This window comes from Paenibacillus sp. FSL R7-0189 (assembly GCF_037969925.1).
Taxonomy (GTDB): Bacteria; Bacillota; Bacilli; order Paenibacillales; family Paenibacillaceae; genus Paenibacillus_AQ; species Paenibacillus_AQ odorifer.
Genome location: NZ_CP150223.1, coordinates 5,132,762 through 5,248,104, shown reverse-complemented (window position 1 = coordinate 5,248,104; position 115,343 = coordinate 5,132,762). Strand labels below are relative to the sequence as shown.

Here is a 115,343-nt window from a genome sequence, read left to right as displayed (position 1 = left end):
CGCGCATGGTAACAATAGACACTTCAGAGTTCGGAACTTCTATCCCGATCGCAGATTTACCCGGAATCGGTGCTTCCATCCGAATGTCTTTGGCTGCAAGTGCAAGGGCAATGTCATCCGTCAGATTTACAATACGGCTAACCTTAACCCCAATATCCGGTTGTATCTCATATCTTGTAACAGCTGGGCCTCTTACTACCTCCAGCACTTTAGCTCGTACCCCAAAGCTTTCAAGTGTTGCTTCTAATTTACGGGCTGTCTGCATATAATCATTCTGATCTCCAGCTTTGCCACCATTGTTAGGTTTGGCTAAAAGACGGAACGATGGCAGCTTATATGGCTTCGGTGGCGGTGGTGCTGGAGGAGCGGGAATAATCTCTCCATCTGGAGAAGCACCTAGCAGGCCTTCCAAGTCAATACTTACATTCTCCTCAGACTCATCCGTAGCCTGCTGCTTAACGGCATTAGCTCCGGCTACAGCAGGTTTAGCTGCTTCACCACGAGCTGCGGGTGAGAATTCACTCCACTCTTCCCGATCTTCTTCGTTTAAACCTTCTGAACGGATATGTTCAAAGAAATCTCGAATAATAGGCGTCACAGGTTCAATATCCAGATCCGCATCGTCAAAATCATGATCGATATCCTCTAATGGAATTACACGGCTATCTGGTGTTAATCCCGAAATAATCGGACCGCTCGAAGCACTTGTCACAATTGGACCCTGATCGTCATCCTCAGGATCTGCTTCCACCTGTGAACGCGTGGAGCCTGAGAACCAGCCAGATATTTTTTTCAAAAGGACGGGTTGTTTGCGATTAGGCAGATACCGATCGTCTTCGTCTTCTTCATCCTCGTCATCATAGACAGGCTGCTTCACCTGCCGAGCTTTAGCTGGAGCAGCGGCTCTAGATGGTCTCGCCGCTACTGGGACCGCCTTCGGGCGATTTGCAGCATGGAGACGAATCCCCTCCACAAACTTAACCGAGCGCACTCGCAAAAGCGTAAAAATCTCCACATATGACAAGTTGGTAATTAGCATAAAGCTGATCGCCAGCATGACGATCATAAGCAGCTTAGCGCCCAGACTGCCAAAAAGCCATAACAGCGCTGCATACTCCAACCCGCCGATGTAACCTCCGCTTATATCCTTACCCAGCATATAGACATTGCTGTCGTTCGAGCCAGGTGAAAGTGATCCCGAAAGATCATTATGTATTTGTGTCATTACATTGCCAGGATGTAACAAAGACAACGGGCCAAGCTTCTGCTCCATTGCAGATATTGTGCTCATAAGGCACATAGACAACAGAAGCAGAAGCACGCCAGTATGCCTGCTGTTCCACGAGGAAGGCCATCTTCGATGGATCATAACCATAAGTCCATAAAAAATGCCGACAAGCGGCAACACAAAATAAAATCTCCCTAATAAGTAACCCGCCATACTTGAAAGTGAGCGCCCTACGGCTGCTTCACCAGACAGTGCAATGACGGAAATAGTTATTAATAAAATTCCATATATTTCATATTTTAAAACGCTGCCGAGCAGCGCTTTTTTCTTCTTCTTTTTTCGTTTAGCCACGCCAGCCACCCCCGGAACAACATTATACCATATAATGGCGTGGCGTACCTATGTTCTCTTTTGTCAGAAATTGAATCTTTATGTTAATGTAATTATCGAACCTGGAGAGAACGCCGGATCTAGATAACGGTTCAGTGGACAATCCAATAATCTCACGATCCGCGCACGCCCTTCCTCCATCGGTTCTACCTGCATCAGCATGCCCTGCACACTCACTTCTCGGGTTGTTGCATAATTGTTAAATGCCCCCTCCCACACCTGTTCCATTGCAACTACTGTGTACAGTGTCATTGCGTAATCCCTCCTGGAGTCGATGCAGAGAAATCCCCGCCGATCATTCGGTTGAGATGCGCTAGAGCCGCTCCGATCCCGCCGACCTCATCCATAAGGCCATATTTAACGGCATCCAAGCCCCCCACAGCCGTCCCGATATCACGATTGAGCTCACCTGTCTTAAACATGAGATCACGGAACTGTTCTTCAGAAATACGCGAATGGGAAGTCACAAATTTAACGACACGTTCCTGCATTTTCTCCATATACTCGAACGTTTGCGGCACTCCGATCACTAAACCATTCATACGAATCGGATGAATCGTCATCGTTGCACTTTCGGCAATGATCGAATAAGTGGAGGAAACTGCAATCGGCACCCCGATACTATGCCCGCCTCCAATGACCACGGTTACCGTTGGCTTGGAGAGGGATGCAATCATTTCCGCAATTGCTAATCCCGCTTCTACATCTCCACCTACCGTATTTAAAATGATAAGCAGACCTTTGATGTTTTTATTCTGCTCAGCAGCCACCAACTGTGGAATGATATGCTCATACTTTGTTGTTTTGTTCTGTGGAGGCATTACAATATGTCCTTCAATCTGACCAATAATCGTTAAGCAAAAAATATCAGGCTCTCCACTAGGGACTACCGTTTGTCCAAGCTCCTTAATCGCTCCCATTGCAGTGGGCGGCATATTTTCATTAGGATTCGGATTAGTTTCTCCTGGGACAACTTCCTCATTTTTTGCTCCATTTGATCCTTCGATGTAGTTCATCTTCGCAGCTCTCCCTTGTCATATGCAGCTCTAGTCTGCTGTTGCCTTACTAACAATCCTTAGTATGACATTTCAGGGTGCTGCCTTATGCAATTTTCAGCTTATGAAGTAATTATGACATGCAAAAACCCCTTCTCCCGAGGAAACCGTCCAATATTTCCGGGGAAAAGGGGCTCAGCCCTAGCTATATATTCATTGAAGGAGAAACTCTCCTTACACTTCCATGATAATTGGCAAAATCATCGGTCTGCGGCGCGTTTGTTCATATAAGAAACGGCCCAGCGAATCTTTTACGCTTGTTTTAAGGGAAGCCCACTCATTTACTTTTTCACTCATCAGGCGTTGCAATGTACTGGATACAATTCGGTTAGCTTCGTCGAGCAGTCCTTCGGACTCCCGAACATAAACGAAACCACGTGAAATGATGTCAGGTCCAGAAACAATGGCACCATTCTGTTTGCTAAGTGTAACCACGACAACCAAGATACCGTCTTGAGATAGCAGCTTACGGTCACGCAATACAATGTTACCCACATCGCCTACACCTAGTCCGTCAATCAATACGTTACCAGCCGTTACTTTACCAGCTTTACGAGCGGCACCGCCTTGGATCTCAACAATTTCACCGATTTCAGTGATGAAAATGTTCTGTGGATCTACGCCAACGGATTCTGCCAGCAAAGCATGTTTGCGTTGCATGCGGAATTCACCGTGGATCGGAATGAAGAATTTCGGCTTCATGAGGTTGAGCATAAGCTTAAGTTCTTCTTGGCTACCGTGACCGGATACGTGAACGCCGGAGTTGGAACCGCTGTAAATCACATCAGCGCCAAGACGGAACAATTCATCGATGGTACGGCCTACATATTTCTCATTACCTGGTACAGGTGTTGCCGCAATAATAACGGTATCGCCTGGCAGGATATCTACTTTACGATGACTGGAACGCGCCATACGTGTCAATGCAGACATTGGCTCGCCTTGGCTGCCTGTGCAAAGAACAACGACACGATTAGCTGCCATTCTATTCATTTCTTCTGGTTCGATCAGCATACCGTCAGGTACGTTCAGATACCCAAGCTCAGAAGCGATGGATACAACGTTGACCATACTACGGCCAATTACTGTAATCTTACGACCCGTAGATTCTGCTGCATTAACCACTTGCTGAATACGGTGCACATTGGAAGCAAAAGTTGCTACAACGACACGTTGCTCAGCCTTGCGGAAAATATCTTCCAGCACAATACCGACATTCTTCTCAGATGGGGTAAAGCCTGGTTTCTCAGCATTCGTACTATCCGATAAAAGAGCAAGTACGCCCTTTTGGCCAATCTCTGCCATCCGATGCAGATTTGCAAATTGACCGTTGACTGGGGTGTGGTCAAATTTGAAATCGCCCGTATGAACAACATTTCCTTCCGGAGTCTCAATGCATACACCTACGGAATCAGGAATACTGTGGTTGGTTCTAAAGAAAGTTACCTTAAGTGAGTTCCCCAATTGAATTTCTGAATCTTCGTTGATCAGAATCCGTTTGGTGTCACCCAGCAGGTTCGCTTCCTTCAATTTGTTCTCTACAAGACCTAAAGTTAATCTTGTTCCATAGACTGGAACATTCAAATTCTTCAGGACATAAGGCAAACCACCGATGTGATCCTCGTGTCCGTGAGTAAGCACAATACCTCTTACCTTGTCACGGTTCTCTGTCAAATACGAGATATCAGGAATTACGATGTCAATACCGAGCATATCCTCTTCCGGAAACTTGAGTCCCGAATCCACGACTACAATGTCAGCTCCGTATTGAATAACATACATGTTTTTCCCGATTTCTCCGACTCCGCCCAATGCGAAAATCGTCAATTTATCGTTGTTGTTTTTTTTGGACAAATGAATCTAACCCTCCTATGATGTTGGACGTCATACTTTTATTGGTAAATATCGAACTTCGATTATTTCAGCGGCGCTGAACACATTCTTCAAACAGCTAATAACTTCCAATCAACAAGGAAATTCCTGAAATCTGTAAAATGCGCAATGCGAAAGCTCCCGATTCCGGGCAGTAAAGTTCATATTGAAGCGGACAAACGCCGTCAAAATTCACCGTCGCGCCCCTCGCGCGAAGACATGTCATTTATTTAAACAGACTCATCTTGGGACCTATCCTGTCTCACAATGTATTACATTGACGGAAGATTACCGCATATTTAATTTTAACCGCACCCAGTCACTTAAGATCATTATACATGATTTTTTTGGCAAAAGACAAGTCATCCGCCTCGTATCCAAATTCTTTCCTTAAATTCGCCTCAATATTTCAGAAAAAAAATATAAATGCAAAAACCGGCTCCCCCAATAGAGTAGCCGGTTTAGAACGTTCATCATCAATGATTAATTCTTAGTGAAATAGTCCTTCAATAAAAGCCGCTTCTGCTTCCGTTGGCGAAATAAGTGGCAATCTGACTCCGCCCACAGGGATCCCCTTGAGTCCTAAAGCATATTTTACTGCTGATGGATTGGGCAGCGGTTGTGGGCATTCAAACATTCCTTTAAAAATCGGGAACAGCTGGCGATGAATCTCTCCAGCAAGCTGAACATTGCCGGAGGTATAAGCGTAAATCATTTCTGACATCTGCGCACCAACCACATGGCTAGATACACTTATAATTCCGTATCCACCAACAGCCAGACTGGCAAGACCCGAGGCATCATCACCTGTATATACACGGAAATCATCTGAACAAGCAGAGGCAATAAGTGTTACCTGATCCACAGACGCGCATTCTTTCGTAGCAATGATGTTCGGAATCTCAGCAAGTCGCAGGGTAGTGGCCACGCTCATACTTACACCTGTTCGACCTGGAACATTATATAGAATCACTGGTAATGAAGTCTCTGAAGCAATCGTGGAAAAATGCTGATAAAGACCTTCCTGATTCGGTTTATTATAATAAGGAACGACCAAAAGCACTCCATCTACACCTATTTTCTCTGCTTCCTTCGTCAGATGAATGGAATGTTTCGTGTTATTGCTGCCAGTTCCAGCAATAACTTTACAACGTCCATTCGCCTTTTCCAGCACAAAAGAAAACAGCTGCAGCTTTTCCTCATCGCTTAACGTAGGCGATTCCCCTGTCGTTCCGCAGACAACCAAAGCCTCTGATTTCTGTACCTCAATTAAATAATCGACAAGCTGTGAAGTTACATCCCAGTTGATTTCTCCATCCCCATCAAAAGGGGTTACCATGGCTGTTATTAATCTTCCGAAATCCACTTTGAATTCCTCCTTGTCAGCGGTGCAATTCAAACATAGCATGCAGCGAACGCAAGGACTGCACCATATCTTCTTTTTTCACAAGCACCCATATCGTTGTATTCGAATCTGCGGATTGTAGAATTTGAATGTTTTGCGAGCTAAGCGCCTCAACGATGCGCGCCATAATACCAGGCACACCGTTAATTCCTCCCCCGATAACAGAAACTTTGGCACAACCCGATAAACTCTTAGGTCGCAAACCCAGCTGTTGCAGAGCAGAAATAGCCTTCTCTGATTTGTCATCAAAAACCGTATAAAGAGCTTCCGTAGGTGTTACATTAATAAAATCAACGCTTATCCCGTTATCTGCCATACTCTTAAAGATTTGCAATTGCACTCCGGTTCCGTTACCGTCCGGGCATTCCACAGAAATCTGTGTAACGTTGCTGACATAAGCAATCCCTGTAACGAATCGATCCACAATACCCCCTGCTTGGATATCGTTAAATCCTTCTGGATTCGTAACCAGCGTACCTTCAGCTTCTGAAAAGGTTGAACGAACACGAACTGGAATCTGTGCCTGCATAGCAATCTCAACCGCACGTGGATGAATGACTTTTGCTCCCTGATGAGCCATATTGCAAATTTCTGTATAACTAACGTAAGTTAATGGCTTAGCATCTTCAACGATCCGTGGATCAGCTGTAAGTATCCCGTTAACATCCGTATAAATATCCACCATATCAGCATGAAGAGCAGCACCAAGTGCTGTAGCAGAGGTATCACTACCGCCACGGCCTAAAGTTGTTAAATCACCCGCTTCAGTCTGGCCCTGGAACCCGGTAACAATAACCACTTTATCCTCACGCAGCTCACGGAGAATGCGTTCCGGACGTACATCCAGAATTCTGGCATTGCCATAGTTGCTGTCTGTCAGAAATCCTGCCTGAGCTCCCGTTAATACTGTAGAAGCGATACCTTCATTCTCCAACAGCCCACATAGAGTAGTAGCTGAAATAATTTCACCGCAGCACATCAGGAGATCTTTTTCCCGGTCAGGAAGTGCATCTCCGTTCTGCACGGCCCAATCCAGCAAAGTGTCTGTTGCGTAAGGCTCTCCGCGACGGCCCATGGCCGATACAACAATAACAAGACTGTAGCCACTTGCCAGCTCTCTTTTGACATTGCGGATTACGTGTTCTCTAGCTTGCGGTGTGGATAGCGATGTTCCTCCGAATTTTTGTACCAGAATACCCATGTATAATTCCCCCATTATTATCAAAGCAAACACACTAATCATTCGTGAAAAGATTACGGTACGTGAGCTTATTCGTTAAGTAAGTTGTTAAATGGCTGTACCGCCCTCGAACCTGAGGACGGTAGCAATATTGCTTATATTTTTTTGATAGCAATGAACTTAGCTGTTTCCACTACGTTATCTTGGCACTTCTCATTGCTCATTTGGTGCATCTCCCCTTTTATTGTCCACAACAAAATCAGCCGAGCTCTGTTAATTTTCTATGCTGAATGAAACCGTTCGATGATCATCGGCTGTAGTTGTTTACCTTGCAAAGCGGCATAGCAAGCTTCCGGGATAAGATCCATGCGTGCCACGAGCGAGTTAGGTTTACCCTCAGGGTTATCTTGACCGAATGGTACAAAATAAATATGTTTAGCCACCAGAAGCTTAGCAATATTTGCGGCATTTAGGCCCAATCCATCATTTGTAGATATCGCTAGAACTAGTGGACGTCCGTTGCGCATCTGCGATTTAGCTGCCATTAGCACGGGACTATCCGTCATGGCATTAGCCAGTTTACTCGTTGTATTTCCTGTGCAAGGTGCTATTGTCAGCACATCCAGCAGCTTGGAAGGACCCAGCGGCTCCGCTTCAACAATTGTAGAAATGATATCATTCCCTGTTATATCTTTCAACTGTTTTAACCAATTTTGCGATGTCCCAAAGCGGGTGTCTGTTCCTAGTACAGATGCTGAAACTATAGGTACTACGTTTGCTCCCCCGTCTACGAAGCGCTGAATTTGTGGCATTACCTCAGCAAAAGTGCAATGAGATCCAGTGATCGCATACCCTACTGTTTTTCCGTGCCAATCCATTTTATTCGTCCCCCTTGATTAAAGCCTCGTCCGAAATCGACTGTACCAGCGCATTTGCCATAATAATCCCAGCGCTTTTTGGAGCTACAATGCCAGGGAGTCCTGGAGCCAGCATCGCCTTAATCCCACGTTTTTCAGCATAACGAAAGTCACAACCGCCTGGTGCAGATGCCAGATCAATAATTACGCAATGCGGCGCAAGCCGCGAGAGCACCTGAGCGGTGATGATCATACTTGGTATCGTATTAAATATAAGATCCACATCCGGTACGTGAAGCAGCAGCTCACTGGTCATAAAAGGCTTCCAGCCCATTTCCTCAGCACGTGCATAATGTTCTTGTTTTCTGACACCAACCTTTACACTAGCCCCCAGTCCCTGTAGACTTCGAGCCATTGTAAATCCAGTTCTACCTAAACCAAGCACCATTGATTTCGAGCTGTGAATCGTAAAATCCGTGTTCTGAATGGCCATTACCAGCGCTCCCTCCGCTGTCGGGATAGAGTTGTAAATAGCCACATCATCACGATTAAGCAGTTCGATTAACTTTAGTGAGTGCTTGGTACACATCCCGCGCAAGTAACTTTTAGCCATACCGGTATACACTAAACAATCGGATGGCAGCGCAGTGAAATGCTCCTCCAGAATCGTTAAACGCTCAGAAGAAAATAGAGCACTAATATTTCCTTCATCGTCACAGCCTACCGTAGGCAACACTAATACATCTGCATTACTTAGCAGCTCTACCGTCAATTGTTCCAGGCTCACCCCTGGGCTAGGGGTCTCCCACTTATCGAACCCGGCAGCGCTTACCGTCGCATCCAATTCCACACATTTCCGAATCACTTCAAGCTGTCTCGCGTCCCCGCCCAGGAACACGATCCTGACGCCAGTAAGCATAGGGATGACGCTCCTTTCAACATACACTATCGACTATAAAGCATCTTATGCTGGGCATAGTTAATGGGTGAAGAGCGGAAATGAAATCCCCGGCACGCATGGCTGATGGCTGATGAGCAGATGGCTTACGGCTGATGAGTTACGGACCGAGATGCAACTATTTGTGTATTTTTTGTCTTTTAGGAGGAATTTCGGACTGGAGAGCTCTTATTCGACATAAACAGGTTCGATATCAGGTGTTTTTATCCAATAGTGACACTGGGGTCCGAAAACAGCCAAATTAAGAAGATTTGTTGTAAATAAGAGCGCTGAGGTCCGATAGGGGCTTCGTTTTTAATTTGACGGTAGGGTTAGAGTTGTGGCAGAGCGCCAATGAAAATGCTGAGTTTATTCGATGGGGAAATCGGATGTAGTAGGAGTAGCAGATAGCACTTTATAAAATGCTATCTGCATAACAATCGAAGAAAATAATGTTTAATGATAATTAACTCTGCATAACAATAAAAGCTCACGAATCATGCCTTGGGCATGAATTCGTAAGCTTTTTAAATGAATTATATCAACAATCTTATTTGCCAGTATGACCAAAGCCTCCGGCTCCGCGTTGTGTTTCGGACAACTCTTCCACTTCCACCAAATTAACCACTGGAACAGCTTGAAATACCATTTGGGCAATCCGCTCATTGCGAGCGATAGCAAACGGCTCCTGCCCCAGATTGATCAAGAGTACTTTGATCTCTCCGCGGTAATCAGCGTCTATAGTTCCAGGTGTATTCAAGCAGGTAATCCCGTGCTTCAAGGCCAGTCCACTACGCGGACGGATCTGCGCTTCAAGCCCCTCTGGCATAGCCAGTGAAATCCCTGTTGGAATTAAAGCACGCTCTCCTGGTGCAAGTACAATTTCACCCGCAACTGCAGCATAAAGATCATAACCGGAAGCTTGCTCCGACATTTTACAAGGAAGATTTACATCCTCGTTTCCAGTAAGTTTATTGATTTGTACGTAATAAGACAAGATCATCTCTCCTAACATTTGCAATAGCTTTATCTGATGAGCCTACCATCGCTAAAGAAAGCGGCTCCGCGAACATATGGTCCAGCACACTGTTGATATTGTCCATCGTCACTAGCTGAATTTTGGCGATCATATCGTCCAATGTATTATGTCTTCCGAGCATAAGTTCATTTTTTCCGATACGGTTCATTCGGCTGCTAGTGCTTTCGAGACTAAGAATGAGACTGCCTTTAAGCTGCTCCTTGCCTTTTCTCAGCTCATCTTCACTGAGGCCGTTGGTAGCAAGTTCGTACATCATTTCCTTGATTAACTCCATGACATCTTTTGTTTGCTTGGGCGCTGTACCGGCATAGACCGTAAACAGACCAGAATCTGCCTGGGAGCTGTGATAGGAATACACCGAATAAGCTAATCCGCGTTTTTCACGAATTTCCTGGAACATACGGGAGCTCATCCCTCCGCCTACGGCATTATTGATCAGCACCATAGCATATTGCAAGGGATCGCCAGAACGTACGCCAGGCAAGGAAAGACAGATGTGATTCTGCTCTGTTTTCTTGCGGTGAAATAAGAGTTCTCCATAGTAATCTGGTGGAGTCAGCGGTGCACTTGTACCATGATTATCAAAAGAACCAAAATGCTGTTCCAGCAGTTCGATCAATCCATCACTAATGTTGCCGGCTACACTTATAACCGTATTCTCAATCGTGTATTGTTCCTTCATATACGCCCGAAGATCATCCGGCTTCATCTCCATCAGCCGTTCCTTCAAGCCAAGGATGGAATACGCTAGCGGATGGTCCTTGTAGGCAGCAGCACACATCAAATCATGTACAAGATCATCCGGCGTGTCTTCGCACATGGAGATTTCCTCAAGGATGACATTCTTTTCTTTCTCCAGCTCTTCAGCGTCCATCCGTGAACGGAAGAACATATCCGCTAATACATCTACAGCGATGGGCAGATGCTCATCCAGTACTTTAGCATAATAACATGTATATTCCTTTGAGGTAAACGCATTTACATTGCCCCCGATGGCGTCAAACTGCTCAGCAATATCCTTGGCGCTGTACCGATCCGTACCTTTAAAAAGCATATGTTCTACAAAATGGGATATCCCGTTGTTTCCAGGGTGTTCATTCCGAGAGCCTGTCTTTACCCAGATTCCGAAAGAAACGGACCGGCCAGTCGGGATTTTCTCCATTACCACTCGTAAACCATTGGATAACACTATTTTTTCCACTTCAAGTCCTCCTGGCAAATAGCCATGTTCTATCTAATTTAATTACACGTGCCTATAATCCTACCAGAAATACAGCTCTCACTCAACATTAGAGGGGATCAGCCGCTCTGCTGAGAGCGTTTGACTAACTGTGCCTAACTGCAACCCTTTTGCTTTGATTCCACGTATCATGGCCCTCAGAGCTTTGGAGGATGAGGCTGTGGGATGCATTAAGACTAGAGTGCCTGGTTCCGCTTTGCTTGTGATTTTGGCAACTACAGATTCAGGAGAAGGATTACGCCAATCCACGGTATCCACGGTCCATAGTACGGTCTTGAGCCCTAAACTGCTGGCAATTTCTACTGTCTCCTGATCGAAATCACCAGAAGGGGGTGCGAACCATTTATTAGTGACTCCAAGCGATTCCTTTAACAGCTTTTGTGTCTTCTCAATTTCTACAGTAGCTCGCGCACGACTTAAAGTACTCATATCAGGGTGGGTATAAGCATGATTCTCCATCTCATGACCACGTTTTAGCATTTCTTTAGCCAGCTCCGGATTTTTACTCAGCCAGCTCCCATCCAGAAAAAACGTAACTTTAACGTTCTCTTCATCCAAAACATCCAACATTGGCACAATGTACTCATTTCCCCACGCCACATTAATCATCAACGATACCATCGGTTTGGCCGGATTCCCACGATATATGGGTTCAGCTCCCAGTTGATTCAGGGATATCTGTGGTTCAATCTGCCGATACACAAATTTTATAGGTTCTTTTGGCGCCAAAAGAGCATTCCGATATGTACTCTCTACATCAATCTCAAGTCCGTTATAACCCGGAATCGCCTTCCATACCCGATCAACCACGGCATTCACTGGAGGGGCATTAAGTTTGGCTGCGGCGGTCTCAATCCGTGTCCGAAGATCATTGTTCTCCGGCTTAGAAATATCCTTCCACACAGCTAGGTCATCCTGCGGCTTCAATTGCGCAAGCATGTCCTTTACCGGTCCCTGAGTGCTGCCAATTCCTATCACGATCGCAATACAAGCAACCACTAAAGCCACTTTTTCCGTCTTCATGACGACTTCCTCCCCGGCAGAAACGACTTGTAGTCCGTTCCACACGAATACAAAGACACTTTGTCCCAATCTATGAGACAAGAGAGGAATTTATGTCATAAGAACAGAGGCAAGAGGCGTGATAGTGATGCACTTTACTTTATTTCATATAAAAAAAGAGCCAGAACGCAATCGCTTCTGTCTCCTTTTATTATGCTATTAGGTACTTTAGAAAAGGTACCTCTACAATTGAAACTTAAGCTTTAGCTCCAGTTTCCGAAGTCAATACCGCTTTACGCGACAGGTTAACCCGGCCTTGTTGGTCGATTTCGGTAACTTTAACGGTAATTGTATCCCCGACAGCTACAACATCTTCAACCTTAGCTACGCGCTCAGTGGACAATTGGGAAATGTGTACCAATCCGTCTTTACCCGGAATTAGTTCAACAAATGCTCCAAATTTCTCAATACGTCTAACTGTACCCACATAGATTTCTCCGACTTGTACTTCACGCACTAGTCCTTCGATAATCGAACGTGCCTTTTGGATCATCTCTTCATCTGAAGAACCGATAAAGACACGGCCATCTTGTTCGATGTCGATTTTTACGCCGGTTTCTTCAATAATTTTATTGATAATCTTACCACCAGCACCGATAACATCACGGATTTTGTCCGGATTGATGTTGATAATAATGATTTTTGGAGCATATTTGGACAGATTAGGTCTTGGCGCAGAGATCGCTTCATTCATTTTGTCCAAGATGAACAGACGGCCTTCTTTAGCCTGCTGAAGTGCATCCTGAAGAATGTTGCGGTCGATACCGGCAATCTTAATGTCCATTTGAATAGCTGTAACACCTTCTGCTGTACCAGCTACCTTGAAGTCCATATCTCCGAGATGATCTTCCATACCTTGAATATCCGTCAGGATGGAGACATGCTCTCCGTCTTTGATCAGACCCATTGCTACTCCGGCTACCGGTGCTTTGATTGGCACACCAGCGTCCATCATAGCCAGAATGCTGGCACAGATACTTGCCTGGGAAGTAGAACCGTTAGATTCAATCGCTTCTGATACTAGACGAATCGTGTACGGGAATTCAGTTTCACTAGGTATAACCTTGGATAATGCACGTTCTCCAAGTGCTCCATGACCGATTTCACGGCGTCCTGGTGCTCTAAGCGGACGAGCTTCCCCTACGCTGAACGGCGGGAAGTTGTAATGGTGCATGAAACGTTTCGTTTCAGTAGGATCGATTCCGTCGAGAATTTGCACATCACCTAGTGCTCCAAGGGTACAAACGCTAAGGATTTGTGTTTGTCCACGTGTAAACAGACCGGAACCGTGTGTACGCGGTAACAGACTTGTATCACATTCAATCGGACGGATTTCATCAAGTTTACGTCCATCTGGACGAACCTTATCATGTGTGATTAGACGTCTTACTTCATCCTTCACGATATCATGTAGGACTTCTTTAACATCTTTCAGAAGCTCCGGTGCTTCTATGTACTTCTCTACGAAATACGCAACCGCTTCATCATTAACGACATCAATCGCTTCCTGACGCGCATGTTTTTCAGCTATTTTAACGGCTTCCACCAGACGAGCCTCAGCAAATGCACGGACCTCAGTATTCACGTCAGCATTCACTGTATGCAGCTTCACAGCCATTTTTTCTTTACCAGCCACTTTAACCAGTTCTTCAATGGTTGCAACGATCTTGCGGATTTCATCATGACCGAACATAATCGCTTCGAGCATCACATCTTCCGTCACTTCGTTCGCTTCTGCTTCAACCATCATGATTGCATCCTTCGTTCCAGCAACCACTACATAAACATCACTGATTGCTTGCTGAGACATATCCGGATTGATCACAAACTCTCCATTAATCCGACCTACAGCAACGCCGCCGATGGGTCCATCAAAAGGCACATCGGAAATACTAAGTGCAGCTGAAGTACCGATCATAGCAGCAATATCTGGTGCGCAGTCCTGATCCACACTCATTACCATGTTCAATACCTGAACATCGTTACGAAATCCTTCAGGGAACAGTGGTCTGATTGGACGGTCTGTCAAACGGCTTGACAGAATCGCTTTCTCACTCGGTCTACCTTCCCGTTTAATAAATCCGCCAGGAATTTTACCTACCGCATATAATCTTTCCTCATAGTTAACTGTAAGCGGGAAAAAATCCAGATCCTTAGGCTCTTTCGAAGCCGTAACGGTACATAATACCGAAGTATCCCCGTAACGCACCATAACAGCTGCATTTGCTTGTTTAGCCAGGCGGCCCGTTTCCAGCACAAGGCGTCTTCCACCCAGCTGCATTTCTACACGTTTTTCCATAAATACCTCCTTGAATAGTAGTAGACCCGCAGTCTAAAATAGCAGGTTCACATATCGATCTAAATGATTTGGAAAGGCTTGTCCCAAAAGGAGGTTGCCTATTCTGTATGCATATAAGAAGAAACGGCTGGGCCTTACTGAAAAGTAAAGCCGCCGTTTTTGCGAATAATCTCATCGATCCTAATATTAAGTTTTCCCTAAATTTTCAAAAAGCAACCCAGCTGTCCCGCTGTCGCTCCGAGAAGGACATACGGTATACAACCAGGCTGCTTTAAGAGTAATCTTATGGAAAATTAACGACGCAATCCCAGTCTTTCGATCAGGGCGCTGTAACGTCTGATGTCTTTGTTTTTCAAATACGCCAGAAGTTTACGACGTTGTCCAACCATTTTCAACAATCCACGACGGGAGTGATGATCTTTCTTGTGCGTACGCAAGTGGTCAGTCAAATTAACGATGTTCTCCGTTAGGATAGCAACTTGCACCTCAGGGGATCCAGTATCGGATTCGTGAGTTTTGTGCTCGTCGATCAATTGATGTTTACGTTCTTGAGTTAATGCCATCCTGTTCACCTCCTTCAATATAATCGCCACTAGCCTCGTCACCGTCGGTGAGAACGTGCAACCAAGCTAAGGTTATGATGCTGTAAGCCAGCAACGTTACTTAGTATAGCATCTCCATTAACAAAAGTAAACGGCTTGTCCGGGATGACTATAAATTATACTCCAGAATCTTCTTCGCGGTTTCTGCATCCTCGCCAATCTGAGTAATCAATGCCCCAATGGAGTCAAACTTCCGTTCTGGACGAATGTAAGATACCAATTCTACCTTAAGCTCTTGATCATACAGGTCACCCTCGAAGTCAAAAAGATGAACCTCAAAGCTCGGAGTTAACACACCCTCATGAAAGGTTGGTTTAACACCCACATTCATAACCCCGTACAAAACTTTATCCTTATAAAAGACTCGGACCGCATATACACCTTTGGTCGGAATGACAAAATGATCACTGAGCTTCAAATTGGCAGTTGGAAAACCAATTGTGCGGCCTCTCTTCTCACCATGCCCCACTTCACCACGCAGATGATAGCAACGTCCGAACCAGGAGTTTGCCAGTCCCAGATCTCCATTTTGGAGACTTTTGCGAATGCCGGAGCTGCTAACCTTTTCGCCTTCAAGCAGAAAAGGAGGAGCAACTTCCACATTCATAACACCTTCACCCAGCTTACGAAGCATCTCAACATCGCCTTCACCTTGGTAGCCAAAGCGAAAGTCAAAGCCAACAACTGCAGTTACAATATGTAGCGGCAAAAGCATAACAGAGACAAAATTCTGAGGACTAACCCGGGAAAGCTGTTCATTAAATTCAACAACATACAGGATATCGACACCCATGCTGGCAAGAATCTCTTGCTTTTCAAAGGGTGGCGTCAAGTACCCTTCATAATCCCCCTTACCCATAACATCTTTGGGATGAGGATGAAATGTAAGGACTGCAGCCGGCACACCTTGTTTACGGGCTAAGGCCACAGCGGATGTAATGACGCTGGCATGTCCACGATGCAAGCCGTCAAACTGCCCTAGAGCAGCCACTTGAGGTTGTGCCCATTCGGCAGCAGTCTCCGGCGACATCGGATAGGTTAACGTTACGGTTCTCACGCTGTTTCTCACCTACAATTCACTTGGTAAAATTGATTTAAGCTTGTGCAAACACTTTTACTGGGGCAATAGCACCTGTCTCTTCCAGCTCATAAATGCCAAGAAACAATCCCTGAAGATCGTATAGCCGAATTTGACCTGCTGTCTTCACTTCTGGAGCAATGAACCGCGAAGACAAACGTTGACCCTGCAGTGCTGCCTTCTTCTTCTCATCCATAACGGTATGCTTAGGCAAATGCGAAATTGCCTCATCAGCAGCGATTAAATGATCTTCCAATGTTCCGGCTTCCTTGTGCGCGGCAATATCCTCAAGGGATAAACAATGGCTGGCAGAAATTCCTGCCGACATTGTTCTCTCCAGCTTCACCATTACACCCGGCAGCCCAAGCGCACGACCGATATCAACACAAAGTGTACGAATATACGTGCCTTTGGAGCATAATACCCGGAAAGTGATGTCGGGATGATTACCTTCCCAAGTCATATCCGTCATTTCGATTTCATAAATCTCTACTTCACGACTTTTCCGTTCAACGGTTTTGCCTTCTCTAGCCAATTCATAAAGACGTTTGCCGTCCACTTTCACCGCAGAGTACATGGGAGGAACCTGAGAAATTACGCCTTTGAAAGAGGCAAGCACTGCAAGAATCTCTTCCTCAGTTACATGAACCTCATCTACAGTTTCCGTAATGGTTCCAGTTAAGTCTTCAGTATCACTGGACATCCCCAGTCTCAGTGTTGCCACATATTCTTTGGGCAGCTCCTGAATATACTCCACAACGCGAGTCGCACGTCCCAGACAAAGCGGCAATACACCAGTCACTTGGGGATCTAGTGTCCCCGTATGACCAATCCGTTTCATGCCGAGAATACGACGTGCCTTGGCTACAACATCATGTGAAGTGAAGCCTGCCGGTTTATAAACCGCCAGAACACCTTCTAGTTCACTCATAAATGACGTCTTACCTCCTCAAGCACCTGAGCTATTGCCTCTTCAAGCGTAGCTTCTATACGCGCACCTGCAGCACGGGTATGACCGCCGCCTCCAAACGTTTGCGCCAATGCAGCCACGTCTACTTTACCGGCAGAACGTAGGCTAACCTTGACCGCATGTTCGTGAATAACTTTAAAAAGAATGCCTACTTCCACGCCCCGAATATTACGAGGGTAGTTCACGATTCCTTCCAAATCTTCATTAGCAGCAGCACATTCGATCATATGCTCAGGTGTAATATATAGCCAGGCAATATCTCCTTCAGGAGATAATTCCAGCGTATTTAAGGCTTTATTTAATATTTTAACCTGTGGCAGCGTCATTTCTTCAAGCAATGTCTCAGCGAGTTCAGGACCGTTAACTCCAAGGGATAATAGCTCAGATACAGCTGCCATTACTTTTGGTGATGTGTTGGTATAACGAAAACCACCGGTATCTGTTAACAGACCCGTATATATAGCTGTGGCGATATCAATATCCCATTCGATCTCGAATGTCTTCAGCAGGTCGAACAAAATTTCCGCTGTCGCAGCTGCATCCGGTTTGATTAAATTAACGAATCCATAACCGTTATTTGTTGGATGGTGATCAATATTCAGGATAAGAGCCTTATTCGCAAAATAGCGATTTGTCAGCCCTACTCGCTGAAAATCCGCACAATCCACACAGATGACGTTGCTGTATTGACGGGGCGGTTCACTAGATGCCATATTGATGATTTCATCCGAATGCCATAGGTATTCCATTCGCTTCGGGATTGGTCCTTCATTCAGCATAGTGTATTTTTTGCCCAGACATGAGAGAAGCCAGCCCACCGCAAGGGTGGAGCTGACTGCATCTCCGTCCGGCTGAACATGCGACACTACAAGGTAATCGTCGTGTTCCAGCAGAAACTCACGGGTCTGCTGGAGACTTTGTTCATAGCTCTGCATTCGCCGTCTCCTTTTTAAAGGTTGTTCAAAATAGCATAACGCTATTTTGAACCCCACTTTAATCACTTATTTCTAATCGTTCTTATGAAGCTCTCCGAGAAGCTTCTCAATATGACTGCCATAAGCGACAGATTCGTCGATCTTGAAGATCAGCTCCGGTGTATGCCGAAGGCGAATGGCCTTGCCAAGCTCTGAGCGAAGAAAACCATTGGCTTTCTCAATCGCTTTAAGCGAGTCTGCCTTCTGCTCTTCATCCCCGAACACGCTTAAGTATACCTTGGCTTGCGATAGATCGTTAGTCACATCTACGCCAGTTACAGTTACAAAACCGATTCGAGGGTCTTTCAGACCGCTTTGGATAAGTTGACTAAGCTCTTTCTTGATCTGCTCGCCCACTCGTCCTGCTCTAATTTTAGACATCTATATTCACCTCTTCGCTTAGCGCTCTACAGTTTCCATAAGAAACGCTTCGATAATGTCGCCCTCTTGGACGTCATTATAGCGTTCCAAAGTTATGCCACATTCATAACCTTGCGCCACTTCTTTGGCATCATCTTTGAAACGTTTCAAAGTATCAACCTTACCAGTGAACACTACGATTCCGCTACGGATCAAGCGCATTTCAGCATTACGGGTAATTTTACCGGAAGTAACCATACATCCTGCAATGGTACCCACTTTGCTGATTTTGAACACGCTGCGAACTTCGGCGTGACCGATAACATTCTCTTTATAGATAGGATCGAGCATACCTTTCATGGCACTTTCGATTTCTTCAATTACGTTGTAGATAATGTTGTGCAGACGAACATCTACTTTTTCTTGCTCAGCAGCTGCTTTGGTCTGTGCGTCTGGACGAACGTTAAAGCCGATAACGATAGCATTAGATGCTGCTGCAAGCGTAATATCGGATTCAGTAATCGCACCAGCACCGCTGTGAATGATCTTCACGCGTACGCCTTCTACTTCGATCTTAGCCAAGGAACCTTTAAGCGCCTCAACTGAACCTTGTACGTCAGCTTTGATAATCACGTTAAGGTCTTTGATCTCGCCATCTTTAATGTGCTGGAACAGATCATCCAAAGTTACACGGGTGTTCGTATTCAGCTCAGATTGACGTTGGGAAGTGGAACGTCTATCAGCAATCGCACGGGCTTTACGCTCGTCTTCGAATGCCATAAACGGATCGCCAGCTTGTGGCACCTCAGTCAAACCAGTAATTTCTACTGGAGTAGATGGTCCAGCTTCTTTAATCTTACGACCTTTATCATTGACCATCGCACGTACACGTCCGAAGCAGTTACCTGCTACAAAGGCATCGCCGACTTTCAACGTACCGTTCTGAACGAGTATACGAGCAACTGGTCCACGGGATTTATCAAGCTCAGCTTCTATAACAGTACCGCGTGCCCGTTTGTCAGGGTTCGCTTTGTACTCATTAACTTCAGCTACGAGCAGGATCATTTCCAGCAGTTCTTCCAAGTTAATACGTTGTTTCGCAGAGAGGTTAACGAAGATGGTATCTCCACCCCACTCTTCAGGAACAAGTTCATAACTTGTAAGCTCTTGCTTCACCTTATCAGGATCTGCGCCCGGCTTGTCGATTTTATTAACAGCGACAATAATCGGAAGTCCAGCAGCCTTAGCGTGTGCAATAGCTTCAACGGTCTGAGGCATAACACCGTCATCAGCAGCAACTACGATAATTGTCATATCCGTAACCTGTGCACCACGAGCACGCATAGCAGTAAATGCTTCGTGACCAGGTGTATCAAGGAACGTGATTTTCTTTTGATTAATTTCGACTTGATAAGCACCGATGTGCTGAGTGATTCCGCCGGCTTCGCCTAGCGTCACATTGGTCGAACGAATAGCATCAAGCAGTGTAGTTTTACCATGGTCAACGTGACCCATAATAGTAACTACTGGAGGACGAGTCTGAAGATCCTCTTCATTGTCATTCTCTTCCACTGTTTCGAAGCTGTCCTCATCAACAGGAATCTTCACTTCTACTTCTACGCCAAATTCAGCAGCGAGTAGCAAAATGGTGTCGATATCAAGTTCTTGGTTGATGGTAGCCATAACACCCATTGAAATCAGCTTTTTGATTACTTCAGAAGCATCCTTGTGAAGCAATTTCGCTGTTTCACCAACGGTCATGCTGCCACGAACGATGATTTTCTTAGGTGTGTTATCGATCTTCTCGCGGTGTACCATTGGTTGGTTCTTGCCACGACCATTCTTACCACCACGACCGCGGTAGTTACCACCTTTACCATCATCAAAACGTCTTTGATTATTATTCGGTCTGCCACCAGTTGTGTTCTTTTTAGGACCTCTGTCATCACCGCGTGTGAAACCTCCGCCTGTGCCAGATTGACCTTGTGGACGACTGTCAGTGCGTGGTGCACTGTTTTGTCCTTGCGGACGGCTGCCACTTGTGTTGCTTCCTTGTGGACGGCTTCCACCAGTGTTGCTGCCTTGTGGGCGGCTACCACCAGTATTGCTGCCTTGCGGACGGCTGCCACTTGTGTTGCTTCCTTGTGGACGGTTGCCGCCAGTATTACTGCCTTGCGGACGGCTGCCACCGGTATTGCTACCTTGTGGGCGATTGCCGCCGGTAGTGCTGCTTTGCGGGCGGCTGCTACTAGTACTGCTAGTACTGTTAGTACGTGGAGCACCGCTTTGTTGCGGACGTGCATTCTGCGTTGAACCTGTTTGTGTTCTGCGGGAATCTTGTCCGCTTTGGGGCCTTGGGGACGTCGTCGATTGGTTGTTGTTTTGGTTACTGTTCATACCTACCTGCTTTTCCTGTTGATTTTTGTTGGCATTCTGAGCACTTTGAGGTTCGGCTGTTACCGCACCGGTTGTTACCGGCCGGCTGCTGGTGCCGGTATCCCGCTTGGCTGCAGCGTTTGATTTGATATCCTTAAAGAACTGTTCAACTTTGTTCACGGATCCATTCTCCATGACACTCATATGATTATTCACGGGGACATTCAAACGCTTCAGAATAGTAATAATTTCTTTACTGCTCATGTTTAGTGACTTTGCGTATTCGTACACGCGCAATTTATCTTTGTTCTCTTCTTTAGTCAATAAATCCACCTCCGACAGTATCTCCGAGTTGCTTGGAGATCATTTCCGCGAATCCTTTATCCGTAATGGCCAGTACTACACGCTGGTCTTTACCAATACTTGCACCGAGTTCATCCCGGTGAAATGCGATTACTAGTGGAATATCGTAAGTTCCGCATTTATCACGGAACTTTTTTTGGGTATTATCTGAAGCGTCACCTGCCAGAACGACCAGCTTCGCCTCTGAAGACCGTACAGCTTTGAGTACAGCCTCGTCACCGGTGACTATCTTGCCTGCTCTCATGGCAAGCCCTAAATAAGAAAGCGCCTTACTCATTATCCTCACTATCCTTTGCTGCTAGAAACTGCTCTTCCACGGATGTAAACTCCCGGGCTAGCTGGGCGTAGATTTCAGGACTCACTTGACATTTCAATGCACGGTCAAGTGCTTTGTTCTTTTGTGCCAGCTGAAAGCATTCAAGCTTGCCGCATATGTAAGCACCACGGCCTGACTTCTTACCCGTCAGATCAATCAGCACTTCACCTTCAGGCGTTCTTACCACACGAATCAGCTCTTTTTTAGGCATCATCTCTTGGGTAGCAACGCATTTACGCAGCGGCACCTTTTTTTGTTTCATACCAAACGCCTCCCGTCAAGCAGGTTAATTAATCTATGGAGACGGAATCCTGATGCATTTCATCAATAGAAGATTTCGGTCTGCCGTATTCCTGCTCCGCTTGAGTTTCACTCTTGATATCAATTTTCCAGCCGGTAAGTTTAGCGGCAAGACGTGCATTTTGCCCTTTAATACCGATAGCCAGTGATAATTGATAGTCAGGAACGATAACTCTCGCCATCTTCTCCGCTTCAAAGACTTGAACTTCAAGAACCTTGGAAGGGCTTAGTGCATTCGCAACATATTCCTGCACCAGATCAGAATAACGGACGATATCGATCTTCTCACCGCGAAGCTCAGTAACGATGGTCTGAACGCGTGTGCCTCTTGGACCTACGCAAGAACCAACGGGATCTACTTCTGGATTGCGGGAATACACAGCAATCTTCGAGCGGAAGCCAGCTTCACGAGCTACAGAACGAATCTCAACTACACCGTCAAATATTTCAGGAACTTCAAGCTCGAACAGACGCTTCAGTAATCCAGGATGACTGCGGGAGAGCATAATCTGCGGACCTTTTGTTGTATTCTCAACTTTTGTGATATAAGCCTTGATGCGTTCGCTTTGTTTGAACTTTTCACCTGGCATCAATTCGCTAAGCGGAAGAACCGCTTCGATTTTACCAAGATCAATGTAAATGTTCCGCATATCTTGACGTTGAACTAGTCCAGTAACGATATCATCTTCTTTGTCGATAAAAGCATTATAGATAAGTCCACGCTCTGCTTCGCGAATCCGTTGAGTTACAACCTGCTTAGCAGTCTGTGCGGCAATACGTCCAAAATCACGCGGTGTCACTTCAAGCTCAGCGATATCTTCCAGCTGGAAATGCGGGTTAATTTCTCTGGCTGCCGGCAATGAGATTTCAGTCCTTGTATCCAGGACCTCCTCAACAATTAACTTGCGGGCAAACACTTTAATGACACCTGTATTGCGATTCATGTCAACACGCACGTTCTGTGCTGCATTGAAATTACGTTTATAACTAGAGATCAGCGCCGCTTCAATCGCTTCAAACAGCACATCTTTACTGATGCCTCTCTCCCTCTCCAGCTCATTCATTGCTTCAATAAACTCCATACTCATGAATTTCCGGCCCCCCTTTCAAGACGTTAAAAAATAATGGCCAATCTCGCACTTGCGACCTTGGCGTACGGTACTGCATGTTCTTTTTTGCCCGCGGAGATGAGCAGTTCCTCGTTCTCGAACGAGAGCAAACGACCTTCAAATTCTTTGAGTCCTTGAATCGGCTCATAAACAGTCACATACACGTCCTTACCTACCGCTTTAGCTACATCCGCAGCTTTTTTGAGAGGACGCTCTGCTCCCGGCGAGGAAACCTCAAGGAAATATGCCTCAGGAATAGGATCATTCTCATCTAACTTCTGACTGAAATATTCGCTAATGATCCCGCAGTCATCAATATCAATGCCGCCTTCTTTATCTACGAATATACGCAGAAACCAATTGGAGCCTTCCTTCACGTATTCAACGTCCACCAGTTCGAAACCATTGTCGTCGAGATAGGGCCCGAGCATCTGCTCTACCGTTTGTTTAATTTTAGATTTGGGTGTGCTCAAAAGAAAATTACCTCCACGAACTTGTCTTTTGCTATATACCAAAGATAAAGAGTGGGTTTCCCCACTCTTTACACAACGGACTTATCTCATTATTACCAAAGAAATTATACCATAGGGAAACTGGACTGACAAGTGCTAGCCCTTGACTCCCCCTTTGGAGCACTCTTTTCTAGCCATGAAATAAGTGTTGTTAAAGCCTTTAAAATAGGGAAAGTTGATTGCTTTCCGGTAAGCCGCGGAAGCAGCCCATGCCAGTCAGCAGCTCAATAACCGTCTTACTTGCCTTTGATTTCTGCTGGAAATCTTCAATAGACAGGAACTCGCCAGCATCTTTCGCAGCAGCTATGTTGATAGCAGCATTCTCACCAATTCCCGCTAATGCGGAAAACGGAGGAATCAAACTCTTGTCATCAACAATAAACTTATTCGCTTCTGAGCGGTAAAGATCAATGTTTTTGAATGTAAACCCACGTGCCGTCATCTCCAAAGCCATCTCAAGGACAGGCAACATAGCCTTTTCCTTAGGCAAAGCCTGAAATCCTTTTTGCTCGATTTCTACGATCTGACGGTTGATGGCTTCATACCCCTTACAGCACAATTCAATATCAAAATCTGCTGCACGTACAGAGAAATAAGTCGCATAATATTCAATAGGATGATACAGCTTGAAGTAGGCGGTACGTACTGCAGAAATTACGTATGCAGCAGCATGCGCCTTCGGGAACATGTATTGAATCTTCAGACAAGAATCAATATACCATTGTGGGACCTTGCACTTTTTCATTTCCTCGATCCATTCGTCAGACAAACCTTTACCTTTACGAACACTCTCGGTAATTTTAAAGGCCAAGCTCGCATCCATTCCCGCTTTATAAATTAAGAAGAGCATGATGTCATCACGACAACCGATAACGGTCTTAATGTTACACGTGTTATTCTTTATAAGCTCTTGAGCGTTACCAAGCCAAACTCCAGTACCATGAGACAAACCTGATATTTGCAGTAAGTCAGCAAAGCTGGACGGCTTCGACTCAATAAGCATTTGACGTACGAACTTGGTCCCCATTTCGGGCACACCATAGGTCGCAACCGGTGATCTGATTTCGTCAGGTCTCACTCCAAGTGCATCTGTAGAGTTAAACATGCTCATAACTTTCGGATCATTCATCGGGATAGAAGTTGGATCCACACCTGTCAAATCCTGAAGCATCCGCATCATCGTCGGATCATCATGACCCAGAATATCAAGCTTCAGCAAATTCGCGTCAAAGGCGTGATAATCAAAGTGCGTGGTCTTCCATTCAGCATTGACATCATCCGCCGGGAATTGTACTGGCGTAATATCTTCTACCTCCATATAGTCTGGAACAACGACTATACCACCCGGATGCTGTCCCGTACTACGTTTAACACCTGTACAGCCAGCCGCCAGACGGCCAACTTCAGCTCCACGCCAACGTTTCTGGTGAAGTTCTTCGTATTTTTTTGCAAATCCAAAGGCTGTCTTCTCAGCTACGGTACCAATCGTTCCGGCACGGAATACATTTTTCTCACCAAACATTTCTTTGGTAAAGTTATGTGCATTCGGCTGATATTCCCCTGAGAAGTTCAAGTCGATATCGGGAACTTTATCCCCTTTAAATCCAAGGAAGGTCTCGAACGGAATATCCTGGCCTTCACCTTTGAGCTTCTGACCGCAATCCGGACAGACTTTATCTGGTAAATCGAATCCGCTCCGCACACTACCGTCCAGGAACCATTCACTATGGCGACACTCGGGATCTAGGCAAATATAATGCGCAGGCAACGGATTAACTTCTGAAATCCCAAGAAATGTAGCGACTACAGAAGAACCTACGGAACCCCGCGAGCCTACGAGATACCCATCCTGATTTGATTTTTTTACGAGACGTTCAGAAATCAAATAGTTGGCAGAGAACCCGTATTTAATAATCGGTGCAAGCTCTTTCTCCAAACGGGCAATAACTACTTCAGGCAGCTCTTCACCGTAAATGGATTTGGCTGTATTGTAGCAGGTCTCGCGAATTTCTTCGTCCGCCCCGTCAATAATTGGTGTAAATAGCTTATCTGGAAATAGCTCCAGTTCTTCAAAACGCTCCGCCAGCTCAACTGTATTTGTGACAACGACTTCCATCGCTTTTTCAGCACCGAGAAATTCGAATTCAGACAGCATTTCATCCGTTGTGCGGAAGTGTGCATCCGGTTTGCGTTGGTCTTTAAGCGGACTAAAGCCTGTGATCCCATTAATCGTAATATCACGATACAGCTTGTCCCGGGGTTCAAGATAATGCACATTCCCCGTTGCGATAACAGGTTTATTCAACTGTTCCCCTATTTCGCAAACCTTGCGGACTACATCGCGAAGCTCATCAGGGCCTGCTACAAAACCCTTGTCCACCAAGTGCATGTACATGGTCAATGGCTGAATCTCCAGCACATCATAAAAATGAGCAACCTCCATGGCTTCCTCAGTCGTTTTGTTGAGTACTGCTTCAAAAAACTCTCCACGTTCACAACCGGAAATGACTAGCAGTCCATCTCTATGCTCTTCCAGCTTGGATTTTGGAATACAAGGTACACGTTTGAAATATTCCGTATGTGACATGGAAATGAGCTTATAGAGATTTTTTTTGCCTATTTGATTAAGTGCATAAATATTACAGTGGAACGGTCTTGTGTTCGAAAGATCATTACCCACATAATCGTTTAGCCGATCAAGGCGGGTCATGCCCTTCATCTTTTCAGCATCTGCGAGCAATCCTGTTAATATACCGCCGAGTGCTATGGTATCATCAATCGCACGGTGATGGCTCTCCAGAAGAACTTTATATTTATCGGCTAATGTGTTCAGCCTGTGATTCTTCATGCTTGGATATAGTAAGCGAGCGAGCTCAAGCGTATCAAGAGATGGATTCGGAAGATCAGGTTCACCTATTTTACGTAACGAGGCCTGAATAAAACCCATATCAAATCTGGCGTTATGAGCTACAAGGATACTGTCACCCACAAATTCAACAAACTTACGCAGTACTGGTTCAAGATCAGGAGCATCCTTAACCATTTCATCCGTAATATTGGTCAATTGCTGAATATGATAAGGGATTTTCTCATGCGGATTAACAAAAGTAGAATAACGGTCTACTTCTTTGCCTTCGCACATTTTAATGGCCGCCAGCTCCGTAATATTATTGCGGGTAATCGATAAACCCGTGGTTTCTATATCAAACACTACATAGGTAGCTGTCTTCAAGTCCAAAGGCTGAGCATTCTCGACAATATTCACAGAGTCATTCACAACATTAGCTTCCACACCATAAATCATTTTTATCTTATGCTTATGAGCTGCATGGTTTGCATCAGGAAAAGCCTGAACGCCACCATGATCAGAAATAGCAATCGCAGGATGACCCCACTGGGCAGCTGTTTTGACATAGGTAGTGATCGGAGTGACCGCATCCATCGTACTCATCGTAGTGTGAAGGTGGAATTCCACCCGTTTCTTAGGAGCAGTATCTTTACGTGCAGGCGGTGCCTTAACTTCCGTTAAATCTGAAGGGATCATCACGAGCTCAGGAATCTGCATAAAACGGTCATATTCTACTTTTCCGCGTGCTCTTACCCATTTGCCATTAGCTAGCTGACTCATAATCTTCAGATCATCTTTAGTCTTCGCGAACATCTTCATTTGTAGAGAATCCGTAAAATCGGTCAGACTGAAAGTGAACAAGGTACTGCCATTGCGAAGCTCCTTACGATCCAGACCAAAAATGGTACCCTGAATTGTAATTTTCTTCTCTTCATCTTGAATTTCAAGAATCGGCACAGCCTGTTCCTTAATTTCATACCCCACTTGAAGCTTAATTACTTCATTAGGATCGCTATCATCAGCAGGAGCTTCTGTTTCAACAGCAGTCATCATCTGCTCAACAATCTCGCGTTGTTCTTGCTGAAGCTTTTGCTGAAATTCTTCGAATGCTTCAACATTATTATTTTCGTTCTCCGCCATTAGTAATTTAACTTTTAAGGAGAGACCGAAATACTTATCATAAAATTTAATAATTGCTCCATCGATGCCTTTTTTGCGAGCCAGCTCCATCGAAGTGGAATCACTCATCGTTAACATTAAAGTATCCTCTTTAAGCTCCTGTGAGGAGCGGGTCAGCCAGCCGTTTACCGATGGAATCTCCCGATGCACCCACTCCAGAAACAGTCCCCAATATTCTTGGACAAGCTCCGCTCTACTAACCTTCTCATCATATAGGAACAAAAAGCTTACTTTAGCTATATGCTGTAGCTTCTCCCGCATTCTAAGGCTAAATGTCCGATATACCTGTGCTGGAACCAGACTTTCTTTCGTAATAACGATTTGCCAGTCCCGGTTGCCGCGACTGATCTCAACACGTTCTATATACCCGTCTAAAAAGTAGGGATCCATGATTGCAGGCGGAATTTCACCCTGCTTCATCAAGAGCTCGAACCTTTTTCTTCTCTCCTGGTTTTGTTCCATGCTTTCCTCCCACCTTTAATAACCCAGTTAAAACTATCCATGATACACAGTGAAAGTACAATATGATAAGAAGAAACGATGTTGTCGCCTTTTAAAGACGATAACTGTTTCTCGTAAAAATATAAGGATAATTTATAGCGAATTCCTATAAATTCTTATATTTTAAAAAGCTTCTGGTTTCAAAAAGCATTGGGTTCTTACGGCCCGCCGACTCCTCTCTCCAGAAGCTAAATTAAAATACTACAAGACTGTTGATCGGTGCCTAAAGATTAATATGCCTTTGCAAAAACCACAGTATGCTTGGCTGGTTGGCCACAGCAAATGCAGACTTGCTTAGTCTCCGCTGGATCAAAAGGAATATTGCGGCTACCCGCACCTGTCTCTTCCTTAACTTTGGACTCGCATTCTTCGGAACCACACCATCCAGCTAGAGCAAATCCACGTTTTTCATCCATCGAAGCCTTCATTTCCTCCAAGGAATCCACAGAATAGAAGTGGTCCTCGCGGAATTTCAGGGCACGTTCGAACATTTCGTTGTGAACCTGTTCAAGCATTGTTTGAACCTCTTCTACGAGGTTTTCCTGTTGAATAACCTTCTTCTCACCGGTGACACGTGAGACGAGAACGCAGACGCCATTCTCCATGTCGCGTGGTCCAAGCTCCAAACGTACTGGCACTCCACGCATTTCATATTCATTAAACTTCCAGCCTGGAGTAACATCTGAACGATCATCCACACGTACACGAACGCCAGCATTCTTCAATTCCTTGAACAGCTCGTCCGTCCGCCCAATCACAGCTTCGCGGGTCTTAGGAGGTCCGATAGGAATCATAATAACTTGCGTTGGAGCTACCTTAGGCGGCAGAACAAGACCGCGGTCATCTCCATGTACCATAATCAAGGAGCCAATCAAGCGAGTGGTTGAGCCCCATGAAGTAGTGTGTACATACTCCAAATTATTGTCACGGCTTAAATATTGAATCTCAAAAGCTGTGGCAAACTTGGTGCCGAGGTAATGTGAAGTAGCAGCCTGAACAGCGCGTCCATCCTTCATCATCGCTTCAATAGAATACGTATCTACCGCACCGGCAAAACGCTCGGAAGGTGTCTTTTGTCCAGTAATAACCGGAATGGCAAGATAGGTCTCGACAAAATCACGGTAGTTATCCAGCATCCGCATAGTTTCTTCACGAGCTTCCGCTTCATTCTCATGCGCGGTATGCCCTTCTTGCCAAAGAAACTCAGTCGTGCGGATAAATGGTAATGTACGTTTCTCCCAACGAACCACGTTCGCCCATTGATTGATAAGTACAGGAAGGTCACGATAAGATTGAATCCATTTAGAGTACATGTGGCCGAACATGGTCTCTGAAGTAGGACGAACTGCGAGACGTTCCTCAAGTACGTCACCACCCGCTTCTGTTACCCATGGCAGCTCTGGATTAAAGCCTTCAATATGATCCTTTTCCTTCTGAAAGAAACTCTCTGGAATGAACACTGGAAAATAAGCGTTTCGATGCCCAGTTTCCTTGAGGCGACGGTTCATTTCCTCCTGAATATGCTCCCATATTTCATAGCCTTCTGGCTTAAATACAATACAGCCACGAACAGGAGAGTAATCCATCAAGTCTCCTTTTTTAATAACATCAATATACCAGCGTGAGAAATCCTCGCTTTGCGGCGTGATTTCCGTAACGAATTGTTTATCTTTAGCCATGTAATGGAATGCCTCCCGAAGAAAATTAGCCGCTGATCAAACGTAAAATATCATTATACGTAACAGCAATCATTAATAAAAATAGCAGTGCAAAACCTACAAAGTGAACCATGCCTTCATGACCCGGATCCACAGGTTTGCCACGCAGTGCCTCAACACCTAGGAATGCCAGACGGCTTCCATCGAGTGCCGGAATCGGCAAGAGGTTAAATATCCCCAGATATAGACTCAAAATAGCGGCCCAGTATGTAAGATACTGAATACCTTGTTGAGCAATTTGACCGGTTACCTCAAACGTACGAACCGGACCTCCAATATCATCCATATTGAATTTATTGATCAATTGTTTAAAGCCCAAAAAGATAGCTTCTGTCGTATCGACCATAGCTTTTCCTGAACCTGTTATCGTCTCGCCAAAACCAGCTTTACGAGTAGGTAGCTCAGGAGTGATGCCTATTTTACCGCCTTCTTGTCCTTCCATACTACGAGGAACTAGCTTAACGTTAAGGGTTTCTTCTCCCCGTTGCAGCGTCCAGTTCATTTCTTTACCTTTGGACTCCGAGGTCAAGCTAATCATTTTTTTGTAATCAGCACCGATTTTCTCACCATTGATGGAGACAATGATATCGCCCTTTTGGAGTCCTGCTTCTTGCGCCGGCATTCCTTCGGAGACGTCGCCAATCTTAACAAAAGTAGGATTTTCAACTTGAATCCCGACCATTTGCAAATGAATGGCGAAGAGTACAAAGGCTAACAGAAAGTTCATCACAGGACCCGCAACGATAGCCAACGCACGCTGACCCACGGTCTTGCTGCCGAATTGACGATCTTTAGGTGCAATTTGTGTCTGTTGCGTCCCTTTAATCATCATCGCTTGCGGATGAACATCATAAGTAGTAACTTCTCCGTCCACATCTAAGGTAATCTGCAATTTATCTTCGAGATCGGTACTCAGCGCCTCACCACGGATAACATTTCTACGGGTGTCTAGTGCATCCAGATAAATGTTTTTAACTTTATTGTCTTGTCCGAGCCTTACCGCAATGGTCTGTCCAGAACCAATCTCGACAATCTCAGGATCTTCACCAGCCATGCGGGCATAACCGCCAAAAGGCAGTAAGCGAAGAGTGAACTGAGTCTCATTCCGTTTATAAGAAAACAGTTTCGGACCGAAACCGATAGCAAATTCCCTCACGAGAATACCGGCGCGTTTGGCAAAATAATAGTGACCCCATTCGTGTACAGTCACAAGTACAAAAAACATGAGCACCGTTAAAAAAACGACCTGAACCATTTCCAAACGTATCATCCCCCTTTAGGTGTAAGACCGAAGTATGTCCTCTTAATTTATCATTATTCTCCGATCAGGCACAAGAGAATCAACTGTCCCAACCTATTTTTAGGGCAAAGTAAGTATTTCCAGTCAAGCAATAACGCCATCAGTGTTCCTTAAGGAGACGGTACGCGTTTACGCGAGAAATATAAGGATAATGTATAAAGTGAAACTTATACTTTCTTATATTTTTAAAAGGAGATCTTTCTACGTTCTACAGCGTAGCTGCCAGCTCTCGAACACGTCTATCACAGGATTCAATTTGTTCCAGATTCGGATTATGCTCGTTATTATGACAATCTAGCACTTCTCCGATAATCTCCTCAATACGCAGGAACGAGATCTCATGACTTAAGAATCGAGCAACTGCTATTTCGTTCGCAGCGTTGAAAGCAGTAGTCGCCGTTCCACCAGCTTTTCCGCAATCTATCGCTAGCTTCAGTGCAGGGTAACGTTCAAAGTCCATTTCACGGAAGGTCAAACGTCCTATCTCAGCTAACGACAAACGCTGTGCCGGAGATTCCCAACGATCTGGATAAGTAAGTGCATATTGAATCGGGACACGCATATCGGGATTGCCAAGCTGGGCAATAATACTGCTGTCACGGAATTCAACATAAGAGTGAATGATGCTCTCCGGGTGCAGCAGCACATTCACTTGTTCATACGGAAGACCGAATAACCAATGCGCTTCAATAACCTCTAAGCCCTTGTTCACCATTGTAGCAGAATCTATCGTTATTTTCGCGCCCATGCTCCAATTCGGATGACGAAGCGCATCTTCTACCGTCACATCCTTAAGCTGATCACGCGTAAAGTCACGGAATGAGCCGCCGGATGCTGTTAAAGTGATGTAGGCAATATCTGAGATATTCTCGCCATTGAGACATTGATAAATAGCTGAATGCTCACTATCAATCGGCAACAGCTTAACTCCCTTACGATTAGCAAGATCAGTGACCAAATGTCCGGCCGTTACTAATGTCTCCTTATTGGCGAGTCCAATATGTTTGCCGGCTTCAATTGCCGCTAGTGTTGATTGAAGCCCTACGCTTCCCATAACAGCCGTTACGACCATTTCGGCATCGCCGCCAGCCGCCACTTCAACAAGCCCTTCATTCCCGCTGTAAAGCTCTATACCAGAAGGTAGGCTGGATCTAATCTCATCTGCCAGCTCTTTCGTTGCCACAGAGACTCTACGCGGGTTAAAACGACGAACTTGCTCCAGTAATAATGCTGTATTTGTTCCGGCCGCCAAGCCATCTACTTCAAAAGAGTCTGGGTGCATTGCGATGACATCTAGAGTCTGAGTGCCGATCGAACCCGTCGAACCTAGAACACTTATTTTTTTCATAGTTATACTCTCTCTCCCTTCGTTTAATAGTAAGGCATAAGCATTACAATATGTACGAATGGAAATACGATAATCCAGCTGTCACATCGATCAAGAATACCGCCATGCCCTGGCAAAAGTGTACCTGAGTCTTTAATGCCATACGCACGTTTATAAGCTGACTGCACAAGATCTCCAAGCTGTCCTAATATCGCACAAGAAAGCCCAATAAGCAACGCTCGTCCTATCGTCAAGTGTTCAGGAGCAAGCAGCGCAAACACGATAGAAATAAGCATCGAGATCAGTACCCCGCCAACAGCACCTTCCACCGTTTTGTTAGGACTGATGGCCGGCCAGAGCTTGTTCTTGCCAAAGCTTCTGCCTACAAAATATGCCCCCGCATCACTGCCCCAAATGCAGAACAGGAGCAAAAAAGTCCAGAACAAACCATGTCCGTCATCCGATGCACGAGCCACGGCCATATAAGAGAAGCCCATTCCAATGTATACTATACCAGTAAACAGCAAGGCTGTTACTCGAATATCTAATTTATTTTTAGTAAAAACGGTGACCAGAAGGAACAATAACAGCAGAATCCAAATCCCTTGCTCCCAGGACAACGGCGCAGTAACACCAAGCAAATTCCATGGGATCATGAAGCTTAGAATAGCTGCGTAACCCAGAACAGTAGTACCGGAAAGCGTAGGAATACCTATCATTTTGACAAATTCATAAAAACCTATAAGAGCCATAGCAATAAGCAGAACCTGATACGGCCAGTTTCCCAGTACACATAACCCTAAAAATAATACTCCGGCAACAATTCCGGTAATCAATCGCTGCTTCAAAGGTTCCATCTCCTAACAAGCTACTTCAGTCCACCATAACGGCGTGTTCGTCGTTGATATTCAGCAACGGCCTGATGCAAATGCTCTTTGTCGAACTCAGGCCAGTACACATCAGTAAACCACAATTCACTATAGGCAATCTGCCATAACATAAAATTGCTAAGCCGAATTTCTCCACTTGTTCGTATCAACAAATCAGGATCGGGTAAACCAGCAGTTAATAGTCTGTTGTTAATCAACTCTGATGTAATTTCTTCTGGCGACAATATACCAGCTTGGATATCTTTCCCTAAACTGCGCATACAGCCTTCTATTTCATTGCGTCCACCATAGTTAAGAGCAAAATTTAAGATCAATCCAGTATTCTCTTTTGTTCGAGCTACCGCCTCTTCCATAGCCTTACGGGTATATGAAGGTAAAGCGTCAGCGTCACCCATCATGCGTACTTGAACATTCTTCTCGATTAGCTCATCAAGCTCAATCGCCAGAAACTCCCCAGGCAAACGCATCAAGTAATCGACTTCTTCTTTCGGGCGTATCCAGTTTTCTGTCGAGAACGCATACATCGTTAAGTATTTAATACCTAATTCGTCTGCAGCGATCGTAGCACGTTTGACAGCCTTCATGCCGTTCTGATGACCCATAACGCGCGGTAAGCCGCGCCGTTTAGCCCAGCGTCCATTACCATCCATAATCACAGCCACATGCCGGGGAATGTTATCCGGTGAAATCTCGACTGACTGTTGCCTGTCTTTACGGCTCAGCCACGCTTGAATCCGTTTGATCATTTCCGTTTCCTCCAAGCTCTTATCAGAAAGAGACAAACCCCACCATTAACGGAGGGGCCTTAAGTCTCTTGAATATCATTAAACTTCCATAATCTCTTTTTCTTTGGAGACAAGCACTTTGTCAACTTCGGCTATGAACTTATCCGTTGTTTTTTGAATGTCTTCCTGATGGCCACGGGACTCATCTTCAGAGATACCGTTTTTCTCCATCTTTTTAATATCATCGTTGGCATCACGGCGAATGTTGCGGATCGCTACTTTCGCTTCTTCACCAAACTTCTTAGTCAGCTTAACCAAGTCCGTCCGACGCTCTTCAGTCAGCGGAGGGATAGAAAGACGAATAATGGTGCCGTCATTGGCTGGCGTCAATCCGATATCGGATTTCATGATCGCCCGTTCAATATCAGACATCGATGTTTTGTCCCACGGCTGAATCAACAGTGTCCGGGAATCCGGAGTACTTATGTTGGCCAGCTGATTAATTGGAGTAGGTGCTCCGTAATATTCAACTTGAATACGATCGAGAAGCGATGTTGTTGCACGTCCTGCACGTAATGTTGCCAAGTCACGTTTCAGCGATGAAATCGCTTTGTCCATACGCTCTTCGGCATTTTTTTTGACCGATTGTGGCATTAATCTACACTCCCTTTAACAATCGTTCCGATCTTCTCACCGAGAACGACACGTTTGATATTGCCTTGTTCTGTAATGGCGAATACAATGAGCGGTATATTGTTATCCATGCATAAAGATGAAGCTGTTGAATCCATAACACCGAGGTTTTTATTCAGAACATCCATATAAGTAAGCTGTTCGAATTTCTCAGCTGTACTATCTTTGAACGGATCAGCAGAATATACTCCGTCAACCTTATTTTTCGCCATCAGAATAACTTCTGCTTCGATCTCTGCCGCTCTAAGTGCTGCAGTAGTATCTGTTGAGAAGAATGGGTTACCTGTGCCTGCTGCAAAAATAACAACCCGGCCCTTCTCCAAGTGGCGAATCGCACGACGACGAATATATGGTTCAGCAATTTGCTGCATCGAGATCGAAGTCTGCACTCTTGTTGGCACATCAATTTGCTCCAATGCGTCCTGAAGAGCAAGTGAGTTCATTACTGTTGCCAGCATGCCCATATAATCTGCAGTAGCGCGATCTATGCCGCTTGCGCTGCCCGCGATCCCGCGCCAAATGTTACCCCCGCCACAAACAATTGCAACCTGAACGCCAAGTTCTACAACTTCCTTGATCTGTTCAGCGATGGAAATAATCATGTCGGCATCAATACCATATCCGTTTTGTCCTGCCAAAGACTCTCCACTTACCTTAAGGACTACTCTCTTAAATACCGGCTGTTCCAAATGTATACCCTCACTTTCTGCAAAAGACGGAACACTACGTGTACGTGTTCCGCTCTTCTGATGCTTGCCTTTATTCAATTCTTCATATTTATGATAAAGCTATTATTGATTAACTTGTGCCATAACTTCTTCAACAAAGTTATCCACTTTCTTTTCCAAACCTTCGCCTAGTTCAAAACGAGCAAAACGACGGATCGAGATGTTTTCTCCGATTGTGCTGATTTTTTCATTCAACAATTGGGAGATTGTTTTGTCTGGGTCTTTAACGAAAGTTTGCTCAAGCAAGCAATATTCTTCGTAATATTTACCAATACGTCCTTCAACCATTTTTTCAATGATTTTCTCAGGCTTACCTTCGTTCAAAGCTTGAGCTTTCAGGATTTCTTTTTCTTTTTCAACATCTTCTTGTGGCACTTCTTCACGACGAACATAACGAGGGTTTGCTGCAGCGATTTGCATAGCGATATCGCGAGCAAATTCCTTGAAGGAATCTGTTTTACCAACAAAGTCAGTTTCGCAGTTGATTTCTACAAGTACACCAATGCGGCCGCCAGCGTGGATGTAAGATTCTACAACGCCTTCAGTAGCAATACGTCCTGCTTTGTTTGCTGCTGCGGACAGACCTTTTTCACGAAGCAATTCTGCTGCTTTAGTAATATCGTTATTAGCTTCTTCAAGCGCTTTTTTACAATCAAGCATACCAGCGCCTGTTCTTTCACGAAGTTCTTTTACTGCTTTTGCATCAACTGCCATTGTTTATTCCCTCCAGGTAATTGTCGTTTTCTTACATTATTCAAGGCCTTTATCCTAAAAAAAGGGCAGTGAGAGGTTATCCACCTGCCAACCACCCTTTTCATTTAAGTTCTTGTATGTGCTAGTCGCTACTTAAGCAGTAGTTGTGTCTTCGCCTTGGTGAGCTTCAACAACAGCGTCTGCCATTTTACCAGTCAACAATTTAACAGCGCGGATAGCGTCGTCGTTACCTGGAATTACGTAGTCGATTTCGTCTGGATCACAGTTAGTATCAACGATAGCTACGATTGGAATACCCAATTTGCGAGCTTCTGCAACTGCAATACGCTCTTTACGCGGGTCAATGATGAACAACGCGCTTGGAAGACCTTTCATGTTCTTGATACCGCCCAAGAATTTTTCAAGACGATCTTTCTCTTTGCGAAGAAGGATAACTTCTTTCTTAGGTAGCACTTCAAAAGTACCGTCTTCTTCCCAAGATTCCAATTTCTTCAAGCGATCAATACGCTTTTGGATAGTTTGGAAGTTAGTAAGCGTTCCACCCAACCAACGTTGGTTAATGAAGAACATACCGGAACGTTCTGCTTCTTCTTTTACGGAATCTTGAGCTTGTTTCTTTGTTCCTACGAATAGGATTGTGCCGTTGTCACCAGCGACGCTTTTTACAAAGTTGTAAGCTTCCTCTACCTTTTTGACTGTTTTTTGCAAGTCAATAATGTAAATTCCGTTTCTTTCAGTGAAGATATAACGATCCATCTTTGGGTTCCAACGACGAGTCTGGTGACCGAAGTGTACCCCAGCTTCTAGAAGCTGTTTCATGGAGATTACTGCCATCTTCACACACCTCCTAAGTTTGGTTTATTGTGTGTCTCCTCCGCCATGCGTCATCTTTCAGCAAGACTTTCTTCAGAAGAAAGCACCCCTTGTCGAAATCAACCGGCGTGTGTTTTAACACCGTCAATTACTATACCATATTATATCAGTGTATGCAACGATCACTTTAAAGTTATTAATTTCTCTATTATGGAGTCAATACTCTCTCCCTTATTAAAGCTATAAGAACCGGATTGAATTTTCGTATTAATCTTTCGTTTGTTTGCAGCCTCTAGAAAAGTAGACTTATCCTTAATGACGCCAGCCTTCGCTAAAATATCTGTTGTTGCGGTCAATGTGCTACCAGATGGAATTCGAACGGAAACACTAGCATTTGCTGTGACTTTAGGCGTTGCAGGAGCTACAGCGGTTGGAGCGGCACTGGCCTTTGGAGTGACCTGTGGCTGCTCAACCTTGCCGTCAGTAGCCGTAGATGGCTTCTTCGGCGCAACGGCTTTATCAGAGCTCTCAGGTACTGTAGGTGACACTACCGGTGTGGGGGAGGCTGCAGCAGCCGGCGCAGAGGGGCTGACGTTCTCCTTGCTTTCTACTGTCGATCCCTCGGTCTCTGTGATTTCCTCTTTATTATCATTCTCAGCTTCCCCCGAGGCAGATTCTGCAGATTCATCGATGACTTTCATATTCAATTTTTCAGCACCCTGTAGAACTTGTTCTTTGGTAAGTGGAGCCGCTCCACCGGAGATCATTAACTGAAGTAATAAAGCGCCAGTAATTAGTCCTGTGCCTAGTCCGAACAAGAATGAACGGTTCTTAATCATACCGATTCCTCCTGTTTGGCAAGTTGCAGAATCAGTTGCACTTCCCCTCGCTGAAGTCCAGCCGTCTTGGCAATGGAGTCTATCGATTTGCCCTGCTCATGCAGTTCAAACAATCTTGGGTAACGTAATTTTATCGAACTAATAGGTTTCGCTTTCACATCTGGCGACACTGAACTCATCTCTGCTGGCAGAGACGTATCTTCGTTAACACCAACTTTAACCTTCGAACCTTGTTCAACCGTCACTGCAAGTTCTTTCAAACCCTTCTCTTCCTCGGCCACTCGTGCTTCTAGCTTTAAAGAGCTGTTCTGCAACTCTACCACTTGACTCTGTAATTCATTAACCTGTCCCTGCAGTAAATTATGATTAGTTTGCGATTGTTGTTTAATACTACTAACTAATTGTACCAGTTCCTCATTCTCGCGCTCTATGTCTGCCATATATAGCTCAAGCGCAGCCTCTGTTTCCTTGAGGCTTTGCTGATTAGCTTTTCCTTCCTTTACACGTGCGGGAAGTAAAAGGGCATAAAGAATAGCAGCGACACCTACTAGCACAATATAAACCCATGGTTGCAAGTGCCTTATCTCCTTTTACATTTCAGATGTAGATTCATGTGGATTCTTATTAAAGACTTAGATCAATGCGTTGGCCTTTGTAAGGATGCTCGGCATCACGGGTTGCAGGCGAGTTCGAGTGTTTATCTGAAGAAGAATTTCCACCTGAATGAGGATTGCCTTTTCCACCGCCATCCCGTAAAGCTGATTCAGAAGACTCATCCACTTCAGTGCTCCGCATGGCCAATTCCTGACTTTGTTTTACATTTTGCCCAGCCAATTGATGTTGGTCGATAGCAGGACGTTGCTGAGATTCATTCTGAAGCTTGCCCGCCTCCGTGGTGCGAGGCAAAGCAATTTGCAGTTCCACCGGTTTTAGGCTCATCTTAACCCTTCTCTCACAAGTAATGGCCGGCCGCAAATGCTGCCCGCCCGATTAATTGTACGGCGTTAAAGATATATCCCCATCACTGTAAATAAACACAACCCGCTCCGTAGCATCCTTAACAAATCGGGTATATCTGCCGATCATGATCTTTGAACCGCCATAAATGGTTTTGATAACCTCAACTCTCGCTCTACCTGTATCTTCTAACATTCTTTCTATCTCTAGCACTCGTTCTTTAATTCTTTTTTCTTCACGTTGATGGGATTGTTTAGTAGCATTTAATTTGACGCGAAGCGCCACTTTATCCGCAGGGAGCTGACCGTTAGTAGCCAATTGATTTAATAGATACAAAGCTTTAGAGGTTTTATCCTCGTTCTCCAGCAGCTGCCGCAACTCTTGACGAAGCTCGTTAATCTCATTTCTAAGCTCTGGAACCACGCCTACCTCAATCACAGTCGCAGTGGACATGGTGTTACCTATAGTTCGTGCTACAACTCTATCTCCAGACTGAACGATTCCACCCACAATCAAACCTTTAGAGCCGTTACAGATAACATCTCTACCAGCACGTATATTGGAATGCATAATACTCTGAGAAACAATTACATCTTCACCAGCGGTTACGTTTCCATCTTGAATGAAAGAAACCTTCACACTTTTCCCAGCAGTAACTTGACCTTTGTTATATCCGATAATTCCACCAGTAATTTCAATGGAACCCCCAGAGATTAACTCTGCACCTTCAACGCCGCCTACAACCCGAATATCACCGGCAGACTTTACAGTGAAGCCTGAAAGGACATTCCCGCGTATGACGACTGTACCTACAAAATCAATATTTCCAGTGCTGTAATCCACATCACCATTCACTTCATATACAGGAAACACATTGATTTTCCCGTTATCAGTTAACGTTACCAGTCCATCAATCGCTGCATACATCGAAGTGCCGTCATTATCAATGAGTACATTTTTCCCGATTTTAAAATGAGCTTCCTTTCCAGCCTTGAAAGCAAGCTCATCACCAGTTACAGTCATCCCTAGCTTTCCAGGCTGGGCAGGGATAATTTTAGCTATTAACTTTCCTTTAAGTACATTACGAAGCCGGACCAAGTCCTTATAGTCGACCTTACCATCCGCTTTCTCAAGCGGTTTGCGGTCCTCTTCCAGATCTACTGTAAGCATAACTCGTCCATCCGTGCCATGCACAGCAGGATAACCTGCAGCAATTGGAACTTTACTCCAAAAAAACTCCTCAGGATGACTACAAATACGTTCGACAACATCACTCTTGATACCGTAGCGAATATTGTGACTGTGCAGGAAGGCTTCCAGTTCTGTAGATGAGCAGGAAAAATTCTCATCCTTTTTGGAGAACTGCAAATACGCGATCCCTTTGTCCTCCGAAAAAGTTATACTCAAGTACTGATTCAAAGCATATTGACCGATCAAATTTTGCTCCCCCTTGTCACCGCTAACGGTTAATCGTTCTGCATAAGGAGATCACGGTTCTTCTCGAGCGTTCCCCTCAGCCGCAAAATAGCTTTGGAATGCAACTGCGAAATTCTTGAAGGAGATAACGACATGACCTCTGCAATCTCACTTAAAGATAAATCTTCATAATATAAAAGGGACACAACGGTCCTTTCTTTCACCGTTAATTTCTCAATACCTTTGGTGAGCGCTTCGCGCAAGTAGAATTCATTTACCTTGCTATCCGGATTCTTAGCTTTATCGTCCACCAGTATGGACATTCGGGTCTCTGATTCCTCTTCACGAATCGGGTCTTCCAGTGAGCAAAGTGACATCACAGCCACATCCTGCAACATATTTTGAAATTCCAGTTCACTAATATTAAGGTATTGGCTCATTTCCTCGTCACTAACTGACCTTAAGTGCTTCTGCTCCAGCTGCTGATAAGCGTCCTCGATTTTTTTAGCTTTTTCCCGAACGGATCTAGGTACCCAATCACTTTGGCGTAATGAATCTAATATCGCACCACGCACACGCCAGGACGCATAGGTCTGAAATTGCAATCCTCGTTTGTAGTCGAATTTCTCAATCGCATCAATTAGTCCCATAACCCCATTGCTGGCTAAATCATCTTTGGATACATTTTTTGGTAATCCCACAGCCAAACGACTGGATACATAATCAACAATATGGAGATAACTCTCTATCAGCTTCTTTTTGGCTTCAGGGTCTCTGTGTTCTTTCCACTGTTCCCATAGCTCGTCAGTTTCCAATTGAGAAGCTTTACGCTCGTTCAATAGCTTTCACCCTTCCCAAAGTTTAGTCAGCGAGCATTCGCGGCGAAATGTACCTTCCAATAAGATCACCGATTCCGCCTCAGCCCTCACTTATTCTTCTTTCAGGTGACGAACGGCCTTGGCCAATTCTTCAGGATCCTTCATCGAAACTAGCTTAGGAGGTGTAAGAGGCTTAAATCCCTCGCTATTTTCGTTTCCTTGTCCTGGCTTCGGTTTTAGTAGATTGATTAATTCTTCATCCTCATTAGGGGTGCTGATGTCCAGCTTCGCCCCAAGTTCTTCACCGCCAGTGTCCACTTCATCCGGAGGCGATGTTTGAATCATAATAAAACCCAATACCCATCTTAAGAGAAAAGCAAGCAGAAACCAGATGATAAATGCAATTAGGCTTCTTAATAAACTAGTACCCAATACATTGTTACTGTAGGTTACAAAAAAGGTAAATATGAAACCTACCAAACCCGACACCAAGTTTATCAAAATGTTTCCAATCATATTCATAATTATAGTTCCTTAGCGCCTTTTTGCACACTGCGAATAAACAATATACCAGTGTTGCAGGCTATTTCTATCGTACGGCCATAATTGCCGCCTGTGTCTTCTGCGATTAACGGAATTTTTAAATTTTCAAGTGCTAGTTTACAAGATTCAACATTACGAGGCCCGATCCTCATGGTGTCGCTCCCCCCGGCAAAGGCAAACATTTGTGAACCTCCGGCCATCTTGGCTACGATCCGGCTCCGAACCGCCCCAAGCTCTAGCAGACGGGATAAGAGCTCCGGCACTGCGGTATCTGCAAACTTAGCGATGTTTAACTGCCCTTCCCTAGCAATCTCAGATGATGGGAGCATCACATGCGCCATCCCTGCGAGCTTTTTTCCAGGGTCAAACAATGTTAATCCCACGCAGGAGCCAAGACCTGTGGTACGAATTAAACTATCTTGGCTGCCAACGTTAAGATCCGCCATCCCTACTTTAATAATGCTTTGTTCTTCAATCATTTTCAAAAGGAACTCCTAGCGATTTGAAGATTTTCGGGAATGATTCCGGATCGGGAATAAGGAAAAATTGCCCTTCAATTTCGTTTTTCCCCTCAAAGAAGGTAGTGTCGATCAACAATGCATCGTCCCCCATCTGCCCGAATTGCAGCAGACCGTAGCTAAGGATGGCGCCAGCCATGTCCATAGCAAGGGCCGGAACCGTTGGATACATAGAAAGTGAGGTGAAGTCTGCTAGAGAAGAAAGATATGAACCTGCCAAAATATTGCCAATTTCGCTTAGCGCAGAAAGTTCCATTTCTCCAAGCTCTTCATCACTCGACAGCTCAATGCCTGCAATACGACTAAGCAAGTTCATTGCCGCTTCTGGTGACAGAATGAAAAACAGGTTACCTGGAGCTTCACCCTCCACACGTAGAAACACCGCATATACTAGTTCTTCGGCTCCGCCAACTTTATCAGTAATTTCCTCAAAGTTAAGGAGCTGTACCTTAGGAACAGCCATATCTATCGGCTTGTTCAAGAGCTGTGATAATGCGGTGGCTGCATTTCCAGCTCCAATGTTCCCAACTTCCTTAAGCACATCCATTTTGAAATCCTTATAGTGCTTAAATAGTTCCACAGGTTAGCCCTCTAGGCTTTCTAATTGAACGATTTCGCTTTTGTTAAGCACTTCTGACAAGTTGAGCATAATCAGTAAGCGCTCGTCCCCAATCTTGGCCACCCCATCCAAATACTTTGCCTTGATGCCGCCAACAACATCAGGAGGTGTATCAATAGAATCTCTGTTCAGATCTATAACATCATTTGCAGAGTCTACAATGAAGCCTACTTCCATTTCATTAACAGATACGATGATGATTCTTGTCTGATCGGTGTGTTCAGCCTCTTCGATACCGAAACGGCCCCGAAGATCAATTACAGGAATAACAACACCACGTAAATTAATTACACCTTTGATAAATGAATAGGTCTTAGGTACACGAGTTATGGGCATCATACGCTCAATAGTTTGTACCTTTTCAACTTCAATTCCATATTCCTCTACGCCTAATTTGAACACTATCACTTTAATATCTTCAGCCATGGAATGAACCTCCCTGTTCTATCCTAGTTATTTAATAAAAGCGTTGGGATCAATAATAAGTGCTACTTGACCATCACCAAGAATGGTTGCGCCAGATATTCCTTGTACTTCAGGCAAATATTTACCCAAATTCTTGATCACAATCTCGTTCTGGCCAATAAAATCCTGTACCGCTAAGGCAACTAGCCTTTCTCCTTTACGCACAACCACGATTTCTGTTTCTTCTTCAGTACTCTCATCATAATCAGGCACCGAAAAGAGACGGCTAAGAGAAACCAGTGGAATATGCGAATCACGGAATTCCACCATTTTATTGCCATGAATTGTACGAATCTGGGATTGCTTCACGATTCCGGTTTCCACTATGGAGGTCAAAGGAATGGCATACTTCTCAGAGCCTAAACGGATAAGCATTGCAGCAATGATAGATAGAGTAAGAGGCAGCTGCACTGAGAAATTAGTTCCTTTACCTGGAGACGAATAAATCGTTACATTGCCGCCTAAAGAAGAGATCTTAGATTTCACTACATCCAGCCCTACCCCGCGGCCTGAAACATCAGAAATGACCTCTGCTGTACTGAAACCTGGTGCAAACAACAACTGAAAAGCTTCATCATCCGACATACTGGCTGCCTGCTCTTGTGTTATAACACCCTTCTTCACAGCAGATTTCAGAACCTTCTCTGGATAAATCCCTGTTCCATCTTCCTCGATCTCAATAAAGACGTGATTACCACTGTGGAAAGCCCGCAAATAGACCGTTCCGGTCTCCGACTTACCAGCAGCAACACGATCTGCAATAGATTCGATACCATGGTCAACTGCATTACGCAATAAATGCACCAGCGGATCACCGATTTCATCAATGACCGTACGGTCTAGCTCAGTTTCTGCTCCTGTGATGATAAGATCTACTTTTTTGTCTAGTGACTTGGCTAGATCACGAATCATACGTGGGAATCGGTTAAATACTGTATCTACTGGAACCATCCGCAGCTTCATTACAATATTCTGGAGATCTCCACTTACCCGGCCCATATGCTCAACCGTTTCCGTGAGATCACCGTTTTGAACCTCAGAAGCCAGCTGTTCCAAACGAACACGGTCGATAAGAAGTTCACTGAATAAATTCATCAACACGTCCAAACGTTCAATATCTACACGAATGGTACGTGACGGTGCCCCACCTGTTTTGTGAGTTGCAGGTTTGTTACCCTCTTCTTTGGTTGGCAGTGGTTTAGCGGCAGAAGCGGCAGGTGCAGCTGCTGCTGGCGCCTCAGTAGTCGTGGCTGCCACTTCAGAGGCTGCTGCTGCTTCCTGACCCAGCTGTTGCAGAGAATCTTGATCCAATACTACTGCCGATACCTTGTCAATCTCAGACAGATTTAGAATCATAGCCTGAATTTGATCAGCACTTTTTTGAGTTATGTAATAGAGAGAGAAGCTTTGATCAAATTTCTCTTGTTCAATATCCTGAACGGATGGGAAGGATTTAACCACTTCACCTGAACGCTCCAAAAGATCAAACACCATATATGCACGTACTGCCTTAAGCTGACAATCCTTGCGAATGGTTACGTCCACATATAATACTTGATGTCCTTCTTGAATCGACTGTTCTAGAACAGAAAATTGAAACTCATCTAAATGAATCGGGGTTTCAACCGCTTGTGCAGCAGGTCCTGAGACAGAAGCTGCCTCGCCACCCGCAACAGGAATCTCTCCCCGGACTATAGCCTGTAAGGAGGAGACGATAGACGAAACATCCGCTTTACCCTCGCCTCCTCCCGTAATATCCTCAACCATAGACTCCAAGGCATCCAAACTTTTGAACAACGTATCAAAAATGAAATCCTGCATGCGCAGTTTGTTGTTGCGTACCAAATCAAGAACATTTTCCATTTGGTGTGTGAGTGAAGCCAAATCTTCAAAGCCCATAGTTGCTGCCATACCTTTTAAGGTGTGCGCAGAGCGGAATATTACCTGTACAATACTAATGTCCTCAGGATTCGCTTCCAGCCCCATCATGCTCTCGTTCAATGACTGCAGATGATCGTTCGACTCATCAATAAACATGGATAAATATTGGTTCATGTCCATCAGTGAGCACCTCCCCTTTGAGTTCGCTTTTCTGTTATTTAACAGCTTGCACCAGCCTTGGAGCAATTTCTTGCAAAGGCAGTACGTGCTGGACGCACTGTAATTCCACCGCAGATCGCGGCATTCCATATACGACACAAGTTTCTTCGCTTTCAGCAAAGGTTGAGGTTACCCCAGAGTCGTATAAGGACTTCATCATTCTTGCCCCGTCACTACCCATCCCTGTCATTAGTAACAGATGACGTTCTAACGATGTGAGCGGCAGCAATGATTCAAATAAAACATCCACAGAAGGTCGATGGCCATTACGCGCCTCTTCCTTTGTGAGTACAACCGCATATTGCCCTCTAGAGGATGGGACAACTTGTAAATGATAGCCTCCAGGTGCTATATAAGCAGCTCCTTTTTGCAATATCATCCCCTGCTCAGCTTCAAGCACTTCTAGCGGGCTGAAGGTATTCAGTCGCTGAGCTAGTGATTTGGTAAAGTTAGGCGGCATATGCTGCACGATAACAATAGGCGCTGGAAAATCCGCAGGAATCTTCTCCAGAAATACCTTTAGAGCACGTGGTCCACCTGTAGAGCACCCCACAGCAACCAACTTTTGCAGATCATTACTCCCATACTTCCGGACCTGAGGATTTGCAGGAGCGTCAGAAGACACTTCCACTTTAGGCAACGGTTTTGGTGGGGTAGGGTTATTCTCTACTCGAGACCTTGCATTACTCTTTGCCGATAAAGGTGGTGGAGTAGAGATTAATGGTTTGGCTGCTCTTTTAGGAACAGTATGATCTAACGGCTGCTTCACCCGCGTTTTTTTGGTCACTTCATTTTTGAGTGAAGCTTTAGGTTCTACCTTGGGTTTGCCGGGCATCACTCTCGGTACAGTTGGCGGTGCGACTTCTACTGGCGGTATGTCTGGCAACTTAAATGCAGAAGCACGTGCTTCGCGCTGCTCCCGGGCCATCATAGCCTCTTTCATTTGTTCCCTTAAGGATTCTCCCACTCCCATGATATCCTGAGAGTTGGTAATCGAAGGTTTACGAATAAAGTCAAAAGCGCCCCATTCCAGTGCAAGAATGGTTTCCTTCATGCCCTCTTCATTGATCCCTGACAGCATAATCACTGGCAGAGGGTCTGAGGCCATTATTATTTTCAGCGCTTCCAGGCCGTTCATTTCTGGCATTTCTACATCCATAGTAACCAGATCTGGACGAAGCTCATTGATTTTTTCGATAGCCTCACGACCGTTTTTTGCTGTTGCCGTCACCTGAAAGTCAGCGTCATTTTCAATTAAATCGGAAATGATCTTGCGCATAAATGCCGAATCATCAACAACCAATACTCTATATGGCTTCATATCATTTCCACCTCTGTCCCAAATTCAGAACAACTATTTACTCCGCTTTAACCATTTATGGATAAAGCCTTTAATCCCTTGGACTTTTGTGGTCTTTTTAGAATCAATGGTCAAATAACTTAGAGCAAGCCGATGTATATCTTTTGCAGCAATACTGTTTGGAAAAGCCAATGTGAATGGTGTTTGCCTTTTGACAGCTTGCACTACATGGGCATCTGAGCTTATATGACCAAGATAAGAAATATCTAATTGCAAAAAACGACTGGCGGCCATTCGGATCTTATCGCTTGTCGCTATGGCTTCCCTTTCATCACCTGCCTGGTTCACAATCAATTTAAAGGAAGTCTCAGGATAGGAACGATTCACAACCTTCATTAATGCGTATGCATCTGTGATAGCTGTTGGTTCTGGTGTAGTAACCACTAGGCAATCGTCGGCAGAAGTTATAAACTTCATCGTTTCCTTAGATAATCCAGCACCAGTATCGAACAAAATATAATCCATGCTGTCCGCGATAAGTGTTATCTGATTTGTGAAATAATCAAGATCAGACTCTGAAAGCGTGAATAGCTCATCCATTCCAGAGCCACCTGCTATAAAAGGGAGCGAATTCGGACCGTATTGAATAATCTGCTCGATATCCGCTTCTCTTTTTAACAAATGATAAAGATTATATCTCGCCGATACGCCCATCAACACATCTATATTAGCCATGCCGATATCTGCATCGAACAGCAAAACCCGTTTGCCCATAGCCTTTAAAGTTAGAGCGAAGTTAAGTGTAAAATTCGACTTACCAACGCCCCCTTTACCACTACACACCGTAATGATCCTGGCGGATGATCCCCCTCTTACAGCTACTTTAGAATCCTGACTGGATACAAGCTGTCTTAAGGATTGTGCCTGATCCATCATGGTTCACCTGTTCCAAGAAGCAACTCACTCAGCTGTCCTTTGGTAGCCATAAGCAGGTCATCAGGAACATTTTGACCATCGGTCATATAAGACAAGGTAAGCGGGAAGTCATTCAGGACATTAAAGAGCGGGCCGTAACTCCCCGTCTCATCCAGCTTTGTGAAAATAACCTTATCCAGCCTATATCTGCCGAAATGCTCTGCAATAAGTTTCATATCACGGCTTTTCGAGGTCAAGCTAAGCACAAGATAAGTTTCACTTCTCAATTCCTTCGCAAGCAAGCTTTGCAGTTCGGCTACTAGCATATCATTACGATAATTTCGGCCAGCTGTATCCATTAATACTAGATCACAACTCTCCAAGCGAAAGAGTGCTCTTTGCAAATCTCCTGGCGATTGGACAACCTCCAATGGAACATTGAGAATAGCAGCGTAGGTTCGCAACTGTTCCACAGCTGAGATTCTATACGTATCGGAGGTGATAAAACCTACCTTGCGTCCGTGCTTAAATAGCTGTTCTGCCGCAAGCTTAGCTATGGTTGTGGTCTTTCCAACTCCAGTGGGTCCGGCAATATATACAATTTGAGTATCCCGGGCAATTCCATCAGCAATTCGTCCCGTCAGGAAACCATCAATCTGTTCTTTAAGAGATCCCATAAATTTCTCTGGTCCCCAAGTACGCCCTTCATCCACCCAACGTTCCGAGATGTTACTGATCCATTCCTCAACAAGCACAGCATCCATTTCTTGCTCTAATAAAAGATCCCGTAGCTCCTGCAGACTGTCTGGCAGTTCTCTTCCACCTGAGGATTGTCTGGCAATTCGCTCCATCCAGAGCTTCATATCTCTAATCTCACGAAGAACATCATTTTCGAGAGCAGTGGCAACCTCTGGCGATTGTTCTAATCCTAATGATTCATACAACGCTGATATAGAAGGTGCATCTTCCAGATTTAATTCAGGAAGTTTTTGCTCAGGTTCTGGCTCCGGATGCTTGGCTATCGATTCTTGTACATTGATAGCTTCCGATAAGGCTGCAGCAATCTCTGCAAACGTCCGTGACTCTTCTGGCTTTTCTAATGAAACAGAAGGTACGGAAGGTATAGAAGGTGTAGAAGGTGTAGTGGAAGCAGATGAAGCTTTTTGATAAGCCTGTGGTACTGCACTCCGTGGAATGTTCATCGCTGGCGCAGCCGGCTTTTTTGGAACATTATTCTTCTCTGCCTTTTCTACTGCTGCTACAACTTCTATTTTTTTCTTCTTAAATAACCCTAAAAATCCGCCGATTTTGATTTCCTTTGTACTTAAAATGACGGCCTCGCTCCCAAGCTCGTTGCGAATGGAAAGCATGGCGTCAGGCATCGAATCGACCACGTAACGCTTCACTCTCATAAATTCACCACTCCGACGCTTTGTATTTCAATGTTAGGCTCTAGCTCGCTATAAGACAGTACAGGAATATCCTGCATCGTTCGTTCAATCACCTGCCGCAAATACATACGAATGGTTGGTGATGTGAGCACTATTGGCTGTTGCCCTGTCTGCAGCAATCGATTAATCTGTTCACTTAACCGCTGATAGATCGTTTGTGTCGAAGTTGGATCTAGTGCCAAATAACTTCCCTGTTCAGATTGCTGCACACTCTCGGAAATTTTCTTTTCAAGATTAGGCCCCACCGTGATGACTTTCAGCGTCTCTCCTACTTGTGAGAATTGCTGGGTAATCTGTCTGGACAAGGACTGACGAACATATTCAGTGAGAATATCAGGATCCTTGGTGTATGTCCCATAATCCGCCAATGTCTCAAAAATCGTAACCAAATCTCTGATCGATATTTTTTCACGAAGCAGCTTAGCAAGAACCTTCTGCACATCCCCAATCGCCAATACGGAAGGAATAAGATCGTCGACGAGCACTGGATAATTATCCCTAAGGTTGTCCACCAGCATCTTAGTTTCTTGTCTTCCTATCAGCTCATGTCCATGACGTTTGATTAACTCCGTCAGATGTGTTGCGACAACAGATGGAGGGTCTACTACAGTATAGCCGGACAATTCAGCCCGCTCTTTAACCGATTCATCAATCCATAATGCTGGAAGCCCAAAGGATGGTTCGATGGTCTCAATACCGTTTATAGATTCATCATCATATCCTGGACTCATTGCAAGGTAATGATTAAGTAATAATTCACCACCGCCAACTGTATTTCCTTTAATTTTTATGACATATTCATTCGGTTTTAGTTGAATATTGTCGCGAATGCGAATAACAGGTACTACAAGACCCATTTCTAGGGCACATTGCCGTCGAATCATGATGATACGATCTAGCAGATCGCCTCCCTGACCTGTATCCGCCAAAGGAATAAGACCATAACCAAACTCGAATTCAATGGGATCAACTGAAAGCAAATTAATGACACTTTCCGGACTTCGTACCTCTTCAATCTGCTTCTCTTCAACAAGTTGCTCTTCGGCAATCTGTTTCTTATTTAAATTTTGTCCCATACGGTAGGCTGCAAAAGCCAGCAATCCGGCCAATGGGAGCGTTGTAATCATATGTATGGGTGTAAAGAGTCCAAGAAAAGCTACCGTAACTGCGACAATATACAACAATTTCGGATAGGACAACAACTGTCCTGTCAGCTCTTCTGCAAGATTACCTTCCGAAGAAGCTCTAGTAACAATCAAGCCGGCTGCTGTCGAAATAAGCAAAGCTGGAATTTGACTGACAAGACCGTCCCCGATGGTCAATACAGAATAAGTGGATAACGCAGTAGCAAAGTCCATCCCGTGAACCATCATACCGATAATAAATCCACCGATGAGATTGATCAGCAAGATGATAATACTCGCAATCGCGTCTCCTTTAACGAATTTACTCGCACCGTCCATGGCTCCGAAAAAATCCGCTTCGCGTTCTACGTTACGACGACGCTCACGTGCCTGGGTTTCGTTAATCATGCCTGCGTTAAGATCGGCATCAATACTCATTTGCTTACCGGGCATCGCATCCAAGGTAAATCTAGCGCCTACCTCAGCTACGCGCTCTGAACCTTTGGTGATAACAATAAACTGAACTACTACCAAGATCAGAAACACGATAAACCCAACAGCAATTTGTCCGCCAGCGATCCAGCTACCGAAAGTAGATACCACTGAACCGGCATCTCCGTAAGTCAGGATCAGTTTTGTAGTCGAGATGTTAAGTGACAGACGAAACAGTGTGGTTACTAGGAGCAATGAAGGGAAAATTGAGAATTCGAGTGCATTTTTCGTATTCATAGCAACCAGAATGATAATTAATGCGATTGAGATGTTAATAACAAGCAAAACGTCCAATAGCCAGGACGGGATAGGCAGAATCATCATAAGCACGATCCCGATGATGCCTAGCAAAACTGTTAAATCTTTAGCTTTCAATGTCCTAACCCCCCCGCCTTATCTCCTCTTACCTTTAAGCTTATATACATATGCCAGCACTTCAGCCACAGCCTGGAACAGATCATTTGGAACGACATCTCCAATCTCTGCCCTTTGGAATAATGCCCGTGCCAGCGGTTTGTTTTCCATAGTCACGACGCCGTGCTCTTTAGCCAGCTCCCGGATGCGAAGTGCTACATAATCCTGACCCTTTGCTATAATCTGCGGCGCTTCCATCTTGGTACCGTCATATTTAAGCGCAACAGCAAAGTGCGTAGGATTCGTAATGATTACATCCGCATTTGGAACTTCCTGCATCATACGCTGCATGGCCATTCTACGTTGGCGTTCCCTGATCTTACCTTTGATTAGAGGGTCACCCTCCATTTTTTTGTATTCATCCTTGATATCCTGCTTGGACATTTTCAGGCTTTTTTCATGCTCGTACTTCTGATACATGTAGTCCAGAAAAGCCATAGCCAATAGGGCAGCCCCGATTTTCAAACCAAGACTCATCGTCAGCTTGGCCGCAAATTTAAAAATCCCCTCCGCACTGATATGCGACAGGGATGCAAAGTTCTTCTTTTCTCCCCATAAAGTGCTATATACCAGATAAGCGATAATTAGAAGCTTAAATATGGATTTCAGGAACTCGACAAACGAACGCATGGAGAAAATATTTTTGAACCCTTTTATCGGATTAAGCTTGCTGAATTTAGGGGTGATCCCCTCTCCCGTGGTCATAAAGCCCACCTGCGCCAGATTGCTTACCAGCGCCATAACAAAAACTATTCCAAGTAATGGAGCTAGCAAAATCAGTATTTGTAGTCCATATTGATTAAATAGCAGCGTTATATTCTCAGGAGTAACCTCCAGTGTCATTTGATTCTGAAATACATCCATATATAGCTTCATGAAGCGCTCTTTCATAAAACCACCAAACATCATCAAGCTAACTACTGCTGATAACAACACAACTGCACCGGATAGCTCAGCACTTTTGGCTACTTGACCCTTTTTACGAGCATCTTGCCGTTTCTTCGGGGTTGCTTTTTCCGTCTTTTCACCGGCGAATTGTTGAAGATCCAGTCTATACCGCTTCGTCTTAGGCATAATACGCTCCCCTTACGGTCACCTACGGACTCTTCCCCATGAGATTCAATAAATTCTCCATGGATTCGAACATGATATCGAAGAGATTCTGAAACAGCACAGCCAGACCAGGCATCAGCACTAAAAGCAGTGCAAGACCTATAATGATTTTGAGCGGAACCCCAATAACAAATACATTATATTGCGGAGCCGTTCTCGCCAAGAAAGCAAGGCCAACATCAGTCAGAAACAGCGCAGTTACTAAAGGAGCCGACATTTGAAAAGCGAGTACAAAGGACTGAGCAAATGTTCGAACCAGAAACTCTGATAAACTCCCGTCAATCATGCCTAGAAATAAATCGTTATTCATAGGAACCCATTTATAACTGTACACAATAGCATCTAGCAGATGGTGATGACCATTCATGCTCAGAAACATTAGCAGGGCTATCATATATTTGAAATTACCAAGAATTGGAGCAGACGTTCCAGTCATAGGATCGATAACATTAGCAATACCGAAGCCAATCTGAATATCAATAAATGAACCTGCTGTCTGAATCGCCATAAACATCAAATATCCAACGAAACCTAGCAATAATCCTATTAATACCTCTCTGGCAATCAGCAAAATATAACTGAAATCCTGCGGGATCGTAAGCCCTGTTCCGTTAGCACTAAAGACAACCAATGCTACAAAAAAAGAAATGCCAATCTTAAAGGTTGTCGGGACCCCTTGTGAAGAAAATACAGGAACGACAACAAAAAAAGCGGTTATTCGACAAAAAATAAGCAAAAAGACGGGTAAACTTTGCAGTATGGTCTCCATGTTCATTGATTAACCAATATACATATAGAGATTACCCAAAATTTGGCTTGTAAAGTCAATCAGCTTCGTGATGATCCACGGACCAAATAGCAATAAAGCCAATAGCACTGCGACGATTTTGGGAACAAACGCTAGCGTCTGTTCCTGAATCTGTGTCGTAGCCTGAAAAATACTGATTATTAGCCCTACCACCAGACCAAGAATCAGCATGGGTGCGCTGACTTCCAGCACTAAATATACGGCTTGGCTTGCTAGCCCGATTATAAACTCCGTACTCATCCCTCATGCCTCCTCTTTAGGTCAGGTGTTAAAACTAAGAAGTAGTGATTTAATGACTAAGTACCAGCCGTCTACCAGTACAAAGAGCATTATTTTAAAAGGTAATGAAATCATAACCGGGGGAAGCATCATCATCCCCATGGCCATCAGTGTGCTCGCCACAACAATATCAATAATCAGGAATGGTATGAAAATTAAGAAGCCCATTGTAAAAGCCTTTTTCAATTCGCCAATTGCAAAAGCTGGCACCATCACCGTCAGTGGAATATCACTGTATGTAGCCGGTTTAGTAGATCCGGTATAACCGGTGTATTTCATAAATAACAGAAGATCTTTGGTGTTCGTCTGTTTAAACATAAATTCTTTCATCGGATCAGCAGCTTTGTCAAAAGCCTCAGTCTGGGAGATTGTCCCCTTCATATACGGCTGCAACGCATTTTCATTCACTGTGGCCAGCGTTGGTGACATAATGAACAGGGTCAGAAACAGAGCAAGTCCTACCAGCACCTGGTTTGGAGGCATAGCCTGAGTACCCAGCGAGGTTCTCACAAAACCTAATACGATTACAATTCTAGTAAAGCTAGTCATAAGAACCAGAAACGCCGGAGCAATACTCAGAACCGTAACAAGAAGAAGAATTGATATGGAACTGGTACCACTGCTTGAACCTTCATTACCGACCTGAATATTAACATTAGGTATAGGATCAGCATGTATCGGCGTCATCATAACCACACTGATAATACCGAACAGCAGAATAGCAAGAATTAGCTTCTTTTTCATATATTCCTCGACTCATCCTTAGTAACATCATCCCGAAGCAGCTCTTCCATTTTCTCTTTGCGCTCTGGTGCAGAACGAAGCTTGGATTGCAGAGTCTCGTAAAAAGATGATGTTTCACTAAGTTCAATTTCCTGAGATGGAACCTCCCCACGCAGCTTTACCTTTACCTTGGCAATAAGCGGTGCGAGGAAATTATTCTGGTTAGAGGACTGATCCTCAAATGCCGCAATGATCAATGCTACCTCATCCGGATCGGTGACTTTATCCAAAATGGATATATCTTCACCAATCCCGATTAAGTAAAGACTGCTTCCCAGTTCGATAACCTGCATCGACTTATTAGGTCCAAGCCCTATTGCACCAAGCGTTCTTATAGAACGGTTGCTCATAAAGGTCTGATTACGTCGTCCAAGAAAACGAATCAGTACCACTATAAGTACAATGATTATCGCCAGGACAATAATAACTTTAAACAAATTCAGCAGGGTGTTACTGCTTCCGAGCGTTTCGGAATATAACATGACTTTATCCTACACGCCCAACGTTTTGTTAATAGCTTCGATAACCCGGTCAGCTTGGAAAGGCTTCACTATAAAGTCTTTAGCTCCTGCTTGGATTGCATCGATAACCATAGCCTGCTGGCCCATGGCTGAACACATAATAACCTTTGCAGCCGGATCTACTTTTTTGATTTCTTTCAGGGCGGCGATTCCGTCCATCTCAGGCATAGTAATATCCATCGTGATGAGGTCCGGACGCAGTTCCTTGAATTTTTCTATCGCTTGAGAACCGTCCTGAGCTTCGCCCACTACTTCAAATCCGTTTTTCGACAAAATGTCACGGATCATCATTCTCATAAATGCTGCATCGTCCACGATTAGAATTCGGTTAGCCATTTTTACAAAATCCTCCCTAAGTATGCTTATTGTAATTTCTGAATTCGGTCCCACTGGCTGACGATATCCGTAACGCGTACGCCAAAGTTTTCGTCGATAACAACGACTTCACCTTTGGCAATAAGCTTGTTGTTAACCAAAATATCTACAGGCTCACCTGCGAGCTTGTCCAGCTCAATAATTGAGCCTTGTGACATTTCTAAAATATCTTTGATCTGCTTCTGGGTCCTTCCTAATTCTACGGTTACTCTAAGCGGTATGTCCATCAATAAATTTAAATTATTTTCATCAATATGACCAAAGGCCCCACCATTCAGATTTGCAAATTGCACAGGCTGTACATTTACATTGCGATTTGCCTCAGAATTAAGCGGTGGTGTCTGTCCATATGGCATCCCTTGCGGTGGCATACCGTATGGTGGCATCCCAGGCATTCCATAAGCCGGCATACCCGCTGGAGGATAATAATACCCGCCTTCTGGCATCCCTGGATACGCTGGCATACCCTGCGGTGGATATGGTGGTTGCGTTCCTCCTGCGGGCTGTGAGGGCGCCTGTTGCACCGGAGGTGCTGGAGGTGGTGTCTCCGCAGAATTAGTCATAGCAGGTGTTTCAGCCATTGTGACCGCTGCCTCCTCCTCTGCCGGACTAACATCACCAAGTAGCATGGATACCATATCTTTTGCGAACTGAACAGGCAAGAGCTGCATAATAGTAGAATCTATCAAATCGCCAATTTTAAGCCGGAACGAAATACGAATTAGGGTTTCATCGTCTGGCAGACTGCCTACTCCTTCTCCGCTGGACATATTCAAAATGTCGATACCCGGAGGCGAGATATTAACAAAACGATTAAAAATCGTAGACATCGATGTAGCAGAAGAACCCATCATTTGATTCATAGCTTCTTGCACAGCGCTAATATGAATTTCATTCAACTCTTCATCCTTAGGTTCGCCGGCACCGCCAAGCATCAGATCGGCAATGACCTGTGCATCCCTAATCTTAATAACAAGTGAGTTAATCCCTTGAAACCCATCCACATATTGAACGTGAACAGCTACATGCGGTTTAGGAAAAGCAATTTCAAACTCCCCGCGTGTAATGATCGAAACTTGAGGGGTTGTAATATCTACTTTTTTCCCTAGTAAAGTGGAAAGTGCTGTTGCTGCACTGCCAAACGTTATATTACCAATTTCGCCCAAAGCATCCTGTTCAAACGGTGTTAGATAGTCATCTACCGTTTTCTCCGTAGGAGCTAATGAGCCCTCCGCAGATTGTCTCAGAAGGGCGTCGATTTCTTCTTGGGATAAATAATCTTTACTCGTCAAATTCTTCAACTCCTTCATTGACAATTTCGTCTATTTGCACGGCTACCCGATCTTTAACCATTCCGGGACTTCCGATGAACTTAAGCTTCTCCCCTACCTTAATTGACAGTCCAGAATCTACGTTTCTGTTGAGAGAAATCACGTCACCGACACTAAGCCCTAGGAATTCAGATATGGATAAGCTCGATTCTCCAAGTTCAGCAACAATCGGCAGCTTCGCTTTATGAACTCTAGCTCTAATGGCCAGTAGCTCATCTTCATCCCGCGTCTTCTTCTCTGTCACAAACCATTGGTGAACAGAAAGTCTGGACATGATAGGCTCTAGAACGACATGCGGTATACAAAGATTGATCATGCCTGTTGTATCTCCAATTTTGGTACTTAGAGAGATTAATGCAATGGTCTCATTGGGCGATACAATCTGCATGAACTGCGGGTTCGTCTCAAGAGCTTCCATCCGCGGATGAATATCCAGCACCGTTTTCCAAGCCTCCTGCAGACTCTCAAAACATCTACTAAAGATACGCTCCATAATCGTTGTTTCGATCTCAGTTAGAGCATTAATCTTAGAAGGTGCAGTTCCAAAGCCCCCAAGCAACCTGTCCAGCATAGCAAAAGCAATGTTTGGATGAACTTCCATTACCATGCGGCCCTCTAAAGGTTCAGCTTCAAAAATGTTCAATATCGTCATTTTCGGTATGGAGCGAATAAATTCATCATAAGGGAGCTGCTCTACTTGAACGACATTAATCTGAACGAAGGTGCGCAATTGGGCTGAAAAATACGTTGTAAGATAACGGGCGAAATTGTCATGTATCCGTGTAAGACTGCGGATATGATCTTTGGAAAAGCGGACAGCCCGTTTAAAGTCATAAGAGCGGATTTTCTTCTGAGTTTCTTCCTTTTTAAGTTCATCGGCGTCCATCTCACCTGAAGAAAGTGCAGCAAGTAGAGCATCAATTTCGTTTTGTGATAGTACATCAACCAATTCAATCACCCCCCCATCAAAGAATTATCAGGAATAAAGCTACACAGAAGCCAAAAGGAATTTGGTGATTTCGATCTGAGTAATTTGACCCTCAGTCAATGTCTTATTGATCAGATTAATAAGCTTACTGCTAAGCTGATCTTTTCCATTCGCTCCATTAAGGTCCTCAGGTTTGGTATCTGCAAGCGTCTTGATAATTATTGGTTTGATTTTGATCTCTTTTATTTTTTCGAATTCTTCCTTTGATTTCGCAGAACTCAGTTGGAAGGCGAAATCTACTTGAAGGATAAAATCGGGATCAGCAAGATTTGTTTTGATATCAATGATCTCTGCCGTCAATTCGACGATTTCATCTGCAGTTAAATGTTTTGTTTCCACATTTTGAACAGCAGCACTTACCTCGTTCGTATCTTTCGGAAAGATCCTGTCCATTAGTAAAAATGCGGCGACCACGATCAGAGTAATCGCTAGTAATATCGTGATGAGCCACGGCATCATCTTTTTCATGTTAGCTCCTCCATTGACTGGATTTTAATGGTGGCAGCATATGTGCCTATGTCCCTGTTATAATCCCGGATCTTCGTAATAACCTCATCGGCTTTTTCGAGAACGATCAGTCTTTTTCCGGTTACGAGCGTAATATATGTATCCGGGCTTTCTTCTACCATTTCGACCAGTAGGGCATTGATCCACATCGGTGTTCCATTTAATCTCGTTACCGATATCATAACAGGCCTCCTAACAAAATAGGGGGAGGAGTAACTCCCCCACGACTCCGCATGAACCATTTAAGAAAATATAGAATTTATTGATTAAATTAACGCTTCAGGTTTACTACTTCCTGCAGCACTTCATCAGAAGTTGTGATGATACGGGAATTCGCCTGGAATCCACGCTGTGATACGATCATTTCTGTAAATTCATTGGTAAGATCCACATTGGACATTTCCAGCTGTCCAGAGATGATTGCCCCGGTGCCATCTTCTGTATTGTTCGCTGTAGTCGGAACTAGTTCGCCTTCTGCATTCGCATTAAGTGTCATACGATACAGATTGCCTCCGATTTTCTCCAGACCAGATGGGTTAGTAACCTTGGCTACACCAATCTTCACCCCAGCTCCAGTCGTTCCATCTTCCATGGTCTGAACAATTGTTCCATCATTAGAGATAGAAAACGCCGTTACATCGTCACCTAATTGAATGAGCCCACCGTCGGAATCTAAAACATGAAGTCCGTCAGCGGTAACAAGATTACGCGCAGCGTCAATGTGGAAATCTCCGGCGCGGGTCAGAAACGCAGTTTCTTGATCCTCAGTAAGCTTAACCAGAAAAAAACCATCTCCATCGATACGTAAATCTGTTGGGTTGTTGGTGGTTTGAGCACTACCAGCCAAATGTAGGGTATCTATAGAAGCAATACTAACACCTAGTCCAACTTGTTTCGCGTTTACCCCACCTTGACCATCCTCACCCGGTGCTGTAACACCAGAAACGGTTTGGCTCATAATATCCTTGAACATAACACGTCCGGATTTAAACCCGATAGTGTTGACGTTAGCAATATTATTACCGATTACATCAAGCTTAGTTTGAAAGCCTCTCATTCCTGAAACCCCTGAATACATTGATCTTAACATGTTTAATGTCCTCCCAGATTATAGAGTCCTAATAACTTTCCAAGTGAATTGGGACCGCGTCAGTCGGTCAGCGGCCGCCTCGGCTTTCCGTTAGGACCAGCCTATTATGAAATCACTATTGCACTATCGATTTGTGTAAATACATTATCTTTGATCGAGTTACCATCCATAGCAGTAACTACTGTGCGATTAGGAACGCTAACGATAAACGCCAAATCCTTCATTAATATCAAGGATTCTTTACTTCCCTTAGCAGCAGCTTTGTCCACAGCAGATGAAATTTGATCCAGCTGACCACTTCCAAGCTCTATCCCTCTTTGTTCTAGGCGCTTAGCAGCATGATTGCTGAATTTTAATAGTTTCTGTTGCAGCAAACTCTCAAAAGAAGCTCCCCCCGCCACAGACTGCTTAGGCAGCGAAGATCGTTGTAACGTTGTAGAATGCAGGGACGCAGGATACAGCTGGCCTATAGTAAGCCTGTCACTCATATGCTCGCCCCGCTTCCTCCGCTATTCTCCGGAGTATTACTATCTGTACCAGAACCGCTTTCTGGCGTTGCTGCGGCATTCTGAATTTGTGTAATATCGGTTAAAGCAATTCTGTCTTTTCCCACAACCGCATATTGAATACCATTGCTAACAACGATAGATTCAACATTACCTGTCTTAGGCAGCTTTGTGGCGGTGTCTGTCCATGTAATATCTTTACCAATCAACCCGGATACAGATCCAAGGGACTGATTCATAGCATTAAGCTGAGTAGAGATATTCATCAATTGCTCCACGGATGTGAACTGAGCCATTTGCGCAATAAATTCTTTATCTTCCATCGGTTGCATCGGATCTTGATTTTGCAGCTGAGTAATCAAAATCTTCAAAAACTGATCCTTACCTAAAGTAGAATTACCCGTTGTCCGTGCACTAGAGTCGGGAGTTGTATAATTCCACTGATCTTTAGTAGAGACCGGAACTGTTGTCGCCATAACCACTCACCTCTCTTTCGTTTGTTATTAGAGTTAAGCCTTAGCAGAAAAAGATCCACCTTGGGACTGATCTTCTTGTCCCGCATTTGAAACCCAGTCCTTCCATTCACCATTCAGCTCTGCGGCAAGAACGGCATCACTGGCTTCCTCTCTGCTTTCTTTGGAACGTCTACCCTGCTGTCCACTTCCGGAATTAGGTTGGCGTCCTTCCTGCCCCCATTGCGAATTAAGTGGGGTATTATTTTGCGTAACTTCCAGCTTCTCCACTTGAAGACCCTGAGATTGCAATGCAGCGCGAAGCTGGTTCATTTGTTGCTCCAGCATATCTTTAGCACCGGTATGTTCAGTCATGAACTGGGCAACTAAATGACCATTTTGCATTGTGATCTTAACATCAACTTGTCCGAGATTTTCTGGAAAAAGGGATATAGTCGCTTCAGCGATCCCACCTTTTTGCACAATCTCTAATTTGCCTGTAATGAAACCTGTCATTTCCTGAGCAAATTGCTGAACCGGAACAGGTGTTGCTGGCACTTCAGCCTTCAGGGGTGCTGTAATTCCTCCGCGCAGAGATAACTGACCCGCAGTAACAACCTCATGATCCCCTTCGTTAGCTGTAATTCCTAGCGTGGAATCTAGAGTGGATTCTGTTGACTTCGTTTCCCCGGTTACACCTGTCTTGATTAACGGCGTGTTCGCAGTCTCTGCTTCAGCTTCTTGCACAGTTCCTGAGGTCACTGGCGAGCTGGCAACCGTATCATTTTTCACTACAACAGCTTCTCCGGAACGATTGCTCACATTCTGAAGTGTTTTATCCGTTGGATTATTTTTGCTTTCAGTGATAGCAGGCTGTTCTACGGAAGAAACAGAAGCAGCATTCACATTGCTTGTCTTTCCCTTCCCTTTATTAGTGTTAGAGGAGGACTCTTCTAAAAGCGCTGTGAAATTATTCAATAAACTGATTCCCTTAGCTGCTACTTCCTCATTGCCACTCACTGCAGCTTCCTGAATCATAGAAACTAAACTTTGCAGGTCGTCTTGAACTGCAAATCTCAATGTATCAGCATTCTGTGCCAATGGGGACAAGCTTCCAGCCACTTCTGCTTCCGTTGTAGCAGTGCCATCTTCTGCGGCATGGCTTCCAGATAAAAGTGCAGATACCTGAAGAATCCAAGCCTGTAAGGCTACCAACAGAGCAGGATCACTACTGATACTTTCATCCAGCTTCTCAACATCAGCAGCAAGTTTTTCAAGGAGATCACCCTTCTGAGTGTCTTGCCCTGCTTGCTCTTCTCCAGTCGGCTGCACTTCCTTTAACAGGCCTTGCAGCAAAGAAGCTAGATTTCCCAATAGGGGTTCAGCTGGAGTCGACGAGGTGTTGGCATTGCCTCCCATGGTTTGTACCAGGGTTTGAGCAAATGGTGCAGCTGTCGTTGTTGTGCCCGTTGTAGTCGATGTACTCCCATTTACTGCAGTTGTGTTTGCACTCACAAGCGATTGAACGACTAAACTCATTTATTTTTCACCTCCTTTCCCTATCTATTTAGCACCCATCAGACGATTAACAATTTTCGCAGTTTGCGCGCTATCATTTTTAGTCATTTCTCCCAAAATAGATGAACGAACACTATCACTTACGGTATTCATAATCGTCACAACCTTATCAGGGCTAATCTTGTACATTTCTCCTAGTAACGATGCTGCATTAGCAGGAGTCATTGAACTGAAGGTCTGATTCAACTTTTCCTTATCCAAATTCGTACTGGTTGTCGCAGTTGCTGTTGTACCGGCGTCTTTCTTCAATCTAGATTGAAGAGCTGCAATCGCCATGTCACTCGAAGATGTAGTTTCTTTTAACTTTATCGTTACATCTGCAGCTTTTTGCGGATCCATTTTTTCCAAAATCGCAGTTTTACTCGCTTTACTCATGACACTGAAGATCTGCACCATTTCTTCTGTAGTTAAATTCTCCATGATCGGTGCAGCCTTTGAAGCTTTCATGCCCGCATACAGCTTAGCCAAATCAGAAACCTGTTTCTGATAAGGATCCTCAGCTTCTTCTGTGCTTCCCTCTGCGGTTTCAGCTTCCTTCTTCATTCCTTCAATCTGTGACTCTAGCGCCTGAACCTTGGTATCCTGGGCAGTTTTTTCATCTGTAACCTTCTTCAGGTTTTCTTCCTGCTGGGCGAGCTGAGCTTTAAGCTCCTTAATCGTTGTCGCTGAGCTCACTTCCTGCTTTTTGCTTTCTTCCTTCGGTTTAGAAGGATCTGCAGGCGGATCAGGAACCCATTTTTCCAGGATAGGAATTTTATTCGCAACTTCAAGTACATTATTACGAATGTCCATATTAAAAAGCGTCAACAGTACTCCAAGCAGTACTAGCGTGAATATAATCGGTATCATTAAGAATAAGAACCGCTCAAATTTCCCCGCTGACCCTTCATTTTCAAGTTCCATATCATTATCAATATTAGCCACTAGCGGAAACCTCCCGGGTTAGAGGGATTTCATCGCGAAGCGGACGGTTGCCATCTCATCCAGTTCGTTTTGTTCCCGTAAAATCATACTTTGCTGAAACAATGTCTCAGCCTTGTCTTTTGCCTTCAACCATACTTTTTCATCTAAAACCTTAGTGCTTAACTGATCTTGTTTCTTCTGGACTTCTTGATGTGCACGGCTAATGTCCGTATGCTTACGGGCAATGCATTTATCCAGATATTCCACATACTCCTGCATTTCACGAATCTTAACCATAGGTGTCTTTTGCTCTGCGGCATTTTGTAAGGATAGCATGATAGCACTCCGCTGAAAGATGAGTTCATCCAGGCTTCTTTCCTGTGCCTGCAATTCTCCAAGCGCGCTTGAGAGCATCCATTCTGCCTGTGTCTTCTCATTGCCCTTCAAGTCAACGACTTTTTGAAAAGTATAATGAAACCTCATAATACCGAATCAACTCCTTGAGAACTGTGAAATTAAAGACTGTTGAACTTCAGCCAGCGTAACTTTTTCATTCACCTTTTGTTTGGTGAAATCCCATATACTGTCGATAAATTCCATCGACTCGTCGATTTGAGCATTAGAGCCTCTCTGATAAGCTCCAATATTAATCAAATCCTCTGAATCCTTGTAAACGGCCATAAGGCGCTTCACATTCTCCGCTGCTGCAATCTGTTCTTCTGGAGCAATATCCTTCATTACTCGACTTATGCTGGAAAGAACATCTATTGCTGGAAAGTGTCCTTTGTTAGCAATGTTTCGATTGAGTACGATATGTCCGTCAAGTATTCCTCTGACTGCATCTGCGATTGGCTCGTTCATGTCATCACCATCAACTAGTACCGTGTAGAAGGCTGTTATAGAGCCTGTAGGACCTGTACCAGCACGTTCCAGCAGTTTGGGTAAGCTTGCAAACACCGAAGGTGTATATCCCCGCATGGCTGGCGGCTCTCCAACTGCAAGTCCAACTTCACGTTGGGCCATAGCATAACGGGTGACCGAATCCATCATCAGCATTACATTAAGGCCTCGATCGCGGAAATACTCGGCAATCGTTGTAGCGATAAGCGCACCTTTTATGCGAATCAATGCAGGTTGGTCTGAGGTAGCAACAATTACTACGGATCGCTGCAAGCCCTCTGGTCCCAAATCTCGTTCAATGAAATCCAATACTTCTCTGCCACGCTCACCAATCAGAGCAATAACATTTACGTCAGCTGATGTATTCCGGGCAATCATCCCCATCAAAGTACTCTTGCCGACCCCCGAGCCAGCAAAAATACCGACCCGTTGTCCCTTGCCAATCGTTAGCAAACCGTCAATCGCTCTCACACCGATACTAATGGGCTCCTGCACCCGCGGTCTATTAAGTGGATTGGAAGGAATATTAAAGGTAGAGCTATGTGGCATTCGTGCTGGAATGAGAGAGCCATCAAGCGGCTGCCCCAGACCATCCAGTACTTTTCCTAATAATTCAGAACCTACTTGCACGCTAAGCGGCTTACCAGTGCCCACTACATCACAACCAGGTCCAATCGCCTGCAGTTCACCAAGTGGCATCAATAGTACCTTGTTATCACGGAAACCAACGACCTCAGCTTGCAGCGGTTTGTTTCCTTTAGAAGGGTAGATGTAGCATACATCACCTATACTTGCGTCAGGACCTTCCGATTCAACCATTAGACCGATTACCTGCGTCACTTTCCCATTGATCCTCACCGGATCGAGATTACGAAGTTGCTCCTTATAACGGTTGCTATTAAGCATCGTCTTCCCCATTTCTCTGCTCATCGGTGTCCAGCGCAATTCTTACCAGCTCTTTTTTGATCTCTGCGAGCTGAGTGTCGATTCGAGCATCTATGCTGCCAAAGGAAGAGCGGATAACACATCCTTGGTCTTTTACCGTTGAGTCGGGCAAGATTTGCAGTTCAGCCTGTGAATCAACAGCTAGTGATAATTCTTCCCGAGCAGCATTCACAAAAGCGAACTGCGCTGGGGATACACAAAGTGAGATCAAACCCTGTTCTCGCTTACGAGCCAGATTTTTGCGAATTAAGTCCATTGCGAATTGTGGTTCTATCGTTAATTGCTTGTCCACAATTTTTTCTGCAATATCACAGCTTAACTCTACTAAAAAAGGCTCCGCTTCCTGAATAATAACTTCTCTAGCTTTATAAGCCTCAGTCAAAACAGCACGCGCTTCTTCCATCATCTCTGCAATCTTATGCTTCATCTCTTCCTCAGCCTGAGAAACACCTTCCTCATAACCTTGCTGATGAGCTTCAGCTTTGATAGCTTCGATCAGATGTTCATCCTGCTCACGCCGTTGTTTCCACCACTCTTCAGCCTCCGCTTTCGAGGACTCTACAATCTGTTCCGCTTCAAGAGATGCATTCCGAACCTGCTCTTCAGCAAAATCCTGAGCGTCCTTAAGCATTTGCTTACGCGTCTCTTCTGCCTCTTCACGTGCGGGATCATGATAGTCAGTCTCGCTTAAAGTCTCCTCGGGAACGGGCTCCTCAGTTAGGCCCGCATATTGCCGGGCCTGTTCCAATCTTTTAAAGACATCAACCGGAACATACTGGGAGTGTTTGATCAGCTTAGACAATGATGTCATCTCCTCCGCCACGAGCGATGATAATTTCACCAGACTCTTCGAGTCTGCGGATCGTGCCTACAATACGAGTCTGTGCTTCTTCAACATCACGCAGCCGCACAGGACCCATGTATTCCATTTCTTCTCGGAACGTTTCTGCCATACGCTTGGACATATTTCTGAAAATAACATCCCGTACTTCTTCGCTGGCAACCTTGAGAGCAAGCTGTAGATCCGCATTATCAATATCACGAATAATGCGTTGGATCGAACGATTGTCCACATTGACAATATCTTCGAATACGAACATCCGTTTCTTGATCTCTTCGGCAAGTTCTGGATCTTGAATTTCGAGAGAATCCAGAATCGTACGTTCTGTCCCCCGGTCAACCCCATTCAAGATTTGTACAATCGATTCGATACCACCAGCATTTGTATAATCCTGAGTTACTGTAGCGGAAAGCTTCTGCTCCAGCACACGTTCAATTTGCGTAATTACCTCCGGAGAGGTGCTGTCCATAACAGCAATTCTTCTCGCCACCTCTGCCTGCTTCTCTTGAGGAAGCGAGGAGAGGATTGCAGCAGCTTGTTCAAATTGCAGATAAGACAATACAAGTGCAATAGTCTGTACATTTTCATTCTGGATAAAGTTGAGAATCTGATTAGGATCCGCTTTTCGTGCAAAATCGAAAGGTCTTACTTGCAATGTTGCAGTCAGACGATTAATGACCTCCATTGCTTTTGTTGACCCAAGCGCTTTCTCCAGAATTTCTTTAGCGTAGTTAATACCGCCTTGTGATATATATTCCTGGGCGAGGCATATCTGATGGAATTCAGACATGATCGACTCTTTTTCACTGCTGTCCACTTTGCGAACATTGGCAATTTCAAGAGTCAGCTGTTCAATTTCCTCGTCTCTTAAATGTTTGAAAATTTGCGCCGATACCTCGGGCCCTAGTGTGATAAGCAGGATCGCAGCTTTTTGACGGCCACTAAGTCCCTGCTGGCTAGCCTTTGCCATTAGTTCACCTCTGTTCGTCTGCAAGCCATGTACGCAGCAGATTTACGAATTCGTCTGGCTTCTTCTTGGCCAAACTTTCCAATTGCTTACGAACTTGACTTTCATTCGTCACGCTCTCCAAGTTAATAGAAGGAAATTCAGTAGGAACCTGCAATGGAATGTCTTCATCTTCCTCTTCCACAGTCTGTTTACGACTCCGGTAGATTAGATATCCTCCACCTGCTCCAACCAGCAATGCTGCTGCTCCGATAGCCCATATCATCCAAGAAGCGAGACCACCTTTAACGGTGTTGGCATCGGTGCCACCAAATTGTTGCGAGTAGACCGAAACCTTTTTGGTCAAATCAGCGTCTGTATATGTAGTACCTGAATCTGCAAGAGAAGCGCGAACAATATTCACCAAAATATTTTGAATTGCAGCTGATGTTGCATCATCTAAAGTTTTTTCTCCTGAAGGTGGTTCAACTGCAACATTTATGGTTAAGTCTTTAACAGTATACGGACTAGCAATAACATCTTTAGTAATTCGGTTAACTTCGTAGTTCCTCGTTTCAGAAGATTCCTCCGAGGTAGAAGTATCCGCACCCGCATCAGAAGGATAGCCCGTAACATCTTGAGAACCAGTGCCAGCCACTCCGCCAGTCGTGTTTCCTTGACCCGAATACGAATTACTAATTATCTGTGAACTGATCTCAATCCCCTTCATGTTCTCTGTATCCACAGGGGTAACAAGATCTTCCTTCCGGTTTTCCTTGTCAAAGTTCAACTTTGAGAACACAAGAACATCCACTTTATCAGGACCGGTAAGAGTGCTAAGGAATTGTTTCACATTTTTCTTTACTTCTTCTTCGAATTTTTTCTGAAGAGCGAAGTTTTCTTCAACTTGGTTTGTGACACCAGCCTGTCCACCTTTAGCTGTTGGCATTAATTCAATTTCATTATTTGCAATGGTAATGTTGTCAATTGGCAAATTGGGCACAGCAGTTTTCACAAGATTGAAATACCCGTCAATATTGTCTTGAGTAGGTCTAAATCCTGGATCAAATGAAAGCACAACGGATGCAGATGCCTGCTCCTGATCAGCCTGTGAGGCAAAAACTGTCTCTTTAGGCAAATTAATCAGCACTTTTGCATCTTTAATCCCTTGCATGCGTCTCATTAACTGTTCAACTTCACCGTTTAATGCATTATTGTACTTCACGTTAAACTCGCTATCTGTTGTACCAATCATCGATGAGTTTTCATCAAAGACTTTATATCCGATAGAACCACCTTGAACAATCCCCTGAGAACCGATATCCACCTTGACCCGAGCTGCTTCTGTACTTGGTACAGAAATACTCTTTCCATCTTGACTTAATCGGTATGAAACACCTGCTGAATCTAAGGCTTTCATTACTCCAGCCGAATCCGTACTGTCCAAATCTTGAAATGCTACTTCATATTCTGTTTTTGAAAGCTGCATGGTCATAACTACGATTATTATTAGAATGATAAACAATGTTGAAAAGAATAAAATCTTCTGTTTACCACTAAATCTGTTCCAATACAAGAGAACCTTCTCCCGATATTGGGCAAATCTTTCATTCACAGTGTCACCCCATCCGAAACTAAGCTAGGATTTATTATATTTGAGTTCTCATAATTTCTTGATAGGCTTCAATCACTTTGTTCCGGACTTGTGTAGTCAACTGTAAACTCAGTAGAGCCTGTTGGGAAGAAATCATCACTTCGTCAATGTTCACTTCTCCCAATACAAATTTATTACTCATATCCTTAGCTTGTTGTTCCTGATCAGCCACTTTATTGAGCGCATCCTCAAGATAAGAGCCAAAGCTCTCCATCGAATTAGCAGGAGTGGATGAAACTTCGGAAGATGTCGGTTTCATAGCAAGCTGCTGTACAGCCTGAACCCCATTAGATATATTCTGTATCAACTGTTTCCCCCCCTTAAGTTAATTAACATTCATTTATCTACCAATTTCGAGTGCCTTGCTTACCATAGCCTTGGATGCATTAAGCATCGTGACATTGGCATCATAAGAACGAGATGCAGATAACATATCAACCATTTCTTTGGTAATGTCTACGTTTGGCATATAGACATATCCTTCAGCATCCGCATCAGGATGGCTCGGATTGTATACCGGTTTCAATGGTGAAGTATCTTCTATGATCGACTGCACCTTAACCCCTTCATTGCTATTGTTCATTTTCGAATTTAGTATATTCGAGAATTTATTACTTTCGTTCGTTTCCAAAACAACCAACTTACGTCGGTAAGGAACAGCCTTGCCATCAACCACGGATGCTCTTGTAGTTTCAGCGTTGGCTACGTTGGAAGAAATTACATCCATCCGCAACCGTTGAGCCGTTAATGCAGATGCGCTGATCCCAAAACTACTACCAAAGTTCATACTCTCTTATCCTCCTTGAATTACGGCTCGCATCATCGAAATCTGGCTGTTAATCTGTTCAACATAAGAACTATACCTAAGCTGGTTCTCTGCGCTTAACGCCATTTCGCGATCTACATCCACATTATTGTCGTTATTGTTCATAGAGGTAGTTTCATCAGTATTCTCAACAGCAGCGGGAACAATTGTGTTGCTGCCAAATTGATAATGCCGGGTATCCGAAACTTTCGCTCTAAGTGTAGATTGGATTCCACTTTCCTGTTGTTGCAGGATACTTTCGAATGAAACATCAGAACGTTTGAAATTGGGCGTATCTTGATTAGCCACGTTATTTGCTAGAGCACTTTGTCGTTTATAGGCAGCATCAATGCCTCCCTGCAATCGTTGAAAACTGACACTATTCAGCAATCCCAAGACAATTCCTCCTTTCAAAGCTATCATAATGAAAAGAATTCCACAACTTCCATCAAAAAACCTGCTTGCTTTCGACAAATAAAGAAGAAAAATACTCAAAATTTACGGTATTCCGTCGAACGCTGTCGCAATGAATAACATTTAGCATTTTCACATACATTGATTTTCATTTAATTTGTATATTATTACAATAAGAAATAAGCCCTATCTTTTTAGAAAAGACAGGGCTTTTAGCACTTTATTACTATTTATTTACATTTTTAACTCATTATTTTCTTTTTAATTGCATGTTTTGACATATTTTTACGTTTTCACGACACCAATTTGTAATTTATCTAATCCGTTATGCCCAAATTCAAAATACATAGATTTTTTGTTTTTTTTGTCACATTAAAGAATATACTGACTTAAATCACGATCCTGAGCTATACTTGCCAATTTCTCGCGCACATACTCCGGGGTAATAACCATTTTCTCCAAAGTCAGCTCAGGTGCTTCAAAAGAAAGATCCTCTAACAGCTTCTCCAAAATAGTATGAAGACGCCGTGCACCTATATTCTCCATATTTTGATTCACTGAAGCCGCTATTTTGGCAATCTCATGTATAGCATCCTTCTGGAATTCCACTTCTAAATTTTCTGTTTTAAGCAGATTCACATATTGTTTAGTTAAAGCATTCTCCGGTTCCGTCAAAATAGAAACGAAATCCTCTAACGTTAGACTGCTCAGCTCTACGCGAATCGGAAAACGGCCTTGAAGTTCTGGAATCAAATCTGAAGGCTTAGCAATATGGAAAGCTCCGGCAGCCATAAAGAGTACATAGTCCGTCTTCACAGGACCGTATTTCGTCATAATGGTCGAGCCCTCTACAATCGGCAAAATATCCCGTTGCACGCCTTCACGCGACACATCCGGTCCAGACCCTTTTCCCTGACTTGCTACTTTATCGATTTCATCGATAAAAATAATGCCTGATTGTTCAGCCCGAGTCACGGATTCCTGGATCACATCATCCATATCAATCAGCTTGGCCGCCTCATCCTGAATGAGTACCTTGCGCGCTTCGCGAATAGGAAGCTTACGTTTCTTCGTCCGCTTAGGCAGCAAACTGCCGAACATCTCTTGCATATTCATACCCATTTGGTCGTTACCTTGACCTGCAAACATATCCATCATAGTTGGCGCTGTATCCTCAACATCAATTTCAATGATGTCATCTTCCAGCTGACCAGCTAACAGCTTAAATCTAACCCCACGGCGGCGTTCACTTAAACTTCCATCCTGCTCAGTGTCTTCTTTAGAGTCCTCTTGTGCAGAATTTCCTCCAAAAATCATCTCGAAAGGATTCTTTTGTGATTTATTTTTGGAAGAGGAAGGGACCAATATAGAAACGATCCGCTCATTAGCCAGTTCTTCCGCACGATCCTTAACCTTCTCCGTACGCTCAAGCTTGACCATACGAATAGAAGTCTCTACCAGATCACGAACCATAGATTCCACATCTCGACCTACATAACCGACCTCAGTGAATTTAGTAGCCTCCACTTTGATGAACGGTGCATTAACAAGCTTTGCTAGACGCCGGGCGATCTCTGTCTTACCCACACCTGTAGGTCCGATCATCAGGATGTTCTTAGGGACGACTTCATCACGCAGTTCCTCTGCTAGCAGACTGCGCCGATACCGATTACGGAGCGCAACAGCTACCGATTTCTTGGCTTGCTTCTGACCTACGATATATTTATCCAATTCGGCTACAATTTGACGGGGTGTAAGCGATTGATTCACCATCGTGAATTCCTCCTTGTCTCTATGGCACTGAGTCTATAATTGTTCTACAATAATGTTGGAATTAGTGTACACACAAATTTCAGATGCTACCTGAAGCGATTCTCTAGCAATATCCGCAGCGGAAAGATTGGGTGCATGACGTTTGAGTGCTCGACCTGAAGCCAGCGCAAAATTACCACCGGAACCAATCGCAAGAACGTCATCATCCGGTTCGATAATTTCACCATTTCCGGAGATCAGGAGCATTCCTTCCTTATCCATAACAATCATCAAAGCTTCAAGCTTCCGAAGAATACGATCTTGACGCCAGTCCTTCGCTAATTCAACTGCAGCCCGCTGCAGGTTCCCATGATGCTCCTCCAGCTTGCCCTCGAATTTTTCGAATAGGGTAATAGCATCCGCAACGGACCCCGCAAAACCTGCTATTACTTGTCCTCTGTACAGGCGACGGACTTTTCTGGCCGTCGTCTTCATAATAACACTCTCTCCGAATGTAACCTGTCCATCACCTGCTATAGCTGCCTGTCCGTTATGTCTTACAGCACAAATTGTAGTCGCATGAAAGCTGGGTACCATGATTGTAAGTTACCTCCTTAAGATGGGCTTTGTTCGCTATCGACAACCTCCGGCTCCGAATAAGCGAGTCCTGTACGGTTGGCATACTCGGCAAGACTGTCCAGAGCGCGATGAGCTAACATTTCATTCTTTTCCTTCTTATTGCGGATCTTCTTCTCTACCTTCGGCAACAGACCGAAATTGGCATTCATAGGCTGAAAATGCTCTGGATCGGCTGAAGTAATATAAGCTGGCATGCTGCCTAGAACAGTATCCTGCGGGAAGATCAGTCCTTCCTGTCCGAGTGCTGCCCGTGCAGCATTAATACCAGCTATGAGCCCGGAAGCAGCTGATTCAACATAACCTTCTACACCTGTCATCTGTCCAGCAAAAAAGAGTCTTTCCTTGCCTTTCATCTGATAGGTAGGGTGCAGAAGTTTAGGAGAATTAATAAATGTATTTCTGTGCATCACACCATAACGAACATATTCAGCATTCTCAAGACCTGGGATCAGCGAGAATACACGCTTCTGCTCGCCCCATTTCAAATGGGTCTGAAAACCAACAAGATTGTAAAGTGTGCCTGCAGCGTTATCCTGACGGAGTTGCACAACCGCGTAAGGAAGTTTACCTGTATGCGGATTGATAAGTCCTACTGGCTTCATTGGGCCAAATAACGCTGTTTGCTTGCCGCGTTTCATCATGATTTCGATAGGCATACAGCCCTCAAAGTATATTTCTTTCTCAAAATCTTTGAGTGCTGCTGTCTCAGCAGAAATCAACGCATCATAAAACACGTCGAACTCCTCTTCTGTCATCGGACAGTTCAGATAAGCCGCTTCACCTTTATCATAACGGGAAGCCAAATATACCTTGTTCATATCAATGGTGTCTTTCTCAACAATCGGTGCTGCTGCATCATAGAAGTAGAAATACTCTTCACCCAGCAGCCCTTTTATTTCAGCGGATAATGCCGGTGAAGTTAGGGGACCAGTTGCAATAACAACAATCCCCTCCTCCGGTATATGCGTAAGTTCTTCATTTATGACTTCAACGAGCGGATGATTATGCAAAGTATGGGTGATCTCACCTGAGAATCCGTCCCGATCTACGGCGAGTGCTCCTCCTGCGGGTACCGCGTGTCGGTCAGCAGCACCTAATACCAGAGAGTTCAAACGCCGCATTTCTTCCTTCAATACACCTACAGCATTTCCTAATCCATTCGCACGCAAGGAGTTGCTGCATACCAGTTCAGCAAATTGATTCGTGTGATGGGCTGGCGTCTTTACTACAGGTCTCATCTCATATAATCTTACCGGTACTCCTAGTGATGCTATTTGCCAAGCGGCTTCGCTTCCTGCGAGGCCCGCTCCAATTACTGTTACTTTTGCTGTATCTGACACTGTCTTTTTTCCTCCCATAGAGACTATTAATCTGCTAATTCTTCTTCGTTGTCTAGAACCGCCTCTGTATGATCACAAGACGTACATTGTAGCTTGGTTCCTTGCTTATTACGTTTCTCAATCATCCAAGATCCACATGATGGACATGGTTTTATAGAAGGTCTATCCCATGAAACGAAATCACAACCAGGGTACTGGTCGCAGCCATAGAAAACACGCCCTTTTTTGCTGCGTCGCTCCACAACCTTACCTTCATGACATTTAGGGCAAGTTACGCCAATATCCTTGATAATCGGTTTTGTGTTTCGGCAATCAGGAAAGCCAGAGCATGCTAGGAATTTTCCAAAGCGACCCAGCTTATACACGAGAGGTTTGCCGCATTTCTCACAGATCTCATCAGAGACTTCATCTTCAATCTCAATTTCTTTCATCTCTTCTTCCGCGAACACCAAACGCTTCTCAAACGATTCGTAAAACTCTGCAAGAACCTTTACCCAGTCTTCTGAGCCCTCTTCCACATGGTCAAGATCACCTTCCATGTTCGCGGTGAATTCAACGTTTAGGATTTCCGGGAAAAATTGCTCCATCTGCTCTATAACAAGCTCGCCAAGTTCGGTTGGCATGAATTTTTTCTCTTCAATAGCCACATACCCACGCTTCTGGATGGTTTCCAGCGTTGGGGCATATGTACTTGGACGGCCTATACCCAGCTCCTCAAGCGTCTTTACAAGTCTTGCTTCCGTATATCGTGGAGGCGGTTGTGTAAAGTGCTGCTTAGGCTCGATCTCCTGCTTATTTAAAGCATCTCCCGCTTGAAGCGGCGGCAAATACTTGTCTTCATCTGTAGTTCCGTCATCGTTGCCTTCTACATAAACCTTCATGAACCCGGGGAATGAAACCTTCGAACCAACAGCTCTGAATGTAGCAGTACCTGCAGCAATATCGACCGAAAGCGTATCCAGCAGGGCAGAAGACATCTGACTTGATACGAATCGCTCCCACACTAGCTTGTAGAGACGGAATTGATCACGGCTCAAGAACTCTTTGACCATTTCAGGTTCGCGTAATGCCGAGGTAGGACGAATCGCTTCATGCGCTTCCTGTGCTCCAGCTGCCTTTTTAGAATACTGCCGTGGGGATTCTGGCAAGAACTTCTCACCATACTTAGCTGTTATAAGCTCTTTAGCTTCATCCTGAGCGGTGACAGAGAGACGCGTGGAGTCTGTACGCATATAAGTGATCAAACCTACGGTACCTTCTTTACCGAGTTCCACACCTTCGTATAGCTGCTGTGCAACAGACATTGTCTTAGCGGCACGGAATCCAAGCTTTCGAGCTGCTTCCTGTTGTAGGGAGCTGGTGGTAAAAGGAGCCGAAGGATGACGTTGTCTTTCCTTCTCCTTCACATCACTCACCTTAAAAGATGCGTTCTTAATGGCTTCAAGAACCTCCTGAACATCACTTTCCTGGTTCAGTTCTTTTTTCACACCATTCAGCTTATGAAACTTAGCTTCAAAGACGGAATCCCGGATTCCAAGCTTCGCTGTTATGCTCCAATATTCGGTGGGTACAAAAGCGGAGATTTCATTCTCACGATCCATAATGATCTTCACGGCAACGGATTGTACACGTCCAGCAGATAAACCTTTTTTGACTTTCTTCCATAATAGAGGGCTAATCTTGTACCCTACCAGTCGATCCAGAATACGTCTAGCCTGCTGTGCATTCACGAGATCCATATTAATCTTACGCGGTGTCTTAAAAGCATCTTTTACCGCTTGTTTGGTGATCTCATTAAAAACAACTCTGCATTCTTGTGTATTATCTAAATCCAGCGCATGCGCCAAATGCCAAGCAATTGCTTCCCCTTCGCGGTCGGGGTCAGCTGCGAGATAAACTTTTTTAACTTTTTTACTAGCGTCTTTCAATTCCTTCAATATAGATCCTTTACCGCGGATAGTAATATATTTGGGACTGAAATCATTCTCCACCTCAACACCAATTTGACTCTTCGGTAGATCTCTAATATGTCCCATTGATGCCTTTACAATATATTTACTACCTAGATATTTGCCAATTGTCTTCGCTTTTGCAGGCGACTCGACAATAACTAATGCATCTGCCATAGACTCTTCCTCCTCGTTAACACTCGCACCTCTATATTAAATTACCTTATAAATAGCTCCTGGTAATTGTGTTACCGCTTTTTTTATGATTAAAGATAACAGAACTGAATGCAAATGTCCAAAATCCCATCCTGTTCTTACAAGCAGATCGTCCAATATAAAAGGGCCTTGATGCAGTATATGGTATAGGTGAGACTCCTCATTTGTCAATTTCTTTTCAATCATAAAGTCGTCTGCTGTCTGTTCGGTAGTGCTATTATTCCCTGTTTTTATTACGTTTGTCGGCAAATAAGAAGTATATTCTTCTATAATATCTAATCCACTGGTTACCAGCTTTGCACCCTGTTTGATAAGCTCTAACGCCCCTCTGCTTTTAGGTGATGTAATAGGTCCAGGCACTGCGAAGACATCCCTTCCAGCTTCCAAGGCAGCATCGGCTGTAATAAGTGATCCACTGCGACTGTCAGCCTCCACGACCACTGTCCCCCGTGATAAACCTGCTATGATCCGATTACGCTGTGGAAATAATCCAGGATGACTTTTAGTTCCAAGAGGATACTCTGTGATGACAAGCCCTTCCTGAGAGATACGCCGCTCCAGCTCAATATTCTCAGTTGGATAGACTTTGTCCAACCCTGTTGCCACTACCGCTATCGTCCCTCCACCGCTTCTTAGCGCCGCTTCATGACAAATGCTATCGATCCCCCTCGCAAGCCCGCTAACCACCGTTAGACCTGCTGCACTAAGCTCCTCCGCGAGAATCTCCCCTACCTTTCGTCCATATGCTGTTGGCACACGAGTGCCAACCATCGCCACACTAGGAGTTGATAACAGTTCCAATCGACCTCGATAATAAAGGATCCACGGTGGCTGTGTCGTCTCCTTCAACAAAACAGGATAAGCCGCATCAAACACAGTTACCATCTTCACTGCACATTCTTCCATTAATAAGCGCCTTTTGGCGATCCACTCTAACGTATATATGGAAGCAAGATAATTCGACAGCTTTCTGTTCAATCCGATCGTTTCCCAATCTTTTGCACTACAGGAAAATGCTCGTTCTGACATTAAGCCGGCTCTGCGGATCTTGTCGATACTCTTCCAGCCAATCCCCTCCACTTCATTAAAACCAAACAGCAGATCTTTTTCTTCCATATAAGCTTACTCTCCTTTAATGGAAGGGTTAGCCTTCCCTATTTTGTAACATGAATTTGATGAATGCAATATTATCTTGTAATTCAATATTTTTCTATGTTAAAAAAACAAAAAAAGCAACCTTTCATCCCTTGGATAGGAACAAAAGGTTGCTTACCTCTGAAATAATTATACACGAAAGAAGCCCACTCGCGTAGAGTGAATTCCTTCAATTAAATAAAATAATTAATGCGTTGTAAATGCGCTAAGAATACCGCGTTCTTCAAGCACACTCACAAGCGTTGAGCCCATTTCGGCAGGTGTAGGAGCGACCTTGATTCCGCACGATTCAAGTACGGCAATTTTCTCACTCGCTGTTCCTTTGCCTCCGGAAATAATAGCACCCGCATGCCCCATACGTTTGCCAGGAGGGGCAGTAGCACCGCCAATAAACCCTACAACCGGCTTAGTCATATGCTCACGAATCCACTCTGCTGCTTCTTCCTCTGCGGTTCCGCCAATTTCACCAATCATGATGACTGCCTTTGTACCCGGATCCTCATTAAAAAGCTTCAGAATATCAATAAACTCCGAGCCTTTAACAGGGTCTCCGCCAATACCTACAGCTGAAGATTGCCCGATTCCACGCGTGGTCAGCTGATGAACAGCCTCATAGGTTAGAGTTCCGCTGCGCGAGACAACACCTACATACCCTGGCATATGAATATAACCCGGCATAATTCCTATTTTGCATTCCCCAGGAGTGATAACTCCCGGACAGTTGGGTCCGATCAATACAGTAGAGCGCCCCTCCATATAACGGGACACCTTTACCATATCAAGCACTGGAATCCCTTCGGTAATACAAATCACCAAGTCGAGTTCTGCGTCCACGGCTTCCATTATGGAGTCTGCTGCGAATGCTGGCGGTACATAGATTACACTAGCGGTTGCGCCTGTAGCCGCCTTAGCAGCTACAACAGTATCGAATACCGGAAGGCTAACCTCACTGCCATTTTCAAGCGTGATATTGACAGATGTTCCACCTTTACCCGGTGTTACCCCTCCAACCATCTGTGTTCCATAATCCAGCGCACCTTTAGTATGGAACAAACCCGTTGATCCTGTAATTCCTTGCGTGATAACTTTCGTATTTTTATCTACAAGAATGCTCATGCCTTAAGTCACATCCCTACTTATATTGTCAAATACGATAACTGGCTTCCTAAATCAGGCCATTATTGCACAAGAGACACAATCTTACGGGCACCGTCCGCCATAGAATCAGCAGCAACAATATTAAGTCCCGATCCAGCCAAAATCTGCTTGCCTAATCCAACATTTGTTCCCTCAAGACGCACAACCAGCGGTTTGGTCAAACCCAGTTGACTAGCCGCTTCTACAACACCGTTAGCGATAACATCACAGCGCATAATACCGCCGAAAATATTAACAAAAATCCCGTTCACCTTTTCATCCGATAAAATGATTTTAAAGGCTTCTGTTACCTTCTCGGTCGTTGCACCGCCCCCTACATCCAGGAAGTTGGCGGGTTCGCCCCCATAATACTTAATAATATCCATAGTCGCCATCGCGAGACCTGCACCGTTTACCATGCACCCAATATTGCCATCAAGCGCAATATAGCTAAGGTCATACTTCGAGGCTTCGATTTCCTTTAAATCCTCTTCATCCAAATCCCGCAGCTCTAGAATATCCTTATGACGGAACAAGGCATTGGAATCAAAATTCAGTTTGGCATCCAGTGCCATCACATTCCCATCCGCAGTCACTACCAATGGGTTAATTTCGGCAATAGAGCAATCTTTATCCACGAAAGCTAAATATAGCGCTTGCATGAATTTCACAGTTTTGCCTACCAGCTCATTGGGAATAGAGATGCTGTAAGCCAGCTTGCGCGCCTGGAAAGTCTGCAAACCCACTGCCGGATCAATGATCTCTTTAAAAATTTTCTCCGGATGTGTTGCAGCTACTTCTTCAATCTCAGTACCGCCTTCTTCAGAAGCCATCATGACCACTCGGCCAGTTCCTCTGTCAACTACGATACCAATGTAATACTCCTTAACAATTTGACAACCCTCTTCAATGAGCAGTCTTTTTACTACCTTACCCTCCGGTCCAGTCTGGTGAGTTACTAGAGTCTTTCCAAGAATCTCAGTTGCGTAACTACGCACCTCATCGATATTCTTAGCAACCTTTACTCCTCCAGCTTTACCGCGTCCACCTGCGTGAATCTGAGCTTTAACTACAACAACTGGTGTGCTCAGTGACTCTGCGGCTTCTACCGCTTCCTCCACTGTATAAGCTACTTTTCCATTCGGTACGGCTACACCGTACTTCTTAAGCACTTCTTTTCCCTGATACTCGTGGATATTCATAGCGGTAGCCTCCTAAAGTAGCGTGGTGACTAAACAGGCAGCCTGTCGTCATCTCGCTTTCCGTTTTGATTGCCGCGGGGTTAGGGATAGGCTGATGTTATACATGCAGCACTATTCCGGAACCAGCAGAAACTGATCTACCACTCGTAAAAAGAATGGCACTATTTCTGCAAGAGACATTGTGTAAATCTATAAGACTAAGCTTATATTTACCTATATGCCATACAAAGGAACCCAGAATAGTGTAACATGTTTTTAAAACGCTTACCTTAAATATATTCATGATTTGTACACATTTTTTCGCTTGATTTCATGCCGAAATGCGAACGATCGCATTGACTCCTTACTACGCTTACTTTTTACTATCTTGAATATTAGCTTCGTGAACACGATTCAGTAAGTCTTTAAACTGATCAAGTAGCTCTATGGATTCATTATTAGTCAGTGTCGTTTCTTCCATCATTTTGCCGGGAATACACACGGCATCACTTTGGAGTGCCCAGCCTTGTTTCGTTAGTGAGATTAATACTTTTCGCTCATCCTGCATCGAGCGTTCACGTATAATTAGGCCTGCAGCTTGCAAGCGTTTCAATAGCGGAGTCAGCGTTCCTGAATCCAAAAATAACGCCTCACCAATCTCTTTCACTGTACATTGCTGCCGTTCCCATAACACAAGCATTACTAAGTATTGGGAGTAAGTTAAACCGATCTTATCCAAATACGGTTGGTACAGCTTTGTAATCTCACGCGAGCAAGCATAAATGGTAAAACAGAGCTGATTTTCGATCAGCAGCTCTGGGGTTGTAGTCATTTTCTGCATATCTTCTTCACTCATTTTCATATTTATTCACCCGCCTTATCTCTTTATTTTATCATAATTCACTCACACATCATAATAATAGCAAAAAATTAATTTGACTTTTATATTAATTGTGATAAATTAGATTGTACACAAACTAATTAATGAATAGGAGAGATTTATTATGATGACAATTCAACAAAAGATGTATGAAACCACAGTTAAAGCGGTTGGGGGAAGAAACGGTTATATAGAATCAGAAAGTCCTAAACTCAACCTTACGATCAGTACACCACGCGAAATGGGTGGCGCCGGTGGTGAAGGTACTAATCCTGAACAATTATTCGCAGCTGGCTACTCCGCTTGTTTTGACAGTGCCCTAAACATGGTTGCTCGACTTGGCAAAGTGAAGATTGAAGGCAGCGAAGTTACGGCTACTGTTAGCTTTGGTAAAGTTGAAGATGGCGGGTTCGGCATTGCGGTTAAGCTTGACGTGCTGGTTAAAGGCGTTGACAGAGAAACCGCAACATCTTTGGTAGAAGCTGCCCATGGCGCATGTCCTTACTCCCGTGCTACTCGTGGCAATATCGAAGTAGAATTGAATGTACTGTAAGAAATTATAGAGAAAAATGTATGTGAAATTCACTAAACGATCTAACCTTCGTTTGAATACGTGGCATTTCGCATTCGAAGTAGCTAACGGACACAGTTGATCTTAAACGCAACTTAATCCCATATTTGGAATGCTATCGGACCTCATGGAAGCTATTGGAATGAAAATCACCCAATATAACCTTCTTCCGAAGGAATAGCGTCTCCAGAGTCCGAACCTACGCTCCAAGGGCTAAAAACTTGCAAATAACGTCCTCTAGGTCCGTTCCGTAAACATCAGAGGATAATAATGATTCGGCGGTGTTCGTAACTAACGGTCCATAATATAGAGCAGCGATTCTCCCATAACGGGAATCGCTGCTCTTTTATCTTTATTCCTCCGCTATTACCTGCCGATCCAGATTACGGTATTGCACAGCTTCCGCGAGATGTGCAGAAGAAATATCCTGTGCACCCTCTAGATCAGCTATGGTACGGGATAGCTTAATAATCCGATCATGCGCTCGCATGCTTAGACCTAAATTCTCCAAAATGTCATACAGCATTTGAGCACTCTCTCGGTTTAGGCTCGCATATTTCCGAAGGGAAGCACCGGAAAGTTCACTGTTCCATGAAATCGCCAGTCGTTTGTAACGTTTAGCTTGGATGGCCTGAGCAGCCAACACCTCCGCACGCATATCTGCTGACGATAAAACATGCCCCTGCCGATCCCATTCCTTCGGGCGGGGAACATCAACCTGTAAGTCGATCCGATCCAATAAAGGACCAGATATTTTTGCCCGATATTGGGCAATCCTGGCAGGACTACAGGTACAATTTTGCTGGGAGATACCGCTTCCAAAAAAGCCGCAGCTGCACGGATTCATCGATGCAGCGAGCATGAATTTGGCAGGAAAAGTAAAGGAAGCTCGGGCACGACTTATAGTAACCACCCCATCTTCGAGGGGCTGTCGCAGCACTTCAAGTACATTCCGGGAGAATTCTGGCAATTCATCCAGAAACAGAATACCTCGATGTGCAAGACTTACCTCACCTGGCTTGGGAATACCGCCCCCTCCAATTAATCCGGCAGAAGATATCGTGTGGTGTGGAGAACGAAATGGACGACTTCGCAGCAAACCGTTGTGTGCATCCTTCAAATTTCCAGCCGCACTAAAAATTTTGGTTACCTCCAGCGCCTCACTGTCCGACAATTGCGGAAGGATACTGGGAAGGCGTTTGATCAGCATCGTTTTGCCTGTGCCAGGTGGACCGATGAGCATAATATTATGCATTCCTGCAGCCGCGATAGTTAATGCTCTTTTCACATGTTGCTGTCCAAGCACATCACTGTAATCATCCATGATCTCATTAGCTTCGGAAGAAGCAGCCTCAGAATCAGAATATATAGGGTTATATTTGAGATGCTCTACAGAAAGAACAAGCACCGGAGGTTGTTCTTTTGCCCCCGCCCCCATACTCACGGATACAGGAAAAGGAAGTGGTGATCCTTCAGATTCTTCTATAGGAACTAGCTTATCTATAATCGGACCAAAGCTGGCCACAGGTTCAGCAGCATTCACTAACGCTTGCAAATGGTTGAGGGTATAAACATTCATGCCACTAATTAAAGCGGCTTCTGCCGCATTGCCCTGCGGGAGCAGAACGGCTTTAAACCCGCTTTTACGCGCTGCTTCAACCATCGGCAGCACACCCGATACCGGACGCAGACTGCCGTCGAGCGCAAGCTCTCCAATTAAAAGCATCTCTTGAGCTGAAGGCATAATCAACTGGCCACTAGTTATCAGTATGCCTAAAGCAATCGCTAGATCAAAAGCGGAACCTTCTTTACGCAGGTCAGCTGGGGCAAGATTGATCGTAATACGCTGCTGTGGATAGCGGTAACCGCAATTTTTAACGGCAGCCCTAACTCGTTCAACAGCCTCGCGAATTGCTGAATCTGGTAAGCCAATGATATTCGTCTGCGGCAATCCATTTGCAAGATCGATTTCCACACCAATCATTACCCCTTCAATCCCATACAGACACGCGCTAAACATTTTCCCATACATAATAAAAACACCTCATCTCCTGAAATACACCCTAATTTGGGGTGTCATAGCTTCAAGAAAAAAGGTGCTTCCTTATTTTCCAAATATATATTAGCTGTTAAGTACATTATAGAAGTTGTGTCCTAACGCAATCTGTGAGCAATTTATCTTTAGAATAAGAAATTCAAGTTTTACATAAAAGCGAAAGCGCATCTCTAAAGACCTACATCAATCTCCTTCTTTAACTACGACCGAGTCCCTAATCTGCTCAAAAGTCAACGGTTTATAGTTCCAATGCTCTACACAAATGTTAAAATGATTGTTTCCCTCATATTTTTGCCCATGAATATGACCGTGCACATTTACGTAAGGCATATGTTTATTCATGTACATAGGCTCATGTGAGAGGAAAAAGAAATCCTTATAAATCAAAGGATATTCACTAACCTCATCAAAACCTGCCTCAAGCCACCAGCTTCGGCTGCGGCCGCGATCGTGATTGCCAAGTATCAGGATTTTGTATCCATGTAGCCTGGCCACAATTGCACGAGTTGCCTCCTTATTCAGAAAAGAAAAGTCTCCCAAATGAAATACTTTATCGTCCGGATTCACTACCGAATTCCAATTTTCAATCATAACTTCATTCATTTGCTCTACATCGTTGAAGGGTCTGGATTCAAAATCAATGATCAACTTATGCCCAAAATGATGATCTGATGTAAAAAAAACCTTAGCCATGTGCACCCTCCTTTTAGTCCTATTCTAATGACAGTATGTATGAAAAAAGCTCCGACTACCCATAAACCCTAGGAAATTCGGAGCCCCGAGGACTTTTCCGCCTAATTTCTCATGAAATTATACGTATCATTCTATGTCATGAGGCGATGACGGAATACCTCTTTATTGTTAATGTTACTTTTCCCAGTCGCGCCGCTTACTCGAACGTTTATTAACATCACTCTGAATCAGTTCAGCTAAAGGAGGTGCCTCCTCATTGTCAATAAGCCAGCCACGCATCTCCTTGATCGCTTCCACCTGTCCATTGCCTTTGTCACGCCATGTAAGCAGTTCAATAACTCTAATTACAAGCGCTAAGAGACTGCTATTGCTGTTTTGCGACTTTTCAGCCCGGATTTTTTGAAATAACGCTTCATTTTCCCAATCTATTAATATTTCCTCCGCTATAGTGGGCCGCATTACCGTGAAGGTCTTATTGCAATTATCGCAACAGACGACAGATATTGGCTCTGCTTTAAATTTCACTTCAATCTTCTGCTGGCAATATTGGCATGTAAAACTAACCTGCATTTCAGAAGGTTTATTCTTCACTAGACAGCCCTCCTCATGATGACATTAAAAAGTTACTCCTAATGTTTACCCATTTCTTTTGAGAAATGACCCACAGTGCGGAAGGTATGTAAAGACTTTTTTATCAGAACAGCAGTAAATTCATAAAGAATCGCATGAGAAAAGTGAGTTACTCTTAAAACGCCTCGCGAATATGACTAAGTGAAGCTAGGCTAAGATCGTCATTTAACAAGACGCTAATTACATCAAAAGAAACCCGCCGTTCCTCATAACCCTTCATATGCAAATAAACCTGTGTTGTATTCCGAACCTGGTTTATTTTGCGAGCATTCACCGATTCTTCTGGAGTTCCCTGAAGCAGCTCTCCACTGCGGCTACGAACTTCGACAACAACAATACAGTCTTCACGCTCCGCAATGATATCAAGCTCTCCAGTACGACAACGCCAATTCCGTTCCAATATCATATATCCACTAGAAGATAGGTACTGCACAGCTCCGTTCTCTGCAGCAGTTCCTTTCTCTTTGCGGTTATAGTGTTTTCTTACATATGGCTCTTTCATTCTTGTCCCCGTTCACCAGCAGAACGATCGCTTTGATACACAAAGCTGAGGATTTCCGCCACCAGCTGATAGAGCTCAGACGGAATCTGTTGGTCCAGATCAAGCTTTGAAAGAACCTCCACGAGGGCTGCATCTTCCTGAACAGCAACCCCGCTCTCCTTAGCCTTTTGCAGAATAAGGTCTGCTATCGCGCCTTGTCCCTTGGCTACTACGACAGGAGCCTCGTTTTGTCCGGGACTATATTTGAGAGCGACCGCTTTTTTGAGCCCTTGTGAAATTGGCTGTACAGGCTCATTCATATACGGTAATCCACTCCTTTGTAAGCCTCAGGAACATAATCAACAAACTTATTAGTATTGGAACCAGCAAGCTCTTTAGGTAAATTCAATTCTGGCAAGGGTTCGGTTCTTAAACCTGATAATTGATAACCGATGGATTCTACTGCAGTTTTTATATCATCACGCCGCGTCTCCAGCAGCTCAAGCACCCACGGATGATCATTATGAAGCTTAAGACTAACGATTCGATCTACAACCTGCACGTCTACCAATGTCTGCCCTAGCTGCTTCATGTCCAAATCGAACCATAATCGACAGTTAGCTGCATCCAACTCCCCTTTGCGGCCCCGCCTGGACTGGATATGAACCGATGCAGTTTCCTGCCCATCTGGACCTTGCAGCGGCAAGAACAGTGTAACCTGCGCGAAGGGAGCAGTCCGGTCTGTATTCAGCAGCAGCTGTTGGCCTGTCAGCTGCTGCACTAGCCCGCTCGCGGCATCTTTTACCGCGGGCGGCACCTCGCTGCTGCTCATAAGCTGCAGCAGCACGCCCTTCAACGTGTCGGCAGCTTGCTCCCCGCCGACACTGCCTAGCGCGGCTGCAGCTGTCCCCGCTGCCGCTCGCGCCGTCTCCGCGGCCGGCAAAGCGCCGCCGCGCACGGCCTGCTGCTCGTGCTCCGCACCGAGCAGCTTCAACACCCGCCCCACCCACGACTCCGCATCCGCGGGTGGGGCGGTGTCTGGCTGCACCGGCGAAGCCGCAGCAGCCGTGGTCTCCCCGCGCGGCGCTGCCGGCGCGGGGGCAGGATCTTGTCCCGCCGCGTCAGCGGGCGGGACGTTCGCGAGCTGCGGCATGCTGCCGCGCAGCTCGGTGAGCACGCCCTGCAGCTTCGCGAGCAGGGCAGCCCCGCTAGGCGCAGCAGCTTGGCTTGCTGCACCAGCTTGGTTTGCCGCAGCAGCTTGGCTATCTGCACCAGCTGATCCAGTGGCGCTTGTATTCGCGCCACTGACACTGCCCTGCGCTCTATCTTTATTTAGACTCATTTCATTGCCATGAGTTTCGCTCCCATTAGAACTATTTTGATTGTTTACAATCCCGTCCCCTTGCGTGTTAGCGGCACTACTCTGAGTCCCGGCAGCAATCGTAGAAGTTGTCTTCCCAGCCAAAGGTTCACCAGTATTTCCACTCTTCGAGAGCTGAACAACCTCACCAGCCTCTTCGGGCACCAGTGGCTTGGCAGTTACAATACCGGTTTCATTCTCAGGAGCTTCAGCTGTACTCGTTGCTGCACTTCCCGATATTTCTGATTTCACTGAATTCAAAGGAATTGCAGGTTCGTCAGAAATAACTCCGGCTCCCATTGCCCCTCCTGTAGCAGCAGCACTTCCGCTTGTAGTAGTAACACCAGTGCTACCTTCAGCAGGTTTACTTACAGGTTGTCCAGTCCCTTTAACCGCCACCTGGTCCATTTCCGCATCAGCATCACCTGCTGATACCGCTTCCCCGTTAATCACAGCGCCTGTACCTGTCGTTACAGGAGCATTCAGCTTTCCGGTTTGGGTACCCATTTCAGCTTTAGCTTCAGCTGTTGTTGTTTCTTCACCGGCGACTTGACCTGCCCAAATCGTAATCTGTTCTTCGAGCGCTGACAAAAGCTGATGAAGCTGCGGACCAAAAACCGCCTGCTGCAATCCTTTCACACTTTCAGGGGTAACCGGCAGGCCCCGCTTTACAGAAATGACAGCTGCATCAAGCCACTCTGAGGTCGGCACGCCCGCAGGTTTCGCACTCATTACAGCATCCAGAATCGCCGCTGTCTCTTTGGTAAGCGGAATACCACCCGACTGCATCGCCAACACAATTTCCCGACCCGCTTTGGAGTCAGTAAGCCCAAGCGATTCCAACGCCTCGCCCATGTTTTGCGGGGTAGCTAACACCGTTTCGCCGAGGGAGACCGGCTTCAATACGGGCAATCCGCCTTCTCCGGGTGCTCCAACCTGCAAGTTCAGGGTCTCTCCTGGCAGTAGTGGTGTTTCCAACTCCGCACGAACAGGTGTACCTTGAATCTGCACAACGGCTTCTTTTCCCGAATCCGATACAGACAAAACAACACCACGTACAACTTGCCCTTCTTTTAATTCCAAAGACTTGGCCGCTCCCGGTTTATTATCCCCGAGCAATCCGCGGATCAATGTTCCGATATTCATACCGTTTCTCCTCCCTCCATTTTCTCTCTTCTTACTATATCGGTATTAATCCGACTTTTTTGAGCGGTGAATTTATCCAAGCTTAAGCGCCTTTGGCGTCTTTTATATTCTGATATTTTAAAAAAGGGTTTGCTGTTCAGCAAGAATCTTCCCCATAAAGCTGCGCCGATGCATAGGTGTCGGACCTAACGCCGTAATTTGTTCCCTGTGAAGCTTGGTCGCATAACCTTTATGTATCGCAATCCCATAATCAGGGTATAATTCCTCCCACACCCCTTCACACAGTCTATCTCTTGTTACTTTAGCTATAATCGAAGCTGCCGCAATGGACTGGCTGTTAGCATCCCCTTTTATGATCGCCTGCTGCGGCAACGGAAGATCTACTTTTTCAGCATCGATTAACATATAGTCCGGGGTATGACTAAGACCTTCTACCGCTTTTTTCATCGCCAGACGAGAAGCCTGCTTAATATTAATTTCATCAATCATGCGGGAATCCACATAACCTACACCAATAGCTATCGCCTGCTCCATAATAATCTCGAATAAGGCATCTCTTTTTTTCGCTGTAAGCTTCTTAGAGTCGTTGACGCCATCAATAATAAGCCCTTCCGGCAAAATCACCGCTGCTGCAACAACATCCCCAAACAAACAACCTCTGCCTACTTCATCTACGCCGGCTATACGGCGATAAGACTGTTCCCAGCCCTCTTTTTCATAGCTCAACATATCTATCGTACTCACGAATCTGTCACCGCCAATTATAATTTATTCTATAAACTACATAAGTCAGCTTACCATAGTAAAGCTCACATGGTCATGTACAAATAACCACTCCAATTTGATCCAAATCGGCAAAAAAAAGAGCCCCCGAAAAATTCCGGATGGCTCTTCCATACCCATTCATTTAAACGCCTTTAAGGTGTTTCCAGCGTAAAACGACCAAGCTTACCTGCCCGCAGCTCATGCAGCAAAGCACGTGAAGCTTTTTCCAGATCAACACGTCCACCGCTAATCAGACAACCGCGTTTGCGGCCCACGGCTTCCATAACTGCGACGATCTCATCAGGGTTCTCAAGATCCTCAGGAAGCTTCTCAATACCAAAGCGTTCTTGAAATCTGGAACCATAATCCTTCACCAAATACTTCACTGCATAAAAAGCAATGTCCTCAATGTTCAGGATTTCTTCTTTGATCGCACCCGTCACTGCCAAGCGGTAACCCACGTCTTGATCCTCAAACTTCGGCCATAAGATACCAGGAGTATCCAGAAGCTCCAGATTACCTCCTGTTTTAATCCACTGCTGGCCCTTAGTAACCCCCGGGCGGTCACCCGTAGCAGCGATACTCTTACCAGCCATTCGATTAATCAGCGTTGATTTACCGACGTTAGGAATACCGACGATCAATGCGCGCATAGCTCGTGGGTTCATTCCTCTTGCGATCTGCCGATCAATTTTTTCCTTCAGCAGCAGCTTGACCTGCTCCGGAATCTCCTTGACGCCTGTTCCAGTAGATGCATCCACAGGATGGGCAACATGCCCTTGTTCCTTAAAGTAAGCCAGCCACTTCCGAGTAATTTCCGGATCCGCCAGATCCGCTTTGTTCAAAATAATTAATCTCGGCTTGTCCCGCAAAATATCGTCAATCATCGGATTGCGGCTGGAAAGCGGCAGACGGGAATCGAGCAACTCTATAACAACATCAATCAGCTTCAGCTTATCCTCGATTTGCCGCCTAGCCTTCGTCATATGACCAGGAAACCAATGAATGGCCATTGCCGTCACCTCCTTTGACTTCTGTCAACTTAATGGTTAATCAGTGTAATATCTTTTATCGGCCAGAAGATTAAATCTGCACGACCCACAATATCACCCAGCGGCACATAGCCAATCATCCGGCTGTCTGTACTATCCGAGCGATTATCCCCCATAACGAAAATATGTCCTTCTGGTACAGTACCATCCGTGAATTTTTCATTTGGGAAATCTTTATTATTATACAGAGCGTTGTTACTATGCGCAGCATCAATAGCGCCTTGGATGTAAGTCTCGTTAACAACCTCACCGTTAACTGTAACTACATCTCCTTCTACTTTCACAGTATCTCCAGCCACACCAATTACACGTTTAATAAAATCTCTGCCTTCAGATGGCACGTGGAATACAATAACCTCACCCCGCTGCGGTGATCTTATATCGTATAAAATTTCATTAACGATAACACGTTCTCCCGTATGGAAATTAGGCTGCATGGAAGGTCCATCTACAATAAAAGGCTTGAATAAAAGCCAGCGAATCAGTATAACCAGAACTAAAGCAATCGCAATGGCCTTGACCCATTCCAGCACTTCATTTTTCTGTTTACGTGGGTTCTGCTCGCTTGATTCCAAAGTTTCGCTTTGTTCCTGCTGCATAGTTCACCGTCCTCTCTTAATACTACTCTTACTATACAACACAAAAAAACTCCTGCCAAAAACCCCTCCACAGATACTCCTTCAGGAGGCCTTTTCGGAGAAGCTTATCCCCAAGCGTATATGTCACACGCATTGTATACCAAGCTAAAACGCCCTCAGCGTCCTTTTAAGGACGGTAAGCGTTTATGCGAGAAATTTAAGAATAATGTATAACGTAAAACTTATGCTTTTCTTATATTTTCAAAAAAAAATAAAGCGAAAGGGGCTTGAACTCAAGCCCCTCTCCTCTGTCACTATTCTAGCGACGAATTTCTTTAATTCTCGCTGCTTTACCACGTAGTTCACGAAGGTAATAAAGCTTAGCACGACGCACTTTACCACGACGAGCCACTTCGATTTTTTCGAGTTTAGGCGAGTTGATTGGGAATGTTCTTTCCACACCAACACCGTAAGAAATTTTACGAACCGTAAAAGTCTCACTGATTCCACCGCCACGACGTTTGATTACAACGCCTTCGAACAACTGGATACGCTCACGAGTTCCCTCGATAACTTTTACATGCACCTTCAAAGTGTCACCCGGACGAAAACTAGGGATATCTTTACGAAGTTGCTCTTGCGTAATAGCTTGTAGGATATTCATTAAGGACTTCCTCCTTCCGTACAGGTGTTCTTGCCTCTTCCGGAGAGATCTGAGCTCTCCCTCATTATCCGCAGCGGACCACCGTATTCCACACAACAGAGTTAATAATATCATAAAGGACGGGCTAATACAACTTATTTTTCTATTTTATAACGGTAACATATCTCTTTTTTTTGCCTTAGACTGGCAGTCTTTACACAAGCCGACCACGGTTCCATTGTCTTGAGCATAGAAGATCAACTTTCCATTCTTCTTCTTGCAAGAAGAGCAAGGCTGCTCTCCTGGACTCTGTTTGGCTTTGCGATGACTGTCCATTGAGATCACATTACTGCTAGTGGTGCGCAAAGGATTGCTTGAGCTGCGTGTTTTCTTTTTCTGAACGATATAATACCCAACACCCAGCGCTAGCAAGACAAGCAAAATAACTACATATTGCATCTGGCTCCCTCCGCTCTTCATGATTTAATTGAGGTAAGAAAATAAAAAGACCGCCCTGTGATGCAAGTAAGGCAACGGTCTATATCGTATTCGCAAACTATCCTTAGCACATCTCACTATAAAAAGCGCTTTTCAGTAGCTGCTGAAGATTATATATGAGCGCATCTTCGCTCTTTTTATATGTACCTTACTCATTTTAATGTGAGCGTAAGATCTATATTTCATTTTAGCACAATTGAAATTTGAAGTGTAGTGAACACTTTTTAAATACCTAGTCTTTGGTCCAGTATATTAACCCGCCTACAGCCGTTTTTACAATAAATCCCCATAGGCTATACTTACAGAAGTACGTACATAACGTAGCGCTTAGGGAAGAACACATATACCCAAAAATAAGGAGGATTTTATTCAATGAAAAAGAGTAATACAACTAGCGTAATGGCAGCTGTAGCCGTCTTGTCCATCGTACTTCTGGCAGGATGCACAGAGTTACCGGGTAGGCAATCCGCTAATAATGAACTAGGAAAGAATATTACTGAAGATGTGCAGCAAAATATTGGTGAGGCTGTGAAGCAAGAGCTGGGTAAAGCCGCTGCAAGCGTGGAGCAAGCCGTTCAGGATACAGCTACCAAGGTGGCCGACGAAGTTAAAGCAAACAGCATTAGCAAAGAACTATCCTTATCTAAAGAGATCGGCTCTGCTTCAGTGCTTAGCATGAACAATGCAGTGGGAGAAATAGAGGTTACATCAACTACGGGTGATCAAATTAATGTGAGTGCGACAATCTTAGCCCATAACGGCTCCGCTCATAAAGCTGACCGCCAGAAAATTTTGGATGACGCTGAGATTTCAATAGACGTTAGTGGCGATACTCTGAAGGTATCTACAAATTCCAAATCAAATCCGAAGAAGGATTTATGGACTTGGGCTCAAGACAAATACGGTTATTCAGATTTTAGCATTAACTATACCATTGAGATCCCCACCCGTATGGATGAATATCAAATCACCAATAATGTCGGGCAAATTCGTCTCCGCAATCTGGACGGAAATTACCGCATCGTCAGCAACGTTGGAGCTATTGATATCGAAGGAGCTAACATCACCGGTAAGTCCACTCTAGAGTCTAATACAGGAAGCATACGTATGGATATAGCCGGAATGAAGAGTGATAGCCGTCTTAAAGCGACAACAAATGTAGGTAGCCTCAATGCTGTTCTAGCCGATGGCGTGAAATGTAGCTTGGTGGCTAAAAGTGATCTAGGCCAGATCACGGGGGTTGAGGGTGGCAAACGCGATGTTAACGGAGGAGGTCCTTTGTTGTCCTTAAGCTCAGATATAGGTGCAATTACAGTAGAGTAACCAACCACTAAAAACAGACCGTCCGGATTAGCGGACGGTCTGTTTTTACATCATCGTATCAGATTAATGCAATAGCCAACAGCGTGAACAAGCTGAGAGTTAAAATATTGTCAGCAGCATAAGGGTAACCAAAAAATGCAGAAGTCTGCACAGGTCCATTGGATCCTGTTCTTAAGTAAACATTATATCTGTCCACATCTGTAATCACACCTTCATGCTGTCTGCCATCAGTAGTCAGGATGCGTACCCTTCTATTCTTACAACGTAAGCAATTATAATAAGCCTCCACTAGTGTACTCCTCCTCATTCGTAATGATATACTCTATGGTGAGGAGTACAGGTCGGTAACGGCTAAGTTACATAGGTCATTTGTTTGGGTCGATATTTACTTTCCGTTCCCTGCATTTTTTGTATTCCCAAAGGTTATATATAAGGAAAGACATATTTCCGGCTTGTTATCCGTACCATCCTATCCATTCAAGGAGGCCAATCGAATGAATGTAGCACGTAAACAGTTTATTAAGGAAGGCGTACTGCGTATTACCATCTTTATTATTTTATCATCGCTTACCTATACCGTTCGCAACTATGCATGGGCAGTTACTGTTCTCGTATGTTTTGCGCTTTACGCTCTACTTACAGGAGTATATCGCCTCTTTCGCAAAGAGTAGAATGCGCCTCCACGAATTTTTATAGTTAACCAAACCCCCCCTTTCCAAAGAGTTTTTAATCTCCTTGAAGAGGGGGTGTTTACATTCTGGTCAGAGTCACAGGGTTTGACCTCTCTTAGTAGGAACAATAAAACCATTAGATGTAGTGAACTTTCGTTCGCTATACTCTAATGGTTTTATTTGACTTGCTTATTTCGACTTAATTATTAATCTTATATGTTCAAGCTTTAAAGGGCGAATGGGAATTACGATTTGCGATTTGTATAATAATCGATAATATCATTCACAGTGCGGAGCGGCTCCGCATCTTTGTGGATCGTGTCCACGCTAGGCTTGAATTCTTCACGCGTCTTCGTAGTCACTTCAGTTCATTCCTTTCAATAGTTAAGCTTGCTGCATCATAAGCTGCATATAGTATTACGCCACCTCTATCTATTACCCCAAATAGAAGAGTTCAACGCACCTATGCTCATTTGTTTTGGAAATTACGCAAAAAAAATACGAGATTATAACCCTTCTTATATTTAAGTAAACATAACAAAAACGCCTCCTTAACGTAAGATACGTTAAAAAGACGTAAAATATGCCTGTTTTATTAAAATTTTACTCCGGCTTGATTTCATTTTTCAGACGTTCCAGTGTTTTCTTGTCTTTCAACGTTAGTTCTGCACTTTCGAGCAAATCAGGTCTACGTTCAAGTGTACGCTGTAACGCTTGCTCTCTCCGCCATACTTCGATGTTGGCGTGATGGCCACTCAGCAACATATCTGGTACCTTCCAGCCGCGAAACTCAGCGGGTCGAGTGTAGTGAGGATATTCCAACAGCCCTGTACTGAACGAATCCGTGATCGCAGAGGTTTCATTTCCAAGCGCTCCTGGCTGTAGCCGAACTACTGAATCAATAACCGTCAGTGCTGGTAGTTCTCCACCCGTTAACACGTAATCGCCAATCGACAGTTCATCTGTAACCAGATGCTCCCGTATCCGCTCATCGTAGCCCTCATAATGACCACATATAAAGATTAGATGCTGCTCTTGTGCCAGTTCCTCAGCAATCTTCTGATTATACGTCTTTCCTTGCGGGCACATAAGAATGATACGCGGCTTCACAGAGGAAGGCGTCGGGACTGCAGATTCAGAACCATTCTCCAAAGGACTAGCCTCGATCCCCAATACATGTTCTACCGCTGCAAAGATCGGGTCAGGCTTCAGTACCATGCCCCCGCCCCCGCCATACGGTGTATCATCCACACTGTTGTGCTTATTGCCTGAGAAATCACGAAAGTTCACAGCATTCAAAGATACAATCCCTTTTTCGCGTGCCTTACCAAGAATACTTGTGCTAAATACGCCTTCGCACATCTCCGGAAAGAGCGTTAGCACATCAATTCTGATCATGGCAATAGTCCTTCCATCAAGTGAACAGTAATTCGTTTGGCCTCAATGTCGACGTTCAGCACTACATCGTTAATTACAGGGATAAGGATGTCTTGACCTTTAGCAGGCTTAACAACCCAAACGTCATTTGCACCTGGCTGTAAAATTTCCGTAATTGTGCCAAGCGGTTCACTTCCAGCATCATCCGTATAAACTTCACAGCCAACGATTTGGTGGAAGTAATATTCGTTCTCTGGCAGATCAACCAGATCATTACTTGGCACCTTAAGCAAACTTCCCTTATACTTTTCCACTTCGTTAATATTGGTATATCCCTTAAGCTTAACGATAAACATACCCTTATGCTCTCGAGCGGATTCTACAGTCACTTCGAATTTTGCACTGCCATCCGCAGGAATGACGAACAGCTTCTTGTCTTTAGCGAAACGAACCTCAGGAAAATCGGTATGGGATAATACTTTAATCTCCCCGCGAATTCCATGTGTATTCACAAGCCGGCCTACGGTTAATTCTTCCGTCATATAACCCTCTCCTCTACAAGCTTCATCTATATATTTGAACAAAAAGGAGCCGGGATATACTATCCCTAGCCCCTCATTGTACGCATTATTTAAGATAAAATATCTACAGTTACGCGTTTATCGCTCTTGACTGCTGCAGATGTGACTACTGTACGGAGCGCCTTGGCGATCCTGCCTTGCTTGCCGATGACCTTTCCTACATCATCTGGATGTACGGACAGCTCATAGACAATCAAGTGTTCTTTCTCCACAGCCCGTACCGTCACATCTTCTGGATGATCCACTAAAGCCTTAGCAATTACTCCAACTAATTCTTCCATAGAGGACCCTCGCAATCAGTCATTATTTCTGTTGCTTAAGCTCATGAAACTTCTTCATCACGCCTGCTTTGGAAAGCAAGTTGCGGACGGTATCAGATGCTTGCGCACCTGTTTGAAGCCATTTAAGAGCTTTTTCCTCATCGATCTTAACTACTGCCGGTTGTTCAATCGGATTATAATAACCGATTTCCTCGATAAAACGACCGTCACGAGGGGACCGGGAATCGGAAACCACTACACGATAGAAAGGCGCTTTATGCGCTCCCATTCTTTTTAGACGAATACGTACTGCCACGAAAAATCACCTCCTTATAATAGTTTCCAACATTAGTTGGACAGACATTCAAGATCATTTAAAAGGGAATTTCAGCCCTTTTCCACCACCAAGACCTTTAAGCTGCTTCATGGCATTTTTCTTGGAGGCTTTGCCGCCTCCGCCCATCATGCCGGAGAATTGCTTCATCATCTTACGCATCTCATCAAATTGTTTGATGAGGCGGTTGACCTCAGCGACTGAGGTTCCGCTGCCGGTTGCAATACGCTTGCGGCGGTTATGGTTAATGATCTCAGGCTGTTGCTTCTCCGCCTTAGTCATAGAATGAACTATGGCTTCAACGCGTCCCATTTGCTTATCGTCGACCTTTAAATCTTTAATGCCCTTGGCTTTGTTCATACCCGGGAGCATATCAAGAATTTGATCGATAGGACCTAGCTTCTTCACCTGATCCATTTGCTCAAGAAAATCATCGAACGTAAACTCTGCATTACGCATCTTACGTTCCATTTCTTTAGCCTTGTCAGTATCAATATTCGCCTGGGCTTTCTCAATCAGCGACAGCATGTCGCCCATACCCAGAATCCGCGAAGCCATACGTTCCGGATGGAACGGCTCCAGCGCGTCGATCTTCTCCCCTAAAGCGGCGAATTTGATCGGGCAACCGGTAACAGCTTTTACTGACAGTGCAGCACCACCACGGCTGTCGCCGTCGAGTTTCGTCAATACGACCCCTGTAAGCTCAAGCTGCTTATTAAAGCTCTCGGCTACATTCACGGCGTCTTGACCCGTCATAGCATCTACTACAAGAAGTACTTCATCAGGATTTACAACATTGTGAATCTGCTTGAGTTCTTCCATTAGTTCTTCATCAATATGCAGACGGCCTGCAGTATCGATAATAACATAATCCAGTCCGTTATCCTTCGCATGTTGTACGGCTTGTCTGGCAATTTCTACCGGACTAGTCTGATCACCCAGCGAGAATACCGGAACCTTAATCTGTTCTCCCAGCACTTGCAGCTGCTTGATAGCAGCAGGCCGGTAAATATCTCCCGCAACCAGGAGCGGACGATGATTGCCCTTCTGTAACAGCTTAGCTAGCTTACCCGAAGTGGTTGTCTTACCAGCCCCTTGTAGACCCGCCATCATAATGACGGTCGGTGGCTTGTTCGACTTGGCCAGCTTCGCTTGGCTTCCGCCCATCAGCTCGGTTAGTTCCTTGTTGACGATGTCGATAATTACCATGCCAGGCGTAAAGCTGTCCATGACTTCCTTGCCGATGGACTTTTCTTTCACCTTAGCCACGAATTCTTTAACTACCTTGAAGTTAACATCGGCTTCCAGAAGGGCTAACCGCACTTCACGCATAGCTTCGTTTACGTCTTCTTCGGATACTTTACCTTTACCGCGTAGCTTGCTGAACACATTCTGCAATCTTCCGGTTAAACCCTCAAACGCCATATGCAGATTTCTCCCTTCGTGCTACTCTAACCTCTGCAAGCGATCCACGATCTCCGCGAACCGAAGTTTATATTGCTCAGGCAGCATCCCATTCTCCGGCAGTCTGCGCAGCTCTTCTAAATATTTAGTACGACTCTCATGTTTCACTAATAGTCCAAGTTTTTCTTCATAATTCTCAAGGACTTGCTCAGCCCGCTTAATATGCTCATAAACAGCTTGGCGGCTGATTTCAAATTCAGCGGCGATTTCTCCCAAGGAAAAATCATCGTGAAAATAATATTTAAGAAACGTTTGCTGCTTATCTGTAAGCAGTCGTTCATAGAAGGCAAAAAGCAAATTGATACGATTCGTTTTCTCGAGCCTATTCTCCTGACTCATTAAGGACAACCCCTTCGTCAAGGAAAAACACTTTACACCTTCACAACGTCCCTTATGATACCTAAAAGAAAGAGAGATGTCAAGCACTTTTGCTTGTCATCTCTTTCTTTATTAAAAATCCATATTTTCCGCGATAAATCCGCTTGAAATTATTGGATTGGCAGTACATAAATCAATATGGCGAAGAAATGTGTGACACTGCCTGCAAGAACAAATACATGCCAGATCGCGTGATGGAACGGAAACCCTCTCCATACATAAAAAACTGTACCTAAAGTATAAAGCACTCCGCCAGCCATCAGCAGAATCATACCACCGTCCGCTACAACTGCCGAAAGAGGATTCCAGGCGATAACAATCAGCCACCCCATAGCAATGTAGAATACCGTAGACATGAACAGAAACTTTTTAACAAAAAACGCTTTGAAGAAAACGCCAAATACTGCGATCCCCCAAATGACTCCAAATAAACTCCAGCCAAGTGTTCCCCGAATAGCTACTAGCAAAAAGGGTGTATACGTGCCTGCGATAAACAGATAAATAGAGGAGTGATCGAAAAATTCGAACAAATCCTTCGCCTTGCCCTCTTTGAGACTATGCACAAGTGTTGAATTGAGATACAGAAGGAGCATTGTCGTTCCATAAATGGAGAAGCTGACCACATGCCATGCCGTTCCTTTCAGACTTGCAAAAACAACAAGCAGGACAAGTGCAGCGACGCTTAATACAGCTCCAATCCCGTGCGTAATCGCATTCGCGACTTCTTCTCTCCGGGTGTAGGTGTGAGTATTTGCCATATCCATATCCTTCCGTCTAAGCTTTCTTTCTATTATACCACGCGGACCTCACTGGATTACAGTTTGTAAATCTCCGTGTATTTCTCCTCCAAATAATCAGCCAGATAATCTGGACTGAGCGGCTCACCTGTTACTTGTTCGATAATTTGCGAAGGGGTCAGGCTTTTTCCGAAACGGTAGATTTTTTCTGTTAACCATTCTTTAATCGGCAAAAGATTTCCCGCAGCAATCAATTCATCGTAGTTCGGCAGCTCCTTGCGGAGTGTATTCAAGATTTGGGCGGCATACATATTTCCCAAAGAGTAGGATGCAAAATATCCGAAGTCTCCACCGGACCAGTGCACGTCCTGCAATACACCAAGCGCATCATTAGGCGGTGTAATACCTAAATATTCTTGATATTTAGCATTCCATACCTGAGGCAGATCTTTGACAGATAGACCTTCATTAAAAATAAGCTTTTCGATCTCGTAACGCACAATAATGTGCAGATTGTATGTAAGCTCATCTGCTTCAATTCGGATGAATGAATTTTCCACACTGTTAATAGCCCGGTAGAAATCCTCTACATCTACATTAGCAAGCTGCTCTGGGAAATGCTGCTGTAGATCACCGTAATAACGTTGCCAGAACGCACGGCTGCGGCCGATCATATTCTCCCATAGTCTCGACTGAGATTCATGAATCCCCATCGATGCGCCTTGAGCCAGTGGTGTTCCCACTAAATCTTGGCTGATATTTTGTTCGTAAAGCGCATGTCCACCTTCATGCAGTGAACTGAAGACGGCACTAGTCACGTTATCAAGTAAATAAGCGGTCGTAATACGAACGTCACCTGGATTCAGCCCTGTAGCAAAAGGATGCACACTCTCATCCAAGCGGCCTGCGTCGAAGTCATAGCCCATTTGCTTCAGAATAAAGTTACCAAACTTTTGTTGCTGCTCTTTAGGGAAAATCTGCTGCAAGAAGCTGGTATCAGGTTTATTAGGTGAAGCAGCGATAGCTTCCACTAACGGGACCAAGCGGCTGCGGAGGCGACTGAACACTTCATCCACCTTCTCTACCGTGAGATCAGGCTCATACATATCTAGTAGCGTATCGTAACGTGTGCCATTTACACCCCAATAATCGATGAACTCTTGTTTCAGAGCTACGATTTTGCTCAAATAAGGTTCAAATGTAGCAAAGTCATTGTTCTCCTTAGCTTCTTCCCAGATCGTTTGGGAATGAGCAGACAGGACAGCGTACTCTTCGAATCTTTTGGAAGGAATACTCTTACTGCGCTCATACTCTTTGCGGCAATCGTTGACGATCTTTTGTTGATTAGCTGTAAGCTGGCTCAACACTTCTGGACGGCTGAAAAATGCTGTAAAGTCACCCATCTCCTGTGAAATCTCAAGTCTGAACAATTCTCCACTCAGCATCCCAATCGTACCGGAACGAACCTCTACTCCCTTACGCGGTGCACCTGTGCGCAAATCCCAGTGCATTAATTCTATGGCCTCTGAATATCCACTAATTTTTGCCAATAACTCGCTGAATTGTTCCCATCGTTCCTTTACTTGTTGTTCCATTCTACTCCACCTGCTTTCTCTGTTTTACAGACTCCTCTTGATGATACTTTTTTGAATGAGTATAATCAACTTCAGAGATTACATCTCTAATTTTAAATATTTAATGAGTTACATAAGAAGCAGAGCATGCTTCGAACAAAAATCAAGGAGCGTGAACAGGGCTATGATGATTCAAGTTACACCTCTCGCAGAAAGGAAGTTGAAGGAAAGGCTTGGAGATCAGCCAGGATTTTTCAAGCTCTTTTATGATACGGTAGGCTGCGGGTGTGACGGAATTAATGTGTTACTGATTGTTTCAGAAGTGGAGCAAGGCGATTCTAGGATAGAGACGAATTCTCTTCCCTTTATCGTAAGCCGGCAACAGGAAATCTTTTATGAAGACAAGATGCGACTCGATGCAGAGGAACGTTTCTCTTCCTATAAGCTGGTCAGTGATTCTCAGATTTATGGCAACAATATCATGGTAAGAGATATGCGCAACGTAAGTACAATTCAAGGATTTTAAGGGAGGAAGCTAATATGAGCCACGTATCAGAAATTATTAACTTTAATAAAAGTTTTGTAGAGAATAAGGACTATGAAGCTTATTTAACCAGTCGTTATCCTGACAAAAAAATGCTGATCATCACCTGTATGGACACTAGACTCGTTGAATTATTGCCGAAAGCCATGAATTTCAAAAACGGTGATGTCAAAATTATCAAAAATGCTGGTGCGGTTATTTCTCAGCCTTTCGGTAGTGTTATGCGTAGTGTAATGGTAGCTCTGTATGAACTAGATGCTGAAGAAGTAATCGTGGTTGGACACTATGAATGCGGCATGGCTTCCCTCAATGCGGACCATATGATCAATTCCATTAAAGAACGTGGCGTATCTGAAGAAGTGCTGTCTACACTGGAGAATTCCGGAATCAAACTTACAAAATGGCTGCGTGGGTTTGACAATGTCGAAGAAGGGGTAATTCAAACTGTGGACCTGATTAAACGTCATCCACTGCTTCCCCCTAATGTACCTATCCATGGCATGATCATCGATCCGGCAACCGGAGCGCTTGAGCTTGTCGCTGATGGGTATAAGTAACGAATGACGACTCTCTAACTGCTGTTTGCGTGGATCCTGGATCCACGCTTTTTTTGTGCATAAAAGTATAAATTATGATAAATAAAATTGAAACCTTGTGGGGCAAGTCTGCGTATTACCGACCATACACAAAAATTCATGCTCACAGGAGGGTTTTCGTACTAAATGAAACCAATGAAACGCGTAATGATGATTCTAATGGCCTTCACTCTATTTTTTGCAGTGGCTGCTCCAGACTTTGCCGATGCACGTCGAGGTGGCGGCGGTTTCAAATCCGGCACTCGCAGCTATTCAACAACTCCAAAAAAATCAACAACAACAAATAACATCAAAAAAAGTGACAGCACTAAAAGCTCCACAGCAGGATCTGCTGCTAATACGAAACGTGGATTCTTCAGCGGCGGCAGCTTAATGAAGGGCATGATGATCGGTGGTTTGGCCGGATTATTATTCGGTGGAATGTTTGGTGGAATGGGAGCTTTTGGTGACTTTCTAGGCTTTGCCGTTAATATGTTAGCTATCTATGTACTGGTTATGCTCGTGATGTCCTTCTTCCGTCGTAGAAAAGAACGTCGCCGCTTAGAAGAACAGGATGGTCGTTACTAATGTCTACAATCGTTCTAAGCATGGATGAGATCATCAATGCCCTCTGTCTGCACATGGCGGAACGAAAGGCTGTTCGCCCAGAGGATGTTCAGGTGGAACTGAGCTGGGAAGAAGATACCGGTTACTCTGCAGAGGTTTGGGTACAGGGCCGCAGTCAATTTCTAGTGGAGTCCAATATGATTGAAGCGATCCTGCGTTACATGCTCAGCGAATATGGTGTTCGCGCCTATCGTGAAGATGTAAGACTGGACCTGGATGAGGAAATCACAGCGATTGTAAATACAGGGAACTAATAATAGTAAAAGGGACAACCCAAGGGGTTGTCCTTTTTTGATATTGCGCTATTCATAGAAATATTGCTTTACCGTCCCTACCCCGTCTGCCACTTCAATTTCTGCATAAGCTCCATTAATAAAAGTAACCTGCGGCGGGACATGACCACAATCGATATCATAAACGATCGGCACCTTAAGCTCTTGAAAAAGTTCAGCATAGATATCCTCGGCAGTATAGTTATCCACAGGCCTATTAGCTGGACTTCTGCCAAACATAATCCCCGAACAATTCTCAAACCACCCTGCCAGCTTCATCTGCACTAGCGATCTGCGTAAATCCGCTGTGTTCAATTCACAATTTTCCAAATACCAAACAATTGGTTCGTCATTAATCATTTCTTGCTGAAAATGCTGGAGCTTTCCATAAGGTGTGCCGATTAAATGCCTAATTACATCTATACAACCACCCAACAGACGTCCTTTCATCGTTACAGCATCTGTAGTTAGAGACTTCCAATAAGTCTCCTCTGTCAAATGAAAAACGCATGGCGAAAACACATCATGCTGCCATTCCCGCTGATATTTAAGAGATGAATGCTGGACAATGGACTCACCCACTGGTGTCTCTAGAACCGCCTGCCAGAGGGCTGTAGTATCATCTGAATACTCTCCCCGTAAATCAATGAGATTCGCTCCGTGGGCAGTAGCCAGACCGGTTGTCAGCGTGACCGCAAGCAGCAAGACGCTTATATCTGAATATCCCACGATCCATTTGTCCTGCAAAGCATCAAAATCAATATATTCCAGAGCTTCAATTAACAATTCCCCGCCCCAAGGCGGAATAAGGGCATCGATTCCGTCATCATTGATCATCTCATTAAACTCATGACCACGAACATTGGCTGGTGCAGATTTAGCCTTATCTTGCTTCCATGCCGTTTCGCCGATAATGACATTAAATCCTTGCGACTTCAACCGGCTGGAGGCCAGTGTAAGAAGTTCTGCATTTTGAATGCCTACTCCAGATGAAGGTGCTGTAACGCCTATCGTCGCATTTTTTTTCAAAAAAGGGTATCTAATCATATGCCACCTCCCAGAGTTTGTACCCATTATATCCCTAAAGTGATAATGAGAACACCTCCTTCTAACACATACTTTACGCCTACAAAAAAAGGACCTGGCGGGATGCGTCAACGTATGACCACAAATCCTGCACATGTCCTTCTTCAATTAAACCCAAACACTAGATTAAAGAGATAGCAAGCAGTTCAAACAACACAAGCGGTAAAATCACATTATTATTGTATGGAGGACCTGGATAAGGTCCTGGATATGGGCCAGGTCCCGGGCCCGGATGAGGATGATAAGGCTGATGAGGGTTGTAAAACCCGCGGGGCATTTGCCCATTAGCCGCAACGTTCAGATACAAGTGTTTATTATCTACTCCGGCTATAACGCCTTCATGTACAAAGCCATCAATTGTCTGTACGTTCACCTTATGGTTAAGGTATGGCTTGCAAGATTGATGTAAGGAATCACGGACACCGTGCAGGTGCCGGATCACAGCAGGATCGGCCTGATAAATCACATTCTGTTGCTGCCCAGTGTTAAATGTCGACATGGATGTTCTGACCTCCGTAAATGGATTTGCTCCATTCTATGCAGAAGCCTAGATTACGGTGCCTATTAAATGGGCTATTCTTAGAATGGCAGAGCGACCTTCTCAACCTTAACATTTACGGAAACTAGAGACAGTCCCATCATATTTTCAACAGCATTTCTTACATTTTGCTGTAGCATATAGCAGACCTCTTGAATCACACATCCGTAATTAACTATGACCTGAAGATCGATGGCAACATCCACTTCTTTTACTTCAACGGACATTCCTTTTTTTACATTTTTACCGCTTAGACGTTTAGCCCAGTTGTCCGAGATACTGCTTCCTGACATGCCGGCAATACCCGGTGTGTCCAGAACCACTTGCCCGACGATCGAAGTCACCACATCATCTGAAATATGAATTAGTCCTTGCTCCGTTCCTTCATTCATAGAAATCCCTCCATAATGTTTTATTACCTTAAGAGATATCAGGACTCTCCTCTACCTCTATCTCTACCCGTCGTTGCTTGACAAACAAATAATAGGCCTTGGTCAAGACGATTTTAACAATCATATACAGCGGAATAATCAGCAATATCGCTATGATCCCGCCTAAATCCCCGCCAACCAATACCAGGATAATCGTTGTCAGTGGATGAATATCGAGCTTTTTCCCAAAGATGTAGGGAGCGATTAAATTATCCTGTATCTGCTGCGCTACCAGAACAATGATGATGGACCAGACGGCTATAGACGGCGATTGAATGAATCCGATGATGAAAATAGGGATACTAGACAGTATCGCACCAATAAAAGGCACGAAGTTCATCACAACTGCGATTACAGTCAACAGCAATGCATATTGCAGGCCGATAATAAGGAAACCAATATACATCAGAACGCCTAAGGCTAAATTAACAAGCACCCGGCCCACGATAAAGCCACTAAGCGCACTGTCGATTTCAGTCATCATTGTAGTTCCTTCTTCACGATACTTCTTTGGGAAGAAACTTACAATCTTACGTCCGAATTTCCCACCTTCCTTAAGCATGTAGAATAACATAATCGGAAAGGTGAATAAAATGATCGCAAAATTCGAAACAAAAGAGAACAGTCCTGAAACGTAATTCGTTAACAGCGTAAACCCTTTATTCAAATAGTCCGTCAATGTGGAGGCTGGATTCGCATCAGCAGGGATCAACGCAGACAGAAATTCATTATCTTCTAGTTTCAATAGCTGTTGATTCAAGGAGGCAATGAGATTTGGCATATTATCGACGAAATTAACTAATTGTGTGCGAAGTGAAGGCCAAACGCCGATAATAAAAGCAAACAGAAGCACTAAAATAACTACATATACGATGATAATCGCCAAAGAACGATTCAGCTTATATTTCTCCAAGGTATCGATCAGTGGCCGCAGCAGGTAATAAAAGAAACCCGCCAGCATTAAAGGCACTATAATGACACTGAACAAAGACAGGATCGGTGTGAATAAAAAATCTACGCGTGAGCCTAAAAATACAATGCCTAACACTAAAAGGATCGCTAGACAAACTCTGATGAAATTGTTCAGTTTAGCCATAGTTTCTCTCCCGTCTTCTGATTTGGATGTCTTCCAGCTCGTTATTTCGGAATCCGGATGGCGAATACCGTAGGTTCCTTCTTTCGGCGACTGAGATGAAGTGTACCACCCATTTTCTCTGTATTTTTCATAGCTATCGAGAGACCTAGCCCTGTTCCTCCCGAAGCTGTCCGCGCTTTATCTCCCCGAACAAACGGATCAAACATTGTGGACCACAGCTCTTCTGGAATACCCACTCCAGTATCAGCGATTTCAATCGTGACTTCTTTCTCCAAAGGGATCACCTCCACACGCAAATGTGTACCTGGAGGATTATAGATCAGTGCATTGGTGATCAAATTATGAACCACACTCGAGAGCAGCTCCGCATCAAAGTTCAAGAACACATCCTCTTCGGGAACATTTAGATGCAAAACAAAGTTCTTTTGTTCAATCTCTCCGTAGGTATCTGCAATGATTTCACGAATAAATTCGCCCAGTTCTTGACGCTCCATTCGTAGCAAGAAATCCGGTGAATCTATCTTTAACAGCTCCAGCATGTTCTGAATCAGCTTAGTAACTTGTGAGGATTTATTATAAATATAGCTTAGATATCTTTTTTGGCGCTCTTCATCCTCGCCTCTACCTTCCACAAGCGCCTGTGCAAAGCCCTGTATACTCGTTATCGGCGTCTTCAGATCATGGGACAGATCAACCATCATCCGTTTCTTACTTTCCTCTGCCTGGCGTTTTTCTTTGGTCGTCTTTTCAATTACATCTGCCATATAATTAAAAGTCTCTCCAATTTGCGAAAATTCCTTCTCTGCATATAAAGCGATTCGAGTATCATAATTCCCCTGAATCATCTGCTTCAACCCAAGCGTGATGATACGCAGTGGCTTCCTGATTCGCCGCGCTACCCAATAGCTGTACACGATAATTAGCAAAAGAATCATTCCCACACCCAAAAAGACGTAGTATGAAAGCGAATGATTAAAGTAGGCCACGAAGGGATCACTATTAATGGTGATGGTGATAGCTTCCCGCGGCAGCTTCAGCAGCAGCCACTCCGATTCGCTCTGAGCATTTAGCGTGGTCAACGAGTAAAAGTAAGCTTGATCTTCTCCATTTTCCAAACTTTTTAAAAGCTGGTTACTGGTATATTGGGTTACACCGTCTTTTTTTTCTCCAACAACCTTGGTGACCTTCATGTCTTGATCCAAGACCTCGATCCATCCCCCGCTACGCAGAAGACGTTTGGTTTCTACCCCATGCTCCAGATTTTCTCGATAAGCACTAGCTTCCACCTTCAAATCAGGATCAGCGATTTTATTTTTTTCGAAAATATGGGTCACATCAAGATTAATAAACAAATAATATACAATCACAAGAAAAAACAAAATACAGATAAACAACAAAAAATCCAGCGTCAGCGATGATTGTAAAGGTCGTTGATCTCTATTGCTCCATAGGCGCTTCAATTTTGTATCCCAGCCCTCTAATAGTCTTTAAATATACTGGCTTTTTGGAGTCTTCCTCAATTTTTTCCCGGATATTGCTGATATGTACCATGATACTATTATCTTCGTACACATAGAAATCTTCCCACACGGCCTCATATATTTTTTTGCGTGTAAAGACTCGTCCAGGCTGCTTCATCATTAGTTCCAAAATTTTGTACTCGGTAGAAGTAAGCACCACAGGTTCACCTGATCGATAGAGCAGACACTGGCTTTGATCCAGCATTAATTCACCTAATACGATCTGCTCAGCTTCTTTTTCCTCAACGACTTGCGCATCGAAATGATGTACACGCCGCAGCAGTGCTCCAACACGGGCTACTATTTCTAATGGATTAAACGGTTTCGAAATATAATCGTCGGCTCCTAGTTCAAGACCCAGAATCTTGTCATGATGTTCACTTTTGGCGGATAAAAATAACACTGGAAAATGATGCACCTCGCGGATCTTTTTCAATAATTGCAGTCCATCCAGACCCGGCATCATAATATCTAGTATTGCCAAATCAACCTTATGGTTCTGCACCTGCGTTAAGGCTTCAGTTCCACTGTTCGCTTCCAAAATGTTGTACTCTTTCTCTAAATATAATCTTAGCAATTCCACAATTTCTGCTTCATCATCAGCGATCAATATTGTATACATGATAATCCCCCCATCTAACTATATTCTGTGATTATTAACAGAGCCTAAACACAATCTAAAGAATAGCTAAATTATCACATAGGAATAAAATAAAAATCGCACACGGGAAACCGTCCCATGTACGATCGTAATTTGTCTGGATTGTGAGGATCACTACTTTAAAAAGCTACGCCAATTCCGCCTTCCCCAGCATAGGTTCCCATTACCGGACCCATGCTTGAGAGTAAGACTTCTTTGAAGGGATGCTTTAGTAAAATGCGTTCTTTAATCTCGAGTGCCAGCTTCTCACAATTACTGTGTACAATAGCGATAACCGCTTTCTCGTAATCATGCTGCTTCTCATCCAAATGCGCAAGCAGACGATTCAGTGCTTTTGGAAGACCCCGGGTCTTCTCCACTACTTCGACAGTGCCTTCTTCGCTGATTTTGAGCAGCAACTTTATATTGAGTACAGACGCTACGGCTCCCGAGAGCCGACTTAGACGTCCGCCCTTCATTACATTCTCCAGAGTGTCCAGCGTAAAATAAGCGTTAACTTCCTCTATCTGCTGAAGTACCTTTTCCTTGAGCTCTTGCAAGCTTGAACAAGTTAAGGACCACTGCGCCGCCAGGCCGACAATCAATGACAGCCCGCCTGAGAAGTTTTTGGAATCTATAACCTCTATTGCATTGGTATGTCCTTCATCCTTATACATTTCCATAGCAATCATAGCCGTCTGATAAGTGCTACTAATATTAGAGGACATACAAATGACCATAATGTCAGTTCCCTCCTCCACTTGCTTGAACTTCTCAAGGAATTCGTTGGGACTTGGACTAGCTGTGGTAGGCAGCTCCTTGGATTCGCGCATTTGAGCATAAAAGCTTTTCGTGTCCGTATCTGCCGGCATTAACTCATGCCCAAAATGAACCGGTAGGTGGATCACGGAAACATTATACTTCTCCATGTAGTCAAGGGGCAGGTCTGAACCGCTGTCTGTTATGATCTTGATTGCCATAATATAAGTACTCTCCTTTCAATATCAGTACTATTATAGCCACCATAAAATGAAATCTCCAGTAACCTTTATAACTTGAAAAATTCTTCGATCTGTGCTATGTCTTTCTTCCTTAACTTGTCCTTATATGATATGGTTTATAAATAAGCGTATAGAAATGGAGTGTATGTATGAGTAAGGGAAGAGTATGGAACAGAGGCAAACATGATGGTACAGGACTATCGAGAAAAAAAACCGTAGATCAAGAGGGTACAGCTTCTACTGAAACTGAATCCACAGAACCTTCGAAGGAACCTTCCAATTCAAGAATTGATACTGTAAAACCGATGAATCGCACGAATTGGGTGACCAGACCCACCCGAGTCAGCAATAAAGATTCGAAAGACAAACGATAATTCATACATTCTAAGATTTGAGGACCCAGATGACGTTATTGGCAAATTCCCAGCCTTCTGAGCAGAGTTTCGGACTCCAGAGCCGTTATTCCGTTGAAAGAGGTTCATATATGGTGTTTTTCGTGCCATTAGTGACTATGCGGTCCGTTAGCATCCCAAATCTGGAATAAAACTGCGTTTAGAGTCATCTGTGTCCGATAGTTATCTTTGTACATGCAAAAGTAATGAAATCCAGCGAACAACAAAAAGGGTTGTCCCAGTAGCCATTTCATCATTTCATGGCTTATGGAACAACCCTCTTCTACTTTCTACGCCATATATCCTAACTCCGCTTCATCTCTGGAGGGGGCTTCGCCAATTAACTGCTTCAATAGTTTTTTCATCATTACCGAAGCTTTTACTTTGGTATGAAGACACGGAGAAACCTCTATTTCATAGTTCCCTTGTTTGATAGCTTCCTTCAATTCTTCCACAGTTGAGCAGGAGTCTTGCAGTCGATTCACAACACTGCCATACTGCAAACACTGATGACTGTCACTGCCAGCAATCACAGGCATACCCAGCTTCTCAGCAAAGGGCGTGATCAAGTTTTTATAAGTCTCCACCCCCTGCATGTAAATATCCTTAGCGTTGAAATCAAAAGCGTCTAATCGCTGAAGCAATGCCGGATCCAGTTGATGTAAAGGCGTAGAAGTTCGGAAGGGGTGGGCTCCGATTTTCCAAAGATTATGTTCGTCGGCCATATCAAGCAACTGCTTAAAAGGTATGAAATTCCCCTCCTGTGTATGTTCATCTAGTAAAGCGCGGACAGCTAGAACATTCTCCTTCAGTCCGATCAACAGGATGTGACCTGTCTCCGCGATATCCACTTCCATGCCTGGAAACAGTTTAAGTCCGTTCACATCGTAATAATGCCCGTTATAGGGATAAGTCTGATCCAGCGCATCATACATCGCAAAGAAATTAGAAGTATTAAAATGCTCGGTCAATGCTACAGCCTGTAATCCATTTGCCTTGGCTTCGAACATCATCTCCGCAAAATATTCGGGGGAAAACGTAGATTTCTTAGATAATTTACCATGGGTATGCAGATCAATATTCATCATGTCTAATTCGTCTCCTTTGAGCTTGTAAGTTATGTTAATACACCAGTTCAGGGTAGAGATAACCAATACAGAATATCAAGATGACATAAGCAATGGATCCGGATAAAAAGTACCAGTCGGACCGCTTCATTTTCAAATAAGATAACTTGATCTTCTTCACTTTCTTATTATTAAGCCCGTAGCTAAATCCCCGAGTCTCAAGAGCTTCAATCGTTGTTCGAGAACGTTTAGCTGTGTTCAACATGAGCGGGTAAAATGCCAGAATGACGATTCGCAAATAATACGTTATTGTTCGCCAGTAGAAAATTCCATGTTGAAGCGGTCGTTGCCCTCTCAATCTAAAGGAAAGTAGAATTTGATGGAATTCCTCCAGTAAAGTAGGCAAAATACGATAGCCATAAGATAAGCTGAACGCAAAGGTATCAGGGATTCCTAAAGATAGTAAGCCGTCACTAAGTCGTTCCGGATCAAGACTTGAGAAAACCGTAATACTTGCCAGCGAAATCACCGAAAGCTTAAGCGTCAGTGTCAGCATAGGCAGCAAGGATTCAATCCCCCCGCCGAAAAAGAGCGACAATATAAACATCCAGCCAATCTGGCTGATTAAGCCGAGACATAATATAAAAATAATATAAGGGCTGACCCGGGAGAGGACGGTCGTTAAAACCATAAGCACGAACATCCCTAACAGGATTGTCCGGTTATGTACAAACCAAGGCACGATGGCAAAAAAGAGATACCAGAGCAGCAGGGTTCGCGGGTCCAGCCTGCCCAGAAAAGTGCTGCTGCTGTTATATGCGGTCCCGAGTAACTCCAATTTGATTTGTTCTACAGATATACGGTCAAGTGCCCGTTTAACGGCTTCCATGGATTGCAGCTACCTCCTTCTTTTCCACTAAACTCACAAACTCTTCTAAGCTACTGCAAATTCTAGGGAGACCGAGCATACGACTTAGCTCCATCAATTGGGTCTGAGCCAGACCCGCACGCCGTAAAAGAAGGCCGTCAGCGAAAATTTCATCCTTCGTCCCATCCGCGATTATCCGCCCTTGATGCATTACAATTATTCTGCTGGCCCATTCTGAGACAAGCTGCATATCATGAGTTGCGATGACGACCGTCTTCACATGATTACGAAGCGTCTCCAGCACATGTACCATTTCTTGTTTGGTCGAAATGTCCAGATTAGCTGTCGGTTCATCAAGCAGCATGATGGCGGGCCTAACCGCGGCACCAATCGCCAAGGATACCCGGCGCTGCTGCCCTCCACTTAACAGTCGGGCATCCCGTTCAGCCAGCTCGCTTAAGCGAAACGCCTTTAGCATCTCATCCACTCTTTCATCCGTATCTGGTAGTTTCCGCGCCTTCAGATAATAAGCGATTTCCTTACGCACAGAATCCTCGATAAACATTTCCTCCGGATTCTGGAATACATAAGCTACCGTACCGGAGAGACGTTCAGGCGGCAGCCCGTTCACCGTCATTTCTTTAACCTTTACGGTTCCAGCTATAGGTCTGACAATACCAGCAATCAGCTTCATTAATGAAGATTTACCTGCTCCGTTGTTGCCAATAAGAGCAATGGACTCTCCCTGCCGCAGTTCTAGCTGAATTCCATTCAGTACAGGATGCGGCACCTTATGAATCGTACGATAAGAGAGGTGGACATTCTCCAGCTGAACGATAGAACTTTCTTCTTTTGCTGCTATGGGGAGCTGCTCTTGAATTCGTCCGATTGGAAGTGTCTCCACATTAGCATCCTGACGAAGCATCATGCGGGTACTGCCTTCCTCAGCATTTAAGGGAAGCAGCTTTGACTTCTGATCATCAGGCTGTAGCAGCCAAGCCGCCCGGGTCACATCCGGTGGGTAAATGCCCAGCTCTAGCAATTCTTCTACAGATGACAAAGCTTCACGCACAGGCTTCTGCCAGCGCATTTTACCCTGATCCATCAGGACAACATTTTTACAATAATCCGCAATAAATTCCGCATGATGCTCAATCACTACAATGGTCTTTCCATGCTCTTCATTCAAACGCTGCAAAATATCATAGATATGACGTGCATGCTGCGGATCCAGCTGGGCTACGGGTTCGTCGATAACCAGAATTTCCGGATCCATAGCTAGGGCTCCGGCCAGAGCGAGCAGGTGTTTTTGCCCACCACTTAACTGCCAAATAAATTCATGCCTCAAGTCACTAAGTCCGGTTAACGCCAGCGCACGCTCTCCCCGTTCCTTGTAATCCGTAAATCCATAATTCAGAGGTGTAAAAGACACATCATCAAGCACCGTCGGCCGTACCAATTGATTCTCGAAATCCTGATAAACATAACCGATACGTTTGGACAGCTCTGCTACACTTTTTCCATCCGCAGATTGGCCGCAAACTGTCACCTCTCCACTGAAATCACCAGTGTAATAATGAGGAATTAAGCCGTTAAAGCATTTACAGAGAGTAGATTTCCCGGAGCCATTACTGCCGATGATCGCAATAAAATCTCCTTCTCCCAGTCGTAAGTCTACGTCTTGCAGTACTGGTTGTTCAGCTCCCGGATACGTAAAGTTAATTTTGTTCAATTCAAGAATTGTATTACGCATCTGCTTGACCCGCTTCCTGTCTTTTTCGTGCCGAACGCCGAAGCAGTGTAATAATCGCCGTTGCCGCTACAACAGCCGCTACCAACATACTGAGCCAAATCAAGGTCTTTTCATTCGATTCCGCTCCTGCAAGCTCAAAATCACCGAAGTTCCAGCCCGATTCCGATAACAATTCTGACCCCACCGCTACCATCACTAGAAAGGTTCCGGCAATGACCAGCTTAGGAGATAGCCACGCTCCTGTTGCATATTTCATATTCCGCTCACGCGGCTTCATGCCAAGCAATGGTTCAATTTTTCCATATAAACGCGGAACCAGATACATAGTAGGAATTAGCGCGAACAAAATGCCGGAGAAGAGTACATCATTCAGGAACCCTACTCCCTCAATTACAACGATGCTTTCAGCCAGCCCTTTAACAGCCTCTAGCTCTTCTACCCCTACCCATACCTTCACAATATCTATAACGGAGCTAAAAAACTGGTGAATCGCCACGCCGGTAATCGCAGCCACTCCAACCTGTCTACGATTCTTCGGATCAGATACCATGCGGCCTGCGGTATACATCGCTAGTGAGAAGGTAATGAATTTCTCCAGCTCCCCTAAACCTCCAAATTGGCCTAACATCAATTCCCCGAAGATTACCTCACCAACAGCTGCTCCGACCGCCGCATATAAGGGGTGAAACAACATACATAATGTCAAAGGAATGAAGGCGAAATATTCAATGGATAATTCAATCGGGCCCAGTTTGATCCCAGGCACTAGCTCGGTAAACATATTGGACAACCCGTAAAGCGACATCGACAGTACAAAAATCATCATTTTTTGTGACTGAGTCAGTGTGTAACGCGTTTTTATCGTGCTCATGAAATATTTGGCCTCCCAATAAGAATTTATCTTCATTATAAGAAGGCCATGTCATCACAGCTTTTTTCATTTGTTAAATGAGAGTAATATTTTTTTCAATATTTTTAACGTTGTAAAAATATTTACAACATATTCGCACGTTATATTCTATCTATCGCATCATCATAGGAGGATTGAGAGATTGTATAAAGATTGGAACCATCGCGCTTTTTCGCCTAATCAACGGATAATTGCCGACTTTATTCAGAAAAATGAGCAACGTGTGGTCTATATGACCGAACAAGAAATGGCAGACGAGCTGCATTTGAGCATTGCCTCCGTTTCACGGTTCTGGAAAGCTGCGGGGTACAAACATGCCAAAGATTTTAAAAACCGGCTCCGTTTCCGCTTTGAATCCACACCTTCTGTAAAAATGCGTGATGCCATGCAGCGATCAGACGATACCTCACTCCCTCAACTGCTGCTGGACAATTGTTCACATCATTTGCAAGAAACACGCCGCTATTTAAGCGACGATGTACTAAAGCGTGCAGTAGATGCAATATCTACAGCTCGGATTATTTATGTATACAGCCCTGGCCCTTGCGCCGGATTAGCCGAGCTAATGATCTATCGAATGGCGCGTTTTGGTCTTCAAATGAAAAAAATGGCCCCCAGCGGCCATGAGCTGCTAGAGACCTTAATGCATGCTGACAAACAAGATGTCTTGCTTGTCTTTGGATTTGTGCAAATACTGCCTGAGATTGAAGTCATACTGAACCATGCACGTGAAGTAAATTACCAGGTCATCCTGATCACAGATAGACTCGTCTACCCGCGATCGCAAGATGCAGATATCGTGCTTTATGCCGGGAGAGGTGAGGTTTGGGAGTTCCACTCCATGGTTGGCCCCACCTATATTATTGAGAATCTGATCCTTGGAGTGGGATTAGCGAACAGGGACAGTAGTCTAAGCAAGCTGGATAAATTGCAGCAATTGCGCGCGCAGTATGGGGGGAAGCTCCCGCGGAGTTAGGTTTAGATTTGATTGCAAGGTGAAGAGAAATTTAATTCATTCCTAAAGCTTCTTTAATTTGTGGGATAGATAAACCGTTTGCTTTCATTTCTTTGATCCAAAGAATGCGCGCGACGGTTTCTTCTCTTTTATATCTGCGTGTTAAGTTCTCCTCTGCCTGTTCAAAGGGCAGCATGCCTTCTTCTGTGTAATGTTTGAGTGTACTATAACGAGCATTTGTGATTCTTACTAATTCCCCTATAGATACATACTCTGACGCCATAATATTCTCCATGGATCGTTGTCTAGACATTGATAACCAACTCCTTTACAGCGGGCGCTTCGGAATAAGACGCACACCTTGAATTGGCACTTTCATCATTACAAAATGTGGGATCGCATCGTAGAGCAAATTATCAATTTTAAGAGTAGCAATCGATCCTCTCTCCAGCACCTTAACTTCATGTCCATAGGACATTAATCTTGTAATAACTGCGTCTAACCTTTGATTAGAATTATCAAACCAAGACTCTGTTTCTATAAAGACAGCTCGTGATCGCTCTAGGGCAGGGAAGATAAGATTGAGACTACTGCCGATAAATGTCTTCGCAAACTTTGTCTTCAATGCTAAAAAACGTTTGATGCCTAACTCAATTCCCTGGCGGATTTGTATAGGAAACAATGCCTTTGCCCATAAGTTACTTTGGTATAGATCATGTAGTTTGATATTCACCTGTTCTAATTCGTTCAGTGAGAAGAAATCTTGCATACATCCACATTCACGAAGTAGCCATAGCATACAAATGACCTCGTCCGTAACTGGGCCCTCTTCCAAAATCTCTGCCCGCATATTCTCTGTAATGCTCGTGTACGCCTCCATATTACTGCGATAGGCTCTAATTTCAACTTCAGCAGAATCAAAATACATGTCGCTCCCTATCAGGCTTGGTATATCTTCAAGCAAATTCATGGCTTGAAGATCATCTGAAATCGCGGTTTCGAACTTTTTTAAATGATGGTTAGACTTCCTCGAAGCCTTCTTTAACCACCAATTTAGGTCACCCTTCACCTCAGCACTATTATGAAGTAAGGATTGTAGAACAGTTTCTCTATAGAGTGTTAAATGAGATTGATCAAGTGCTTCCTTGTGCAAAGTTAACTTGTTCTCAGATTGTGTAAAACATCCCTCTAAGTAAAGCTCCAATATAACCGCTGCTGCCATGCAGCGCAAAGACACTTTCTTGACAGTAGTCATCTGAAGACTTCTCTGAGCATTAAGCGCGATCAATGAAAAACTTGGTGCTAATTTAAGATCCATCATAACCATCCACCCCTATCCATTAATTCGTATTTACAGGATGATATTTATTCATTCCGTATGGTGAGCGTTTGATTTACTTACTACTTACTACTTACTACCTATCACTTACAATACACCATCTTTACAATAATTGTCAATGGTCTGGAATAACGTAAAGAAGGCCCTGCCCTTAGCACCTGCATGAGCCAACAGATAGTTCTAAGCGCTATCCCAACAAAAAATAATCCGCAGCACAAACAAGCTCCTGTGATAATCACCGGAGCTTGTTCACGTTTAGGCTAAAACTTAGCCTAAAATTAGCGGATGCCCTTTGATACCGTTCAGGCCAGCAAGGTACGGGCTACCTGATCCACAATGTAATTGATACCTGTCGGTCCGTAGCAGCCGATCCATGTAGCGGCATCTACCGGGTATATATACGGCCGCTCATCGGAATCCAACATCCCTCGCACGCTTTGCTCTGTCGCAGATATCCCCTCCTGCATCATCTCATTACTAAGTAAAAAATAATGGCTGGCATGCACAGCCGGCAGTCTATCAACTGTAATATGATAAGCCGTGTCGGAAGTGTCTGCGACAAATAGAGGAGCTGGCAGACCAAGATCCCGGTACAGCACGGCACCTGTGCGATGGGAAGCAGTATGTACCCGTACCAGCGACTCACGCGGACGGATCAAGGCCACGCTCTGACCCGCCAGCGCCGTTGAAAGCTGCTCAGACAGCAATGCTGTTCGGCGCAGGTAATCCGCAATAATACGCTCCACCTCTGTCCGCTTGTCCGTCAATTCACCGAACAGGCCCAGAATCGTCTGCCAGCTCTCATTCCGTTGAAACATTAGGGTTGGCGCAATCCGGCTTAACCGTTCATAATGCTGAGCATGCACCTCAGTACAGACAATCAAATCCGGCCGCAGCCGTTCGACAGCTTGCAGGTCCGGGTACTCATAAGTTCCGAGCATTTCCGTTGTCTTAAGCCTTTCCCTGATATATTGGGGGAATTTTAACGCTGCACTGCCCGTTCCTACACTCCCTGCCGGAGATATCCCAAGCGCAAGCAAATGGTCTGCATATTGAACGTCGAGTACGGCGATACGTCTCGGAGAAGCGGTGACGCAATATTCGCCTCGCATATGACAAATTACCGGGCCTTGCAGCGTCTCGTACGATGAGGCCAGGCGATCCGGCAGCCCAGAATATGCTGAGAGAGCACCGATCCCTGAAGCGGCAGTGCGCCTGTAGATCTGCGGGGGAACTCCATGATATTTCTTAAATGCCCTGCTAAAGTAATACATGTCGCGATAGCCCGTTTTTTCTGCAATTTCGCCGATGGGAGCATCCGTATGACGCAACATCCGCTCGGCACTCTCCATCCGCAGCTGGATTACATATTCCATCGGTCCTAGTAACTTCTCCTGTTTGAATCGCCGCTGTAACTGTCTTGTACTGCATCCGGCAAGCGCTGCCAGCTCCTTAAGCTCCAGCTCCTGACGATAATGCCCCGCTATATAGGCAGCGACAACATCCACCATATCCGCCTCTGTGCCTTTCTGACCACATTCATACTCCATAATAAGCTCGTAAAGCATTCCTTGCAGTAGCGCATTCGCATGGAAACGCTCCAGCCCTTCGCCCCGGCTCCATTTGGCTTCGATTTGT

The 115,343-nt window shown here is 44.5% G+C and carries 120 protein-coding genes (2 of these 120 running past the window's edge); 9 read left to right on the top strand and 111 right to left on the bottom strand.

The genetic code is table 11. From position 1 onward, the window contains the following. The 77 genes from MKY63_RS23000 to MKY63_RS22620 form a co-directional block, all read right to left on the bottom strand. On the bottom strand, positions 1 to 1,579 hold the 5' portion of the coding sequence (locus tag MKY63_RS23000) for a DNA translocase FtsK (protein WP_076100401.1). It extends 1,082 nt beyond the left edge of the window; only the first 1,579 of its 2,661 coding nucleotides appear in the window; its start codon is at positions 1,577 to 1,579; the stop codon falls past the left edge of the window. Between the two features lie 78 nt (positions 1,580 to 1,657). Continuing rightward, positions 1,658 to 1,870 (bottom strand): YlzJ-like family protein, encoded by a 213-nt coding sequence (locus MKY63_RS22995; protein ID WP_076100399.1) that lies wholly within the window; start codon positions 1,868 to 1,870, stop codon positions 1,658 to 1,660. After that, positions 1,867 to 2,634 (bottom strand): ATP-dependent Clp protease proteolytic subunit, encoded by a 768-nt coding sequence (locus MKY63_RS22990; RefSeq protein ID WP_076140992.1) that lies wholly within the window; start codon positions 2,632 to 2,634, stop codon positions 1,867 to 1,869. The genes MKY63_RS22995 and MKY63_RS22990 overlap by 4 nt, the downstream gene beginning before the upstream one ends. A 213-nt stretch (positions 2,635 to 2,847) precedes the next feature. After that, positions 2,848 to 4,527 (bottom strand): ribonuclease J, encoded by a 1,680-nt coding sequence (locus MKY63_RS22985; protein ID WP_036688436.1) that lies wholly within the window; start codon positions 4,525 to 4,527, stop codon positions 2,848 to 2,850. A 508-nt stretch (positions 4,528 to 5,035) separates the two neighbouring features. Continuing rightward, on the bottom strand, positions 5,036 to 5,911 hold the full coding sequence (gene dapA / locus MKY63_RS22980; RefSeq protein WP_036688439.1) for a 4-hydroxy-tetrahydrodipicolinate synthase: 876 nt from the start codon (positions 5,909 to 5,911) through the stop codon (positions 5,036 to 5,038). A gap of 16 nt (positions 5,912 to 5,927) precedes the next feature. Next, positions 5,928 to 7,151 (bottom strand): aspartate kinase, encoded by a 1,224-nt coding sequence (gene dapG / locus MKY63_RS22975; protein WP_036688442.1) that lies wholly within the window; start codon positions 7,149 to 7,151, stop codon positions 5,928 to 5,930. Between the two features lie 260 nt (positions 7,152 to 7,411). Then, positions 7,412 to 8,008, bottom strand: a complete 597-nt coding sequence (locus MKY63_RS22970; RefSeq protein ID WP_036688443.1) for a dipicolinate synthase subunit B — start codon at positions 8,006 to 8,008, stop codon at positions 7,412 to 7,414. Position 8,009: 1 nt separating this feature from the next. Next, entirely contained in the window at positions 8,010 to 8,906 is an 897-nt protein-coding gene (gene dpsA, locus MKY63_RS22965; RefSeq protein ID WP_036688445.1) for a dipicolinate synthase subunit DpsA, read from the bottom strand. Positions 8,907 to 9,474: 568 nt separating this feature from the next. Next, the gene (gene dut / locus MKY63_RS22960) at positions 9,475 to 9,921 is read right to left on the bottom strand and encodes a dUTP diphosphatase (RefSeq protein ID WP_170914171.1); all 447 of its coding nucleotides are present in this window, start codon (positions 9,919 to 9,921) and stop codon (positions 9,475 to 9,477) included. Continuing rightward, complete coding sequence (locus MKY63_RS22955; protein ID WP_036688449.1) at positions 9,896 to 11,164, bottom strand: pitrilysin family protein; 1,269 nt, start codon at positions 11,162 to 11,164, stop codon at positions 9,896 to 9,898. The genes dut and MKY63_RS22955 overlap by 26 nt, the downstream gene beginning before the upstream one ends. 78 nt (positions 11,165 to 11,242) lie before the next feature. After that, the gene (locus MKY63_RS22950; protein ID WP_076316349.1) at positions 11,243 to 12,226 is read right to left on the bottom strand and encodes a polysaccharide deacetylase family protein; all 984 of its coding nucleotides are present in this window, start codon (positions 12,224 to 12,226) and stop codon (positions 11,243 to 11,245) included. 235 nt (positions 12,227 to 12,461) lie between these two features. Beyond that, positions 12,462 to 14,564 carry a polyribonucleotide nucleotidyltransferase gene (pnp, locus tag MKY63_RS22945; RefSeq protein ID WP_036688453.1) on the bottom strand — a complete coding sequence of 701 codons (2,103 nt, stop codon included), beginning with the start codon at positions 14,562 to 14,564 and terminating at the stop codon, positions 12,462 to 12,464. A gap of 293 nt (positions 14,565 to 14,857) precedes the next feature. Further along, positions 14,858 to 15,127 carry a 30S ribosomal protein S15 gene (gene rpsO, locus MKY63_RS22940; RefSeq protein ID WP_036656390.1) on the bottom strand — a complete coding sequence of 90 codons (270 nt, stop codon included), beginning with the start codon at positions 15,125 to 15,127 and terminating at the stop codon, positions 14,858 to 14,860. Positions 15,128 to 15,275: 148 nt separating this feature from the next. Then, positions 15,276 to 16,223, bottom strand: a complete 948-nt coding sequence (locus MKY63_RS22935; RefSeq protein ID WP_076182610.1) for a bifunctional riboflavin kinase/FAD synthetase — start codon at positions 16,221 to 16,223, stop codon at positions 15,276 to 15,278. 37 nt (positions 16,224 to 16,260) lie between these two features. Then, entirely contained in the window at positions 16,261 to 17,175 is a 915-nt protein-coding gene (gene truB, locus MKY63_RS22930; protein ID WP_036688456.1) for a tRNA pseudouridine(55) synthase TruB, read from the bottom strand. Continuing rightward, positions 17,172 to 18,149, bottom strand: coding sequence for a bifunctional oligoribonuclease/PAP phosphatase NrnA (locus MKY63_RS22925; protein WP_076275232.1), 978 nt, complete (start codon positions 18,147 to 18,149; stop codon positions 17,172 to 17,174). The genes truB and MKY63_RS22925 overlap by 4 nt, the downstream gene beginning before the upstream one ends. 72 nt (positions 18,150 to 18,221) lie before the next feature. Continuing rightward, positions 18,222 to 18,569 carry a 30S ribosome-binding factor RbfA gene (rbfA, locus tag MKY63_RS22920; protein ID WP_036688461.1) on the bottom strand — a complete coding sequence of 116 codons (348 nt, stop codon included), beginning with the start codon at positions 18,567 to 18,569 and terminating at the stop codon, positions 18,222 to 18,224. Positions 18,570 to 18,587: 18 nt separating this feature from the next. Further along, positions 18,588 to 21,248: a translation initiation factor IF-2 gene (gene infB, locus MKY63_RS22915; protein ID WP_036688463.1), complete on the bottom strand. Its 2,661-nt coding sequence runs from the start codon at positions 21,246 to 21,248 to the stop codon at positions 18,588 to 18,590. Further along, positions 21,241 to 21,564 (bottom strand): YlxQ family RNA-binding protein, encoded by a 324-nt coding sequence (locus MKY63_RS22910; RefSeq protein WP_036688466.1) that lies wholly within the window; start codon positions 21,562 to 21,564, stop codon positions 21,241 to 21,243. The genes infB and MKY63_RS22910 overlap by 8 nt, the downstream gene beginning before the upstream one ends. After that, positions 21,557 to 21,865 carry a YlxR family protein gene (locus MKY63_RS22905; protein ID WP_036688467.1) on the bottom strand — a complete coding sequence of 103 codons (309 nt, stop codon included), beginning with the start codon at positions 21,863 to 21,865 and terminating at the stop codon, positions 21,557 to 21,559. Before MKY63_RS22905 ends, MKY63_RS22910 begins: the two co-directional genes overlap by 8 nt. 28 nt (positions 21,866 to 21,893) lie before the next feature. After that, positions 21,894 to 22,991 (bottom strand): transcription termination factor NusA, encoded by a 1,098-nt coding sequence (gene nusA, locus MKY63_RS22900; protein ID WP_036688470.1) that lies wholly within the window; start codon positions 22,989 to 22,991, stop codon positions 21,894 to 21,896. Between the two features lie 26 nt (positions 22,992 to 23,017). Next, positions 23,018 to 23,485 (bottom strand): ribosome maturation factor RimP, encoded by a 468-nt coding sequence (gene rimP / locus MKY63_RS22895; protein ID WP_036688473.1) that lies wholly within the window; start codon positions 23,483 to 23,485, stop codon positions 23,018 to 23,020. Positions 23,486 to 23,684: 199 nt separating this feature from the next. Then, positions 23,685 to 28,013 carry a PolC-type DNA polymerase III gene (locus tag MKY63_RS22890; RefSeq protein ID WP_076275231.1) on the bottom strand — a complete coding sequence of 1,443 codons (4,329 nt, stop codon included), beginning with the start codon at positions 28,011 to 28,013 and terminating at the stop codon, positions 23,685 to 23,687. Between the two features lie 269 nt (positions 28,014 to 28,282). Further along, on the bottom strand, positions 28,283 to 29,731 hold the full coding sequence (proS, locus tag MKY63_RS22885) for a proline--tRNA ligase (protein WP_036688477.1): 1,449 nt from the start codon (positions 29,729 to 29,731) through the stop codon (positions 28,283 to 28,285). 25 nt (positions 29,732 to 29,756) lie between these two features. Next, positions 29,757 to 31,031 (bottom strand): RIP metalloprotease RseP, encoded by a 1,275-nt coding sequence (rseP, locus tag MKY63_RS22880; protein ID WP_038571933.1) that lies wholly within the window; start codon positions 31,029 to 31,031, stop codon positions 29,757 to 29,759. Between the two features lie 247 nt (positions 31,032 to 31,278). Further along, positions 31,279 to 32,418: a 1-deoxy-D-xylulose-5-phosphate reductoisomerase gene (locus MKY63_RS22875; RefSeq protein WP_036688483.1), complete on the bottom strand. Its 1,140-nt coding sequence runs from the start codon at positions 32,416 to 32,418 to the stop codon at positions 31,279 to 31,281. 23 nt (positions 32,419 to 32,441) lie between these two features. Next, on the bottom strand, positions 32,442 to 33,245 hold the full coding sequence (locus tag MKY63_RS22870; protein ID WP_038571935.1) for a phosphatidate cytidylyltransferase: 804 nt from the start codon (positions 33,243 to 33,245) through the stop codon (positions 32,442 to 32,444). 20 nt (positions 33,246 to 33,265) lie between these two features. Continuing rightward, entirely contained in the window at positions 33,266 to 34,033 is a 768-nt protein-coding gene (locus MKY63_RS22865) for an isoprenyl transferase (protein ID WP_036688488.1), read from the bottom strand. A 78-nt stretch (positions 34,034 to 34,111) separates the two neighbouring features. After that, entirely contained in the window at positions 34,112 to 34,666 is a 555-nt protein-coding gene (gene frr, locus MKY63_RS22860; RefSeq protein WP_036688489.1) for a ribosome recycling factor, read from the bottom strand. Continuing rightward, positions 34,666 to 35,394, bottom strand: coding sequence for a UMP kinase (gene pyrH / locus MKY63_RS22855; RefSeq protein WP_036688491.1), 729 nt, complete (start codon positions 35,392 to 35,394; stop codon positions 34,666 to 34,668). Before pyrH ends, frr begins: the two co-directional genes overlap by 1 nt. A 102-nt stretch (positions 35,395 to 35,496) precedes the next feature. Beyond that, positions 35,497 to 36,147 carry a translation elongation factor Ts gene (gene tsf / locus MKY63_RS22850; RefSeq protein WP_036688492.1) on the bottom strand — a complete coding sequence of 217 codons (651 nt, stop codon included), beginning with the start codon at positions 36,145 to 36,147 and terminating at the stop codon, positions 35,497 to 35,499. A gap of 132 nt (positions 36,148 to 36,279) precedes the next feature. Continuing rightward, on the bottom strand, positions 36,280 to 36,981 hold the full coding sequence (gene rpsB, locus MKY63_RS22845; RefSeq protein ID WP_036688493.1) for a 30S ribosomal protein S2: 702 nt from the start codon (positions 36,979 to 36,981) through the stop codon (positions 36,280 to 36,282). A 161-nt stretch (positions 36,982 to 37,142) separates the two neighbouring features. Continuing rightward, positions 37,143 to 37,799 carry an endolytic transglycosylase MltG gene (locus MKY63_RS22840; RefSeq protein WP_076275230.1) on the bottom strand — a complete coding sequence of 219 codons (657 nt, stop codon included), beginning with the start codon at positions 37,797 to 37,799 and terminating at the stop codon, positions 37,143 to 37,145. Continuing rightward, positions 37,796 to 38,374, bottom strand: a complete 579-nt coding sequence (locus tag MKY63_RS22835; RefSeq protein WP_038571941.1) for a hypothetical protein — start codon at positions 38,372 to 38,374, stop codon at positions 37,796 to 37,798. The genes MKY63_RS22840 and MKY63_RS22835 overlap by 4 nt, the downstream gene beginning before the upstream one ends. A 49-nt stretch (positions 38,375 to 38,423) precedes the next feature. Then, the gene (locus tag MKY63_RS22830; protein ID WP_036688496.1) at positions 38,424 to 38,738 is read right to left on the bottom strand and encodes a hypothetical protein; all 315 of its coding nucleotides are present in this window, start codon (positions 38,736 to 38,738) and stop codon (positions 38,424 to 38,426) included. Positions 38,739 to 38,789: 51 nt separating this feature from the next. Next, positions 38,790 to 40,193: a FapA family protein gene (locus MKY63_RS22825; RefSeq protein ID WP_076275229.1), complete on the bottom strand. Its 1,404-nt coding sequence runs from the start codon at positions 40,191 to 40,193 to the stop codon at positions 38,790 to 38,792. A gap of 29 nt (positions 40,194 to 40,222) precedes the next feature. Beyond that, positions 40,223 to 41,011, bottom strand: coding sequence for a FliA/WhiG family RNA polymerase sigma factor (locus tag MKY63_RS22820; RefSeq protein ID WP_036688498.1), 789 nt, complete (start codon positions 41,009 to 41,011; stop codon positions 40,223 to 40,225). Positions 41,012 to 41,101: 90 nt separating this feature from the next. Beyond that, positions 41,102 to 41,506, bottom strand: a complete 405-nt coding sequence (locus tag MKY63_RS22815) for a hypothetical protein (RefSeq protein ID WP_036689092.1) — start codon at positions 41,504 to 41,506, stop codon at positions 41,102 to 41,104. Between the two features lie 8 nt (positions 41,507 to 41,514). After that, a complete protein-coding gene (locus MKY63_RS22810; protein WP_036688499.1) occupies positions 41,515 to 42,012 on the bottom strand; it encodes a chemotaxis protein CheD in 498 nt (165 codons plus the stop codon). Next, positions 42,005 to 42,631 carry a chemotaxis protein CheC gene (locus tag MKY63_RS22805; protein ID WP_036688500.1) on the bottom strand — a complete coding sequence of 209 codons (627 nt, stop codon included), beginning with the start codon at positions 42,629 to 42,631 and terminating at the stop codon, positions 42,005 to 42,007. Before MKY63_RS22805 ends, MKY63_RS22810 begins: the two co-directional genes overlap by 8 nt. A 3-nt stretch (positions 42,632 to 42,634) precedes the next feature. Further along, the gene (locus tag MKY63_RS22800) at positions 42,635 to 43,096 is read right to left on the bottom strand and encodes a chemotaxis protein CheW (protein WP_036688501.1); all 462 of its coding nucleotides are present in this window, start codon (positions 43,094 to 43,096) and stop codon (positions 42,635 to 42,637) included. Between the two features lie 27 nt (positions 43,097 to 43,123). Beyond that, complete coding sequence (locus tag MKY63_RS22795; protein WP_076275228.1) at positions 43,124 to 45,196, bottom strand: chemotaxis protein CheA; 2,073 nt, start codon at positions 45,194 to 45,196, stop codon at positions 43,124 to 43,126. 34 nt (positions 45,197 to 45,230) lie between these two features. Then, positions 45,231 to 46,556 carry a chemotaxis response regulator protein-glutamate methylesterase gene (locus MKY63_RS22790; RefSeq protein WP_339809855.1) on the bottom strand — a complete coding sequence of 442 codons (1,326 nt, stop codon included), beginning with the start codon at positions 46,554 to 46,556 and terminating at the stop codon, positions 45,231 to 45,233. 33 nt (positions 46,557 to 46,589) lie between these two features. After that, positions 46,590 to 47,471, bottom strand: a complete 882-nt coding sequence (locus MKY63_RS22785) for a MinD/ParA family protein (protein WP_038571955.1) — start codon at positions 47,469 to 47,471, stop codon at positions 46,590 to 46,592. Next, positions 47,468 to 48,862 (bottom strand): flagellar biosynthesis protein FlhF, encoded by a 1,395-nt coding sequence (gene flhF, locus MKY63_RS22780; RefSeq protein ID WP_076275227.1) that lies wholly within the window; start codon positions 48,860 to 48,862, stop codon positions 47,468 to 47,470. The genes MKY63_RS22785 and flhF overlap by 4 nt, the downstream gene beginning before the upstream one ends. Further along, the gene (gene flhA / locus MKY63_RS22775) at positions 48,859 to 50,892 is read right to left on the bottom strand and encodes a flagellar biosynthesis protein FlhA (RefSeq protein ID WP_036688509.1); all 2,034 of its coding nucleotides are present in this window, start codon (positions 50,890 to 50,892) and stop codon (positions 48,859 to 48,861) included. Before flhA ends, flhF begins: the two co-directional genes overlap by 4 nt. Before the next feature lie 18 nt (positions 50,893 to 50,910). Next, a complete protein-coding gene (gene flhB, locus MKY63_RS22770) occupies positions 50,911 to 52,005 on the bottom strand; it encodes a flagellar biosynthesis protein FlhB (protein WP_036688512.1) in 1,095 nt (364 codons plus the stop codon). A 22-nt stretch (positions 52,006 to 52,027) separates the two neighbouring features. Further along, on the bottom strand, positions 52,028 to 52,813 hold the full coding sequence (gene fliR, locus MKY63_RS22765; protein WP_036688514.1) for a flagellar biosynthetic protein FliR: 786 nt from the start codon (positions 52,811 to 52,813) through the stop codon (positions 52,028 to 52,030). 9 nt (positions 52,814 to 52,822) lie between these two features. Then, the gene (gene fliQ, locus MKY63_RS22760) at positions 52,823 to 53,092 is read right to left on the bottom strand and encodes a flagellar biosynthesis protein FliQ (RefSeq protein ID WP_036688516.1); all 270 of its coding nucleotides are present in this window, start codon (positions 53,090 to 53,092) and stop codon (positions 52,823 to 52,825) included. 21 nt (positions 53,093 to 53,113) lie between these two features. Next, complete coding sequence (fliP, locus tag MKY63_RS22755; RefSeq protein ID WP_076100382.1) at positions 53,114 to 53,875, bottom strand: flagellar type III secretion system pore protein FliP; 762 nt, start codon at positions 53,873 to 53,875, stop codon at positions 53,114 to 53,116. Further along, positions 53,872 to 54,396 carry a flagellar biosynthetic protein FliO gene (locus MKY63_RS22750; RefSeq protein ID WP_076275226.1) on the bottom strand — a complete coding sequence of 175 codons (525 nt, stop codon included), beginning with the start codon at positions 54,394 to 54,396 and terminating at the stop codon, positions 53,872 to 53,874. The genes fliP and MKY63_RS22750 overlap by 4 nt, the downstream gene beginning before the upstream one ends. 9 nt (positions 54,397 to 54,405) lie before the next feature. Further along, positions 54,406 to 54,771: a response regulator gene (locus MKY63_RS22745; protein ID WP_036688523.1), complete on the bottom strand. Its 366-nt coding sequence runs from the start codon at positions 54,769 to 54,771 to the stop codon at positions 54,406 to 54,408. 26 nt (positions 54,772 to 54,797) lie between these two features. Next, positions 54,798 to 56,102 (bottom strand): flagellar motor switch phosphatase FliY, encoded by a 1,305-nt coding sequence (gene fliY, locus MKY63_RS22740; protein ID WP_036688526.1) that lies wholly within the window; start codon positions 56,100 to 56,102, stop codon positions 54,798 to 54,800. Beyond that, positions 56,092 to 57,090 carry a flagellar motor switch protein FliM gene (fliM, locus tag MKY63_RS22735; RefSeq protein WP_036688529.1) on the bottom strand — a complete coding sequence of 333 codons (999 nt, stop codon included), beginning with the start codon at positions 57,088 to 57,090 and terminating at the stop codon, positions 56,092 to 56,094. Before fliM ends, fliY begins: the two co-directional genes overlap by 11 nt. Before the next feature lie 39 nt (positions 57,091 to 57,129). Next, a complete protein-coding gene (locus MKY63_RS22730) occupies positions 57,130 to 57,597 on the bottom strand; it encodes a flagellar basal body-associated FliL family protein (RefSeq protein WP_076100380.1) in 468 nt (155 codons plus the stop codon). Beyond that, positions 57,594 to 57,818 carry a flagellar FlbD family protein gene (locus MKY63_RS22725; protein WP_036688535.1) on the bottom strand — a complete coding sequence of 75 codons (225 nt, stop codon included), beginning with the start codon at positions 57,816 to 57,818 and terminating at the stop codon, positions 57,594 to 57,596. Before MKY63_RS22725 ends, MKY63_RS22730 begins: the two co-directional genes overlap by 4 nt. Positions 57,819 to 57,907: 89 nt before the next feature. Then, the gene (flgG, locus tag MKY63_RS22720) at positions 57,908 to 58,726 is read right to left on the bottom strand and encodes a flagellar basal body rod protein FlgG (RefSeq protein WP_076100379.1); all 819 of its coding nucleotides are present in this window, start codon (positions 58,724 to 58,726) and stop codon (positions 57,908 to 57,910) included. Positions 58,727 to 58,830: 104 nt separating this feature from the next. Further along, positions 58,831 to 59,214: a TIGR02530 family flagellar biosynthesis protein gene (locus MKY63_RS22715; protein ID WP_076100377.1), complete on the bottom strand. Its 384-nt coding sequence runs from the start codon at positions 59,212 to 59,214 to the stop codon at positions 58,831 to 58,833. Then, complete coding sequence (locus tag MKY63_RS22710) at positions 59,211 to 59,708, bottom strand: flagellar hook capping FlgD N-terminal domain-containing protein (protein WP_036688543.1); 498 nt, start codon at positions 59,706 to 59,708, stop codon at positions 59,211 to 59,213. The genes MKY63_RS22715 and MKY63_RS22710 overlap by 4 nt, the downstream gene beginning before the upstream one ends. 33 nt (positions 59,709 to 59,741) lie before the next feature. Then, on the bottom strand, positions 59,742 to 61,223 hold the full coding sequence (locus tag MKY63_RS22705) for a flagellar hook-length control protein FliK (protein WP_076275225.1): 1,482 nt from the start codon (positions 61,221 to 61,223) through the stop codon (positions 59,742 to 59,744). A 24-nt stretch (positions 61,224 to 61,247) separates the two neighbouring features. Next, positions 61,248 to 62,165 carry a kinesin gene (locus MKY63_RS22700; protein ID WP_076275241.1) on the bottom strand — a complete coding sequence of 306 codons (918 nt, stop codon included), beginning with the start codon at positions 62,163 to 62,165 and terminating at the stop codon, positions 61,248 to 61,250. A 39-nt stretch (positions 62,166 to 62,204) separates the two neighbouring features. Further along, positions 62,205 to 62,648 carry a flagellar export protein FliJ gene (gene fliJ / locus MKY63_RS22695; protein ID WP_038571963.1) on the bottom strand — a complete coding sequence of 148 codons (444 nt, stop codon included), beginning with the start codon at positions 62,646 to 62,648 and terminating at the stop codon, positions 62,205 to 62,207. A 9-nt stretch (positions 62,649 to 62,657) separates the two neighbouring features. Continuing rightward, complete coding sequence (fliI, locus tag MKY63_RS22690) at positions 62,658 to 63,983, bottom strand: flagellar protein export ATPase FliI (protein WP_235219563.1); 1,326 nt, start codon at positions 63,981 to 63,983, stop codon at positions 62,658 to 62,660. Further along, positions 63,964 to 64,812 (bottom strand): FliH/SctL family protein, encoded by an 849-nt coding sequence (locus MKY63_RS22685; RefSeq protein WP_038571966.1) that lies wholly within the window; start codon positions 64,810 to 64,812, stop codon positions 63,964 to 63,966. The genes fliI and MKY63_RS22685 overlap by 20 nt, the downstream gene beginning before the upstream one ends. Continuing rightward, positions 64,805 to 65,821: a flagellar motor switch protein FliG gene (fliG, locus tag MKY63_RS22680; protein ID WP_038571969.1), complete on the bottom strand. Its 1,017-nt coding sequence runs from the start codon at positions 65,819 to 65,821 to the stop codon at positions 64,805 to 64,807. Before fliG ends, MKY63_RS22685 begins: the two co-directional genes overlap by 8 nt. A 4-nt stretch (positions 65,822 to 65,825) precedes the next feature. Continuing rightward, the gene (gene fliF / locus MKY63_RS22675; protein ID WP_076106359.1) at positions 65,826 to 67,412 is read right to left on the bottom strand and encodes a flagellar basal-body MS-ring/collar protein FliF; all 1,587 of its coding nucleotides are present in this window, start codon (positions 67,410 to 67,412) and stop codon (positions 65,826 to 65,828) included. 34 nt (positions 67,413 to 67,446) lie between these two features. Further along, positions 67,447 to 67,758 (bottom strand): flagellar hook-basal body complex protein FliE, encoded by a 312-nt coding sequence (gene fliE, locus MKY63_RS22670; RefSeq protein WP_036688553.1) that lies wholly within the window; start codon positions 67,756 to 67,758, stop codon positions 67,447 to 67,449. A gap of 33 nt (positions 67,759 to 67,791) precedes the next feature. After that, positions 67,792 to 68,238 (bottom strand): flagellar basal body rod protein FlgC, encoded by a 447-nt coding sequence (gene flgC, locus MKY63_RS22665; protein ID WP_036688555.1) that lies wholly within the window; start codon positions 68,236 to 68,238, stop codon positions 67,792 to 67,794. Between the two features lie 6 nt (positions 68,239 to 68,244). Further along, entirely contained in the window at positions 68,245 to 68,652 is a 408-nt protein-coding gene (gene flgB, locus MKY63_RS22660) for a flagellar basal body rod protein FlgB (protein WP_038571975.1), read from the bottom strand. 390 nt (positions 68,653 to 69,042) lie between these two features. Then, the gene (hslU, locus tag MKY63_RS22655; protein ID WP_038571978.1) at positions 69,043 to 70,443 is read right to left on the bottom strand and encodes an ATP-dependent protease ATPase subunit HslU; all 1,401 of its coding nucleotides are present in this window, start codon (positions 70,441 to 70,443) and stop codon (positions 69,043 to 69,045) included. Positions 70,444 to 70,476: 33 nt separating this feature from the next. Next, a complete protein-coding gene (hslV, locus tag MKY63_RS22650) occupies positions 70,477 to 71,019 on the bottom strand; it encodes an ATP-dependent protease subunit HslV (protein ID WP_036688562.1) in 543 nt (180 codons plus the stop codon). Between the two features lie 17 nt (positions 71,020 to 71,036). Beyond that, positions 71,037 to 72,401, bottom strand: a complete 1,365-nt coding sequence (gene trmFO, locus MKY63_RS22645) for an FADH(2)-oxidizing methylenetetrahydrofolate--tRNA-(uracil(54)-C(5))-methyltransferase TrmFO (protein ID WP_036688564.1) — start codon at positions 72,399 to 72,401, stop codon at positions 71,037 to 71,039. A gap of 26 nt (positions 72,402 to 72,427) precedes the next feature. Beyond that, entirely contained in the window at positions 72,428 to 74,527 is a 2,100-nt protein-coding gene (gene topA / locus MKY63_RS22640; RefSeq protein ID WP_036688567.1) for a type I DNA topoisomerase, read from the bottom strand. Between the two features lie 36 nt (positions 74,528 to 74,563). Beyond that, positions 74,564 to 75,682 carry a DNA-processing protein DprA gene (gene dprA, locus MKY63_RS22635; protein ID WP_076106365.1) on the bottom strand — a complete coding sequence of 373 codons (1,119 nt, stop codon included), beginning with the start codon at positions 75,680 to 75,682 and terminating at the stop codon, positions 74,564 to 74,566. A gap of 225 nt (positions 75,683 to 75,907) precedes the next feature. Then, positions 75,908 to 76,837: a succinate--CoA ligase subunit alpha gene (sucD, locus tag MKY63_RS22630; RefSeq protein WP_036688571.1), complete on the bottom strand. Its 930-nt coding sequence runs from the start codon at positions 76,835 to 76,837 to the stop codon at positions 75,908 to 75,910. A 62-nt stretch (positions 76,838 to 76,899) separates the two neighbouring features. After that, complete coding sequence (sucC, locus tag MKY63_RS22625; protein ID WP_038571984.1) at positions 76,900 to 78,060, bottom strand: ADP-forming succinate--CoA ligase subunit beta; 1,161 nt, start codon at positions 78,058 to 78,060, stop codon at positions 76,900 to 76,902. 352 nt (positions 78,061 to 78,412) lie between these two features. Next, a complete protein-coding gene (locus tag MKY63_RS22620; RefSeq protein ID WP_235219564.1) occupies positions 78,413 to 78,901 on the bottom strand; it encodes a MarR family transcriptional regulator in 489 nt (162 codons plus the stop codon). Positions 78,902 to 79,043: 142 nt separating this feature from the next. On the opposite strand from MKY63_RS22620, the gene MKY63_RS22615 reads away from it, so the two are divergent. Beyond that, on the top strand, positions 79,044 to 79,472 hold the full coding sequence (locus MKY63_RS22615) for an organic hydroperoxide resistance protein (RefSeq protein ID WP_076100366.1): 429 nt from the start codon (positions 79,044 to 79,046) through the stop codon (positions 79,470 to 79,472). 370 nt (positions 79,473 to 79,842) lie between these two features. On the opposite strand, the gene MKY63_RS22610 is transcribed toward MKY63_RS22615, so the two are convergent. The 11 genes from MKY63_RS22610 to MKY63_RS22560 all read right to left on the bottom strand — a co-directional run bounded on the left by MKY63_RS22610 (position 79,843) and on the right by MKY63_RS22560 (position 89,353). Next, complete coding sequence (locus tag MKY63_RS22610) at positions 79,843 to 81,522, bottom strand: YifB family Mg chelatase-like AAA ATPase (protein ID WP_076275223.1); 1,680 nt, start codon at positions 81,520 to 81,522, stop codon at positions 79,843 to 79,845. Positions 81,523 to 81,729: 207 nt separating this feature from the next. Continuing rightward, positions 81,730 to 82,239: a metallophosphoesterase gene (locus tag MKY63_RS22605; protein WP_076275222.1), complete on the bottom strand. Its 510-nt coding sequence runs from the start codon at positions 82,237 to 82,239 to the stop codon at positions 81,730 to 81,732. A gap of 174 nt (positions 82,240 to 82,413) precedes the next feature. Then, the gene (locus tag MKY63_RS22600) at positions 82,414 to 82,830 is read right to left on the bottom strand and encodes a hypothetical protein (protein WP_051491578.1); all 417 of its coding nucleotides are present in this window, start codon (positions 82,828 to 82,830) and stop codon (positions 82,414 to 82,416) included. Positions 82,831 to 82,984: 154 nt separating this feature from the next. Continuing rightward, entirely contained in the window at positions 82,985 to 83,371 is a 387-nt protein-coding gene (locus MKY63_RS22595; protein WP_038571990.1) for a YraN family protein, read from the bottom strand. Further along, on the bottom strand, positions 83,368 to 83,670 hold the full coding sequence (locus tag MKY63_RS22590; protein ID WP_038571992.1) for an EscU/YscU/HrcU family type III secretion system export apparatus switch protein: 303 nt from the start codon (positions 83,668 to 83,670) through the stop codon (positions 83,368 to 83,370). Before MKY63_RS22590 ends, MKY63_RS22595 begins: the two co-directional genes overlap by 4 nt. After that, complete coding sequence (locus MKY63_RS22585; protein WP_339809848.1) at positions 83,667 to 85,856, bottom strand: DNA ligase; 2,190 nt, start codon at positions 85,854 to 85,856, stop codon at positions 83,667 to 83,669. The genes MKY63_RS22590 and MKY63_RS22585 overlap by 4 nt, the downstream gene beginning before the upstream one ends. 117 nt (positions 85,857 to 85,973) lie before the next feature. Further along, entirely contained in the window at positions 85,974 to 86,585 is a 612-nt protein-coding gene (locus MKY63_RS22580; RefSeq protein WP_339813594.1) for a ribonuclease HII, read from the bottom strand. Positions 86,586 to 86,773: 188 nt separating this feature from the next. Continuing rightward, positions 86,774 to 87,634, bottom strand: coding sequence for a ribosome biogenesis GTPase YlqF (gene ylqF, locus MKY63_RS22575; RefSeq protein WP_036688587.1), 861 nt, complete (start codon positions 87,632 to 87,634; stop codon positions 86,774 to 86,776). 29 nt (positions 87,635 to 87,663) lie between these two features. Then, positions 87,664 to 88,272 carry a signal peptidase I gene (lepB, locus tag MKY63_RS22570; RefSeq protein WP_036688589.1) on the bottom strand — a complete coding sequence of 203 codons (609 nt, stop codon included), beginning with the start codon at positions 88,270 to 88,272 and terminating at the stop codon, positions 87,664 to 87,666. A 298-nt stretch (positions 88,273 to 88,570) separates the two neighbouring features. Next, entirely contained in the window at positions 88,571 to 88,915 is a 345-nt protein-coding gene (gene rplS, locus MKY63_RS22565) for a 50S ribosomal protein L19 (protein WP_036688590.1), read from the bottom strand. Between the two features lie 147 nt (positions 88,916 to 89,062). Continuing rightward, entirely contained in the window at positions 89,063 to 89,353 is a 291-nt protein-coding gene (locus MKY63_RS22560) for a hypothetical protein (protein WP_076100358.1), read from the bottom strand. A gap of 411 nt (positions 89,354 to 89,764) precedes the next feature. Here MKY63_RS22560 and MKY63_RS22555 point away from each other — a divergent pair, with 411 nt between their 5' ends. Beyond that, positions 89,765 to 90,715 carry a hypothetical protein gene (locus MKY63_RS22555; protein WP_076100357.1) on the top strand — a complete coding sequence of 317 codons (951 nt, stop codon included), beginning with the start codon at positions 89,765 to 89,767 and terminating at the stop codon, positions 90,713 to 90,715. A gap of 58 nt (positions 90,716 to 90,773) precedes the next feature. Here the strand turns inward: MKY63_RS22555 and MKY63_RS22550 are convergent, their stop codons facing one another. Continuing rightward, the gene (locus MKY63_RS22550; RefSeq protein ID WP_036688596.1) at positions 90,774 to 91,004 is read right to left on the bottom strand and encodes a hypothetical protein; all 231 of its coding nucleotides are present in this window, start codon (positions 91,002 to 91,004) and stop codon (positions 90,774 to 90,776) included. 205 nt (positions 91,005 to 91,209) lie between these two features. Here MKY63_RS22550 and MKY63_RS22545 point away from each other — a divergent pair, with 205 nt between their 5' ends. Further along, a complete protein-coding gene (locus MKY63_RS22545) occupies positions 91,210 to 91,386 on the top strand; it encodes a hypothetical protein (RefSeq protein ID WP_155288145.1) in 177 nt (58 codons plus the stop codon). A gap of 603 nt (positions 91,387 to 91,989) precedes the next feature. Here MKY63_RS22545 and trmD read toward each other — a convergent pair. From trmD to MKY63_RS22505, 8 genes are all read right to left on the bottom strand, one after another. After that, positions 91,990 to 92,781, bottom strand: coding sequence for a tRNA (guanosine(37)-N1)-methyltransferase TrmD (trmD, locus tag MKY63_RS22540; RefSeq protein WP_076100428.1), 792 nt, complete (start codon positions 92,779 to 92,781; stop codon positions 91,990 to 91,992). Beyond that, complete coding sequence (gene rimM, locus MKY63_RS22535) at positions 92,781 to 93,305, bottom strand: ribosome maturation factor RimM (protein WP_036688599.1); 525 nt, start codon at positions 93,303 to 93,305, stop codon at positions 92,781 to 92,783. The genes trmD and rimM overlap by 1 nt, the downstream gene beginning before the upstream one ends. Positions 93,306 to 93,394: 89 nt before the next feature. Next, entirely contained in the window at positions 93,395 to 93,625 is a 231-nt protein-coding gene (locus MKY63_RS22530) for a KH domain-containing protein (RefSeq protein ID WP_036688600.1), read from the bottom strand. Positions 93,626 to 93,647: 22 nt separating this feature from the next. Continuing rightward, positions 93,648 to 93,920: a 30S ribosomal protein S16 gene (gene rpsP / locus MKY63_RS22525; protein WP_036688604.1), complete on the bottom strand. Its 273-nt coding sequence runs from the start codon at positions 93,918 to 93,920 to the stop codon at positions 93,648 to 93,650. 54 nt (positions 93,921 to 93,974) lie between these two features. Next, positions 93,975 to 95,363 carry a signal recognition particle protein gene (ffh, locus tag MKY63_RS22520; protein WP_036688607.1) on the bottom strand — a complete coding sequence of 463 codons (1,389 nt, stop codon included), beginning with the start codon at positions 95,361 to 95,363 and terminating at the stop codon, positions 93,975 to 93,977. Between the two features lie 21 nt (positions 95,364 to 95,384). Further along, entirely contained in the window at positions 95,385 to 95,741 is a 357-nt protein-coding gene (gene ylxM, locus MKY63_RS22515; RefSeq protein ID WP_036688609.1) for a YlxM family DNA-binding protein, read from the bottom strand. A 149-nt stretch (positions 95,742 to 95,890) separates the two neighbouring features. After that, entirely contained in the window at positions 95,891 to 96,538 is a 648-nt protein-coding gene (locus tag MKY63_RS22510; protein WP_036688612.1) for a hemolysin III family protein, read from the bottom strand. A 56-nt stretch (positions 96,539 to 96,594) separates the two neighbouring features. Further along, entirely contained in the window at positions 96,595 to 98,112 is a 1,518-nt protein-coding gene (locus MKY63_RS22505) for a carboxypeptidase M32 (RefSeq protein WP_036688614.1), read from the bottom strand. Positions 98,113 to 98,275: 163 nt separating this feature from the next. Here MKY63_RS22505 and MKY63_RS22500 point away from each other — a divergent pair, with 163 nt between their 5' ends. The 4 genes from MKY63_RS22500 (at position 98,276) to MKY63_RS22485 (ending at position 100,091) form a co-directional block, all read left to right on the top strand. After that, a complete protein-coding gene (locus MKY63_RS22500) occupies positions 98,276 to 98,617 on the top strand; it encodes an iron-sulfur cluster biosynthesis family protein (RefSeq protein WP_036688616.1) in 342 nt (113 codons plus the stop codon). Between the two features lie 14 nt (positions 98,618 to 98,631). Beyond that, a complete protein-coding gene (locus tag MKY63_RS22495; RefSeq protein ID WP_036688619.1) occupies positions 98,632 to 99,192 on the top strand; it encodes a carbonic anhydrase in 561 nt (186 codons plus the stop codon). A gap of 174 nt (positions 99,193 to 99,366) precedes the next feature. Next, entirely contained in the window at positions 99,367 to 99,798 is a 432-nt protein-coding gene (locus tag MKY63_RS22490) for a hypothetical protein (protein ID WP_076100426.1), read from the top strand. Positions 99,799 to 99,806: 8 nt separating this feature from the next. Then, a complete protein-coding gene (locus tag MKY63_RS22485) occupies positions 99,807 to 100,091 on the top strand; it encodes a YxcD family protein (protein ID WP_036689115.1) in 285 nt (94 codons plus the stop codon). Positions 100,092 to 100,139: 48 nt separating this feature from the next. On the opposite strand, the gene MKY63_RS22480 is transcribed toward MKY63_RS22485, so the two are convergent. From MKY63_RS22480 to MKY63_RS22450, 7 genes are all read right to left on the bottom strand, one after another. Continuing rightward, positions 100,140 to 101,156, bottom strand: coding sequence for a S66 peptidase family protein (locus MKY63_RS22480; RefSeq protein WP_076143831.1), 1,017 nt, complete (start codon positions 101,154 to 101,156; stop codon positions 100,140 to 100,142). 160 nt (positions 101,157 to 101,316) lie between these two features. Further along, positions 101,317 to 101,694 carry a hypothetical protein gene (locus MKY63_RS22475; RefSeq protein WP_036688624.1) on the bottom strand — a complete coding sequence of 126 codons (378 nt, stop codon included), beginning with the start codon at positions 101,692 to 101,694 and terminating at the stop codon, positions 101,317 to 101,319. 80 nt (positions 101,695 to 101,774) lie between these two features. Next, on the bottom strand, positions 101,775 to 102,125 hold the full coding sequence (locus MKY63_RS22470) for an Asp23/Gls24 family envelope stress response protein (protein WP_036688625.1): 351 nt from the start codon (positions 102,123 to 102,125) through the stop codon (positions 101,775 to 101,777). Positions 102,126 to 102,153: 28 nt separating this feature from the next. Next, positions 102,154 to 103,260, bottom strand: coding sequence for an AI-2E family transporter (locus tag MKY63_RS22465; RefSeq protein WP_036688627.1), 1,107 nt, complete (start codon positions 103,258 to 103,260; stop codon positions 102,154 to 102,156). A gap of 41 nt (positions 103,261 to 103,301) precedes the next feature. Beyond that, the gene (locus tag MKY63_RS22460) at positions 103,302 to 104,720 is read right to left on the bottom strand and encodes a HAMP domain-containing sensor histidine kinase (RefSeq protein WP_339809846.1); all 1,419 of its coding nucleotides are present in this window, start codon (positions 104,718 to 104,720) and stop codon (positions 103,302 to 103,304) included. Beyond that, positions 104,698 to 105,405 (bottom strand): response regulator transcription factor, encoded by a 708-nt coding sequence (locus MKY63_RS22455; RefSeq protein ID WP_170914177.1) that lies wholly within the window; start codon positions 105,403 to 105,405, stop codon positions 104,698 to 104,700. Before MKY63_RS22455 ends, MKY63_RS22460 begins: the two co-directional genes overlap by 23 nt. Before the next feature lie 155 nt (positions 105,406 to 105,560). Further along, a complete protein-coding gene (locus MKY63_RS22450) occupies positions 105,561 to 106,400 on the bottom strand; it encodes a DegV family protein (RefSeq protein ID WP_036688632.1) in 840 nt (279 codons plus the stop codon). Positions 106,401 to 106,570: 170 nt separating this feature from the next. On the opposite strand from MKY63_RS22450, the gene MKY63_RS22445 reads away from it, so the two are divergent. Further along, the gene (locus tag MKY63_RS22445; RefSeq protein ID WP_076100352.1) at positions 106,571 to 106,795 is read left to right on the top strand and encodes a hypothetical protein; all 225 of its coding nucleotides are present in this window, start codon (positions 106,571 to 106,573) and stop codon (positions 106,793 to 106,795) included. A gap of 308 nt (positions 106,796 to 107,103) precedes the next feature. Here the strand turns inward: MKY63_RS22445 and MKY63_RS22440 are convergent, their stop codons facing one another. Genes MKY63_RS22440 through MKY63_RS22425 form a run of 4 tightly spaced genes read right to left on the bottom strand, consistent with a single transcriptional unit; the run spans position 107,104 to position 111,372 of the window. After that, positions 107,104 to 107,901, bottom strand: a complete 798-nt coding sequence (locus MKY63_RS22440) for a PHP domain-containing protein (RefSeq protein WP_306068376.1) — start codon at positions 107,899 to 107,901, stop codon at positions 107,104 to 107,106. A 34-nt stretch (positions 107,902 to 107,935) separates the two neighbouring features. Next, positions 107,936 to 108,769: an energy-coupling factor transporter transmembrane component T gene (locus tag MKY63_RS22435; RefSeq protein ID WP_038572018.1), complete on the bottom strand. Its 834-nt coding sequence runs from the start codon at positions 108,767 to 108,769 to the stop codon at positions 107,936 to 107,938. Continuing rightward, positions 108,756 to 110,501: an energy-coupling factor transporter ATPase gene (locus MKY63_RS22430; protein ID WP_339809843.1), complete on the bottom strand. Its 1,746-nt coding sequence runs from the start codon at positions 110,499 to 110,501 to the stop codon at positions 108,756 to 108,758. The genes MKY63_RS22435 and MKY63_RS22430 overlap by 14 nt, the downstream gene beginning before the upstream one ends. Further along, positions 110,494 to 111,372, bottom strand: a complete 879-nt coding sequence (locus MKY63_RS22425) for a cell division protein FtsQ (protein WP_076143825.1) — start codon at positions 111,370 to 111,372, stop codon at positions 110,494 to 110,496. The genes MKY63_RS22430 and MKY63_RS22425 overlap by 8 nt, the downstream gene beginning before the upstream one ends. A gap of 181 nt (positions 111,373 to 111,553) precedes the next feature. Between MKY63_RS22425 and MKY63_RS22420 the strand changes: the two genes are divergently transcribed. After that, positions 111,554 to 112,387, top strand: a complete 834-nt coding sequence (locus MKY63_RS22420) for a MurR/RpiR family transcriptional regulator (protein WP_036688639.1) — start codon at positions 111,554 to 111,556, stop codon at positions 112,385 to 112,387. Positions 112,388 to 112,418: 31 nt separating this feature from the next. Here the strand turns inward: MKY63_RS22420 and MKY63_RS22415 are convergent, their stop codons facing one another. The 3 genes from MKY63_RS22415 to MKY63_RS22405 all read right to left on the bottom strand — a co-directional run. Continuing rightward, positions 112,419 to 112,679 carry a helix-turn-helix domain-containing protein gene (locus tag MKY63_RS22415; RefSeq protein ID WP_036688642.1) on the bottom strand — a complete coding sequence of 87 codons (261 nt, stop codon included), beginning with the start codon at positions 112,677 to 112,679 and terminating at the stop codon, positions 112,419 to 112,421. A 15-nt stretch (positions 112,680 to 112,694) separates the two neighbouring features. Next, positions 112,695 to 113,687 (bottom strand): hypothetical protein, encoded by a 993-nt coding sequence (locus MKY63_RS22410; RefSeq protein ID WP_076143822.1) that lies wholly within the window; start codon positions 113,685 to 113,687, stop codon positions 112,695 to 112,697. Positions 113,688 to 114,007: 320 nt separating this feature from the next. Further along, on the bottom strand, positions 114,008 to 115,343 hold the 3' portion of the coding sequence (locus MKY63_RS22405) for a helix-turn-helix domain-containing protein (protein WP_076143820.1). Its footprint extends 386 nt past the window's final position; 1,336 of the gene's 1,722 nt are visible here — the last part of the coding sequence; its start codon lies beyond the right edge, outside the window — the gene reads right to left on this strand; it ends in the stop codon at positions 114,008 to 114,010.

Coding starts and splice junctions, on each gene's coding strand:
- MKY63_RS22555 (WP_076100357.1), top strand. CDS start 89,765: ATGAAAAAGAGTAATACAACTAGCGTAATGGCAGCTGTAGCCGTCTTG.
- dpsA (WP_036688445.1), bottom strand. CDS start 8,906: ATGCTTACTGGCGTCAGGATCGTGTTCCTGGGCGGGGACGCGAGACAG.
- fliQ (WP_036688516.1), bottom strand. CDS start 53,092: ATGAGTACGGAGTTTATAATCGGGCTAGCAAGCCAAGCCGTATATTTA.
- lepB (WP_036688589.1), bottom strand. CDS start 88,272: ATGCAGCAGGAACAAAGCGAAACTTTGGAATCAAGCGAGCAGAACCCA.
- sucC (WP_038571984.1), bottom strand. CDS start 78,060: ATGAATATCCACGAGTATCAGGGAAAAGAAGTGCTTAAGAAGTACGGT.
- rbfA (WP_036688461.1), bottom strand. CDS start 18,569: ATGTCTAAAATTAGAGCAGGACGAGTGGGCGAGCAGATCAAGAAAGAG.
- MKY63_RS22790 (WP_339809855.1), bottom strand. CDS start 46,556: ATGAAGCCATATAGAGTATTGGTTGTTGATGATTCGGCATTTATGCGC.
- MKY63_RS22995 (WP_076100399.1), bottom strand. CDS start 1,870: ATGACACTGTACACAGTAGTTGCAATGGAACAGGTGTGGGAGGGGGCA.
- MKY63_RS22865 (WP_036688488.1), bottom strand. CDS start 34,033: ATGATCAAACGGATTCAAGCGTGGCTGAGCCGTAAAGACAGGCAACAG.
- MKY63_RS22785 (WP_038571955.1), bottom strand. CDS start 47,471: ATGATGGATCAGGCACAATCCTTAAGACAGCTTGTATCCAGTCAGGAT.
- topA (WP_036688567.1), bottom strand. CDS start 74,527: ATGGCAGATGCATTAGTTATTGTCGAGTCGCCTGCAAAAGCGAAGACA.
- MKY63_RS22475 (WP_036688624.1), bottom strand. CDS start 101,694: ATGTCGACATTTAACACTGGGCAGCAACAGAATGTGATTTATCAGGCC.
- dprA (WP_076106365.1), bottom strand. CDS start 75,682: ATGGAAGAAAAAGATCTGCTGTTTGGTTTTAATGAAGTGGAGGGGATT.
- fliJ (WP_038571963.1), bottom strand. CDS start 62,648: ATGAGGTTTCATTATACTTTTCAAAAAGTCGTTGACTTGAAGGGCAAT.
- MKY63_RS22910 (WP_036688466.1), bottom strand. CDS start 21,564: ATGAGTAAGGCGCTTTCTTATTTAGGGCTTGCCATGAGAGCAGGCAAG.
- rplS (WP_036688590.1), bottom strand. CDS start 88,915: ATGAATATCCTACAAGCTATTACGCAAGAGCAACTTCGTAAAGATATC.
- MKY63_RS22810 (WP_036688499.1), bottom strand. CDS start 42,012: ATGATTGAAGAACAAAGCATTATTAAAGTAGGGATGGCGGATCTTAAC.
- MKY63_RS22495 (WP_036688619.1), top strand. CDS start 98,632: ATGAGCCACGTATCAGAAATTATTAACTTTAATAAAAGTTTTGTAGAG.
- sucD (WP_036688571.1), bottom strand. CDS start 76,837: ATGAGCATTCTTGTAGATAAAAATACGAAAGTTATCACGCAAGGAATT.
- proS (WP_036688477.1), bottom strand. CDS start 29,731: ATGGCTAAAGATAAACAATTCGTTACGGAAATCACGCCGCAAAGCGAG.
- MKY63_RS22530 (WP_036688600.1), bottom strand. CDS start 93,625: ATGGAAGAATTAGTTGGAGTAATTGCTAAGGCTTTAGTGGATCATCCA.
- MKY63_RS22800 (WP_036688501.1), bottom strand. CDS start 43,096: ATGGCTGAAGATATTAAAGTGATAGTGTTCAAATTAGGCGTAGAGGAA.
- MKY63_RS22425 (WP_076143825.1), bottom strand. CDS start 111,372: ATGAGCACGATAAAAACGCGTTACACACTGACTCAGTCACAAAAAATG.
- flhB (WP_036688512.1), bottom strand. CDS start 52,005: ATGCCTAAGACGAAGCGGTATAGACTGGATCTTCAACAATTCGCCGGT.
- MKY63_RS22750 (WP_076275226.1), bottom strand. CDS start 54,396: ATGTTATATTCCGAAACGCTCGGAAGCAGTAACACCCTGCTGAATTTG.
- fliR (WP_036688514.1), bottom strand. CDS start 52,813: ATGGAGACCATACTGCAAAGTTTACCCGTCTTTTTGCTTATTTTTTGT.
- tsf (WP_036688492.1), bottom strand. CDS start 36,147: ATGGCAGTTGATGCAAAAGCAGTAAAAGAACTTCGTGAAAGAACAGGC.
- MKY63_RS22590 (WP_038571992.1), bottom strand. CDS start 83,670: ATGAATGAGCCTGTACAGCCAATTTCACAAGGGCTCAAAAAAGCGGTC.
- MKY63_RS22580 (WP_339813594.1), bottom strand. CDS start 86,585: ATGTTGAGCTATGAAAAAGAGGGCTGGGAACAGTCTTATCGCCGTATA.
- MKY63_RS22415 (WP_036688642.1), bottom strand. CDS start 112,679: ATGTCTAGACAACGATCCATGGAGAATATTATGGCGTCAGAGTATGTA.
- MKY63_RS22970 (WP_036688443.1), bottom strand. CDS start 8,008: ATGGATTGGCACGGAAAAACAGTAGGGTATGCGATCACTGGATCTCAT.
- MKY63_RS22710 (WP_036688543.1), bottom strand. CDS start 59,708: ATGGCGACAACAGTTCCGGTCTCTACTAAAGATCAGTGGAATTATACA.
- fliI (WP_235219563.1), bottom strand. CDS start 63,983: ATGGGGAAGACGATGCTTAATAGCAACCGTTATAAGGAGCAACTTCGT.
- MKY63_RS22875 (WP_036688483.1), bottom strand. CDS start 32,418: ATGAAAAAAATAAGTGTTCTAGGTTCGACGGGTTCGATCGGCACTCAG.
- MKY63_RS22950 (WP_076316349.1), bottom strand. CDS start 12,226: ATGAAGACGGAAAAAGTGGCTTTAGTGGTTGCTTGTATTGCGATCGTG.
- MKY63_RS22990 (WP_076140992.1), bottom strand. CDS start 2,634: ATGAACTACATCGAAGGATCAAATGGAGCAAAAAATGAGGAAGTTGTC.
- rpsO (WP_036656390.1), bottom strand. CDS start 15,127: ATGGCATTAACTCAAGAACGTAAACATCAATTGATCGACGAGCACAAA.
- MKY63_RS22490 (WP_076100426.1), top strand. CDS start 99,367: ATGAAACGCGTAATGATGATTCTAATGGCCTTCACTCTATTTTTTGCA.
- nusA (WP_036688470.1), bottom strand. CDS start 22,991: ATGAGTATGGAGTTTATTGAAGCAATGAATGAGCTGGAGAGGGAGAGA.
- MKY63_RS22815 (WP_036689092.1), bottom strand. CDS start 41,506: ATGATTGGAAACATTTTGATAAACTTGGTGTCGGGTTTGGTAGGTTTC.
- MKY63_RS22715 (WP_076100377.1), bottom strand. CDS start 59,214: ATGAGTGACAGGCTTACTATAGGCCAGCTGTATCCTGCGTCCCTGCAT.
- MKY63_RS22435 (WP_038572018.1), bottom strand. CDS start 108,769: ATGGAAGCCGTTAAACGGGCACTTGACCGTATATCTGTAGAACAAATC.
- MKY63_RS22505 (WP_036688614.1), bottom strand. CDS start 98,112: ATGGAACAACAAGTAAAGGAACGATGGGAACAATTCAGCGAGTTATTG.
- flhF (WP_076275227.1), bottom strand. CDS start 48,862: ATGAGAGTGAAGCGTTACGTGGTCGATTCGATGCCTGACGCCATGCTT.
- MKY63_RS22890 (WP_076275231.1), bottom strand. CDS start 28,013: ATGGAACAAAACCAGGAGAGAAGAAAAAGGTTCGAGCTCTTGATGAAG.
- hslV (WP_036688562.1), bottom strand. CDS start 71,019: ATGGTACCCAGCTTTCATGCGACTACAATTTGTGCTGTAAGACATAAC.
- MKY63_RS22925 (WP_076275232.1), bottom strand. CDS start 18,149: ATGCAGAGCTATGAACAAAGTCTCCAGCAGACCCGTGAGTTTCTGCTG.
- fliP (WP_076100382.1), bottom strand. CDS start 53,875: ATGAAAAAGAAGCTAATTCTTGCTATTCTGCTGTTCGGTATTATCAGT.
- MKY63_RS22440 (WP_306068376.1), bottom strand. CDS start 107,901: ATGATGAATATTGATCTGCATACCCATGGTAAATTATCTAAGAAATCT.
- fliG (WP_038571969.1), bottom strand. CDS start 65,821: ATGGCAAAGGCTAGCCAGCAGGGACTTAGTGGCCGTCAAAAAGCTGCG.
- MKY63_RS22595 (WP_038571990.1), bottom strand. CDS start 83,371: ATGAAAGAGCCATATGTAAGAAAACACTATAACCGCAAAGAGAAAGGA.
- MKY63_RS22465 (WP_036688627.1), bottom strand. CDS start 103,260: ATGGCTAAACTGAACAATTTCATCAGAGTTTGTCTAGCGATCCTTTTA.
- MKY63_RS22585 (WP_339809848.1), bottom strand. CDS start 85,856: ATGAATATCGGAACATTGATCCGCGGATTGCTCGGGGATAATAAACCG.
- MKY63_RS22610 (WP_076275223.1), bottom strand. CDS start 81,522: ATGTATGGGAAAATGTTTAGCGCGTGTCTGTATGGGATTGAAGGGGTA.
- MKY63_RS22445 (WP_076100352.1), top strand. CDS start 106,571: ATGAGTAAGGGAAGAGTATGGAACAGAGGCAAACATGATGGTACAGGA.
- MKY63_RS22545 (WP_155288145.1), top strand. CDS start 91,210: ATGAATGTAGCACGTAAACAGTTTATTAAGGAAGGCGTACTGCGTATT.
- MKY63_RS22830 (WP_036688496.1), bottom strand. CDS start 38,738: ATGAGCCTAAAACCGGTGGAACTGCAAATTGCTTTGCCTCGCACCACG.
- MKY63_RS22470 (WP_036688625.1), bottom strand. CDS start 102,125: ATGAATGAAGGAACGGAGCAAGGACTAATTCATATTTCAGATGATGTG.
- rpsB (WP_036688493.1), bottom strand. CDS start 36,981: ATGGCAGTAATCTCCATGAAACAGCTTCTAGAAGCTGGGGTACACTTC.
- MKY63_RS22700 (WP_076275241.1), bottom strand. CDS start 62,165: ATGGAACTTGAAAATGAAGGGTCAGCGGGGAAATTTGAGCGGTTCTTA.
- MKY63_RS22730 (WP_076100380.1), bottom strand. CDS start 57,597: ATGAAAAAGATGATGCCGTGGCTCATCACGATATTACTAGCGATTACT.
- flgC (WP_036688555.1), bottom strand. CDS start 68,238: ATGAACTTTGGTAGTAGTTTTGGGATCAGCGCATCTGCATTAACGGCT.
- ylqF (WP_036688587.1), bottom strand. CDS start 87,634: ATGGCCATTCATTGGTTTCCTGGTCATATGACGAAGGCTAGGCGGCAA.
- MKY63_RS22500 (WP_036688616.1), top strand. CDS start 98,276: ATGATGATTCAAGTTACACCTCTCGCAGAAAGGAAGTTGAAGGAAAGG.
- MKY63_RS22510 (WP_036688612.1), bottom strand. CDS start 96,538: ATGGCAAATACTCACACCTACACCCGGAGAGAAGAAGTCGCGAATGCG.
- pnp (WP_036688453.1), bottom strand. CDS start 14,564: ATGGAAAAACGTGTAGAAATGCAGCTGGGTGGAAGACGCCTTGTGCTG.
- MKY63_RS22905 (WP_036688467.1), bottom strand. CDS start 21,865: ATGAAACAAAAAAAGGTGCCGCTGCGTAAATGCGTTGCTACCCAAGAG.
- ffh (WP_036688607.1), bottom strand. CDS start 95,363: ATGGCGTTTGAGGGTTTAACCGGAAGATTGCAGAATGTGTTCAGCAAG.
- truB (WP_036688456.1), bottom strand. CDS start 17,175: ATGAGTGAACTAGAAGGTGTTCTGGCGGTTTATAAACCGGCAGGCTTC.
- frr (WP_036688489.1), bottom strand. CDS start 34,666: ATGCCACAATCGGTCAAAAAAAATGCCGAAGAGCGTATGGACAAAGCG.
- MKY63_RS22615 (WP_076100366.1), top strand. CDS start 79,044: ATGATGACAATTCAACAAAAGATGTATGAAACCACAGTTAAAGCGGTT.
- rimM (WP_036688599.1), bottom strand. CDS start 93,305: ATGACGGAAGAATTAACCGTAGGCCGGCTTGTGAATACACATGGAATT.
- MKY63_RS22840 (WP_076275230.1), bottom strand. CDS start 37,799: ATGATTAAGAACCGTTCATTCTTGTTCGGACTAGGCACAGGACTAATT.
- MKY63_RS22480 (WP_076143831.1), bottom strand. CDS start 101,156: ATGATTAGATACCCTTTTTTGAAAAAAAATGCGACGATAGGCGTTACA.
- MKY63_RS22725 (WP_036688535.1), bottom strand. CDS start 57,818: ATGATATCGGTAACGAGATTAAATGGAACACCGATGTGGATCAATGCC.
- MKY63_RS22705 (WP_076275225.1), bottom strand. CDS start 61,223: ATGAGTTTAGTCGTTCAATCGCTTGTGAGTGCAAACACAACTGCAGTA.
- hslU (WP_038571978.1), bottom strand. CDS start 70,443: ATGGTGAATCAATCGCTTACACCCCGTCAAATTGTAGCCGAATTGGAT.
- MKY63_RS22560 (WP_076100358.1), bottom strand. CDS start 89,353: ATGCAATATGTAGTTATTTTGCTTGTCTTGCTAGCGCTGGGTGTTGGG.
- MKY63_RS22620 (WP_235219564.1), bottom strand. CDS start 78,901: ATGAAAATGAGTGAAGAAGATATGCAGAAAATGACTACAACCCCAGAG.
- MKY63_RS22430 (WP_339809843.1), bottom strand. CDS start 110,501: ATGCGTAATACAATTCTTGAATTGAACAAAATTAACTTTACGTATCCG.
- MKY63_RS22410 (WP_076143822.1), bottom strand. CDS start 113,687: ATGATGGATCTTAAATTAGCACCAAGTTTTTCATTGATCGCGCTTAAT.
- ylxM (WP_036688609.1), bottom strand. CDS start 95,741: ATGAGTCAGGAGAATAGGCTCGAGAAAACGAATCGTATCAATTTGCTT.
- MKY63_RS22450 (WP_036688632.1), bottom strand. CDS start 106,400: ATGGCAATCAAGATCATAACAGACAGCGGTTCAGACCTGCCCCTTGAC.
- MKY63_RS22745 (WP_036688523.1), bottom strand. CDS start 54,771: ATGGCTAACCGAATTCTAATCGTGGACGATGCAGCATTTATGAGAATG.
- dapG (WP_036688442.1), bottom strand. CDS start 7,151: ATGGGTATTCTGGTACAAAAATTCGGAGGAACATCGCTATCCACACCG.
- MKY63_RS22795 (WP_076275228.1), bottom strand. CDS start 45,196: ATGGACATGAACCAATATTTATCCATGTTTATTGATGAGTCGAACGAT.
- MKY63_RS22605 (WP_076275222.1), bottom strand. CDS start 82,239: ATGGCTAAGGTTTTTTTTACATCAGATCATCATTTTGGGCATAAGTTG.
- flgG (WP_076100379.1), bottom strand. CDS start 58,726: ATGTTAAGATCAATGTATTCAGGGGTTTCAGGAATGAGAGGCTTTCAA.